Here is a 113362-nt window from a genome sequence, read left to right on the forward strand (position 1 = left end):
TGTTTGACACTTGCAGTTGCCAGACCGCAAGGTGTTTTAACAAATCAAAAGGGGTTTTAATAACTGGCTCAAAGCTGAAAGCTTTCCGGAACCCCCAGCCTAGCTGGGGGTTTTCTGTGCACAAAAAAACCGCCAGTAAACCGGCGGTGAATGCTTGCATGGATAGATTTGTGTTTTGCTTTTACGCTAACAGGCATTTTCCTGCACTGATAACGGATCGTTGATACAGTAGCATCAGTTTTCTCAATGAATGTTAAACGGAGCTTAAACTCGGTTAATCACATTTTGTTCGTCAATAAACATGCAGCGATTCCTTCCGGTTTGCTTACCCTCATACATTGCCCTGTCCGCTCTTCCAATGACCACATCCAGAGGCTCTTCAGGAAATGCACGACTCACACCAGCAGTCACGGTAATGTTGATATGCCCTTCAGAATGTGTGATGGCATGGTTATCGACTAACTGGCAAATTCTGACACCTGCACGACATGCTTCTTCATCATTAGTCGCTTTGACAATAATGATAAATTCTTCGCCCCCGTAGCGATAAACCGTTTCGTAATCGCGCGTCCAACTGGCTAAGTAAGTTGCGAGGGTGCGTAATACTACATCGCCGATTAAATGCCCGTAGGTATCATTAACCAATTTAAATCGGTCTATATCCAACAACATTAAATAAAGATTCAGAGGTTCAGCATTGCGTAACTGATGATCGAAGGATTCATCAAGAACCCGACGACCCGGCAATCCCGTCAGAACATCCATACTGCTACGGATCGTCAGCAAATAAATTTTGTAATCGGTTAATGCCGCAGTAAAAGAAAGCAACCCTTCCTGAAAAGCGTCGAAATGCGCGTCCTGCCAGTGATTTTCAACAATAGCCAGCATTAATTCCCGACCACAGTTATGCATATGTTGATGGGCAGAATCCATTAGCCGAACGTAAGGTAATTCATCGTTATCGAGTGGCCCCAGATGATCAATCCACCGACCAAACTGGCACAGTCCATAAGAATGGTTATCCGTTATTTCTGGCTTACTGGCATCTCTCGCGACCACGCTGTGAAACATACTTACCAGCCACTGGTAGTGGGCATCGATAGCCTTATTGAGATTTAACAAGATGGCATCAATTTCCGTTGTCTTCTTGATCATTGCCACTCCTTTTTCACAGTTCCTTGTGCGCGCTATTCTAACGAGAGAAAAGCAAAATTACGTCAATATTTTCATAGAAATCCGGAGTTATGAGCATCTCTGAGATAACATTGTGATTTAAAACAAAATCAGCAGAAAAAAAAGTGTTTAATTCTATAAATTAACTCTGCATTATCGCAATTAAAAGGATGACAAATAGCATAACCCAATACTCTAATGGCCCAGTAGTTCAGGCCATCAGGCTAATTTATTTTTATTTCTGCAACTGAGTGACCCGAACGACGGCCGGCGCGCTTTTCTTATCCAGACTGCCGCTAATGTTGATCATCTGGTCCGGCTGAATTTGAAAATTATTATAACGGAAGAGTATACAAAAAAAGTAATTTTGCTGGCGACTGCGAAACGGCATTCGCATTAGCGGTGAAGTTTGCCCTCGCCCAGTTGCTGCAATTACTGCTATAACGAAGCTGGTCTGGCGATAAATCCAGGCCAGCCATTGGTGGTGTTTATACGTTCAAGCCACGATGTTGCAGCATCGGCATAATCTGAGGTGCCTTACCGCGCCATTGTCGATACAGGCGTTCCAGATCTTCGCTGTTACCTCTGGAAAGAATCGCCTCGCGAAAACGCCGCCCATTTTCACGCGTTAATCCGCCCTGCTCAACAAACCACTGGTAACCATCATCGGCCAACATTTGCGTCCACAGATAAGCGTAATAACCTGCGGCATATCCGCCACCAAAAATATGGGCGAAATAACTGCTGCGATAGCGTGGCGGTATAGCAGGAAGATCCATATTTTCCGCCACCAGCGCCCGCAATTCGAAATCATCGACGTCCTGCATTGCTTCGTTTTCTTCCAGACAATGCCAGCGCATATCGAGAAGTGCGGCGCTAAGCAGTTCGCTCATCTCATACCCTTTATTGAACAGGCTGGCATTACGCATTTTCTGTTGAAGTTCGTCAGGCATTGCGGCTCTGCTCTGATAATGCCGGGCGTAGCGAGCGAATACCTGCGGATGTGTTGCCCAGTGTTCGTTGATTTGCGACGGAAATTCGACAAAATCACGCGGCGTGTTGGTGCCGGAAAGCGTGGCATAACGCTGGCGGGCAAAAAGGCCGTGCAGCGTATGACCAAATTCATGGAATAAGGTTATTACATCATCCCAGAGTAACAACGCAGGCTCACCGGCAGCGGGTTTCTGATAATTGCAGACGTTATAAATTACCGGGTGCGTTTCATTCAGCGTTGATTGCTCAACAAAATTGCCCATCCATGCGCCGCCGCTTTTTGAATCACGGGCGAAGAAATCACCGTAAAATAACGCCAGCCCCACGCCATTATGATCAAAAATTTCCCACACACGAACGTCAGGATGGTAGACAGGAATATCAAAACGTTCGACAAACTTAATACCGAAGAGCTGATTCGCAGTCCAGAATACGCCTTCATTCAACACCGTGTTTAATTCAAAATATGGCTTGAGCTGCGATTCATCGAGATCGAATTTCTCACGTCTTACCTGCTCGGCATAAAATGCCCAGTCCCACGGCTGCGCGCTAAACCCGCCCTGCTGCTTATCGATAACCGCCTGTATGGAGGCTAATTCATCGCTCGCACGTTGACGCGCCGCTGGAACAATTTCCCGCATAAAGTTGAGCGCTGCTTCTGGCGTTTTTGCCATCTGATCGGCGATTTTCCATGCGGCATAATGAGGAAAACCAAGCAGTTTCGCCTGCTGCGCGCGGATCTCCACCAGACGTTGAATGATAGCGCGGGTATCATTGGCATCATTTTTTTCCGCTCGCATCCAGCCCGCAGTAAACAGTTTTTCACGCGTCGCGCGATCGCGCAGTTCAGCAAGCGCTGGTTGTTGGGTGGTATTCAGCAACGGAATCAGCCAGTTGTTATCCAGACCTTTCTCGCGAGCCGCCTCTGCCGCCTGCGCAATCTCTTGTTCACTCATTCCTGCCAGCTGCGCGACATCGTTCACAACCAGACCGCCGGATTTATTTGCTGCCAGTAACCGCTGGTTAAACTGGCTGGTCAGGGTCGCAGCTTCTGTATTCAGTACTTTTAATTTTGCTTTATCAGCTTGCTCAAGTTTGGCTCCGGCAAGGACAAAACGTTGATGAATCACCTCCACCAGGCGGATGGATTCACTATCAAGCCCCAGGGATTCACGGCGTTGCCAGACAGCATCTACCCGCGCGAATAATTCCCCGTTCAGATAGATATCATTCGCAAGTTCCGCCAGTTCAGCGGAAAACTGTTCATCAAGACGCTGTAATTCATCATTGGTATGCGCCGCAGTCATCGCAAAAAAGACGCTGGTAACGCGGGTAAGTAATTCTCCGCTTTGTTCCAGTGCCAGAATAGTATTGTTGAAATCAGGTGTTTGCGGGTTAAGCGCGATGGCAGCTATTTCTGCCCGCTTTTGCTGTATTCCCTCATCGAATGCCGGGCGATAGTGATGGTTGGCAATTTGATCAAAATGGGGAGCCAGATACGGCAGTGTGCTTTGCACAAGGAAAGGATTCATTGTTGTCATTTTCTTCTCCTGAACGCGAGGTGTTCCATAGCGTAGGCTTACTGATAACGGAGTGCAATCTTGCAAACCAGTATTACCCGCTCTTAAGCATCACGTGCTATGTTATTGACACACAAAAGCGTTGAGGAACAGTGAGATGATCGTTTTAGTAACTGGAGCAACGGCAGGTTTTGGTGAATGCATTACTCGTCGTTTTATTCAACAAGGGCATAAAGTTATCGCCACTGGCCGTCGCCAGGAGCGGTTACAGGAGTTAAAAGACGAACTGGGAGATAATCTGTATATCGCCCAACTGGACGTTCGCAACCGCGCCGCTATTGAAGAGATGCTGGCATCGCTCCCTGCCGAGTGGAGCAATATTGATATCCTGGTAAACAATGCCGGCCTGGCGTTGGGCATGGAGCCTGCGCATAAAGCCAGCATTGAAGACTGGGAAACGATGATTGATACCAACAACAAAGGCCTGGTATATATGACGCGCGCCGTCTTACCGGGTATGGTTGAACGTAATCATGGTCATATTATTAACATTGGCTCAACGGCTGGTAGCTGGCCGTATGCCGGTGGTAACGTTTACGGTGCGACGAAAGCGTTTGTTCGTCAATTTAGCCTGAATCTGCGTACGGACCTGCATGGTACGGCGGTGCGCGTCACCGACATCGAACCGGGTCTGGTGGGTGGCACCGAGTTTTCCAATGTCCGCTTTAAAGGCGATGACGGTAAAGCGGAAAAAACCTATCAAAATACCGTTGCATTGACACCAGAAGATGTCAGCGAAGCCGTCTGGTGGGTGTCAACGCTGCCTGCTCACGTCAATATCAATACCCTGGAAATGATGCCGGTTACCCAAAGCTATGCCGGACTGAATGTCCACCGTCAGTAATTTTTATACCCGGCGTAACTGCCGGGTTATTGCTTGTCACAAAAAAGTGGTAGACTCATGCAGTTAACTCACTCACAAGCAAGAACGAATGACCGTCGAAACGCAACTTAATCCCACACAGCCTGTCAATCAGCAGATTTATCGTATTCTTCGCCGCGACATTGTCCATTGCCTGATTGCACCAGGCACACCGTTGTCGGAAAAAGAAGTTTCTGTTCGTTTCAATGTGTCACGCCAGCCGGTTCGTGAAGCCTTTATTAAACTGGCGGAAAACGGTCTGATTCAAATTCGTCCGCAGCGTGGCAGCTACGTCAACAAAATTTCCATGGCCCAGGTGCGCAACGGCAGTTTTATCCGTCAGGCCATTGAGTGCGCGGTGGCGCGTCGGGCGGCGAGCATGATTACCGAAAGCCAGTGCTACCAACTGGAACAAAATCTTCACCAGCAACGCATTGCCATTGAGCGCAAGCAACTGGATGATTTTTTTGAACTTGATGACAACTTCCATCAACTCCTGACGCAGATTGCCGACTGTCAACTGGCGTGGGATACCATTGAGAACCTGAAAGCGACCATTGATCGCGTGCGCTATATGAGTTTCGACCACGTTTCTCCACCAGAAATGCTGTTACGCCAGCATCTTGATATTTTCTCTGCCCTGCAAAAACGTGATGGCGATGCGGTAGAACGTGCAATGACGCAACATTTGCAGGAAATCAGCGAATCCGTGCGCCAGATCCGCCAGGAAAACAGCGACTGGTTTAGCGAAGAGTAATTCATTTCCTCTCATCCCATCCGGGGTGAGAGTCTTTTCCCCCCGACTTATGGCTCATGCATGCATCAAAAAAGATGTGAGCTTGATCAAAAACAAAAAATATTTCACTCGACAGGAGTATTTATATTGCGCCCGTTACGTGGGCTTCGACTGTAAATCAGAAAGGAGAAAACACCTATGACGACCTACGATCGTAACCGTAACGCAATCACCACTGGCAGCCGTGTTATGGTTAGCGGCACCGGTCACACTGGCAAGATCCTGTCGATTGATACTGAAGGTCTGACCGCTGAGCAAATCCGCCGCGGAAAAACCGTAGTTGTTGAAGGTTGTGAAGAGAAACTGGCACCACTGGACCTGATTCGTCTCGGCATGAACTAAGCGTGTGAATGCCGCCGATGGCGGCATTGCTTTTTTTACTTCACGGAATATTTCGCCACGGTCGCTTTCGCGCCATGCGCTAATAAAGACAAGTACGCTTCCGTTACTTTTGTCGTAAACAAACTATTGCCTGGTAAATCATCACCAAAGATCGCCTTAATTGCCAGCAATGACTGGACGCGCGCTGTCCCTTCAGCACTACTTTGTACTGCCTTCTGAATAACAGGTAACAGTGGATCACTGATTTCTATCGGATTTCCCTGTTCATCAACACCACCGACATAACGCATCCAACCCGCGACGCCCAGCGCCAGCAGATCGAACTTGCTGTCATGCGCCAGATGCCAGCGAACAGAATCCAACATCCGCTGTGGCAATTTCTGGCTGCCATCCATCGCAATCTGCCAGGTTCGATGACGTAACGCCGGGTTGCTATAGCGTTCAATTAATCGGTTAGCGTAATCTTGCAAATCAACGCCCTGCACTTTCAGCGTCGGCGCTTGTTCCTGCAACATTAAGGCATACGCTGCATGACGATAATGTTCATCTTCCATGCAGTCATTAATGTGCTGATATCCGGCAAGATACCCCAGATACGCCAGGAATGAATGACTGCCATTGAGCATGCGCAACTTCATCTCTTCATAAGGCAGCACATCACTAACCAGTTCGGCTCCCGCTTTTTCCCATTCCGGACGTCCGGCAACAAAGTTATCTTCAATTACCCACTTGCGGAAAGGTTCACAGGCAACGCCTGCCGGATCGCGCACACCGGTAAGTTGTTCGATTTTCGCCAGCGTATCCTCTGTCACTGCGGGCACAATACGGTCCACCATTGTTGATGGGAAAGTCACGTTATCTTCGATCCATTGTGCCAGTTTTACATCAATGGCTTGCGCATAGGAAGTGACAACGTCACGCATAACATGACCGTTTTCTGGCATGTTGTCACATGACATGACGGTAAATGCGGGAAGTCCTGCCGCTTTACGGCGAGCCAGCGCCTCAACAATCATCCCTGTTGCAGTTTTCGGTTGGTGGGGATTTTGCACGTCGGCAACGACCATCGGGTGATCAAGCATTAACTGTCCGGTCGCCGGAGAGTGGAAATACCCTTTTTCGGTGATTGTCAGAGAGACAATCGCGATTTGCGGTTCACACATCGCAGCCAACACGGTTTCTAAGCCATCTATTTGTACGTGTAAGGCTTTTTTAACGACGCCAACGACGCGAGCCGTCCACGCATCAGCCGACATTTCCGCAACGGTATAAAGATTATCTTGCTGTTGTAAATCGGCAATTTGCTGTTCGCCGCCGATTAAGTTGACCTCATAATATCCCCAGTCACTGAAATGTTCCGTAGCAAGAATATCGGCATACACGCCCTGATGCGCACGGTGAAATGCACCAAAGCCTAAATGAACAATTCTTGGGGCCAGGTTATTACGATCATAAACAGGGAGCGTCGCTTTTGCTGATAACAAATGATTTCCCATAACAATTCCTTAAAATTAAATATAGCAAGCTACATGTTTTGTTATATGAATAAAAATCCCCTCTCCGGTAAGAGAAGGGATTGAGGATTTACAGACTTCTGGACGGTTGCGCAGCTCTTACAACATGTGGTTGATCTTCTGCGGCGTCTTCCAGCGCACTTAAATCACGGTCTTTCACTTCTGGCATTTTCAGCGCAGAGATTAAACCAATCACAGAATATGCCATGATCATAATGGCGATCGGATACCAGGATTCCGTCATGGTGCAGAAAATCCCCGCCAGGATAGGACCAAAACCGGAAGCGATAAGACCACCAATTTCTTTAGAAATAGCCATTCGGGTAAAGCGGTTTTTACAGCCGAACATTTCTGCCATGGTAATGTTTTCCAGAGCAAATAATCCAAGCACCGCACAGTTATGAATCACAATCAGTGCAACCATAATGGTGCTCGGGGCATAGCTTTTATCTACGATGATAGAAAGCATTGGCCATGCCAGCACAATCGCAGAGGTATTCATAATAATATACGGGATCCGGCGACCAATTTTATCGGATAACCAACCAAGGAACGGAATGGTCATAAAGCCGAGAATCGAACTGATCATCAATGCATCTGTTGGAATTGCTTTGTTAAACAATAACGTCTGCACTAAATAGCCTGCAAGGAAAGTCTGAATTAAACCTGAGTTACCAGCCTGACCAAAACGCAGCCCTGTTGCCAGCCAGAAGGATTTGCTCTGGAACATGCTACCAGCAGGTGCAGGTTTTGCTGTCGGTTGGTTGCTGTCGTTAACCTTCTCAAAGACCGGGCTTTCTTTCAGATTCATACGCAACCAGATAGCAAAGACCATCACGACAACGCTCGCCAGGAAAGGTATACGCCATCCCCACGCCAGCAGTTCCTCTTTACTGAGAATGAAGAACATAAAGGCCCAGATTGCTGTTGCGCTCAAGGTTCCGCAGTTAGTTCCCATAGCCACAAATGAGGAGATAATTCCGCGCTTACCTTTTGGCGCATATTCCGCCAGCATCGTACCGGCACCGGAAATTTCCGCACCTGCACCCAACCCCTGAATAATACGAAGCGTCACCAGCAAGATGGGTGCAAAAACACCAATCTGTGCATAGGTCGGTAACACACCAATTAAGGTGGTACAGATCCCCATCATGGTGATGGTAATAAAGAGCACTTTTTTACGCCCTATTCTGTCGCCCATTTTGCCGAAAATAAATGCTCCGACAATACGTGCCACATAACCTGCACCATAGGTTCCCATTGCCAGAATTAACGCCATTGCCGTTGATGATTCAGGAAAAAATATTTCATGAAACACTAACGCTGCGCCGAGCGAATATAACTGGAAGTCCATAAATTCAAGCGCAGTGCCCAACCATCCCGATACTGCTGCTTTCACCAAATCCTTAGTACTTCTTTCGTGTTTTTCTATTGTCATAATGGTTATCTCTAAAAAAGAGGTAAGATGCGTACTACTTACTCGCCGTTATTGGTATTATTCAGAAAAAGTGAGTAAGACTTTGCAGCAATGTTTTTGATCCTGTTCAAATAAACTAATGGCATCCGCAACATGCTGGAAATCAAATGTATGGGTAATTAGTTTTTCTGGTTTAATTAACCCTTTACTTAACCAGTCGATAACGACCGGGAATTTATTTGCATTTAAGCGTGAAGAGAAAATAGAGAGTTCTTTTCCGGTAATTCCTTGCTGAATCACTTCAGACGGTTCACTGGAGAAGCCCATCAATACAATACGTGCCGCTGGAGAAGCCAGCGTTACGGCCTCTTTCAAGATTGAAGGATGACAAGCGGCATCGATAATTAAAGTCGGCTTGATACCTTTTTCAGCGAAACTCTCGCCAAGCGGTGTCTGGCTGTTATTAATCGCCCAGTCTGCCCCGCTCTCTTTCGCTTTTTCCAGTCGTTCATCAATGCGATCGGCAACAATCACATTTTTAACGTTATAGACGCCTTTTAATACCTGAACGATCGTCAGGCCGATTGGGCCGGCACCGTAAACCAGAACGGTATCATTTTCAGTCGGTTGACCATGACCGGTAACGTTAGCCGCAATGGTAAAAGGTTCGATCATCACCGCATATTGATCGGCCACTGCTTCAGGAATTTTCCACGCATTTTTTGCCGGAACCACGGCATATTCACTGAAACCACCGTCAGCGTGCACACCTAATACAGCAAGTGTCGTACAAACGTTCGGCTTACCTATAGAGCACGGATAGCAATGCCCACAGCTGACCACCGGATCGACAGCAACGCGTTCACCGACTCTGGCGCTTTCCACGCCGTCACCCACTGCATCAATGACGCCAAAGAATTCATGACCAATGACGCGCGGATATTTCGCAAAAGGATTATGCCCACGGTAAATATGGCTATCTGAACCACAAATTCCGGCAAGTTTAACTTTTACTCGTACTTCACCCGCTGACGGGGTGGGTATTTCACGTTCGATAATCGACAGTTGATTCGGTTTTTCAATTAAAATGCTTTTCATTACCTTACTCCTTACCAGTTCCACAGCGTGCCATCTTCCAGACGTGCGACTGGCAGATAAGCAGGTTCATAGGGATATTTCGCCGCCAGCTTTTCATCGAATTCGATGCCAAGACCCGGTTTTTCTCCCGGATGCATATAGCCGTTATCGAAAGTCCAGTTGTGCGGGAAGACTTCGAGCATTTGTTCGGAATAACCCATGTATTCCTGGACACCGAAATTGGGGACCCACAGATCAAAGTGCAGCGCCGCAGCCATGCAGACTGGTGACAAATCGGAAGGACCGTGTGAGCCAGTACGTACCTGATACAGCGAAGCAAAATCGGCAATCCGACGCATACCGGTAATTCCGCCTGCATGGGTCAGCGTGGTGCGGATATAATCGATGAGTTGCTCTTCAATCAGTTGTTTGCAGTCCCAAATGCTGTTGAAGACTTCACCCACCGCGATGGGTGTGACGGTATGTTGGCGAATGAGACGGAAGCATTCCTGGTTTTCCGCAGGCGTCGGGTCTTCCATCCAGAACATGCGATAATCTTCAATGCTCTTACCAAAGCGCGCCGCTTCAATAGGCGTTAAGCGATGGTGCATGTCATGCAGCAGATGTTCATCAAAACCAAACTTGTTACGTACCGCGTCAAACAATTTCGGCATGAAATCGAGGTATTTCTCCGTCGACCACAGCTGCTCTTCCGGCCACTGTCCTTTGGTTGCGGGTTCATAAGCCAGACCTTTACCTTTCGACATGCCGTAGGTGGTTTTCATACCAGGGATTCCGCACTGCACGCGGATGGCTTTGAATCCCAGCTCCTGATGACGGGCATAATCATCCAGAGCTTCATCAATACTGTGACCGGTGGTATGGCAATAAACCATCACCCCTTCACGAGACGCGCCGCCGAGTAACTGGTAAAGCGGCATGTTGGCAGCTTTGGCTTTAATATCCCACAGCGCCATATCAACCGCTGAAATGGCCGACATCGTAACCGGACCGCGACGCCAGTAAGCACCTTTATAGAAAAACTGCCAGATATCTTCGATACGGTGTGCATCGCGACCAATAAGCTGCGGACAAAGGTGATCCTGCAAATAAGAGGCCACGGAAAGCTCACGTCCATTTAGGGTGGCATCCCCAAGGCCCGTAATACCGTCCTCAGTGGTGATTTTTAATGTGACGAAATTACGCCCCGGACAGGTAACAAAAACTTCAGCCTTTACGATCTTCATGTTCGATTCCTTGCATCGCTTGTCGTGATGCATGAAATCTACGCAACTGAGCTACTACCATACAAGTATGAAGATCAAAAAAAGCCGGAGTGATCACAAAAAAAGGCGTATATTTGCGCCGTGAATGGTTGACAAAAGATGAAACAGAATACCTTTTGTCAGCTGACACTTCCTCGTATCTTATTGATAAAATGGATTTATGTTCCTACGTGCGCCCCCAGCCCGCAACAATGATCAACATGCCGCAAAGCGCAATCAACGCCCCCGTCCAGTCATAAAGAGTCAGTTTCACGCCATCCACAACGCGCAGCCACATCAAAGCCGTGCAGACATAAACGCCACCATAAGCCGCGTAAACACGCCCACTCGCCGCAGGATGCAACGTTAACAACCAGACAAACAGCGCCAGTGAAATCCCCGCCGGAAGCAACAGCCAGATACTGGCGTTTCGCTTCAACCACAGCCAGGGCAAAAAGCATCCAATAATTTCACACAGCGCAGTAGCAAAAAATAGTAACGTTGTTTTAATCATCTTTGTCACTTATTGACATCACGTATAGTTATAGGGCGACATAATATCATCAATATAAACACCCTCCTTGAACGTTTTGCGTTCGCAGTGGATGGTGTAGAATCAGCTTTAATCATTCATACAGGGAATGAATTATGAAAATCACTCTCAGCAAACGAATCGGCCTGCTCGCTTTTCTGCTGCCTTGCGCACTGGCATTGAGCACAACTGTTCATGCCGAAACTAACAAACTGGTGATTGAGTCTGGCGACAGTGCACAAAGCCGCCAGCGCGCCGCTATGGAAAAAGAGCAATGGAATGACACGCGTAATCTGCGCCAGAAAGTGAATAAACGCACTGAAAAAGAGTGGGATAAAGCCGACGCTGCTTTTGATAACCGCGATAAATGTGAGCAAAGCGCCAACATCAATGCCTACTGGGAGCCAAATACTTTGCGCTGCCTGGACCGTCGAACTGGCCGCGTTATTATCCCCTAACCTGTTATTGATTTAAGGAATGTAAGGACACGTTATGCCAAGCGCCCACAGTGTTAAGCTACGCCCGCTGGAGCGTGAAGATTTACGCTATGTACATCAACTCGACAATAACGCCAGTGTGATGCGTTACTGGTTTGAGGAACCCTACGAAGCCTTTGTTGAACTCTCTGATCTGTATGATAAGCATATTCACGATCAGAGCGAACGGCGCTTTGTGGTGGAATGTGACGGCGAAAAAGCCGGTCTGGTGGAGCTGGTGGAAATTAACCATGTTCATCGCCGCGCAGAATTTCAGATAATTATCTCCCCGGAGTATCAGGGGAAAGGTCTGGCAACCCGTGCCGCCAAATTAGCAATGGACTATGGCTTCACCGTTCTCAATCTCTATAAGCTGTATCTGATCGTTGATAAAGAGAATGAAAAAGCGATTCACATTTACCGCAAGCTTGGCTTTACGGTTGAAGGTGAATTGATGCATGAGTTCTTTATTAATGGTCAATATCGTAATGCCATTCGCATGTGTATATTCCAGCATCAGTATCTGGCTGAGCACAAAACACCGGGTCAGACTCTCCTGAAGCCGACCGCACAATAGTATTAATAATAATCGATCGTATTTTTGATGGTGTAAACCCGTTCGACGGCGGGTTTTACTCCTTCATCAACAATGATTAGCTGACAGTCCACCGGATTGGCGTGATTGTCATATTCACAGCTCTGTTTTACATTTCCAACCCGTTGATTATTCAGTAAAGTAACCGCTGTGTAATCTAATTTTTTGATCGGGTCCGTTGATGGCGTGGCGCTGACAGATAATGTTTTATCGTTACTTTTCGTGGTTTTACCCAGCGGATACCCCTGATCATCATAGCGATATTCCATCTGCATCTGTTTGCTGCTGGCTTTAATCACGAAACCATTATCATCGGTTTCCCAACTCACCCCGGCAGAAGGTAATTCTGCTAGCTGGCATTTTCCCTGCAAACGAACTCTTTTCTCCAGCGTCTCGGCATCACGGTAATAATTGGCGTCCAGTACCAGGGCAACCACGGTATTATTTTCCAGATCCAGTAATTCGAGAGAATCAAAACAGCCTTCTTCCGACAAAGTCCCCGAAACACGTTTCGTCACTTCACCTTGCTCATCCATTAATGTCTGAGTGAAATCTTTTACGGGACCACGCAGCGGATCAAAATCGAATTCATTAGAGAAACTGGCCATCTCCGGGGTAAATGAAAGTGTTACCTCTGTGCGGTCACATCCTGTGAGTAATATCGCGAGTAAGCATGGCAGTAATTTGTATTTCACAACAGTCACCTGAGAGTAGAGATGATTCTCAATCATAGTAGCAAATACAGTACTTTACACGTTAAATGCTATGCTTAAAGAAGTTATCTTCGCGTAAGGAGCTTATGATGAAACTCTCAACCTGCTGTGCCGCGCTTCTGCTCGCCCTCGCCTCACCCGCGGTACTCGCCGCGCCGGGATCCTGTGAGCGCATACAGAGCGATATATCACAGCGCATTATCAATAATGGCGTACCCGAAAGCAGCTTCACGTTAAGTATTGTACCCAATGACCAGGTTGATCAGCCTGATTCCCAGGTCGTCGGGCATTGCGCTAATGATACGCATAAAATTCTCTACACCCGTACCACCAGCGGTAACGTCTCTGCTCCCGCGCAGTCTACCCAGGATAACGCGCCTGCTGAACCGCAGTAACACATTATCGACTGAACGCCGGATACGACACATCCGGCGATTTGAACATACAACATAATCCCACCTTATTACTCATACCCTTCTATTGATATGGATTAATAATTATTAACCCCAAATGGGTAGACTCTCTCTATTGTTAGCGCGCTAAATATTCAATATATAAACATTTATATAACGATAAAGAACAGGGAGTGAGTTATGTCCAAAAATGAACAAATGGTGGGCATCAGCCGCAGAACACTCGTTAAATCTACCGCGATAGGTTCTCTGGCGCTGGCTGCAGGCGGTTTTTCTTTGCCGTTTACCCTGCGCAGTGCAGAAGCAGCGGTACAACAGGCCAACGAAAAAGTGGTCTGGGGTGCCTGTTCCGTCAACTGTGGTAGCCGCTGTGCACTTCGTCTGCATGTTAAAGATAATGAAGTGACCTGGGTGGAAACTGACAACACCGGCAGCGACGAGTATGGCAACCATCAGGTACGCGCCTGTTTGCGCGGTCGCTCCATCCGTCGGCGTATTAATCATCCCGATCGCCTGAATTACCCAATGAAACGCGTGGGCAAACGCGGCGAAGGCAAATTCGAACGGATTAGCTGGGATGAAGCCCTGGATACTATCGCCAGTAGCCTGAAAAAAACCGTCAAACAATATGGCAATGAGGCTGTATATATTCAGTACTCTTCGGGGATTGTTGGCGGCAATATGACCCGCTCTTCTCCATCAGCCTCGGCGGTCAAACGCCTGATGAACTGCTACGGCGGTTCACTAAATCAGTATGGCTCCTACAGCACTGCGCAAATTTCCTGTGCCATGCCCTACACCTACGGCAGTAATGATGGCAACAGCACCACGGATATTGAAAACAGCAAGCTGGTCGTGATGTTTGGTAACAACCCGGCTGAAACCCGCATGAGCGGCGGTGGCATCACTTATCTTCTTGAAAAAGCACGCGAGAAATCGAACGCAAAAATGATTGTTATCGATCCGCGATATACCGATACGGCTGCTGGTCGTGAAGATGAATGGCTTCCTATTCGCCCGGGCACCGATGCCGCGCTGGTTGCGGGTATTGCCTGGGTATTGATTAACGAAAATCTCGTTGATCAACCTTTTCTCGATAAATACTGCGTCGGCTATGACGAAAAAACCTTACCCGCAGATGCACCAAAAAATGGTCACTATAAAGCCTATATTCTTGGTGAAGGTGATGATAAAACAGCGAAAACGCCGCAGTGGGCTTCGCAAATTACCGGTATCCCGGTGGACCGTATCATCAAGCTGGCGCGTGAAATTGGCACAGCAAAACCCGCTTATATCTGCCAGGGCTGGGGGCCGCAACGCCAGGCAAACGGTGAGCTGACGGCACGCGCTATTGCTATGTTGCCTATTTTGACGGGCAATGTCGGCATCAGCGGCGGAAATAGTGGCGCGCGTGAATCGACCTATACCATTACCATAGAACGCCTGCCGGTGCTGGATAATCCGGTCAAAACGTCAATCTCCTGCTTCAGCTGGACGGATGCTATCGATCATGGCCCGCAAATGACGGCAATCCGCGACGGCGTCCGGGGCAAAGATAAACTGGATGTGCCCATTAAGTTCATCTGGAACTACGCGGGAAATACCCTGGTTAATCAGCATTCTGACATCAACAAAACGCATGAAATTCTGCAGGACGAATCGAAATGCGAAATGATTGTGGTCATCGAAAACTTTATGACCTCATCGGCAAAATATGCCGACATTCTGCTGCCAGACCTGATGACCGTTGAGCAGGAAGATATTATTCCTAACGATTACGCCGGTAACATGGGATATCTCATTTTCCTTCAGCCAGTCACCAGCGAAAAATTCGAACGCAAACCGATTTACTGGATCCTGAGTGAAGTCGCGAAACGTCTTGGACCTGACGTCTATCAAAAGTTCACTGAAGGTCGCACTCAGGAACAATGGTTACAACATCTGTACGCCAAAATGCTTGCCAAAGATCCGGCGTTACCGTCTTACGACGAACTGAAAAAAATGGGTATCTATAAGCGTAAAGATCCCAATGGTCATTTTGTCGCCTACAAAGCATTTCGTGACGACCCCGAGGCAAATCCACTTAAAACGCCTTCCGGTAAGATTGAAATTTATTCCAGCAAGCTGGCGGAAATTGCCCGTACCTGGGAACTGGAAAAAGATGAAGTGATAAGCCCACTGCCGGTTTATGCCTCAACCTTTGAAGGCTGGGACTCCCCTGAACGTAGTACCTTTCCACTGCAACTGTTTGGTTTCCATTACAAATCCCGTACTCACTCGACCTACGGCAACATTGATGTCCTGAAGGCTGCCTGCCGTCAGGAGGTGTGGATCAACCCTATAGACGCACATAAACGTGGGATTGCCAACGGCGATATGGTGCGGGTGTATAACCATCGTGGCGAAGTTCGGCTACCAGCCAAAGTGACACCACGCATTCTCCCTGGAGTTAGTGCTATGGGCCAGGGAGCCTGGCACGAGGCCAATATGTCTGGCGATAAAATCGACCATGGCGGCTGTGTGAATACGCTAACCACTCTGCGCCCTTCACCACTGGCGAAGGGAAACCCGCAGCACACTAATCTGGTCGAGATCGAAAAAATATAACCCTCTACAACCATAAATTCTGGCATGACATTTTGTTTGAAAAGCAATAAGTGAGTAATGATGAAAATCCATACCACAGAGGCGCTCATGAAGGCTGAAATCAGCCGTAGAAGTCTGATGAAAACCTCCGCACTTGGCAGTCTTGCGCTGGCAAGCAGTGCTTTCACTCTGCCATTTTCCCAAATGGTCCGAGCGGCAGAGACACCGGTAGAAGAGAAAGCGGTCTGGAGTTCCTGCACCGTTAACTGCGGGAGCCGCTGTCTGTTACGTTTGCATGTGAAAGATGACACCGTGTACTGGGTGGAGTCTGATACGACAGGAGACGACGTTTACGGTAATCATCAGGTTCGGGCATGTTTACGCGGGCGCTCTATCCGCCGACGGATGAATCATCCTGACAGGTTGAAATATCCCATGAAGCGCGTCGGCAAGCGCGGTGAAGGTAAATTTGAACGGATAAGTTGGGATGAAGCCCTGGATACCATCAGTGATAATCTTCGGCGGATCCTGAAAGATTACGGCAATGAGGCTGTACATGTCCTGTACGGAACAGGCGTAGATGGCGGAAACATCACCAACTCGAACGTCCCGTACCGTCTGATGAACTCTTGCGGTGGTTTTCTCAGTCGCTATGGCAGCTACAGTACCGCACAGATCAGTGCCGCGATGAGTTATATGTTCGGTGCCAATGATGGCAACAGCCCGGATGATATCGCCAATACGAAACTGGTCGTTATGTTCGGAAATAACCCGGCAGAAACCCGGATGAGCGGCGGTGGTGTCACTTACTACGTCGAGCAAGCCCGCGAACGTTCAAATGCACGCATGATCGTCATCGATCCACGTTATAACGACACTGCTGCCGGGCGTGAAGATGAATGGCTGCCCATTCGCCCTGGCACCGATGGCGCACTGGCCTGTGCGATTGCCTGGGTACTGATTACTGAAAACATGGTCGATCAGCCATTTCTCGACAAATATTGTGTTGGTTACGATGAAAAAACGCTGCCCGCCAACGCACCACGTAACGCGCATTATAAAGCCTATATTCTGGGCGAAGGGCCTGACGGCATAGCTAAAACGCCGGAATGGGCAGCAAAAATCACCAGCATCCCGGCAGAAAAAATTATCCAGTTGGCACGAGAGATCGGTTCAGCAAAACCGGCTTATATTTGTCAGGGTTGGGGGCCACAACGACATTCCAACGGCGAGCAAACATCCCGCGCTATTGCCATGCTTTCCGTTCTCACCGGTAACGTCGGCATAAACGGCGGCAACTCAGGTGTACGCGAAGGTAGCTGGGATCTGGGAGTAGAATGGTTCCCGATGCTCGAGAATCCTGTTAAAACGCAGATTTCCGTCTTTACATGGACAGATGCCATCGACCACGGTACGGAAATGACCGCGACCCGTGATGGTGTTCGTGGAAAAGAAAAACTGGATGTCCCCATCAAGTTTTTATGGTGCTACGCCAGTAACACATTGATCAATCAACATGGCGACATCAATCACACCCATGAGGTGCTTCAGGATGACAGCAAGTGCGAGATGATTGTTGGCATTGACCACTTCATGACTGCCTCGGCTAAGTATTGCGATATCCTGTTGCCCGACCTGATGCCAACAGAGCAAGAAGACCTTATCTCTCATGAATCTGCAGGGAATATGGGCTATGTGATCTTCGCCCAACCCGCAACCTCAGCAAAATTTGAACGCAAACCCATCTACTGGATTCTGAGTGAAGTCGCCAAACGCTTAGGACCAGACGTTTATCAAACCTTTACTGAAGGTCGCAGTCAGCATGAATGGATCAAATATCTCCATGCGAAAACGAAGGAACGTAACCCTGAGATGCCCGACTACGAGGAGATGAAAACGACCGGGATCTTTAAGAAAAAATGCCCGGAAGAACACTACGTCGCTTTCCGCGCATTCCGTGAAGATCCACAGACAAACCCGTTGAAAACACCTTCGGGGAAAATCGAAATTTATTCTGAACGACTGGCGACGATTGCGGATACCTGGGAATTGAAAAAAGATGAAATTATTCATCCCCTTCCAGCTTATACGCCAGGTTTTGATGGCTGGGACGATCCCCTGCGGAAAACCTATCCACTGCAGTTAACGGGCTTCCACTACAAAGCGCGTACCCACTCCAGCTACGGCAATATTGATGTGTTACAGCAGGCCTGCCCACAAGAGGTGTGGATCAACCCTATTGATGCTCAGGCACGCGGTATCCGTCATGGCGATACCGTGCGGGTATTTAACACTAATGGAGAAATGCTGATTGCCGCAAAAGTGACTCCGCGTATTCTGCCTGGCGTTACCGCCATCGGGCAAGGTGCGTGGCTTAAAGCGGATATGTTTGGTGACCGGGTCGATCACGGCGGCAGTATCAATATTCTGACCTCTCACCGCCCTTCACCGCTGGCAAAGGGAAACCCGTCGCACAGCAATCTTGTCCAGATCGAAAAGGTTTAAGGAGTAGCCCATGACCACACAATATGGATTTTTTATCGATTCCAGCCGCTGTACTGGCTGTAAAACCTGCGAACTGGCGTGCAAAGATTTTAAAGATCTTGGCCCGGAAGTCAGTTTCCGCCGTATTTATGAATATGCTGGCGGCGACTGGCAGGAAGATAATGGCGTCTGGCACCAGAACGTGTTCGCTTATTATCTCTCCATCTCCTGTAACCATTGCGATGACCCCGCATGTACAAAAGTCTGCCCCAGCGGCGCAATGCATAAGCGTGAAGATGGCTTTGTGGTGGTTGATGAAGATGTTTGTATCGGCTGCCGCTACTGCCACATGGCTTGTCCGTACGGCGCACCACAGTACAATGCTGAAAAAGGGCACATGACGAAGTGCGATGGTTGTTATTCGCGCGTCGCCGAGGGGAAACAACCCATATGTGTCGAATCCTGCCCGCTGCGTGCACTTGAATTCGGTCCAATTGAAGAGCTGCGCCAGAAGCACGGCACTCTGGCTGCCGTTGCGCCACTGCCGCGCGCGCATTTCACAAAACCCAATATCGTTATCAAACCTAACGGCAACAGCCGCCCGACCGGCGATACCACTGGTTATCTGGCTAATCCGGAGGAAGTGTAAAATGGGAAATGGATGGCATGAATGGCCACTGGTTATCTTTACCGTATTGGGTCAATGCGTAGTAGGCGCGCTGATTGTTAGCGGAATTGGCTGGTTCGCCGCCAAAAATGACGCAGACCGTCAGCGTATTGTCCGTGGCATGTTTTTCCTCTGGCTGTTGATGGGCATCGGGTTTATTGCCTCTGTCATGCACCTGGGGTCGCCACTGCGGGCGTTTAACTCGCTGAATCGAATCGGAGATTCTGGTCTGAGTAACGAGATTGCTGCCGGTTCCATATTTTTTGCCGTTGGCGGATTATGGTGGCTGGTGGCAGTCATCGGTAAAATGCCGCAAGCGTTGGGGAAACTCTGGTTACTTGTCAGCATGGCGCTCGGCGTCATTTTCGTCTGGATGATGACCTGCGTGTATCAAATCGACACAGTGCCAACCTGGCATAACGGTTACACTACGCTGGCTTTCTTCCTGACAGTATTGTTGAGCGGTCCAATACTTGCTGCCGCAATTCTGCGGGCAGCCCGCGTTACATTTAATACCACACCATTTGCCATCATTAGCGTTCTGGCGCTGATCGCTTGTGCCGGGGTGATTGTGCTGCAAGGTTTGTCTCTGGCGTCTATTCACTCATCCGTACAACAAGCCAGCGCACTGGTACCAGATTACGCCTCCTTACAGGTCTGGCGTGTGGTATTGTTATGCGCAGGTCTAGGATGCTGGCTTTGTCCGCTCATTCGTCGCCGTGAACCTCACGTTGCCGGACTTGTTCTGGGGTTAATCCTCATTCTTGGCGGTGAAATGATCGGGCGTGTGCTCTTTTATGGCCTGCACATGACGGTAGGAATGGCTATTGCAGGTTAACAAATTGGTGCGGGGCAACCCGCACATTTCAGGATGTTAGGAATGACCCATTTTTCACAGCAAGATAATTTTTCTGTCGCGGCGCGCGTGTTGGGCGCGCTGTTTTATTACGCTCCAGAGAGTGCGGAAGCCGCACCTCTGGTTGCGGTACTCACCAATGACAGCTGGGAAACTCAGTGGCCTCTACCAGAAGCGTCATTAGCGCCGCTGGTGACTGCTTTTCAGACACAGAGTGAAGAGACTCACGCCCAGGCCTGGCAGCGTTTGTTTGTCGGCCCGTGGGCACTGCCGTCACCGCCGTGGGGATCGGTCTGGCTGGATCGCGAATCTGTGCTGTTTGGCGATTCAACATTGGCACTTCGTCAGTGGATGCGCGAGAAAGGCATTCAGTTCGAAATGAAGCAAAACGAACCGGAAGATCATTTTGGTTCACTGCTGCTGATGGCTGCGTGGTTGGCGGAGAATGGTCGCCAGACAGAATGCGAAGAATTGCTGGCATGGCACCTTTTTCCGTGGTCAACACGTTTTCTTGACGTTTTTATCGAAAAAGCAGAACACCCTTTCTACCGTGCACTGGGTGAACTCGCTCGCTTAACGCTGGCGCAATGGCAATCACAACTGTTGATTCCTGTCGCGGTTAAACCGCTGTTTCGATAGGATCACCGTATTATTGCCGGATGGTGACGATTACACGCAATTCGGCAATTAATAGGTTACAGTGTCACGTTTTTTATCTCTTAAAGCACGCACTGCTTTTGCGGCTGGCCTCTTTTGCCGCAAAATAGTCGCCCGTGTTTCATTGCCCATTTCTGCTCATGCATCATCTACACATCTATCCGGATCTGCGCACTATGTTCCGCCGTCTGCTTATCGCAACAATCGTCGGTATTCTTGCGGCCTTTGCCGTTGCCGGGTTTCGTCATGCGATGCTGCTACTGGAGTGGCTGTTCCTCAATAATAACTCCGGCAGTCTGGTCAATGCAGCGACAAATCTTTCCCCGTGGCGACGGCTGCTAACCCCGGCGCTCGGCGGACTGGCGGCGGGTTTGTTGCTGATGGGCTGGCAGAAATTTACCCAGCAACGCCCTCATGCGCCGACCGATTACATGGAAGCGTTGCAAACCGATGGTCAGTTTGATTACGCAGCAAGCCTGGTTAAATCGCTTGCCTCTCTACTGGTAGTAACCAGCGGCAGTGCAATTGGTCGCGAAGGTGCGATGATTCTTTTAGCTGCCCTTGCAGCCTCGTGTTTTGCCCAACGTTTTACGCCACGCCAGGAGTGGAAATTATGGATCGCCTGTGGAGCTGCGGCGGGAATGGCTGCGGCCTATCGCGCCCCGCTTGCTGGCAGTTTATTTATAGCCGAAGTGCTGTTTGGCACTATGATGTTGGCCTCTCTCGGCCCGGTGATTATTTCCGCCGTCGTGGCGTTGCTGATTAGCAATCTTATTAATCATAGCGACGCATTACTCTACAGCGTACAACTCTCAGTGACGGTTCAGGCTCGTGACTATGCGCTGATTATCAGTACAGGTGTGCTGGCAGGTCTGTGCGGACCACTGTTGTTAACGTTAATGAACGCCTGTCATCGTGGATTTGTGAGTCTCAAGCTTGCGCCGCCCTGGCAACTGGCACTGGGCGGGTTGATCGTGGGTCTGCTTTCCCTGTTCACACCTGCAGTGTGGGGCAACGGCTATAGCACCGTACAATCCTTTTTAACCGCTCCGCCACTGTTAATGATCATTGCCGGGATCTTCCTCTGTAAACTGTGTGCCGTGCTGGCGAGTAGTGGTTCTGGCGCGCCCGGTGGTGTCTTTACACCGACGCTATTTATCGGTCTTGCCATTGGCATGTTGTATGGTCGTAGCCTGGGATTATGGTTACCTGATGGCGAAGAAATTACGCTTTTACTCGGATTGACAGGGATGGCGACACTGTTGGCGGCGACCACGCACGCGCCGATTATGTCGACGTTGATGATATGTGAAATGACCGGGGAGTATCAGCTACTCCCCGGTTTATTGATTGCCTGCGTAATTGCGTCGGTAATTTCGCGGACGTTACACCGTGACTCTATCTACCGCCAGCACACTGCGAAGCATAGCTAAGCGGATGTATTGCCCCAGTTCACGCTGTTCGGCGCGCGGCAGATAAGGCAGTTCACCAATGAGCGGTGCCGGAAGTTTTTTACCGAGCACATCAATGATTTCCGCATAATGCGCCAGTCCTGGGTTGATTCGGTTAGCCACCCAGCCAATGAGCGGCAGCCCGTCGTTGGCAATCGCCTGAGCTGTTAGCAGTGCATGGTTAATGCAACCTTCCTGAATACCGACAACCATCAACACCGGCAGTTGTTCCTGCACCACCCATTCAGAGAGCGGACGCAAATCATTCATCAGACTGCGCCAGCCGCCAGTCCCTTCTACCACGACATGATCGACTTTATCGGTCAGGTTTGCCAGGCCGTTTGAAATGAGGGTGTAATTGATTGGGCAACTGTGCGCCACGCTACTTTCTTCTTCGCTTAACGCGATAGGATTAACTGCTTCATAAGGCAGTTCGATGGTTGAAACACTCTGCAACACCAGGGCATCTTTATTACGCAGCCCTTCGGGTGTCTCTTTGCTCCCCTTCGCTACGGGTTTATATCCCGCAACCGTTTTTCCCTGGGAGGCTAACGCTTGTAGCAATGCGCGGGAAACCACCGTTTTCCCTACAGAAGTGTCTGTACCGGTAATAAAGAAACGCTTCAGCATCACTAACTCCACCGTTATGCTTCACAAATATAAACCAGGAAAATAATTAACCTTGAAAGTCTAAGTTATGCTTTCCTGGCCCAAATTGAGATAGCGCAAATTTTGGTAGAACAGTTAAAAAATGTTAACCCTGCAACAGACGAATCAACAAAGAACCGTTATACATCGCGTCTTTTACCAGCGCAGCGCCTGCCATCGTGCCCTGGTTAGAAAACTGAGTACTCTCAACGCTAATGTGCTGACTATACGCAGGAAGGGCCTGCTGACGGATGCTGTCCGAGATGACTGGGAAGAGGATATCTGCCGCTTTACTTAACGGTGAGCCAATCAGTATTTTTTGTGGGTTAAATAAATTCACCATGATGGCAAGAATGCGACCGACATGCGCGCCTACCCCGGTAATGATGTCTTTTGCCAGTAGATCGCCGCGCAATGCCGCCTGACACAATGAGTCCACGGTTAACGGTTGTCCATGTAACATCGAGCTCATGGATTGATTGAGACGCAGCTGTGCCAGCTCAAGAATACTGTCCACACTGGCGATGGTTTCGAGGCAACCGTGATTCCCGCAATAACAGCGTTTCCCATACGGGTCGACCTGTGTGTGGCCTATTTCCACGAGGCTACTGCTGCCGGCGTGTAGCAGATGACCATCGGTAATGACGCCCGCCCCCACGTTGTGATCGATAACCACCTGAATCACATCGCGCGCCCCGCGTGAGGCACCAAACAAGGCCTCTGCCATCGTCCATGCGCTGATATCATGCTGGATATAAACCGGTACGCCGGTATGCTGCTCCAGCGCCTCGCCGAGCGGCATCTCTTTTACATCCTCGTAGAACGGCATGCGATGTACAATGCCATTTTCCGTATCAATAATTCCCGGCAAGGTTATGGCAATCGAAGTCAGACGCTCAAGTTTTTTCTGGTGGCGGATAAAAAACTGATCGATATGGGAAATGATACGATCCAGCAATGGCGAGTCATCTTTTAACGCCAGTTCCTGCGACTCTTCCACCACCAGTTTGCTGCTCAGATCGCGCAGAGCAAGGAAAATCTCCCCGCGACTAATGCGCAGAGAAAGATAGTGCCAGGCTTCAGTTTCAACCACCAGCCCCACCGCCGGACGGCCACGGTTCCCCGCTTCTTTGATTTCCAGCTCTTGCACCAGGTGTGCTTCGAGCATCTCACGGACAATTTTAGTGATACTGGCAGGAGCCAGTTGCGCCAGACGGGAAAGATCGATACGCGAGACTGGACCAAGCTGATCAATCAGGCGATAAACCGCGCCTGCGTTGGTCTGCTTTATTTGATCAATGTGCCCAGGCTGATTTTCAGCAACCACCGCATACTCCCTATATTTTCGCGCTCCGAAATAATCTGTAGGCTATGGTGAAGCACTTCAATACGTGTCGTCAAATTTTTACTTAGGCATGTGATTAACAGCACATTTTTCGGGCTTTTTCGCTGAAATTTCCCTCACCTGAGAGCATTCAGCAGATGAATACGAAAGTTTCGCGCAGCTGGACTTTGTTCATGATGTTTCGGCCAGACCAACCACATTTCAGAAACCGCATCCTCTTCAGCAATCGTCACCCAGCGCATTTCGTTGAGCTGAACACGTTTAAATGACGCAGGCAAAATTGAAACACCCAGACCGGCGGAAACCAGACCGATGATGGTCATTGCCTCACCCACCTCCTGAGTGATGACGGGCGTCAAATTGTAACGTCTCATCAGCCCGAGAATATCGTCATACAGCCCTGTTCCGACGTGCGGATCAAAAAAGACAAAGGGTTCTTTCGCCAGTTCAGCCAGCGTTACACTCGGGTTATTTGCCAGGGGATGATCGTGCGGGATCATCGCCATAAGCGGTTCATGGACGATGACTGCGTGTTCAAGCGTCTCCGGTAACGCTGTGTTACGCAGCAATCCCATATCCAGCGTTCCTTCAATGAGCGGAGCGATTTGCTCGCGAGTGTTCATTTCGCGGGTTTGTAAATGGACATCGGGATAATCACGGCGAAACAGCGATAACGTATCGGACACCGCCCGAATAAAAGGAGCGGACGAAGTAAAACCAATGCGCAACTCCCCCGCTTCGCCCTGATGCAGCCTTTCAGCGCGAGCGGCAGCATCATCCACCATAGACAGGATTTGCCGACTATCTACAAGAAACTGTTTTCCTGCTTCCGTCAGCAATACACTGCGATTGGTCCGTGCCAGCAGTCGGGCACCAATTTGTTGCTCCAGCGCCTGAATCTGCTGACTTAGAGGTGGTTGCGAAATATTCAGGCGGGCAGCGGCACGCCCGAAATGCAGCTCTTCTGCAACAGCGACAAAGTAACGCAGATGACGAAGTTCAATATTCATATTTAAAACATCTTATTTGAGATTATTAATATATTAGACAGAACAATTCGATTTTCCTAATCTATTCATAAGCCTGATCCACAGGCATATTTAGCAAGGATTTCAAGTGAGCCGTACTACAACTGTTGATGGCGCTCCGGCAAGCGACACTGACAAGCAAAGCATTTCTCAGCCAAATCAATTTATTAAACGCGGTACTCCGCAATTTATGCGCGTCACCCTGGCGCTTTTCTCTGCCGGACTGGCAACCTTCGCACTTCTCTATTGTGTGCAACCTATCCTTCCGGTGCTTTCGCAGGAGTTTGGCTTAACACCCGCGAACAGTAGTATTTCACTGTCCATTTCAACGGCGATGTTGGCTATCGGTTTGCTGTTTACTGGCCCGCTATCCGATGCCATTGGTCGCAAACCAGTGATGGTCACGGCGCTACTGTTGGCCTCCATTTGTACGTTACTTTCGACAATGATGACCAGCTGGCACGGCATTTTGATTATGCGCGCCTTGATTGGGCTTTCGTTAAGTGGGGTGGCAGCCGTTGGCATGACTTATCTTAGCGAGGAAATCCACCCCAGTTTCGTGGCCTTTTCAATGGGGTTGTATATCAGCGGCAACTCAATTGGCGGCATGAGCGGACGCTTAATTAGCGGTGTCTTCACGGACTTTTTCAACTGGCGAATTGCTCTGGCGGCAATCGGTTGTTTCGCGCTGGCCTCGGCGTTGATGTTCTGGAAAATCCTCCCTGAATCACGCCATTTTCGCCCGACTTCTCTGCGCCCTAAGACGTTATTTATCAACTTTCGTCTGCACTGGCGTGACCGGGGATTACCGTTATTGTTCGCAGAAGGCTTTTTGCTGATGGGGTCGTTCGTCACGCTGTTTAATTACATCGGCTATAGGTTGATGCTTTCCCCCTGGCATGTCAGTCAGGCCGTGGTTGGCTTATTATCGCTGGCTTATTTGACCGGTACATGGAGCTCACCCAAAGCCGGAACCATGACCACCCGCTATGGACGCGGTCCGGTGATGTTGTTTTCGACGGGGGTTATGCTGTTTGGTTTACTGATGACCTTATTCAGCTCGCTGTGGCTGATCTTTGCCGGAATGTTACTCTTCTCAGCCGGATTCTTCGCAGCCCACTCCGTTGCCAGCAGCTGGATCGGCCCCCGCGCAAAACGCGCTAAAGGCCAGGCCTCCTCGCTGTATCTGTTCAGTTACTATCTGGGGTCGAGTATTGCCGGGACGCTGGGTGGTGTTTTCTGGCATAACTATGGCTGGAACGGCGTCGGCGCATTTATTGCTCTGATGCTGGTCATTGCTCTGCTGGTCGGGACGCGTTTGCATCATCGTCTGCACGCCTGAAAAAATAAGTCCGGACTGAGGTAAATCCCCGTCCGGACTTATTGCCTGCTCAAACCAACGTTAATAGCCATCCTAAAATAGACGAAGCGCCAGCCAATTCCCGCAGCGCATCTAGCGTCATCAGGATTATAAGTACCCAAATAAACGGATTCATTTTGCTGTGTGTCATTTATTACTGATGCGCAGTTATTCTACCGCTTTGTAAGTAGTAAAATAGTTAACACGATCAAGACTACTATTATTGGTAGCTAAATTTTCCTTAAGTCACAATACGTTATTATCAATGCTGTAATCTATTCAGCGTTTGTACATATCGTTACACGCTGAAACCAACCACTCACGGAAGTCTGCCATTCCCAGGGATATAGTTATTTCAACGGCCCCGCAGTGGGGTTAAATGAAAAAACAAATTGAGGGTATGACAATGAAAAAAGTATTAGCTCTGGTTGTTGCCGCTGCTATGGGTCTGTCTTCTGCTGCCTTTGCTGCAGAGACTGCGACCACACCTGCTCCGACTGCGACGACCACCAAAGCAGCGCCTGCGAAAACCACACATCATAAAAAACAGCATAAAGCAGCACCTGCCCAGAAAGCGCAGGCGGCTAAAAAGCATCATAAAAATGCCAAAGCTGAACAGAAAGCCCCTGAACAAAAAGCGCAGGCGGCGAAGAAACACGCCAAGAAACACAGCCATCAGCAACCGGCAAAACCTGCTGCACAACCCGCAGCGTAAGTTTTCAACAGTAATGCTGGCGCGCCCCCTCGCGCCTGAAAATTACGGTGCTAAGCGGGTAACGTTTAGCACCGCCTTTAGCGGAGGGTAGTATGGTGGGCCGTTATCGCTTTGAGTTCATTCTTATCATCCTTATTTTATGCGCACTGATTGCCGCCCGTTTTTATCTTTCCTGATCGTAGTTATCTGATTTTACTCCCACTTTCATCCCGTCCCGTCTATAGTATTTATGAGGGTTTGCTTTTAATAATCATAATTACCCACCAGAGTGTGATATGCGTACAACCATTGCTGTAGTGTTGGGTGCAATTAGTTTGACGTCTGCTTTTGTGTTTGCAGATAAACCAGACGTTGCCAAATCGGCAAACGATGAGGTCAGCACCCTGTTTTTTGGTCATGATGATCGTGTGCCAGTGAATGACACGACCCAATCACCGTGGGATGCGGTTGGCCAACTGGAAACGGCCAGCGGCAATTTATGTACGGCGACGCTGATTGCACCCAATCTGGCATTAACGGCAGGACACTGTTTATTGACGCCGCCAAAGGGTAAAGCCGATAAAGCGGTAGCGCTGCGTTTCGTGTCAAATAAAGGTCTTTGGCGTTATGAGATCCACGACATAGAAGGCCGCGTTGATCCGACACTGGGAAAGCGGTTAAAAGCAGATGGGGATGGCTGGATTGTACCTCCCGCAGCTGCGCCCTGGGACTTCGGTTTGATTGTGCTACGTAATCCCCCTTCTGGCATTACACCGTTGCCGTTATTTGAGGGAGATAAAGCCGCGCTTACCGCCGCATTAAAAGCGGCTGGTCGTAAAGTGACTCAGGCGGGCTACCCTGAAGATCATCTCGATACGTTGTACAGTCATCAAAACTGTGAAGTGGCTGGCTGGGCGCAAACGTCGGTGATGTCGCATCAGTGCGATACCTTGCCGGGTGACAGCGGTTCGCCTCTGATGTTGCATACCGATGACGGCTGGCAATTAATTGGGGTGCAAAGCTCGGCTCCTGCCGCGAAAGATCGCTGGCGCGCCGATAACCGGGCCATTTCTGTTACCGGTTTTCGCGACAAGCTGGATCAACTGTCGCAAAAATAATGTTCAAACGCTGCCCGACAGCGCGGGCAGCGTGTTCATCAGGCAAGTTTCACCATGATCATTCCAGCCAACAGCAGCACCAGGCCAATCCAGCCTTTACGATTTAACCGTTGACCAAACAAGATCCAACCTGCGGCTAACGTGGCGGCAATACCAAACCCGCCCCACAATGCATAAGCGACAGACAAGTCGATCCCTTTAACGGCCTGAGAAAGCGCACTAAAGGCAGCCAGCACCGCCGCCAGAGAGAGCAAGCCAAATATTTTGCGACGAAAGCCGTCAGAAAATTTCAAAAAGACGTTAGCAACGATTTCCAGCACGATTGCCAATGCCAGCCAGGCGGCGTGAACCCATTCAAACTGCGCCATGGTTCACCTCCAGTTCAGGTTTACGCGCTTTACGGGTACCTGACTTGATCAACACAATCCCGGCCACCAGGGTGGTTAACCCGGCAATTTTCGTCAGCGATAAACTTTCGTCGAATAACAAAACGCTAAACAAGGTAATAAATAAAATACCAATACCTTCCCACAGCGCATAAGCCACGCCTAAGGCGATTTTTTTAACGGCGAAAGAGAGAAATATATACGACAGAGAAATCATCACCAGCATTAAAATAAAGCCGCCATTTCCCTCACTGACGCTCGCCCATTTCATGGACAGCGTACCGGTAATTTCTGTAGCAATAGCCAGACCTAATAAAATCCAATAAATATACATTGTCCTTCTCCTGCAAGAGAATTATTTTAATTTTCGCTTAATTCAGCGAAACCAAAGTAAAGTGGTCAAGCCCCGCGCTTAGCGCAAGCTTTGGCAGAAGAAAGGACTAAAGCGCGTTGCGCCAGTGCTGCTCACCTACGAGCAAGATAGTGGATGAGGTACGAAGATGGGTAAATGTAGAAAATAACGTCCTGAACAAATTGTCCATAATATTACAATTATCCGCAGTGTTGCTTCTCGTCCTCGCGGATGATAATTGTCCTCGGTAGTTGAACACGCCTGATTTGTATCATAGCTTAAGAATTAACTCAAAATATTTTCACTTCTTTACCTGAGCGGTTTGATTTTCGTTATGATGACGGAGCGAAAAAGACATTATTATTAGCAAAGGAAGAAAAAACGGGGACAAGCATGGCAAAGCCGATCATCACGCTCAATGGCCTAAAAATCGTCATTATGTTGGGAATGCTGGTCATTATTCTCTGCGGTATCCGTTTTGCCGCCGAGATCATCGTGCCGTTTATTCTCGCATTATTTATTGCTGTTATATATAACTTATTTCGCATAACACATTGATTTAATTAAATAATTAACACCGCAAAAAGTGCCAAAAATCGCAAAATGACTACACCAGTGACTACACCGTTCGGTGCACTGTATGAAACAACGTGGAACAAATAGACACAAGAAATATACAGGCGGATCATCTTTCCAGGGGGAAGCACACCAATTCATGAGGGGCGTTAATGTCGATATGGGGATCCCCACCTACCGGAATTTTTTTCCGGTTAAACGTTAATCAGGCTGGTGGGCTTTACCTGTTCGGTAGGTGTTATGATTATCGTAATACCTTTCCCCCAATGGGGTAAAAGCATCAACCGTAACGAAAGTCGTTATGGTTGCCACTGATACCCCAAATTTGGGTATCACGAGTAAGCCCCAAAATCTGGGTGTTACTCTTACTACCCAAACTACGGGTAGTTTCCGTAGTTTCATGGTCGAGTTGCAGATCTGCAACTCCCCCATTAACCACAGGCGAATTTCCGCCTTCGGTCATTCCTTAATCATCTGCGTAATCATAATGATTATTCAGCAAGCGCAATTTTGCGCTTTGCTTAAAGTTCAGCGAGTTACCGCGCCGACTTCCTCAAATTGAGGTTTCCGAAAATATCAGCGGGTTAGCGATTAAGCTGACCATTAATTAAACTGCGAAAATGTCGTAGTTGTGAGGGGTGTAGCCAACCCATTTTTGGGCCGTCGGGAATATCAACCAGTTACCGCCGCAACCGCTCCGGCTTCTTCCAGTGGTACGTTATTTTCTCCTTCTCCCGATACATCTCCACGCGGCGACGGTAGGCCAGCAACTCAAGAACTCTGGTTCGTATGTTGCGCATATCCACGCCATTAAGTTCTATACCATCACGGCGCATCACCTCAGCAACAACACGCGCATAGTTTTCGGCTGTCACGCTGTCCGGCTGCGTGGCCTGTTCGTCAGCCTGCTGGCTGATTCCGGCAACGCGGCGGATTAATCCCGTTATTTCGGCTTCTGTCATGCTGCTGACCTCATTACACCCCGCTAAATTCTTCCAGTTTCTGGCGGTGGCTGTCGCTTATATCAAAAGCAAAATCCTCATGCTCTGCCTGGAATGTACCAAACGCCATCAGCGCCGCCACGCTCGGGTCTATCTTGTTCGGTGATTTTTTCTTGTTCGGCTTGATATTGGCGTTCGCGTCACTCTGCATCACGACGTTACTCATCGACCAGGACAACACCGGATCGCCACGATGCACAATCACCCTGCGGTTAACAAAAACTTCGAACGATTTCGCCGCCGGACTGAATCTGAGGTAGGTTTGCGGGAACGGCTCCACCTCAAAACCTGCCCCCTGTAATTGCGTTCTGAGATGCGTGGCGTTCCACGTATCAAAGCCCACCAGCCTGATATTAAATTTCTCCGCGTCCTGCATGATGTCATCTCTGATCCGGTCGTAATCAATGCAGTCGCCAGGCGTTGTGCGTATCCAGCCTGCTTTAGCCCACTGACGATAGATGGCGCGGTTTTTATTGGCGGGGTTCTGTAGCTGAAATTCCGGCAGATAGTGACGGGAAACCAGCATAATGGTTTTACCGACCGGAAAGGCATAGCACACGCTGGAAATATCGCTGGTTGATGATAAGTCCAGCCCCGCGTAACACTCCTGGCCGTGTAAATCTTCCTCCGTGAACGTTCCGGCACACTCAGCCCATGCGCCGTTACCCATCCACGGGGTAGCCCCCTGGCACCAGATATTAAATCGCTTTGTCATCATCTCCACCCACTGCGACGGAATACCCCGCGCTTTCTGGATGGTTGAGGCCAGTTTTTCACGATCGACGGAAACATCAATATTAGGGTTCGCCTTTATCCACATCGCCGGATCATCAACCTCGTTTTCGTCGTCCAGTTCGTAAATCAGTACAAAAATTGAATCGTTAACCTCTTCGCCGTCCAGGATCTGGCAGCAATAATCATAGTGCTGCTTACAGGCTGAAACGACGTTGCTGCCTGATGTGGTAATGGCAAATAACAGCCCTTCGGGACGTGCGCCCATCCCCAGCTCAAGCGCGGAATAAACGCCGTTATCGGGGTGCAAGTGGTATTCGTCCACGATGGAAAGGCTGGGGTTTGTTCCCTCGATGGTTGCCGCTTTTGCTGCCAGCGGCTTTAACAGGCTGTTGCTTTTCGGGTGTATCACCTTATGCGCCTGAATATTCACCCGCCTGCGTAACGGTCGGGATAAAAGGCACATCTGACGCGCATCATCAAAGACGATCCGCGCCTGGTCACGGCTCACCGCTGCGGTGTAGATATCCTGCTGACCGTTCTCCATAATCAGAAACCAGTTAGCCAGAATCGCGGCGGTCGTGGATTTCGCATTTTTGCGCGGCACTTCGATAAAGGCGCTCGTGTATTTGCGCCGTCCGGTGGCCTTAACCTTAAAGCCGAGGATGCACGCAAAGGCGAACTGCTGCCACGGCTCCAGCTCAATGGGTCTGCCACGCATCGGTCCTTTTACGTGCGGGCACACCCTGGAAAAGGCAATAAACCGCTCCACAACCTCACGATCGAACGTGTAAAGGGGGCTTTTAAGGTCCGAAAAGTACCGTTTAACGGCCTGTTTCAGCCGTTTACAGGCCGGAATTTTGCCCGTTTTTACGTCTTCTGCGTACTTATTCCAGGCGGTCAAGCTCGTCCTCTTCTTCTGTTTCCGGTGGGTTTTTACGGCGGCTTATCGGGTCAAAACCGAGCAAGGAGGCCATTTTTATCATCACCCTTTCAGCGTCTGATTTCGCGCTTAATGCGGGGTTTCTGCTCTCGCCGCCCTGACTGTTAACAATGCTGAACCCGCGCGCCGCAAGGTCTGCGACGGCTTTCCGGTAAATGGAGTAGTTGACACAATACAGTTCCAGATTGCTCCAGTCGGCGGGGGTCAGGTCTCCCCGTTCCGCAAGCTGCCGCGATTTTTCCCGCCACTGCTTCACGGCGATGTCATCCAGGTAGGCGGGGGCTTTCGGTGGTCTTGCCATGCTTATTTTTCGTCAGATTATTTTTCAAAAAATTCCCGTGCATAAAAATTTGAGGAGGCGTTCGGTGCCCGGCGGGGTCGGGTTTGTCCTGAAAACGCCCCCCACCCCGTCATACAGCCTCATCAGCGATTGCGGAAACATTCCATAACCTCGCGGTCACGGTCGGTTAATCGCTTCGCTGTGATGCGTTCTGCGCGTCCTGACGCTTTATCTTTATGCCCTGTTTCCTGTGTCTTCCATGCGTCACGCTGCCTTATAAGTCCACGGATAAGGCGGTTTTGTTCCCGCTCATTCATCAGCGTCATACATCCAGTTATTGCGGTTAGCGGCCCGTTCTTCCTCTTCACGAAATCCACCTGCGGCACGCTTGCTTTTTGTTGCCGGATCAAGCCATTTCGTTTTCTGGTTATGACACGCCTGGCACAATGGTTGATGGTTCCATTCGGGCCAGAAGAGAACATCATCACCGCCATTAATCGGGATAATGTGATCCACCACCACGGCGGGCGTATATATCCCCTTCTCAAGGCATCGCACGCATAACGGGTTTTTACTCAGATACATGGCGCGGTATTTGTCCCACTGTCTGGAATATCCACGCGCGCGGCGGTGTCCTCGTCTGGCATCCTCTGCACGCCATGCCGCCCGCCTGTGCTCCTCACACTTGCCGGATTTAACGCGCCTGTTACAGCCTGGTTCTGTGCATCGTCTTAATGGTTGCCACGGCATCAGTACACCCCCACATCACGGTAAGCCGTCCAGAGTGCGCCTATCGTCATGGGTACGCGTGTTTTTGCGTTATCCGCGACAATCTGGCGATTTTCATACAGGTGAGCGATAAACATCATGCAGCCAATCTTTATGGCTGGCGTGAACTCCAGCCCGTCATCAAAGCGCCTGCCTATGTGTATCTGGCACGCCTCAAGCGATGCGGCAATGTATCCGCTGATTAACTGGTCTTCATCGTCGCCATCGATGCGGCAATGGAGTTTCACTTCTTCCAGGGTGATAAGTTCTTCTGTCATTTTTCCGCGCCCTCACGACAAAGAATTTCAAGGCGTGTCCTGGCGGCATCCGGCAGCGGCTGCCCGATGATATTCAGTACACGCCCCGCCAGCGGCCCCGTACTGACCTTTATCCGGCTGGTGGCGTTGATGTCCTTCCGGTACCGTATCCAGATCCTTACGGTACCAATCGCCAGCTCTGCGCCCGATGAAATGGCCTCCTTGCTGCTGACCATGTTCACGCTTGCCCAGAGTGTGTGACCGTCCTCCCACGTTTCGAGTATTTCGCCGGTTATATCCCTGGTCTGTTTCAGGGTCTGAATCGTTATCCTGTCACGCAGTCGCCCTATGTTCATTCCGGTTTTTCTCCCTCGCTGATTTTTACTTCCTGTTTCCATGCCTGGCTGAACTCATCACCACCATCACGCGGTGACAGACCTTCACGTTCGCGGGCTTCGTTCGGACACATAACGCCGGATTTGATGCCGCGCTCATAGGTGGCAAAGCGTTCGCCAGGTGTGGCCCGTAACAGGTCCGCGCTGTCAAACTCCACCTGATACCGGATACCAGGTACAGGCGAGGCCACCAGCAGGGCGTTTTTTATCTGCTGCTCAAAGTTCGCCAGCCACGGGCGCATCGTCATGGTGAGAAATGCGCGGCTTGCCTCGCTGAAATTGCTGTAGGTGCTGTTGCTGTATTCCTGCAAAAAAATCGGCGAGACGTTGAACATTCGGGCGATGTCTTCAATGGTGAAGCGACGGGAGGCCAGCCATTCAGCATCCTGATTACTCATGCCCAGCTGCTGATAGCTCATACCCCCTTCAAGGATGGGCGTTTTTCCGGCGTTTCTGGCCCCTTTGTAGCGTTCCAGTGCGGCTAATGCCTGTTTGCCCTTCACGCCGTCCAGCCATTCGCCTGACGTGATAACCCCTGCCGCCATCATGCCATCACGCATCACGCTCGCGCCGTGGCGTTGTTGGGCCAGCCCAAGCCCCAGCGATTCGCGGCAGATGGTTACAGGTGAGCGCCCCATAAAGCCGTCATCCGTGGAGTAACGAAGGTGAAGTACTTCCCACGGTAAATAGTTGCGGGTGTTTCCGGTGTAGGCGTCAGTGATGCAGTAGCGCCAGTTGTGTTCGCCTGTCTGCTCCACGTTCACCGACTGCGGCGGGTAAGGATGTAAAGCCGCCGGAAAACCATCACGCCCCCACTGAATCACCGCATAAGCATTACCGTTTAACAGGCAGTGGCGGATCATCATTCGCTTAAACTGGTAGGGGGTTTGCCATGCGTTCGGGCGCTCGTTGAGGATGTGATCGACCGGATGAGAATCAAGCCACTCGCGGGCCTCCTTCCCCTTCTCATTGCGTACCAGGTACAGGTAACACGGCATGGTAGCCACCGCCTCAGAGATGACCGTCACGGCGTTCATGACGGCGGGCAGTGATTCCGCTGTCCCCGATGATACGTACTCACCCGCCCCCGTGTTCGATGTGCCAGCCAGCGCCATAAATTCATCCAGCGTCATGCTGCGCTGCTCTTTTTTTCTTCTGAAAGGCCACATATCACACCCCCGCTAAATCCACCCACCAGCGGCGATTATCCGCACGCGGCATTTTTTCGGGGTGCTGCTCATACAGGGAACGGCGGGCCAGCTCCACGCCGGAATCGGGGTAAGCCGGTACCGATGTAACGGTAATTTCGTACAGTTCCGCCACCAGCACGGTGCGCACGCATGGATCTGTTGTGGTATCCCATACATCCTTACGGGAGCGAAAGCCAAAGCTCATCCCCGAGATGTCCCCACGCTTAACCAGTTCGATAACGTCGCGCCCTGTACTGGTATCCGGTGGGGTCAGTTCAAAGCGTAACCCTGTTTCGTCCTCTTCCAGTTTCAGCGTGCCGGAACGGGTGCGCCCCAGTAACATGCTGTGGTCATGCTCATACAGGCCGCGAACGTCATTACCCGCCGCAAGCCACTCAGTAAACGCCCCCCGCTGGAATTTTTCGTAAAACTCCCCCCATAGCAGTTCTGAAAGCTTATCCCAGCGAACAACGTAGCCCGTCAGCGTACCGGCTCCGCTGGTAGTGATTTCCGATGACCGGATTTCCATACTCTTCATAATTTTTTCACCCATAAAACACTAAAGGGGCTTTTAAGCCCCTTCTGTATGCTGTTAATCGTCGTCCTGTGGCAGTTCCAGAATCTTGATCGCGTTCGAATCCACCACGCCACCGCCTAAATATTTCTGCGTGAAAATTTTGATGAAGCCCGGCTCTGTGAGGTTGTCCGGTCTGGTGCGAACACCTGTTTCGTGATCAACAATGTAGTAACCGCGTTTGAAGTCACCCAGGGCAATAACGTTATCCGGCATAAACTCCAGATATTCGACCGGAAGGCCCAGTAACGTATCAGGATCACCCGCCTGTAAACGGTCGCGCCAGATGTAATCACCGTTCGCGTTCTTCACCTTCTGAAGTTTTGCCGCCGTCGTGGAGTTAACCACCCAGACCGCGTTTTTGCGGTATTTTTTACGTAATGCAAATTTCAGGTCGATCAGCGGGTCCGCAGATGTCCACGCCAGAGATTCGGAAGGTTTAATTACCTGCAACGTACCAAAATCACGCTCTTTGTCGTTCTTCTCTGCACGGGGTACGGATAAAAAGCCTTTTGCTTTTTTGTCACCGTCGCCCACAACCAGATCGCTTTCTTCGGTTTCCGTGAAGTTGTCGCCAATCTCGCCCGTCAGCCATGAAAGGATGTCCACATCGGAAAAATCCACGATTTCCTGCGTGGTGCGCGGGTACGCATAGACCGGATACAGCTTAATGCTCACCTCGTTAATCTGCGGGGTGCTGGTCTGTTCGCGTGCCTTACCCTCTTCACCGTGGTTAACGGTCGCACCGCCAGCGGAAACAAGCTGCTTAAACTCGTTGCTGCTGATTTTCTTCACGGTACAGATGCGGCGCATGGTGGATTCATCCGTCAGCATTCGCATGATTTCGGTGTTCAGTTCGGGGATAACGGTATAACCACCATCAGCGGGAACGCCTGTACTTAATGCGCGGGTTTCACCTGTCAGAATGTAGTGACGTAGTTCGGCTGGGTCAGTGGTCTGACTGCTTTTACCTGGCTTGCTGCGCTCTTCGTCTGCAATGGCTTCAAGGCGGGAAATGTCTTTATCGAGGGATTCAGCTTTAGCGCGTAATTCGTCAAATTTTGCGCCCTCAGCATCGTTAAGACTGCGGTTTTCTTTTTCCGCGTTCTCCAGCATGTCGCGCATCTGATTTTTAATGGCGGTTTTCTGCTGGCGTAATTCGATTATTCTCGGCATAAAAAAAGTCCTGGGGTTAAGTAAGGAACTCCAGGACGCGGCAAAAACTCAACCGTTTTTCATAAGGAAATCAGCAATCGCACCGATCGTTTTCCCGCCTGGTAATGAATATTGGCGAGAACATTAACAGGCGGAAAAGTGGCCCCAGCGTCCTGGCACCACGGGCGAGAATAATCATGATTCAGTTCGGGTAAAATATGCCGATCCGCTCAGTGAACAACGTGGAACAACCACGAACAAATAATTTACAAAACATGACAAAAAGCCGGATTGCTCCGGCTGTGTGATTATCTGTCCTGGTAATTTCGCCATATTTCATTACCAGCACCATCCATACCCATTTCGGCATAAGTGCGATCGACCGCCTTTTTCAGGTCTCCGTAGTTATCCGGCGGCTCCGGTGGCCTCTGTGCCTTCCTGGAACATTCCAGCCGTCGCATCGTGATGTGATGCCGTTCCTTGTCTGTCTCCACCAGTTGCATGACTTCACCCCATCGCGCCGACGCTCTCCGGTAAAAGCCTTTCGCCTCCAGTTCTTCCGCTATGCGGTCATGTACCATCGTCCCCACCCCTCAGAACGGAATATCATCACCGTAAGGGTCATCGCCTCCCGCTGGTGGCTGATTACCCTGTGTGCCTGTGGTCTTGCGTCGGCTCCCACCAGGACGTGCCGCACGGGCACTGATTACGCTGTCTGCAATAACCTGATAACCCTGCCGCGTTTCCCCGTTCTGTCCGGTCCACTGGCTGACCTGCATCGTGCCGGATACGCTGGCAACGTCGCCTTTTTGATGTTTAGCCAGGAAGTCGGCCTGCTTACCAAATGCGATGACCGATAGCCATAACGTCGCCTGTCCATCCTGTGCCTGGCTGCATGGCAGCGATACCGCCATACGCGCCAGCGTCATCGGTGTACCCTTGCTGGTCTGTTTTACCTGCGGGTCGTCCACCAGCCGCCCGTAAGCTGCTATCTGTGCTGTCATGATTCCACCTCTCCGGTTTTAACGTTGATGGTTGTTACCTGTTCCGCTTCGGCAATCTCCCGCTCTGTCAGCGTGGCAAAATTTGCCGCCGTCGTGGTCATGAATGCGCTTATCAGTTCGGGATGTGCTTTCGCGTATCCTTCCCCCGCGTGGCGGTCTATCGTTCTGATTGCCACCTTTAAAGCGTGCTCTGTCATGTCTAACGCGCGATATTTCGGTTCTGTTCTGTCTCTGCGTTTTTTGAGTGATTTATTAAATTTCCCTGAAGTGTGCATATTTATTTTTACCCCCTCGTTTAAAAAGTTTTGAGTTGTGCCTCCCCTTGTCTACCTTATCTACCTTAGTGGCCCTCATACCAGTAATGGCGCGGCTTTCAGCGGGGTAGAGTGCTTTTATCCACTATCTACCCCGTGTCTACCTCCCTGTCTGATTCAGGTAAAATCAGGTAGAGAGGGTAGATAGTGGGTAGACAGTAAAAAAAGGTTATCTACCTAACTTAATGCACTGAATTAAATGTATTTTTCTTTACTCAGGTAGACAGGGTAGACAGCAATTACAAAAAATTATAAAAACGCGTCGCACTCGTCTGTTGTTATTGCGTTAGTCTGCGTTACTCCCTTAACTTTCCGCGTAATATATTCATGTCCGTAAACTTTCGCGGCTGGCTTCATAGCCTTGCCAAAGTCATTTACGTTTAGCGGTTTGCTCCTGCCTGCGTACGCCATAAACGCCAGATAGACGCGGTAAAGGCTGTTTCTGGTCGTGTACTTCACTGAATCGCCACCGCCGCCCATCATCAGGCCGCGTGCTTCCTCCAGAAAATTCAGGAACTGGCAAAACTCAATAACCGGATCCGTCTGTTGCTTTATTGCCAGAGCTTCATCACCGTCACGCTGTTCCAGTAGTAAAGCCCGTGCCTTCTCAGGGTCGGTAAAGTTCGCCAGCAATCGGCGGATAATGACAGGGATTTCAGCCGCGATCTTTTCCGGTAGCTCCCTGTCTTTTTCGGCCTCACTGACGATATTGTCGAAACGGAAAATCACGCGACGACGTGCCACACCTCCGGCCCGTTCGGTGAATATCATCGGGTTATTGTTGGTCGCCAGCACCACCGCCCTGATTACCGCCGTGAAACGCTTTTCGTATTTCGGGTTAATTTCCACGGGGTCACCGCCCGTGATTTTCTTGATGCCCGTTCCTTCGCCTGTATATTTCGGCTGGTCAGCCAGGACGATAAGACGACTCCCGACAACCTGCGCACGTCCACCAGCATCATCAAGCGATGTCATTTCAGCGCTTACCGTGTTCTGTTTCCCTGCCAGAAGGCTGGCTATGTGTGTGAATGTACTTTTACCGCTCCCGCCGTCTCCGGTGGCCTCAATAAACATCTGCCAGTCGTACCGGTTCGCCATAATCATGTACAGCGCGGCACATATACGCATCATCTTGCGCGGGTCTTTTCCGGCTGCGTGCTCAAGCCATTTATGAAAGTTTGGCGCGTTATCGCGGATGTTCTCCCCTGGTGCTGGTGGCGTGTACTCAATGCCGTTGTGCGTGGTGATCCAGTTCTCCGGCGTGTGCGGGGAAAATTCCCCCGTTTTCAGGTCAAGCGCACCATTGGCGAACGGCAACAAATCGCCGGACGGCTCGCCCATTGGTTCGGCAATAACTTTTAACGCTTCCACGGCGTTATTGATTACGCGCTTGCTGAAAGTGGCCCTGTGCTCTGAATAGATCGCCACCATTTCGCGGCTAAGTTCCATTGTGCTGACCGGACACCATACCCCGCCGCGCCATACGTGAACGATTTCACTTTCAGGATGTACGCAAACGCCATCAAAGCGATCGGCAAGCAGCTGCGCGCGCTCACTGTCCGCCATCTGCGAAAGTTGCGCCTTTTGCTTTACCGGAAGCTCAATGACCAGACCATCAGAAAGATTCTGGCGCTCACGGGCCAGATATTCGCGCCAGTTCTCCACCTTCTGACCGTGCATACCATCAGGGTAAAAATTTGCATCCTGTACGCCTGCCGCCGCCAGCTTCTGACCAATCGCCTTTATCATTACTGGCGCAAGATATCCGGCCCTGAATATGCGCACGGATTTTCTGCCTTCCGGCACAATTTGCAGCTTATCCAGTTCGGATAACTGCTGCTCCCCAAGCCACACAGGAGGCTCATTATCTCCGGCCATACGCGCGTCATGTTCCTGCCATTGTTTTGCGTGTGACCAGGCATCACTACCCGCAAAAATAATGACTTCTGTTTCTTTGTGTTTTATGCCGCGTGACTGCTGTTTTACGTTCGGTGCCAGTTTCATTTTTTACCCCTGAATCCGTTAATCATGGTTTTCAGCTTCTGGATGTTTGCCCGTGCCCTGGCGTTGCTGGTGGACACGTTATGCGGCGCGGTCTGTACCAGAGAAAAATCACGCCGGAACTGATAAACAGGCATCACGCAATCATATTCGTAACCTTCACGGCGGTAGGTTACGCGCCGTTCTTCCACGCCCTTAATCATTACCGTGCCGCCGTACTGGTCGCGGTAAATATCGCCGCGCGTAAATTTAGGGTGAGTGTTGCCACTGGCAGTTAAGCCAGAATATTTAAGTTTCATTATTTTTATTCTCCGGTGTGCTGTTCTTTATATCTGTCGTGCAATAGATCTATTTCTTGCAGTTCCATTATTACAGGCTCAAGAAGCGTTATTAATGCCGTGGCAATTCTTGATTTTTGTTTGTCGCGTTCATTGTCGCCAAGTGTTTCAAGCCATATGCGCAATATTTCCAGCATGTTTTCACTGTGAGAAAGTGCAAGAAATGCGCGGTCTATTGTTTCGTGGTAAATATCACGCATGGCTTACATCCTCAGGAAATTTTCTTCTATAACGCGCCTCTGCCACATATTCCGCATAATCGGCGGCGATATTCAGTACATCAAGCCCCGTTGATTTATATTCTCTCGTGGAAAGTAAGAAAAAAGCCGCTCTAATAAGTTCTGGCATTGACGAAAGCGCATCAGCCGCATCATCAGGAACGCCGGAAAATTCCTGTTTCAGGGAATTAAAACGATCATCACGCATGTTTACCCCCCTGAATGACCTGATAACCGCAACTGGTCAGCAACTCGATAAATTCCGGCAGTGTGCCGAAACAGCAATCATCACGCAGCCGTTCACAGGATACCTCGACGCCGTTTTCGTAGTGACTCACCATACATCCGGTAAAATGCAGATCATCATCGTGATGGCTCGTTGACGGCTTAATCAGTCGCGCACGTTCCGCCAGTTCCAGCAATGCTTCAACGCTTCCGGCAATTGCACCATCCGGCAGGTGATAATTACGCACTATGCGCCCGTTCTCCACATTGACCAGCAACTGCCCGGTAAATTTCTCATCAAACTGAATGCTGTTAAGGTCAGAAATTGACAGATTATGCATGGTGCACCTCCTGCACATCAGCCATGATAATTTTTCCGGCCTTATCCAGTGCCTGATCGGCTTTTAGCTGCACAAATGCTAAATAATGGAAGATGCATTCTGATTCTCTGGCTGCGTGTTTATGCGCCCTGTCAGCAATAACAGAAATATCAATAAGCGCGTGCATCAGCGTAGTGAGCGCGGCGGCGGCTGCGTCCGGTGTGGTTTTATTGCACATGTACCCCTCCGCATTTTTTTTCGTTAGAAATAAGCGTTCTTCTTTCCTGTTCATCGCTCAGGAATACGCAGACCTCACCGCTAAGGCGTTTAAGTAAGCCGATGATTGCCCCTGATTCGCTGTCGGTCATCATGCCAGGGTAATCCTCTGCCAGTGCGCAAATAACTTCGATTTGGTGGGCGCGTTCTGCTGCCTGTTGTAGTGTGATTTCCTGGCTCATAAGCCTACCCCCTGACGAATACGGGCAGCAAATACCATCACGCAGCCAGCCGGAGATTGCTGGCGTGCTTCCTGTTCGCTGGTGGCCTCAATGGTAATCACGCGCGGTTGTGCCGTGCTCAGGGCGATAAAACGCCAGATGTATTTATTCAGGTTGTGCGAGTCCCGCCCTTGCGGGTGTGTGGTATGATTTCTCATAGCTACCTCGATACTTTCGCTATCGTTGGTGGTTAGAAGCCCGGTTAGTGTTAGCGCACTGCCGGGTTTCGTCGTTTCTGCACCTTGCGCCAACAAGGTGTTGAACACCAATTTAAACCCAGGTGTTAAACACGTCAAGTGTTGAACACTTATTTTTTTTCCTGCATACTGCATTTGTTTTTTATGAGGGGTACACCACATGGCGACAAAAGCGGTAAACGCAAAATCACAAACCGTTGCGGCAAGGGTTCCGCATGAAGTTATGAACAATGTTGAGGCGGTAAAAATGCCTGGCGAAAGTACGGGGCAATTTGTTACTGCGGCATTAAAACGAGAAGTTGAATATCGCCAGCGGCGCAAGGCCAAAGAACCAGAGTAATCACCATCAGCGCCGTGGTGTAAGGTATTACGGCGCATTGCTATGCAGGACAACACAATGACCGATAAAGAATTGACCAAAACATTATCACCGGCACGGAAAAGACGGCGCAGAAAGATAGAGCATGAATCAGAAAGATTCGCGCCATGTGCTTTTGCCCTTGAGCAATTCCTTAAAGAGTACAGGGAAAAGCGCTCATTGCAGGTATGGCAACGAACTGAACCAGACTGATTGCATTGCCCACCAGCCTGATAACGGCTATCATCCCCGTGCTTATGTTTGGGATCACACACACAAACGGCGCAGCGGGTTATCTGTTCAGAAAGGCGGCTCCATTTCGGGGCCGCTTTTTTTATACCTGAAAAACCCCAATTTTGTTGTTTTTCAGTTTCACCAGGGCGAACGAATCCCCGCCCACGTTCTGGCGTATATTCAATCTTCATGGTTATAGCTCTGTGTTCAGATGATTGATGTGTGGCGGCTGCGTGCCGCCAGCGTGATTAATGAACTGCCTTGCAGCTATCCTTCCAGGCCAGAACCTCGGATAAAGACCAGCCAACGGAACGACCGCCAAGTTTACGACGTGATGGGAATTGTCCGGCCTTTTCCAGGCGGTAGCGACACGTACGGCTAAGGCCGGTTAGTTTTTCGCATTCTTTTTCACGTATAAACCGATCAGTGCTTAACACTATTGCCCCCCTTTCGTTTCTTAAAGAGTCATCAGGTGTCTTATTGTGTCGTATTGTTCCCGCTAGAGTGATGAATGGCAAATACTGAGGATGTATGATTTACAGAAAATGAAACAGTAAGAATAAAATCTTTTAAATTCATGTTAATACAAAGGCATAAAATATTGTTCCATGCCTTTTTTCTCGCTCTTTAAAGAGTGATTCGCTAGTGTACAAAAAACCAGTAACGCATTAAAAATCAGCTACTTATAAATCCGTACGCTTTTTCGCCTCTTGTTCGTAGTTGTTCCACATTGTTGCTCATTGTTGCACGTTGTATCTGTTCGCATATCCAGTATGCGCATACTGAAAAAACACGAAAAAAATTATTTTCTTCTGGCTACGGGTAGCGTGGTTACGTTTTCATGTGTTCCCGCCAGTATCCCTAACCGCTCCGTCCACATATCCAGCGCATTGCGTTTCGCATCCAGATAACGGGAATGATTATAAACTCGCTGCATTCCTGGCATCTGGTGGCCTGTAAGCTGCTCCACGACATGCGGATCAACGCCTAAATCGTTCAGCATGGTTGTAAAGGTGCGCCGGATGTCATGCAGTGACCAGTGAGGGTGATTAAGCCTCCTGTACGCTAATCTTCCATACTGCGATACGCTGGCCTCCTGTTTCACTTCCCCCAGCAATAAGCCCGTGTGCCTGTTCTGCTCCACCAGCTGCGTGACGAACGGCAGGATCGCTTCCGGTATGGGCCGGAATATTGCGACCTTCGTTTTGCTGTGCTCCTTCGGAACGGTCCATAGCATTTCCGTAAAATCCCACTCCCCGATCTCCGATAACCTCAGTTCTACCGTTCTGGCTCCGAAGACAATCAGGAGGCGGATTAACGCGACGTAGTAAGGGGAGAATATTTTTTTGTCCAGTGCCTGCAATAATTCGCCAAGTTCTTTGTTACTTAAGACACGTTCGCTTATATCCGGTTTTTTCCCAACGTCCGCAACGTTCAGATCGTCCAGAACGTTGCTGATTGCATAGCGCCGCCTACGGCAGAACTTAAGCGCCTGTTTGCACGCCTGTAGCACGAATCCGGCAGTAACAGGCGTTCGCTTTGCCACCTGGTCAAAACAGGCCAGCCAGTGCCGTAGCTCGCATTTATCCAGCGGCATAGCACCAATCTGCTGTATTACGTGATTATTAAGTCGCCTTTTCAGGGCGATATAATCCACGCGGTTTTCCTTTACGTAATACTCAAGCCAGTAGGTGAGCGCATCGCCAACCGTTACGGGCTTTAACGCTTCCTGTACGGTGTAATTCATCTCATGACGTGGATTTTTCCCCTCAGCCAGCCATGTGCGACACTGTGCGGCTTTTTCCCTGGCTGCTTTCAGGCTCAGATCAGGATAACTTCCCAGCTTAATGCGTTCGGGTCGTGTCTCCCTTCCCGTTCCGGCCCTGTATGTGAAATACCAGGTCAATTTCCCTGATGTTAAATATTTCACGCTCAGGTTTCCGCCATCACTATAAAACGTGTTTTTCTCCGCTGGCTTACCATGAAGTTTCCTTAGCAAGGTATCGCTCAGTTTGTTCATTGCTCTGCTCACGTTTTACCCCCTCTTTACGAAAAAGTGACTACACCAGTGACTACACCGATCGTTGCACAAAGGGCTACAACGTGAAACAAGCTGGAACAAGGAAAATCACAAATCTGTTGATAATCAAAAACATAATGCACAGCCTGAAACATTATGAAACAGCAAAAAACACTAAATGATAAAATGCTGTTATTCTTAACCCGCTGGTGCAACACATGGTCCGCTGGCGTGTGCCGCGTGTACTGGCAGTGTCAATTTTGATGACCATCATCGTGATGGCGATGGTGTTGCTGTTAGCTTATCTGGGTTCCGCGCTCAATGAGTTGACGCGGACGTTACCGCAATATCGCAACTCTATTATGACGCCGCTGCAAGCGATTGAACCGTTGTTGCAACGCGTAGGGATTGATGTCTCAGTTGACCAGCTGGCGCATTACATTGATCCGAACGCGGCGATGACGTTGCTCACCAACTTATTGACGCAGTTATCTAATGCCATGTCATCAATATTTTTATTGCTGCTGACGGTGCTGTTTATGTTGCTCGAAGTGCCACAATTGCCCGGAAAATTTCAGCAAATGATGGCGCGTCCGGTTGAAGGGATGGCGGCGATTCAGCGTGCGATTGACAGTGTGTCTCATTATCTGGTGCTGAAAACAGCCATCAGCATCATCACCGGCCTGGTCGCCTGGGCGATGCTCGCCGCACTCGATGTTCGCTTCGCTTTTGTCTGGGGATTGCTGGCCTTTGCGCTTAATTACATCCCGAATATTGGTTCAGTTCTCGCGGCAATCCCCCCTATCGCTCAGGTACTGGTGTTTAATGGCTTCTACGAAGCGTTGCTGGTGCTGGCGGGATATCTGCTGATTAATCTGGTCTTCGGCAATATTCTGGAGCCGCGCATCATGGGACGTGGGCTGGGGCTTTCCACATTGGTGGTATTTTTGTAGTTGATTTTTTGGGGATGGTTGTTAGGACCGGTGGGTATGCTGCTTTCCGTGCCGTTGACAATTATTGTCAAAATTGCGCTTGAACAAACAGCGGGAGGTCAAAGCATCGCCGTTCTGTTAAGCGATCTCAATAAAGAGTGACGGCCTCCGCAGAGGCCGTCAGGGTTACAGAGCTTTCAGGATTGCATCCACGCTGGCTTTGGCGTCACCAAACAGCATGTGGGTGTTTTCCTTGAAGAACAGCGGGTTTTGCACACCAGCATAGCCAGTGTTCATCGAACGTTTAAAGACAATCACGTTCTGCGCTTTCCACACTTCCAGCACAGGCATACCAGCAATCGGACTCTTCGGATCATCCTGCGCCGCCGGGTTAACCGTATCGTTAGCACCAATCACCAGTACGGTATCGGTATCAGCAAAGTCATCGTTGATCTCGTCCATTTCCAGCACGATGTCATACGGTACTTTTGCTTCAGCCAGCAATACGTTCATATGTCCAGGCAAACGCCCCGCAACCGGGTGGATACCGAAACGCACGTTGATACCACGAGCGCGCAGTTTCTCGGTAATTTCAGCGACAGGATATTGCGCCTGCGCGACTGCCATGCCGTACCCCGGAGTAATGATCACTGAATGGGAGTTTTTCAGCAGTTCCGCTGTCTCTTCTGCGGTGATTTCGCGGTGCTCGCCCACTTCCTGATCATCACCAGTAGAAGAGCCGTCGGTGCCGAAACCACCCGCAATAACGCTGATAAAGGAACGGTTCATCGCCTTACACATAATGTAAGAAAGGATAGCGCCCGAAGAACCGACCAGCGCACCGGTCACAATCAGCAGGTCGTTGCTAAGCATAAAGCCCGCAGCCGCAGCCGCCCAGCCGGAGTACGAGTTCAGCATCGACACCACCACTGGCATATCTGCACCACCGATGGAGGCGACTAAATGCCAGCCGAATACCAGCGCAATGGCGGTCATTATCAGCAATGCCAGCACTTGCAGGCCGACGCTGTCCGTGCGAACAAATACAATCAGCAACAGGAAGGAAACGACCAGAGCCGCCAGGTTCATTTTGTGACGGTTTGGCAGCATCAACGGTTTAGACGAAATCTTGCCACACAGTTTGCCGAACGCCACCACCGACCCCGTAAACGTTACCGCCCCGATGAAGATACCGAGGAACACTTCCGTCAGGTGAATATTGACCAGAATCGGTGCCATTCCCGCGTCATGATGCAGATAGCTGTTAAAACCAACCAGCACTGCCGCCAGACCCACGAAGCTATGCAGGATCGCCACCAGTTCTGGCATTTCGGTCATTTCAACTTTCTTCGCCAGACGGATACCAATTGCCCCACCAATAACCATCGCCAGCAAGATCCAGCCAACATTACCCGTATCCGGTCCAAAAATGGTTGCGATTAACGCAATCGCCATACCGGCGATACCGAAATTGTTACCCTGGCGAGACGTTTCATGTTTCGAAAGCCCGGCCAGACTGAAGATAAACAGGATCGCGGCAACAATGTATGCAGCTGTAACTAATCCTCCAGACATATGTTACCCCTTAATTTTTGCGGAACATTTTCAGCATGCGCTGAGTCACGGTGAAGCCACCGAAAATATTAATGCTGGCTATAAGCACCGCGATAAAACTAAGGAAGCTAACCCAGCCGCCCTGGCCAATCTGCAACAGTGCTCCGACAACAATAATCCCTGAAATCGCGTTGGTGACCGACATCAACGGTGTATGCAGCGCGTGCGATACATTCCACACCACGTAATAACCGACAACGCAGGCCAGCGCGAACACAGTGAAGTGTCCAAGGAACTCTTTTGGCGCAACGCTTGCCATCCAGCCGAAAAGGATGATTGCCAACGCCATCAACGCGTATTTACGCCACGGTGAGCAGGCACATTTTTCCTCAGTTTTCACTTCCGGTGCCGCTTTTTGTGCCGCCTGCGGCTGAGCTGATACCTGAATCGGCGGTGCCGGCCAGGTAATTTCGCCCGCACGGATCACGGTCACGCCACGAATCACCACATCATCAAAATCCACAGTGATGTTGCCGTCTTTCTCTTTGCACAACAGTTTCAGCAGATTAACGAGGTTAGTGCCGTAAAGCTGTGAGGATTGCGTCGGCAGACGGCCCGGAAGATCGGTGTAACCAATTACTTTGACACCATTTTCCGTAGTGAAGATTTCACCCGGCACGGTGTATTCACAGTTGCCGCCGTTTTGGGCTGCCAGGTCGACAATCACACTGCCCGCCTTCATGGAGTCAACCATTTCACGGGTAATTAGCTTCGGCGCTGGTTTGCCTGGAATAAGCGCGGTGGTGACAATGATATCGACCTCTTTTGCCTGGGCGGCAAAGAGTTCCATTTCCGCTTTGATGAACGCGTCCGACATCACTTTGGCATAGCCATCGCCGCTGCCCGCTTCCTCTTTAAAATCCAGCTCGAGGAATTCTGCGCCCATACTTTGAACTTGTTCTTTCACTTCCGGGCGGGTGTCGAATGCACGCACAATCGCGCCGAGACTGTTTGCTGCGCCAATGGCGGCCAGACCTGCGACACCGGCACCAATCACCATCACTTTTGCCGGTGGCACTTTCCCGGCCGCAGTGATTTGTCCGGTAAAGAAGCGCCCAAATTCATGTGCAGCTTCAACAATGGCGCGATAACCGGCGATATTCGCCATCGAGCTTAGTGCGTCCAGCGATTGTGCGCGTGAGATACGCGGCACAGAGTCCATCGCCATCACGGTCACGTTACGTTCCGCAAGTTTTTGCATTAATTCCGGATTCTGCGCAGGCCAGATAAAACTCACCAACGTTGTCCCAGGATTCAGTAACGCAATTTCATCATCTAACGGCGCATTGACCTTCAGAATGATCTCTGACTGCCAGACGCTATTCCCTTCTACAATTTCAGCGCCCGCTTGCACAAACGCTTTATCGTCAAAACTTGCCAGTTGACCCGCGCCGCTCTCTACCGCGACGGTAAAACCCAGTTTCAGCAGCTGTTCCACTGTTTTTGGTGTTGCTGCAACACGGGTTTCATTGGTTAACCGTTCTCTTGGTATGCCAATTCGCATGATATTCCCTTCCATCGGTTTTATTGATGATGGTTTGCCTGTGTCAGGAGCCACACAAGCCGCTCATGTACGAGCTAAATGTTACTCCGTTAAAATAAATTAGTAACAAACGCCCTATAACGTACTGAAAATTATGCCTGTGATCTAGCGCCAAAAATCAGTATTTCGGCGTGAACTCGCAAAATATTAACGATTCAGCCGTGATAGTGGGATAAACACCTTAGAACGCCGGATAAAGACTGATAATTGTCTTCGGCGGCCGGGTAAAACGAGACATCGCCCCGGCACAAATCACTACTTAACATTAAATTAACTTATACAATTCAGTTGCTTCAGTAGTATTGATGGTGATACGGCTGTTTTTTAAGCATAGACGGTCATTTGAGCAGAATTAAAATTGGTTTAAGGAATGTGATATGAAAAATGACGCAGACAGTTACACCGTTTAAATGCAATAATCAGCCACGTTTCTCGTTAATAACAATACCAGTACCTGGTTTGCGCAAGGCGAAGGATTATTTTTATGAAGCTTAAGAACACCCTCCTGGCGTCGGCACTGCTTTCTGCTACGGCATTCTCCGTTAACGCAGCAACAGAACTGACACCGGAGCAAGCGGCAGCGGTTAAACCTTTTGACCGTGTAGTGGTTACCGGTCGTTTTAATGCTATTGGCGAAGCGGTGAAAGCCGTTTCTCGTCGCGCAGATAAAGAAGGTGCCGCCTCTTTTTATGTTGTCGACACTTCTGATTTTGGTAACAGCGGTAACTGGCGTGTGGTCGCTGACCTCTATAAAGCCGATGCTGAAAAAGCAGAAGAAACAAGTAATCGCGTAATTAACGGTGTTGTCGAACTGCCGAAAGATCAGGCTGTTCTGATTGAACCGTTTGACACGGTCACCGTCCAGGGCTTCTATCGTAGCCAGCCAGAAGTCAATGATGCCATCACCAAAGCGGCAAAAGCGAAAGGTGCCTACTCTTTCTACATTGTTCGTCAAATCGATGCCAACCAGGGCGGTAACCAGCGTATTACTGCATTCATCTATAAAAAAGATGCTAAGAAACGTATCATCCAGAGCCCGGATGTAATCCCGGCAGATTCCGAAGCAGGACGTGCAGCTCTGGCTGCCGGTGGCGAAGCCGCGAAGAAAGTTGAGATCCCGGGTGTTGCGACTACCGCATCACCAAGTTCTGAAGTCGGTCGCTTCTTTGAAACCCAGTCATCAAAAGGCGGGCGTTACACCGTCACGCTCCCGGATGGCACTAAAGTCGAAGAACTGAACAAAGCGACAGCAGCGATGATGGTCCCGTTCGACAGCATCAAATTCTCTGGCAACTACGGCAACATGACCGAAGTCTCCTATCAGGTTGCGAAACGTGCCGCGAAGAAAGGTGCTAAGTATTACCACATCACCCGCCAGTGGCAGGAACGTGGTAATAACCTGACCGTCAGCGCAGATCTGTATAAATAACTATTCAGTTACTCCTATAAGGCGGCTTGATGCCGCCTTTCGCATTTTTAGTCATAAATTTCCCTGCGACCATTGCATGCAGACACATCTCTTCGTAAAATCCCGCGCTTCAGTGGCAAACTCCATTTTTATGCGTTTTGCCCTAATATTTATTCTTCTTGTCACGTTTTAATCACTGGATATCGATGGAAAAGAAACTGGGACTGAGCGCACTCACCGCGCTGGTATTAAGCTCAATGCTGGGCGCGGGTGTTTTCAGTCTGCCGCAAAATATGGCGGCAGTTGCCAGCCCGGCAGCACTGCTCATCGGCTGGGGTATTACTGGCGCTGGCATTTTATTGCTGGCCTTTGCCATGCTGATCCTCACGCGCATTCGCCCCGAACTTGACGGCGGTATCTTTACCTATGCCCGCGAAGGGTTTGGCGAGCTAATCGGCTTTTGTTCCGCATGGGGATACTGGCTGTGCGCGGTCATCGCCAACGTCTCCTATCTGGTGATCGTTTTTTCCGCGTTAAGCTTTTTTACGGACACGCCGGAATTGCGCCTGTTTGGCGATGGTAATACCTGGCAATCGATCGTCGGTGCATCGGCTTTATTGTGGATTGTTCACTTTTTGATCCTGCGCGGGGTGCAAACCGCTGCCAGCATTAACCTTGTGGCGACACTGGCAAAATTGTTGCCGTTGGGTCTGTTTGTTGTGCTGGCGATAATGATGTTCAAACTGGATACCTTCAAGCTCGACTTCACCGGACTTGCACTTGGCGTACCCGTGTGGGAACAGGTGAAAAACACCATGCTGATCACCCTGTGGGTTTTCATTGGTGTGGAAGGTGCCGTGGTTGTTTCTGCGCGTGCGCGTAATAAGCGTGATGTTGGCAAAGCGACACTGCTGGCGGTTCTCTCCGCTCTGGGCGTTTATTTGCTGGTAACGCTGCTTTCGCTGGGCGTGGTGGCACGTCCTGAACTGGCTGAAATTCGTAACCCGTCAATGGCCGGTCTGATGGTGGAAATGATGGGACCGTGGGGCGAAATCATCATCGCTGCCGGTTTGATCGTTTCCGTTTGCGGCGCGTACTTAAGCTGGACCATCATGGCAGCAGAAGTTCCGTTCCTTGCAGCCACTCATAAAGCATTCCCGCGCATTTTTGCACGCCAGAACGCACAAGCTGCGCCATCCGCTTCACTGTGGCTGACCAACATCTGCGTGCAAATTTGTCTGGTGCTCATCTGGCTGACCGGTTCCGATTACAACACATTGCTGACCATCGCCTCAGAAATGATTCTGGTGCCCTATTTCCTGGTCGGCGCGTTCTTGCTGAAAATCGCAACCCGTCCACTGCATAAGGCGGTAGGTGTCGGTGCCTGCATTTATGGCTTATGGTTACTGTACGCCTCTGGTCCAATGCACTTGCTGTTATCCGTTGTTCTGTATGCGCCGGGGCTACTGGTTTTCCTGTACGCGCGTAAAACGCATACACATGATAATGTACTGAACCGTCAGGAAATGGTGCTGATTGGCATGCTGTTAATTGCCTCAGTTCCGGCGACCTGGATGCTGGTGGGATAACGTTCATCCCATCGTTGGATAGCAAAGGAGATAACGATGGGTAAAACCCAGTCCTTGCCAATATTAATTACTGGCGGAGGTCGCCGCATCGGCCTCGCCCTCGCATGGCATTTCATTAATCAAAAGCAACCGGTGATTGTCAGCTATCGGACGCACTATCCCACCATTGATGGACTGATTAAGGCAGGTGCGCAGTGTATTCAGGCTGATTTTTCGACCAACGACGGTGTGATGGCGTTTGCCGATGAAGTACTAAAAAGCACCCATGGTCTGCGTGCTATTTTGCATAACGCCAGCGCGTGGATGGCGGAAAAACCGGGAGCGCCACTGACCGACGTACTGGCTTGCATGATGCAGATCCACGTTAATACCCCATACCTGCTCAACCATGCTCTGGAAAGATTACTGCGTGGGCACGGACACGCCGCCAGCGATATCATTCACTTTACCGATTATGTGGTGGAGCGCGGTAGCGACAAACATATTGCCTATGCTGCAAGCAAAGCGGCACTGGATAATATGACCCGCTCGTTTGCCCGCAAGCTGGCACCGGAAGTGAAAGTGAATTCTATTGCGCCATCGCTGATCCTGTTTAATGAACATGATGATGCCGAATATCGACAACAGGCGCTGAATAAATCACTGATGAAAACCGCGCCTGGCGAGAAAGAAGTGATCGACCTGGTCGATTACTTACTTACCAGCTGCTTTGTCACCGGACGCAGTCTCCCACTTGATGGCGGTCGTCATCTGCGTTAATGCAGCTTAATCCAGCATATAATCAACACCCATGCGCTTATTCCCCAGCACGCAACAGAGCCAACAAAAGCAGCGGGCAAGCGCATCATTCCGGTGAAATACCATAGGGACGCCAGGTAAACAAAATAGGGAATAATCGACCACATACTAAAAATGATGGTTGCGCGTAAGGCTTCAATGCCGCGTTCGCTGGCAACAATATAATGCGCGATAAGCGCAAAGGTCGGGAAAAGTGGAATCAGCCCGGCGATATAATAATTTTTCGTTTTTGCTAAAACACCAATCAACAGCACTACCAGCGCACCGAGCGCGGCTTTGATTACCAGCCCCATCTTTTTACCTTAACACTTCCATAACAAGTCATTAGTAGAATACCTGATGAAACCTTGTTTAGAAACGATTGATAGTAAGTAAAAACAGTGCGGTGTATTGTGACGTTTTTATATCTACCGTGAATGTTATGAACACTATCGTATTTGTGGAAGATGATGCGGAAGTCGGTGCACTGATTGCCGCATACCTGGCAAAACATGATATGCAGGTTACCGTAGAGCCGCGCGGCGACCGGGCCGAAGAAACTATTCTGCGAGAAAATCCGGATTTGGTGTTACTCGACATCATGCTACCAGGCAAGGACGGCATGACCATTTGTCGTGATTTACGCGCAAAGTGGTCCGGACCGATTGTTCTTCTAACCTCTCTCGATAGCGATATGAACCACATCCTGGCACTGGAAATGGGTGCCTGCGACTATATTCTCAAAACGACGCCCCCTGCTGTTTTGCTAGCGCGTTTACGTTTGCATTTGCGTCAGAATGAGCAAGCCACAGTGACCAAAGGTATTCAGGAAACGTCTCTGACTCCCTACAAAGCCCTGCATTTCGGCACGTTGACCATCGATCCCATCAACCGCGTAGTCACCCTGGCTAACACTGAAATCTCGCTCTCGACAGCTGATTTCGAATTATTGTGGGAATTAGCTACCCATGCCGGGCAAATCATGGACCGCGATGCATTGCTGAAAAATTTACGCGGCGTCAGTTATGACGGACTGGATCGTAGCGTGGACGTGGCTATTTCGCGGTTAAGAAAAAAACTGCTCGATAACGCCGCAGAACCTTATCGTATTAAAACCGTGCGTAACAAAGGCTATCTTTTTGCGCCTCATGCGTGGGAATAAGCGATGAAAAAACTGTTTATCCAGTTTTACCTGTTATTGTTTGTCTGCTTCCTTGTGATGTCTCTGCTGGTCGGGCTGGTGTACAAATTTACCGCCGAACGCGCAGGCAAACAGTCGCTGGATGATTTGATGAACAGTTCGCTGTATCTGATGCGCAGCGAATTGCGTGAGATCCCCCCACACGACTGGGGTAAAACGCTGAAAGAGATGGATTTAAATCTCTCTTTCGATCTGCGTGTCGAGCCGCTGAGTAAATATCATCTTGATGATATTTCCATGCACCGGCTGCGTGGCGGCGAAATTGTCGCTCTGGACGATCAGTACACTTTTTTGCAACGTATCCCGCGCAGCCACTACGTGCTGGCAGTTGGTCCTGTTCCTTATCTTTATTACCTCCATCAGATGCGATTGCTGGATATCGCCCTGATCGCTTTTATTGCCATTTCCCTCGCCTTTCCGGTGTTTATCTGGATGCGTCCGCACTGGCAGGATATGTTAAAACTGGAAGCAGCGGCGCAACGATTTGGCGATGGGCATCTCAGTGAGCGTATCCACTTTGATGAAGGTTCGAGCTTTGAACGACTTGGCGTCGCATTTAACCAGATGGCGGACAATATCAACGCCTTGATTGCCAGCAAAAAACAGCTTATTGACGGTATCGCTCACGAACTGCGAACACCGTTAGTGCGCCTGCGTTATCGACTGGAGATGAGCGATAACCTGAGCGCCGCCGAATCCCAGGCGTTGAATCGCGATATCAGTCAACTTGAAGCTTTAATTGAAGAGCTGCTGACTTATGCCCGACTCGACCGCCCACAAAATGAGCTTCATCTTAGCGAACCAGACCTGCCGTTGTGGCTGTCAACGCATCTGGCAGATATTCAGGCAGTAACGCCCGATAAAACGGTACGGATAAAAACGCTCGCGCAAGGCCATTATGCGGCGTTGGATATGCGCTTAATGGAGCGCGTGCTGGATAATTTGCTCAATAACGCCCTGCGCTACTGTCACTCAACGGTTGAAATCAGCCTGCTACTGTCGGGGAATAGAGCGACATTAATTGTTGAGGATGATGGCCCAGGGATTGCCCCAGAAAACCGCGAACATATCTTTGAACCTTTTGTTCGCCTCGATCCCAGCCGGGATCGCTCAACCGGCGGCTGCGGGCTGGGGCTGGCCATTGTCCACTCTATAGCACTGGCAATGGGCGGTACGGTTAATTGTGACACCAGCGAACTGGGTGGTGCCCGCTTCTCGTTCAGCTGGCCGTTATGGCATAACATCCCGCAATTTACCTCTGCCTGACACTATGCGCACGGTGGTCAAGTCATCACCATTGTGCTATAAAATAAGGATGTTGTAACTAAAGTGGTTAATATTATGGCGCGTTACGATCTCGTAGACCGACTCAACACTACTTTTCGCCAGATGGAACAAGAGCTGGCTGCATTTGCCGCTCATCTTGAGCAACACAAGCTATTGGTTGCCCGCGTGTTCTCTTTGCCGGAGGTAAAAAAAGAGGATGAGCATAATCCGCTTAATCGTATTGAGATAAAACAACATCTCGGCAACGACGCGCAATCGCTGGCGTTGCGTCATTTTCGCCATTTATTTATTCAACAACAGTCCGAAAATCGCAGCAGCAAGGCCGCTGTCCGTCTGCCTGGCGTGTTGTGTTACCAGGTCGATAACTTTTCGCAAGCAGCGTTAGTCAGTCATATTCAGCACATCAATAAACTCAAGACCACGTTCGAGCATATCGTCACGGTTGAATCAGAACTCCCCTCCGCGGCACGTTTTGAATGGGTGCATCGTCATTTGCCGGGGCTGATTACCCTTAATGCTTACCGCACGCTCACCGTTCTGCACGACCCCGCCACTTTACGTTTTGGCTGGGCTAATAAACATATCATTAAAAATTTGCATCGTGATGAAGTCCTGGCACAGCTGGAAAAAAGCCTGAAATCACCACGCAGTGTCGCACCGTGGACGCGCGAGGAGTGGCAAAGAAAACTGGAGCGAGAATATCAGGATATCGCTGCCCTGCCACAGAACGCGAAGTTAAAAATCAAACGTCCGGTGAAGGTGCAGCCGATTGCCCGCGTCTGGTACAAAGGAGATCAAAAACAAGTACAACACGCCTGCCCTACGCCGCTGATTGCACTGATTAATAGGGATAATGGCGCGGGCGTGCCGGACGTTGGTGAGTTGTTAAATTACGATGCCGACAATGTGCAGCACCGTTATAAACCACAGGCGCAGCCGCTTCGTTTGATCATTCCACGGCTGCACCTGTATGTTGCAGATTAACCCCCGGCTTTCATACTGCCGACCATCTGTTCTGGCCGTACCCAGCGGTCAAACTCGGCTTCGCTAAGATACCCCAGCGCAAGGGCCGCAGCTTTTAAGGTCAGCCCTTCTTTATGCGCTTTTTTGGCGATCTCGGCGGCTTTGTCATAACCAATGTGGGTGTTAAGCGCAGTCACCAGCATCAGCGATTCATTGAGTAATTGATTGATTCGCTCACGATTCGGTTCAATGCCCACTGCGCAGTGTTTGTTGAAACTTTCCATGCCATCTGCCAGCAAGCGCACCGATTGCAGGAAGTTATGGATCACCATCGGACGGAAGACGTTCAGTTCAAAGTTACCGGAAGCGCCACCCATGTTGATCGCCACGTCGTTCCCCATCACCTGACAGCAGAGCATGGTTAATGCTTCACACTGTGTCGGGTTCACTTTCCCCGGCATGATTGAGCTGCCCGGCTCATTTTCCGGGATTGAGATTTCACCAATTCCGCAGCGCGGGCCAGAGGCCAGCCAGCGGACATCATTGGCAATTTTCATCAGTGACGCAGCCAACCCTTTCAATGCGCCGTGCGCCTGAACCAGGGCATCACAGGTCGCCAGCGCTTCAAATTTGTTCGGTGCGGTAACAAACGGTGCACAGGTAATGACTGCCAGTTCATCTGCTACGCGACGCGCATATTCCGGATGGGTATTTAGTCCAGTACCCACCGCTGTACCGCCCAGAGCCAGTTCCGCTACGTGAGGCAGGCTGTATTCGATATGTTTGAGATTATGCTCCAGCATCGCTACCCAGCCGGAAATCTCCTGCCCCAGCGTTAACGGCGTCGCGTCCTGCAAGTGGGTACGACCGATTTTGACGATATCGGCAAATGCGCGGGATTTTTCACTCAGCGTCTGGGTCAGGGTTTTAAGTTGTGGAATGAGTTGCTTGCGCAGCGCCAGTAGTGCCGCAACGTGCATCGCCGTCGGAAAGACATCGTTGGAACTTTGGCTTTTGTTCACGTCGTCGTTAGGGTGAACTTTACGTTCCATCCCGCGCACGCCGCCGAGTAATTCACTGGCCCGGTTAGCCAGCACTTCATTCATGTTCATGTTACTTTGCGTGCCGGAGCCGGTCTGCCAGATAGCCAGCGGGAATTCGTCGTCATGCTGTCCTGCCAGTACTTCATCCGCCGCCTGCCGAATGGCGCTCGCTTTCTCTTCAGACAACAAGCCTAAATCTTCATTAACTTTTGACGCTGCGCGCTTGGTTAGCGCCAGCGCATGAATCAGTGAGGTGGGCATTTTCTCCGTCGAAATGCGGAAATGCTCCAGCGAGCGTTGAGTTTGTGCGCCCCACAGCTTATCTGCCGGGACATCAATCGCTCCCATCGAATCTTTTTCGCTGCGTACTGTATTCATGGCCTGCTCCTCACCTGATTAATTTTTTCTTTCTGTTTTGCTTTCGCTAAGCAACTTTTAGCTCACTCATTATTTACCATTTGATAACAAACGTTTGGTCTTTCGTGCCATGTAAAAAAACCGCCCCGAAGGGCGGCTCTGTTTATTTCACACAGCGGGTGCATTGTGTGAGTTGTATCTGCTGGAAGAAGTCATTCCCTTTATCATCCACAAGGATAAACGCCGGGAAATCTTCCACTTCAATTTTCCAGATGGCTTCCATTCCCAGTTCCGGATATTCAACACATTCCAGGCTCTTAATACTTCCCTGCGCCAATACAGCTGCCGGACCACCGATACTGCCGAGGTAGAAGCCGCCGTGTTTTTTACAAGCATCCGTCACCTGCTGGCTGCGATTACCTTTCGCCAGCATGATCATACTTCCGCCCTGCGCTTGCAATTGATCGACATAAGAATCCATCCGGCCAGCGGTCGTTGGGCCAAGAGAACCGGAGGCATAACCTTCCGGCGTTTTGGCCGGACCCGCGTAGTAAATCGGATGATCTTTAATATACTGCGGCAGCCCTTCACCGTTATCCATCCGCTCTTTCAGTTTGGCGTGAGCAATATCACGACCGACGATAATCGTGCCGTTAAGCGATAAGCGTGTAGAAACGGGATACTGCGACAACTGTGCGAGGATCTCTTTCATCGGACGGTTAAGGTCAACGCGCACCGCTTCGCCTTCTCCTGCTTTGCGCAGCTCTTCCGGGATATATTTGCCTGGATTATGTTCCAGTTTTTCGATCCAGATCCCCTGACGGTTGATCTTCGCTTTGATATTACGGTCAGCAGAACAGGAGACGCCCATACCGACCGGGCAGGATGCGCCGTGACGTGGCAGGCGAATCACGCGGATGTCATGAGCGAAGTATTTACCACCAAACTGCGCACCCAGACCAAGATTTTGCGCTTCGATCAGCAATTCTTTTTCCAGTTCCACATCGCGGAACGCCTGACCGTGCTCATTCCCTTCCGTTGGCAGTTCATCATAGTACTTAGCGGAAGCGAGTTTCACCGTTTTAAGATTCGTTTCTGCAGAAGTTCCACCAATAACGAACGCAATATGATACGGAGGACAGGCCGCCGTACCCAGCGTGCGCATCTTCTCAACCAGGTAATTTTTCAGTTTTCCCGGCGTCAGTAACGCTTTGGTTTCCTGATAGAGATACGTCTTGTTTGCCGAACCGCCACCTTTGGCGATACAGAGGAATTTGTACTCGTCGCCATCAACGGCATAAAGATCGATCTGCGCTGGCAAGTTGGTGCCGGTATTCACCTCTTTATACATATCCAGCGGCGCGTTTTGCGAGTAGCGCAGATTATCTTCGATATAAGTGTTATAGACACCGCGTGCCAGCGCCGCTTCATCACCGCCACCGGTCCATACACGCTGCCCTTTTTTACCAACAATAATCGCGGTGCCGGTATCCTGACAGGTTGGCAGAACGCCTTTCGCCGCGATATCGGAGTTGCGCAGGAATTGCAGCGCCACATATTTATCATTTTCGCTGGCTTCCGGGTCACGCAGAATGTCGGCCACCTGTTGTTGGTGAGCCGGACGCAGCATAAATGACGCATCATGAAACGCCTGACGCGCCAACAAAGTTAACGCTTCGGGTGCGACTTTCAAAATCTCCTGCCCTTCAAATTCAGATACGCTAACGTGTTCGCTGGTTAGCAGGTAATACTCAGTATCATCTTTTTTGAGTGGAAAAGGAGCCTGATAATGAAAGGGTTTGTTTGACATTGTTCTCTCACTTACTGCCTGGTTTGGTTATGCTCTGGGCGGGTGTTCCGTTGCCCTGTTAAAAGCGAGTAACAATATCCTACACACTTTTTTAACAAAAACTGAGACTAGTACGACTTTTTGCGGCTCCAGGTTACTTCCCGTAGGATTCTTGCTTTAATAGCGGGATTAATTTCCACATTAAAACAGGGATTGATCATGCAAAAACTCATTAACTCAGTGCAAAACTATGCCTGGGGCAGCAAAACGGCGTTGACTGAACTTTATGGTATGGAAAATCCGTCCAGCCAGCCGATGGCCGAGCTGTGGATGGGCGCACATCCAAAAAGCAGTTCACGAGTGCAGAATGCCGCCGGAGATATCGTTTCACTGCGTGATGTGATTGAGAGTGATAAATCGACTCTGCTCGGAGAGGCCGTTGCCAAACGCTTTGGCGAACTGCCTTTCCTGTTCAAAGTATTATGCGCAGCACAGCCGCTCTCCATTCAGGTTCATCCAAACAAACGCAATTCTGAAATCGGTTTTGCCAAAGAAAATGCCGCAGGTATTCCGATGGATGCCGCCGAGCGTAACTATAAAGATCCTAACCACAAGCCGGAGCTGGTTTTTGCGCTGACGCCTTTCCTTGCGATGAACGCGTTTCGTGAATTTTCCGAGATTGTCTCCCTACTCCAGCCAGTCGCAGGTGCACATCCGGCGATTGCTCACTTTTTACAACAGCCTGATGCCGAACGTTTAAGCGAACTGTTCGCCAGCCTGCTGAATATGCAGGGGGAAGAAAAATCCCGCGCGCTGGCGATTTTAAAATCGGCCCTTGACAGCCAGCAGGGTGAACCGTGGCAAACGATTCGTTTAATTTCTGAATTTTACCCGGATGACAGCGGTCTGTTCTCCCCGCTGTTGCTGAATGTGGTGAAATTGAATCCTGGCGAAGCGATGTTCCTGTTCGCTGAAACGCCGCACGCTTACCTGCAAGGCGTGGCGCTGGAAGTGATGGCGAACTCCGATAACGTGCTGCGTGCGGGTCTGACGCCTAAATATATTGATATTCCGGAACTGGTTGCCAATGTGAAGTTCGAAGCCAAACCGGCTAACCAGTTGTTGACCCAGCCGGTGAAACAAGGTGCAGAACTGGACTTCCCGATTCCTGTTGATGATTTTGCCTTCTCGCTGCATGACCTTAGTGATAAAGAAACCACCATCAGCCAGCAGAGTGCCGCCATTTTGTTCTGCGTCGAAGGCGATGCAACGCTGTGTAAAGGTTCTCAGCAGTTACAGCTTAAACCGGGTGAATCAGCGTTTATTGCCGCCAACGAATCACCGGTGACTGTCAAAGGCCACGGCCGTTTAGCGCGTGTTTACAACAAGCTGTAAGAGCTTACTGAAAAAATTAACATCTCTTGCTAAGCTTATTAAAGGCTTATAACACCTTCAGGCGGCCAGTCCGCCTGATTTCATTTTATGGATAATCATTATGAATAAATCGCTGGTAGCGGTAGGCGTCATTGTTGCGCTAGGCGTAGTCTGGACAGGCGGCGCATGGTATACAGGCAAGAAGATTGAAACCCATCTCGAAGACATGGTCGCGCAGGCGAACGCGCAACTCAAACTGACCGCTCCTGAATCCAACCTGGAAGTGAGTTATCAAAACTATCATCGCGGCGTATTCAGCAGTCAGCTGCAACTGTTGGTAAAACCCATTGCCGGGAAAGAAAATCCGTGGATTAAAAGCGGTCAGAGCGTCATCTTCAACGAATCGGTTGATCATGGTCCCTTCCCGCTTGCCCAGCTTAAAAAACTGAACCTGATCCCATCGATGGCATCAATTCAAACCACGCTGGTTAATAACGAAGTAAGCAAACCACTGTTTGATATGGCAAAAGGTGAAACGCCTTTTGAGATTAACTCCCGCATTGGTTACAGCGGAGATTCCAGTTCCGACATTTCGCTCAAGCCACTGAATTACGAGCAAAAGGATGAAAAAGTCGCATTTAGCGGCGGCGAGTTCCAGTTAAATGCAGACAGAGACGGCAAAGCTATCTCCCTTTCCGGGGAGGCGCAAAGTGGTCGGATAGACGCGGTTAACGAATACAACCAGAAAGTGCAGTTAACCTTTAATAATCTGAAAACCGACGGTTCCAGCACGCTGGCAAGTTTTGGTGAGCGCGTAGGAAACCAAAAACTGTCGCTGGAAAAAATGACCATTTCAGTGGAGGGCAAAGAACTGGCACTGCTGGAAGGCATGGAGATCAGCGGTAAATCGGATCTGGTCAATGACGGTAAAACGGTCAATAGCCAACTGGATTACTCGCTAAACAGCCTGAAGGTACAGAATCAGGATCTGGGCAGTGGCAAGCTGACTTTAAAAGTCGGCCAAATTGATGGCGAAGCCTGGCATCAGTTTAGCCAGCAATATAACGCGCAAACTCAGGCGCTGCTGGCACAGCCAGAAATTGCCAACAATCCCGAACTTTATCAGGAGAAAGTGACGGAAGCCTTCTTTAGCGCTCTGCCGCTGATGCTGAAAGGCGATCCGGTGATTACTATCGCGCCGCTAAGCTGGAAAAACAGTCAGGGTGAAAGTGCGCTGAATCTGTCGCTGTTCCTGAAAGATCCGGCAACGACTAAAGAAGCGCCGCAAACGCTGGCGCAGGAAGTGGACCGGTCGGTTAAATCTCTGGATGCGAAACTGACCATTCCGGTGGATATGGCAACTGAGTTAATGACTCAGGTAGCGAAGCTGGAAGGTTATCAGGAAGATCAAGCGAAAAAACTGGCGAAACAGCAAGTTGAAGGTGCATCAGCAATGGGGCAGATGTTCCGTCTGACCACCTTGCAGGACAATACCATCACCACCAGCCTGCAATATGCTAACGGTCAGATAACGTTAAACGGGCAGAAAATGCCACTGGAAGATTTCGTGGGTATGTTTGCGATGCCGGCATTAAACGTTCCGGCTGTACCCGCTATTCCGCAGCAGTAATTCACAGCCAAAACGCCGGAGATTTTTCTCTCCGGCGTTTTTTCTTACTTCAGCATAAAGTCATACTGAATACTCATTTTCACATCCCAGTAATTCAGGCGATCGCCCAGCGCACTGCCATCGCGCTTTTCCCGCCCTTTATCGGCAGCAAGAAAGAAATTCATCCCTTGTAACGGCCCTTCGCTGACCCGATAGTTCATACCACCTAAGATACCCGCGCCTTCAATCCGCACATCTCGTTTACTGGATTCATAGCCGCGAGTCACAATCGGTGCAAATGTCAGCGTAAATTGCGGAGTTAAACGATAATTGACGCCCAATTGCCAGGACTGCATTCCTTCACGGTTACGATCAAGACTTAATGAAAAGGGATAGCCAATGTCGGTGTCCACCACGGCACCATTCATTGCATGGCGCAAATAACCACCACTGCCAAATACGCTTCCCCACGGCGCATTCCAGGTCAATTGTCCACTAACCAACGCCGTTTCATTGGGCTGGCTGGTATTACGACTTAAACCTTCAAGTTGCGCGTAAAAGCCGAGCAACTCCCCTTTCAACGTATAATTCGGGTCAAGCGGTATGCTTTTCTCGAGAATACTTTGTATCTGATTGGAAACATCTTTCTGTACCGATGCCCCCAGAGAATAGCGACTGGTATCATCATGCCAACTGGCGGCTAAAAAAGAACGTGCGCGATGTTTATCGTATTTTCCCGTCTGGCTGTTATAAACACCTTCATCACGAATACCGGTTGTTGAATCGGTCCATAAAAATACTCGTGAACGCCACATTCCCCACAGATCAATATTTGGCGTTAAAGCCCAATAACCTAATGCTCCTTCAGAAACAGTCCGTAATGTACGTTGCGAACTGCCAGCCATTAACGGAATACGATAAGGTAAGCTACCATAACTATAATCCGTCCCGAAGCGACCTAATTTTAGCAGGCTATTTTCACTGGGTTTTATTTTTACTGCCCCCAGGGCAAAGCCAAAACTTTTATCACCATCAAGATACCACCGGGTACTCATATCAGCACGAGCACCTAATTTATAAACATAATACGCCCCGCCTTCAACGCCAATAATATTGGAATAATAACCACTATTGAAATCGAGCAATCCTCCCTGTACCCATGCGTAAATATCTCTTCCCGTGCCAGCACTGGGCTTATCAGCCCTGCGCAATTCGTTTTTCAGTCTGATGCGTAGTCCCGCTTCATCGTCAGCCAGTTGCGCCGCGTAAGCAGAGGTAAGGCCAGAGGCAGCCGTCAGGCAAATAACGGCCATGGCCACTATTTTTCTCATAGTTGCACCTTTGATGTTCTGATTATTTTTATTGAATATTAACTAGTGATATCGTTGATTAATTGCTGCTGCACTTTTTTACGATTATCAATTTCAACAACGATTTCTTTGAATTTTTTATCCGTGAGTGGATAAAACCAGATAATGACGAATGCCAGTAGCATAAATCCGCAAGGTACTAAGGCAATTGATGTGCGGATGCCCATAATAACTTCCGGCGTTTGCGCCTGATTGGCGATATATCCGCTTAATCCCAAAATAAAGGCAGGAATTGAACCTCCGATTGCCTGACCGCATTTACGGGTAAATGAGAATAGTGAATAGGTGAGCCCTTCAATTCGCACGCCGGTCAGGTATTCACCGTATTCTACGGTATCAGCTTCCAGTGCCCACATCACGGTCATGGTAACGCCCTGGCCAATTGATGCGATGGCCAACGCAACCAACGCCACCGGCAGTGACCAGACGGAAACCCAGAAGAACAGCAGATAACCGCAGGTTCCCAGCAAAGCGCCAATCAGGAAGGTATTCTTTTTACCGATCCTCGCGACCATCCCCGGCACCAGCGGTGCCGATGCCACAGTACCGACCAGGTTTTGCACCAGTACCAGCACAGTGAACAGCCCGGTATCATTTAACACATAGCGCACGTAGAACAACGACGAGGCGCTGACCGCGAAGGTCGAAATCAGCACACACAGCGCACCGATGCACAACATAAACAGCGGGCGATTCCGTTTCAGGGTTTGCAGACTGATCTTCAATGACGGCTGCGCCACGATACGTACCACATTCTCACGCGTCGATTTGAAGCAGATGAAGTAAAGCACCATTCCGGCAATCGCCAGCACAATTGTCCAGAAATGATATACCGACACCATCTCTTCCGGGCTGGAGTTCTTAATGCTCGGTCCTATCAGAAATGCCAGGCAGACAAAGGTCAATGAAGCGGCAATCCCGCGAGCCGCGCCCAGACGGGCGCGGGATTGTGGTTGTTGGGTCATCGCGGTAGCAAGTGAACCATAAGGAATATTCACCAGGCTGTAGCAAAGCCCGAGTCCCATGTAGGTCAAATATGCATACACAACTTTGCTGCTATGGCTCCAGTCGGTCGGCACCCAGAATACCAGCACGCTGAAGATCATTAACGGCGCAGTACCGAAGAGTAAAAACGGGCGGAATTTTCCCCATCGGGTATTCACACTGTCCACCACTCGTCCGGCAAAGACATCGGCGAAGGCATCGAATACCCGCACCAGTAACAGCATGGTGCCCGCCGCAGCGGCACCGACGCCAGCGACGTCGGTGTAGTAACTCAACAGGAAGAGCGCCCCCATTGCGAAGGCGAAGTTATTGGCGACGTCACCGAGGCTGTAGCCGACGATGGCGCGCCAGGAGAGTTGTTGATTCATTGTTTGCCTCCCTGCTGCGGTTTTTCACCGAAGTTCATGCCGGTCCAGCGTTTTTGCAGCAGAAAAGCCGCAGACTTCGGTTTGCGGTCGCGAGTGAAGATCCCTTTCTTGTTACCGCCAACGCGCAATATGCCTTGCGAGGTCGCAAAATCGGCGAAATTCCATACCTGCTCACCGACGACAGCGCTGACGCGATCAAAGACGCGGTGATACATATCCAGCCATGCACACTGATACTCTTCACTCCACATGTCGGTGTACATTGAGTGCAGGCCGGCTAACGTATCCACACCGTATTCGGTGATGATAATCGGCTGATGCAGTTTCTCCTGCCAGGCCAGAAGTTCTTTTTCCAGAACCTTCTCTGCCGTTTCCAAATCGCCGCTTTGGACATACCAACCGTAATAACGGTTCAGGCACAGCACATCAAAGAGATCGCTGATGGTATCGGTGTGAGCGTCGCAGAACATTACATTGACGCAGGTGATCGGACGCGTCGGGTCGAGTTTACGCGTTGCTTCCGCCAGTGGCGCGAAATATTCCCGTGCACCTTGCGGACGGGTATCCGGTTCGTTGGCAATACTCCACATCACCACGCTTGGGTGGTTTTTGTCACGCGCAATCAGCTCTTTAATCGCCTGTAAGTGCGCCTGCTGGGTTTCCCCGTTGACTGCCTCTTCGCTGTACAGTTCTTTCGGCTTGTTGCCCGCTTCGAAACCAATGCCTAAAGAGAGGTTAAAGCCGACAGCTGCAGTTTCATCAATCACCACGATGCCATGTTCATCTGCCCAGTCGAGCATCTCTTCAGCGTAAGGGTAATGCGAGGTACGGTAGGAGTTGGCCCCAATCCAGTCCATTAATGCGTGATCGTGCACCATCAGCACGTTATCGAATCCTTTGCCGCGCAAATCCGCATCTTCATGACGACCAAAGCCAGTAAAGTAGAACGGTTTGTGGTTGATCAGGAACTGTTCGCCCTTCACTGCCACTGACCGGATACCGACGCGCAGCAGGTAGATATCACACTCTGTCTGGCTTTTGGCTGTGACGCACAGTTCATAGAGATAACCTTCACCCGGTTGCCAGAGGTGCGGATTCACTACTTGCAAAGTCCCGCTGGTGCCTTGTCCAGTTGCAACCACCTGTTGATCCGCATCACGCAGTTCAACGCTGACATCACCATTTGCCACCACCTGCCAGTCAACAGATGCGTGGTTACAGTCTTGCGCGACATGCGTCACCACGGTGATATCGTCCACCCAGGTATTCGGCGTGGTGTAGAGCATTACGCTGCGATGGATCCCGGCGTAGTTAAAGAAATCATGAAAGTAAGACTGCTTTTTCTTGCCGTTTTCGTCGGTAATCACCATTCCCGGCGGGATAGTCTGCCAGTTCAGTTCGTTGTTCACACAAACAGTGATACGTACACTTTTCCCGGCAATAACATACGGAGTGACATCGGCTTCAAATGGCGTATAGCCGCCCTGATGCTCCATCACTTCCTGATTATTTACCCACACTTTGCCGTAATGAGTGACCGCATCGAAACGCAGTACAATACGCTGGCCCGCCCAACCTTTCGGTATAAAGACTTCGCGCTGATACCAGACGTTGCCCACATGATTACGAATATCTGCATCGGCGAACTGATCGTTAAAACTGCCTGGCACAGCAATTGCCCGGCTTTCTTGTAACGCGCTTTCCCACCAACGCTGATCAATTCCACAGTTTTCGCGATCCAGACTGAATGCCCACAGGCCGTCGAGTTTTTTGATTTCACGGGTTGGGGTTTCTACAGGACGTAACATAAGGGACTCCTCATTAAGATAAAAATACTGGTCAACCTTTAATCTGATTAGTTAACCAATTCTGTGTTGCACACAGTTATCTGTGAGAAACCCATGGAAGAGAAATGGAAATAAAAAGAACTGACACCGCGATCAAAAAACCAAAAACTGCAATACCCACAGCGTGATATTGATCGCATTAATCTTTAAAACAGCGTTGACAGAAGCCACAAAATAAGCAATCGAACGTTCGTTCGAACATATTGGGAACGATAAACCCTCATGATATATTGCTACGATGAATATTTAGGTGGGATTCTCCGATCCCTGGGAGGATGATTTTTGCACAGAGAAATTACGATATGAAACGCGGGCTCAGTTGTCACCAGCCCGCGGAAAGAGAGAGAGGATCAGGATGCGGTTAAGATACCGCCAATCATCGCGCGTAAACCCTGAGCAAACGACGCTTCACGAGCCAGGTCTTCCGCTTCGATATCGGCCAGTACACCGTAGGTCAGATCCAGCAGTAAACGTGAAGTCATTGCCGTGTTGATGTCTGGGCTTATCTCGCCTTTTTGCTGGGCATCACGCATCCGCTGGGCAACAAATTCCGTGATCGTCATATGCTTATTTTTAAGCATGGCGGCGACCTGTGGGTTACGCATCCCTTCCGCCATAATTTCGACCACCAGCGCTCGTTGCCCAAAGGCTTCATGGGTGAGAGAGACAATAGACTCGACCATATAGTCAACGAAATGAATCCCTTCAATCGGTTCCCGGAAACGGGCCAGCGCCCTCTCCTGGTCCTGTAAGATAATCGCCTGAATCAAGGCTTCTTTGGAGATGAAATGGTGATAGAGCGTCCCGGGACTAATGGCGCAGGATTTACAGATGGCTTTCATCGAGGCACTGTGAAATCCATTTTCTGAAAAAATCTCTCTGGCAGCATTGAGGATCCGGGTCCGTGTCGGTTGTGCTTCAGTCTGCATGTTATCCATCATTAAACCATTATAGTTAGCATGAATAACTAGTTTACCGCGTTGTCAGGTGAGCGCCTATCATTGCTGTTGAATAGTGCGAAGGCACACTCAATTCGTAAGCTTTTTATCCAGATATTGGTCAACCAATAGCCGTGATTTGGCTGCCAGTTGTTTAGCAGAGACGTTGATGAGTTGCACACGCTATCCCGGTAAACAACACATACGGCTGTTTACCGGTTCGTTAGTGTATTAATTGAGCTCCTGTACCCCACCACCGGAGACGGTGAGAATTTGTCCGCTTACCCAGCTGGCTGCAGGCGAGCAAAGGAACAGCGCCGCGTTAGCTATATCTTGCGGTTGGCCCAGACGTCTGATTGGTGTGTGTTGCAACATTTTCTGTTCAATCTCTGGTGTAATAACGGATTTCAGGGCATCGGTTAATATTGCCCCCGGCGCAATGCCATTCACCCGAATATTTTTTTCACCCAGGTCAAACGCCATATTTCTGACCAGATGACTGGCCGCAGCTTTAGATGATGCATAGGAGGTCATGTTTATATTTTTATTTTCTGCCGCCATAGAAGTAATGGTCAGAATAACGCCACCGCCATTTTTTTCCATTTCTGGCGCAACAAGTTGTGACAGATGGAAAAAAGAAAATACATTCAGTTCATAAGCGCGGCGAAAATCTGCCATTGGCATATCAAACGGTTTAGGACCACCGCCACCGGCGTTGTTAACCAGGATATCAACTTTACCCAACTTACTGACGGCAAAGTCTGCCAGTGCAGAGAGTTCCTGTTCGGAAGTAATATCGCAGCGGCAGGCAAATGCCTGACCACCCAGTTGTTGAATTTCATCTACAACATGATTAGCTGCATCGGCGTTAATATCACTGACCACCACAGATGCGCCAGCTGTCGCGAATGTAATGGCGATTTCTTTACCAATACCTGCACCCGCACCTGTAATGATGGCGCATTTTCCGTCGAGTCTCAGGTTGTCAGAATTAAACACATAAACCTCCTGTGAACTTCAGTAAAAATAAAAGGCACCGCCTGTGTGCCACATTTTTTATCATTAACCTTGAGGAAAGGACACTACCAGGTATAGCAGATAAAGAGAGGATTATTTCGCCGCAATGAGCCGGGCGGGAATAATAAGATTGCGTGAATGCGTCTCTTCATGGGTGATTTTTTGCATCATGCGATCCGCAAGTGTGGTACCAAGTTCCCGCGCTGGCGTGCTGGCCCAGGTAACGGGTATATCATCAAGTGTGGTTGGCGTTGCATCGGTAAATGCCGCCAGCGAAACCTGTTGCTCAAAGTAACGATCGACTCCGCTTTCCCCGCTTTGCCTTCCTGCTTTCAGCAAACCAAACCATGCCCCCATCGCAATAGTTTCGTTATAGCAAACCACGGCGCTGATGGTCGGGTTATGACGTAAAAGCGCCGTGATAGCTTCCGCGGCTTGCTTCTGGCTGGAAGTGCACTCCAGCACCCAATCGCTGTGAAACGGCAGGCCAAATTTTAGTAGAGTCGCACAATAGCCCCCCACCCTTTCTGCCCGGGTTAATGAGGAACTTTGCCCTCCCAGCCAGGCGATACGCTGATGCCCATTGCGAATGAGATGCTCCGTCAACAACTGTGCAGCCTGCATGTTGTCCGGGCGAACCGTATCAACGTCATCAAGATAACTGGCACGGGAAGCGAAAATCACCGGGATAGCTTTTTCTTCTGCTATCCGTCGCAGGTCATCGCTGCTTCCTGCAGCCCCGGCAATGACCACACCATCGACACCCTGATTCAGTAATAGTGAAAACCGCTGTGCCAGCTGCTCGCCGTCTTTACCGCCGTGAAGCAAAAAAACCATCCGTCCCTGCGCTTCCAGAGCTTCCGTCAATCCGGCCGTCAATTCGGCGTAAAACGGCGCAGATAAATCACGGACGATCAAACCAATGACGCCGCTTTGCCCGCCGCGCAGCGCCGACGCCTGGCGATTGCGCACAAATCCCAGCTCTTCAATGGCGGCGTTAACGCGTTCTCCTGTGGCGGTAGAGATTCGCCCTTTGCCACTAAGCACCAGCGAAACGGTACTTACCGACACGCCCGCAGCCAGCGCAACATCATGAATGGTTATTTTTTTGGCGGTAGCCATGCAGATGACCTACTCCCTGATTATGTGACAGATAAAACGTTTTACCTTTTATTTATCTTATACCCGCTATTATCGTTGTGTAATGTGATTTATGCCTCACTAAAATTTGATAAAACGTTTTATCTTCTCGCGCAATTTATTGAATCCAGATTGTTCTCTACGAGGAGTCGTTTTATGACGGCGAAAACAGCACCGAAAGTCACGCTGTGGGAGTTCTTCCAGCAGTTAGGCAAAACCTTCATGTTACCCGTGGCATTATTGTCGTTCTGCGGCATTATGCTCGGCATTGGTAGTTCTCTTAGCAGCCATGATGTCATCACCCTGATCCCGGTCCTGGGCAACCCCGTGTTGCAGGCTATCTTTACCTGGATGAGTAAGATTGGCTCGTTTGCTTTTAGTTTCTTGCCAGTCATGTTCTGTATCGCCATCCCGCTGGGTCTGGCACGCGAAAACAAAGGCGTAGCGGCATTCGCTGGCTTCGTCGGTTATGCGGTAATGAACCTCGCGGTAAACTTCTGGTTGACCAATAAAGGCATTCTGCCAACCACGGACGCCGCGGTTCTGAAAGCCAATAACATCCAGAGCATTCTTGGGATCCAGTCGATCGACACCGGGATCCTCGGTGCGGTGATCGCCGGTATTATCGTCTGGATGCTGCATGAGCGATTCCATAATATCCGCCTGCCGGATGCGCTGGCATTCTTCGGCGGTACGCGCTTCGTACCAATCATCTCCTCGCTAGTGATGGGTCTTGTCGGCCTGGTGATTCCATTAGTCTGGCCGATTTTCGCCATGGGTATTAGCGGCTTAGGCCATATGATCAACAGCGCGGGAGATTTCGGACCGATGCTGTTTGGTACCGGTGAACGTCTGCTGTTGCCGTTTGGTCTGCATCACATTCTGGTGGCATTAATTCGCTTTACCGACGCAGGCGGCACGCAGGAAGTCTGCGGTCAAACCGTCAGCGGTGCACTGACCATCTTCCAGGCGCAATTGAGTTGCCCGACCACTCACGGTTTTTCTGAAAGCGCCACGCGTTTCCTTTCGCAAGGCAAAATGCCTGCGTTTCTCGGCGGTCTGCCAGGTGCAGCGTTAGCTATGTATCACTGCGCGCGCCCGGAAAATCGCCATAAAATTAAAGGTCTGCTGATTTCTGGCCTGATCGCCTGTGTCGTTGGCGGCACGACCGAACCGCTGGAATTCCTTTTCCTGTTCGTAGCGCCAGTTCTGTATGTCATCCACGCGCTGTTAACCGGCCTCGGCTTCACTGTCATGTCTGTGCTCGGCGTCACCATCGGTAATACCGACGGCAATATCATCGACTTTGTGGTGTTCGGTATTTTGCATGGTCTGTCAACCAAGTGGTACATGGTGCCAGTAGTGGCGGCAATCTGGTTTGTCGTTTACTACATCATCTTCCGTTTCGCTATCACCCGCTTCAATCTCAAAACCCCGGGGCGCGATAGTGAAGTTGCCAGTTCAATCGAAAAAGCCGTTGCCGGTGCGCCGGGTAAATCAGGTTACAACGTTCCGGCAATCCTCGAAGCCTTAGGCGGTGCCGACAATATTGTCAGCCTCGATAACTGCATTACGCGTCTGCGTTTGTCTGTAAAAGATATGTCGCTTGTTAATGTGCAGGCACTGAAGGACAATCGGGCAATTGGCGTAGTACAACTTAATCAACATAACCTGCAGGTTGTTATCGGGCCACAAGTTCAGTCAGTAAAAGATGAAATGGCCGGTCTGATGCATACTGTCCAGGCATAAGGATAAGATATGTTCGATTTTTCAAAGGTCGTGGATCGTCATGGCACATGGTGTACGCAGTGGGATTATGTCGCTGACCGTTTCGGCACTGCTGACCTGTTACCGTTCACGATTTCAGACATGGATTTTGCCACTGCCCCCTGCATTATCGAGGCGCTGAATCAGCGCCTGATACACGGCGTGTTTGGCTACAGCCGCTGGAAAAACGATGAGTTTCTCGCGGCTATTGCCCACTGGTTTTCCACCCAGCATTACACCGCCATCGATCCTCAGTCGGTGGTGTATGGCCCTTCTGTTATCTATATGGTTTCAGAACTGATTCGTCAGTGGTCTGAAACAGGTGAAGGCGTGGTGATCCACACACCCGCCTATGACGCATTTTACAAGGCCATTGAAGGTAACCAGCGCACAGTAATGCCCGTTGCTTTAGAGAAGCAGCCTGACGGCTGGTTTTGCGATATGGGCAAGCTGGAAGCCGTGTTGGCGAAACCAGAATGCAAAATTCTGCTCCTGTGTAGCCCACAGAATCCTACCGGGAAAGTGTGGACGTGCGATGAGCTGGAGATCATGGCTGACCTGTGCGAGCGTCATGGTGTGCGGGTTATTTCCGATGAAATCCATATGGATATGGTTTGGGGCGAGCAGCCGCATATTCCCTGGAGTAATGTGGCGCGCGGAGACTGGGCGTTGCTAACGTCGGGATCAAAAAGTTTCAATATTCCCGCCCTGACCGGTGCTTACGGGATTATAGAAAATAGCAGTAGCCGCGATGCCTATTTATCGGCACTGAAAGGACGTGATGGGCTTTCTTCCCCTTCGGTACTGGCGTTAACTGCTCATATCGCCGCCTATCAGCAAGGCGCGCCATGGCTGGATGCCTTACGCGTCTATCTGAAAGATAACCTGACGTATATCGCAGATAAAATGAACGCTGCGTTTCCTGAACTCAACTGGCAGATCCCGCAATCCACTTATCTGGCCTGGCTTGATCTACGTCCGTTGAATATTGACGACAACGCGTTGCAAAAAGCGCTTATCGAGCAAGAAAAGATCGCGATCATGCCGGGATATACCTACGGTGAAGAAGGTCGTGGTTTTATCCGACTCAATGCCGGCTGCCCACGTTCGAAACTGGAAAAAGGTGTGGCTGGATTAATTAACGCCATCCGCGCTGTTGGTTAACCCCAATTGCGCAACGTAAAAAATCGTTGCGCAATCGTGGATTTTTACCCTGCTTTGTTTTTATAATGGTGCGCACTTTTATATCCAGAAAAAGAGTGCGACCATGATTGATACCACCCTGCCATTAACTGATATCCATCGCCACCTTGATGGCAACATTCGTCCCCAGACCATTCTTGAACTTGGCCGCCAGTATAATATCTCGCTTCCTGCACAATCCCTGGAAACACTGATTCCCCACGTTCAGGTCATTGCCAACGAACCCGATCTGGTGAGCTTTCTGACTAAACTTGACTGGGGCGTTAAAGTTCTCGCCTCTCTTGATGCCTGCCGCCGCGTGGCATTTGAAAACATTGAAGATGCAGCCCGTAACGGCCTGCACTATGTCGAGCTGCGTTTTTCACCAGGCTACATGGCAATGGCACATCAGCTGCCTGTAGCGGGTGTTGTCGAAGCGGTGATCGATGGCGTACGTGAAGGTTGCCGCGCCTTTGGTGTGCAGGCGAAGCTTATCGGTATTATGAGCCGGACCTTCGGCGAAGCCGCCTGTCAGCAAGAGCTGGAGGCCTTTTTAGCCCACCGTGACCAGATTACCGCACTTGATTTAGCCGGTGATGAACTTGGTTTCCCGGGAAGTCTGTTCCTTTCTCATTTCAACCGCGCGCGTGATGCGGGCTGGCATATTACCGTCCATGCAGGCGAAGCTGCCGGACCGGAAAGCATCTGGCAGGCGATTCGTGAACTGGGGGCGGAGCGTATTGGACATGGCGTAAAAGCCATTGAAGATCGGGCGCTGATGGATTTTCTCGCCGAGCAACAAATTGGTATTGAATCCTGTCTGACCTCCAATATTCAGACCAGCACCGTGGCGGATCTGGCTGCACATCCGCTGAAAACGTTCCTTGAGCATGGCATTCGTGCCAGCATTAACACTGACGATCCAGGCGTGCAGGGAGTGGATATCATTCACGAATATACCGTTGCCGCGCCAGCTGCTGGGTTATCCCGCGAGCAAATCCGCCAGGCACAGATTAATGGTCTGGAAATGGCTTTCCTCAGCGCAGAGGAAAAACGCGCACTGCGAGAAAAAGTCGCCGCGAAGTAACAAAAATGGATGGTGCTAATTGCACCATCCCCTTTTCACGCAAGGCACAAAGTCGCGCGATGTTTGGCGGATTCGATGCCCAGCTCAATCAACTCCATTACCTGGATTGCCTGACTTGCCGGAACCGGATTTTCACCATCGCCATTTAACGCATCACGAATAGCCGCATAGTAAGCCGGATAATTCCCCGGCACTGTCAACAGCGTTTCTTCGACACGTTCCTCACCTTCCACGCGGGTAAGTACGCCATCGCGCATATCGTAGCCCCAGTCTTCCTGCGGCAGACGCTCGCCATTTTTCAGACGTTCTTCCTGTGGATCGAGGCCATATTTCACATAACTGCCTCGGGATCCATGCACGATATACCGTGCTGACTCGGCTGCTGCCAGCATGGTGCCGTGTAAAATCACTCGCCGCTGCGGATAGGACAAGATAGCGTGGAAATAATCGGTCGACTGCGCTCCGGGCCGTAACTGTGCCAAATCTACCGTCATGCTAACCGGTAAACCAAATAACGTAATGGCCTGATCCAGAAGGTGCGGTGCTAAATCGTACCAGATACCGCTGCCTGGGCCGCCCTGTTCACGCCAACGATCGCGCACCTGCGGGCGGAAGCGGTCAAAATGGGACTCAAAGTAAGCAATTTCACCCAGCACGCCTTCCGCGAGCAAACCTTTTAGCGTCAGGAAATCGCTATCCCAGCGACGGTTATGGAATACAGACAGCACTCGCCCCAGGCTTTTTGCCAGCGCTTCCAGCTCTCGTGCTTGTGACAGTGTCACGGTAAAGGGTTTATCAACGACCACATGTTTACCCGCCTCAAGCGCCGCTTTGGCTAACGGAAAATGGGTATCGTTGGGTGTAGGAATGACAATCAGGTCTATGTTGGGATCGTTAAACAGATGCTTCGGCTCAGAGACAACCGTAACCGTTGGCCAGTCAGCTTTTACTTTTGTTTCATCGCTGCTGGAGATTACCGCCAGCTCCAGCCCGGGCGTGCCCGCAATCAGGGGCGCATGGAAGGTTTTGCTCGCATAACCATACCCAATCAACCCAACACGGATGTTGTCGCTCATGTCATTGCCTCTCATTGAAGTATGATGGCTATTTGACACTATCCTTTACCCTCGCTCAACAGTTTAATAACCTGCCAGCAATAAGGGATGTTGTTTAACTTAAGTCAAAAAAATAGCGATTTTTCCAACGACAAAAGCTAAATATTGCAAAAACCTCAGTAAAAATCTTGCTGGAGCTATTATTGCTAAGTAACATTTACCCCCTGAAGTTAATGGATCAATCAACAGAGATGTGGGCTGTAATGAATCGTCTTATTGAATTAACAGGTTGGATCGTTCTTGTCGTTTCAGTCATTCTTCTTGGCGTGGCGAGTCACATTGACAACTATCAGCCACCTGAACAGAGTACTACAGTACAACACAAGTAAGCTCTGCACTTGTTGAGCGACATGCTGCCCGTCCGGGTGCATGTTTTCACTTGTCGGATATTAAACCAGGAATTTATTATCTTGTTCGATGTTGTTGATGATTGTCAGGGATAGTAAAGCGCGTTACTCTTTCCAGAGCAGTTTTTCATCCCTGAATATTTGCCATCAGCACATTCTTATTATTGTAATAACACAAGCGTTCACTTTTGGTGAAATTTTATCATCACTAATAATACCTACCCCTTTGGTATTAATTATTTTATGGACCTTTTATGACTGTTCAGGACTACTTATTAAAATTTCGCAAAATCAGTTCACTCGAAAGTCTGGAAAAACTCTACGACCATCTTAATTACACCCTGACGGACGATCAGGAACTGATCAATATGTATCGTGCTGCCGATCACCGTCGCGCAGAGCTGGTTTCTGGCGGGCGTTTGTTTGACCTCGGCCAGGTACCGAAGTCCGTCTGGCGCTATGTCCAGTAAAGAAAGTAGCGATCGGTTATAAAAGCCTTATAATAACGCCCCTAAAATTAGATTTGTCTGTTTGCGTCGCTATTCTGGAGAACCTATGACCACCACAACGCCACAACGTATTGGAGGCTGGTTGCTTGGCCCGTTGGCCTGGCTTTTAGTCGCTCTGTTGAGTACGACGCTGGCGTTGTTGCTGTATACCGCTGCGTTATCTTCTCCGCAAACATTTCAAACGCTCGGCGGACAAGCACTGACGACACAAATCTTATGGGGCGTTTCTTTTATTACCGCTATCGCCATGTGGTATTACACACTGTGGTTGACCATCGCTTTCTTTAAACGTCGGCGTTGTGTTCCTAAACACTATATTATCTGGCTGCTTATTTCCGTATTGCTGGCAGTAAAAGCGTTCGCTTTTTCACCCGTAGAAGATGGCATAGCCGTTCGCCAGTTGCTGTTTACTTTGTTGGCAACCGCATTGATCGTCCCCTATTTCAAACGCTCGTCGCGGGTGAAAGCGACGTTTGTGAATCCGTAATAACCTTACAGTTAACCTGTTGTCGCCTGCTCTGGATTAACGGATAATAGGCGGCTTTTTTATTTCAGGCCGAAAAATGACTGACTACCTGTTACTGTTTGTCGGAACTGTACTGGTCAATAACTTTGTACTGGTCAAGTTTCTCGGTCTCTGTCCGTTTATGGGGGTTTCCAAAAAGCTGGAAACCGCGATGGGCATGGGGCTGGCAACAACGTTTGTAATGACGCTGGCGTCTATTTGCGCCTGGCTTATCGATACGTGGATTTTGATCCCACTTAATCTGATTTACCTGCGCACCCTGGCGTTTATTCTGGTGATTGCTGTGGTTGTGCAGTTCACCGAAATGGTGGTGCGCAAAACCAGCCCGGTACTTTACCGTCTGCTGGGGATTTTTTTGCCGCTTATCACCACCAACTGTGCCGTGCTCGGCGTGGCGTTGCTGAATATCAATCTCGGGCACAATTTCTTGCAGTCAGCGCTGTACGGTTTTTCCGCCGCTGTCGGTTTCTCGCTGGTGATGGTGCTCTTCGCCGCCATCCGCGAACGCCTTGCTGTGGCTGATGTCCCGGCACCTTTTCGCGGTAATGCCATTGCGTTAATTACCGCAGGTCTTATGTCTCTGGCCTTTATGGGCTTTAGTGGTTTGGTGAAGTTGTAATGAATGCTATCTGGATTGCCGTTGCCGCCGTGAGCCTGCTGGGCCTGGCGTTTGGCGCCATTCTGGGTTATGCCTCCCGCCGTTTTGCGGTGGAAGACGATCCGGTCGTTGAGAAAATTGACGAAATCTTACCGCAGAGCCAGTGTGGTCAGTGCGGTTATCCCGGCTGTCGCCCCTACGCGGAAGCCATCAGCTGTAACGGTGAAAAAATCAACCGTTGCGCCCCAGGTGGCGAAGCTGTGATGCTAAAAATTGCCGAGTTGCTTAATGTCGAGCCGCAGCCGCTGGATGGCGAAGCGCAAGAGCTAACGCCAGCGCGGATGGTGGCGGTGATTGATGAAAATAACTGTATTGGCTGCACTAAATGTATTCAGGCGTGTCCGGTAGACGCCATCGTTGGCGCTACCCGCGCCATGCATACGGTAATGAGTGATCTCTGTACGGGCTGCAATTTATGTGTTGATCCGTGCCCGACACACTGCATCTCGTTGCAACCGGTCGCAGAAACTCCTGACTCCTGGAAATGGGATCTGAACACCATTCCCGTGCGTATCATTCCCGTGGAACACCATGCTTAAGTTATTCTCTGCATTCAGAAAAAATAAAATCTGGGATTTCAACGGCGGCATCCATCCACCGGAGATGAAAACCCAGTCCAACGGTACGCCCCTGCGCCAGGTACCACTGGCGCAGCGTTTTGTCATTCCACTGAAACAACATATTGGCGCTGAAGGTGAGTTGTGCGTTAGCGTCGGCGATAACGTATTGCGCGGTCAGCCGCTTACCCGTGGTCGCGGCAAAATGCTGCCGGTTCACGCGCCCACCTCGGGTACCGTTACGGCTATTGCGCCCCACTCTACGGCTCATCCTTCAGCTTTAGCTGAATTAAGTGTGATTATTGATGCCGATGGCGAAGACTGCTGGATCCCGCGCGACGGCTGGGCCGATTATCGCTCTCGCAGTCGCGAAGAGTTAATCGAGCGCATTCATCAGTTTGGTGTTGCCGGGCTGGGTGGTGCGGGATTTCCGACAGGCGTTAAATTGCAGGGCGGCGGAGATAAGATTGAAACGTTGATTATCAACGCTGCTGAGTGCGAGCCGTACATTACCGCCGATGACCGTTTGATGCAGGATTGTGCGGCTCAGGTCGTAGAGGGTATCCGCATCCTTGCGCATATTCTGCAGCCACGCGAAATTCTTATCGGTATTGAAGATAACAAACCGCAGGCGATTTCCATGCTGCGCGCGGTGCTGGCAGACTCTCACGATATTTCTCTGCGGGTGATTCCCACCAAATATCCTTCTGGCGGTGCTAAACAATTAACCTACATTCTGACCGGGAAGCAGGTTCCACATGGCGGGCGTTCATCCGATATCGGCGTATTAATGCAAAACGTCGGCACCGCTTATGCAGTGAAACGTGCCGTTATTGATGGCGAGCCGATTACCGAGCGTGTCGTGACCCTGACTGGCGAAGCAATCGCTCGCCCGGGCAACGTCTGGGCACGGTTGGGGACGCCAGTGCGTCATTTATTGAATGACGCCGGATTCTGCCCCTCTGCCGACCAAATGGTGATTATGGGCGGCCCGCTAATGGGCTTTACCTTGCCGTGGCTGGATGTCCCGGTCGTAAAGATTACCAACTGTCTGTTGGCTCCCTCTGCCAATGAACTTGGCGAACCACAGGAAGAACAAAGTTGCATCCGTTGTAGCGCCTGTGCTGACGCCTGCCCTGCGGATCTTTTGCCGCAACAGCTGTACTGGTTCAGCAAAGGTCAGCAACACGATAAAGCCACCACGCATAACATTGCCGACTGCATTGAATGTGGAGCTTGCGCGTGGGTTTGCCCGAGCAATATCCCCCTGGTGCAATATTTCCGTCAGGAAAAAGCTGAAATTGCGGCTATTCGTCAGGAAGAAAAGCGCGCCGCAGAAGCCAAAGCGCGTTTCGAAGCGCGCCAGGCTCGTCTGGAGCGCGAAAAAGCGGCTCGCCTTGAACGACATAAGAGCGCAGCCGTTCAACCTGCAGCCAAAGATAAAGATGCGATTGCTGCCGCCCTGGCGCGGGTGAAAGAGAAACAGGCCCAGGCTACACAGCCTATTGTGATTAAAGCGGGCGAACGCCCGGATAACAGTGCAATTATTGCAGCACGGGAAGCCCGTAAAGCGCAAGCCAGAGCGAAACAGGCAGAACTGCAGCAAACTAACGACGCTGCAACCGTTGCTGATCCACGTAAAACTGCAGTTGAAGCGGCTATTGCCCGCGCCAAAGCACGCAAGCTGGAACAGCAACAAGCCAATGCGGAGCCAGAACAACAGGTCGATCCGCGCAAAGCCGCCGTCGAAGCCGCTATCGCCCGTGCCAAAGCACGCAAGCTGGAACAGCAACAGGCCAATGCGGAGCCAGAAGAACAGATTGATCCGCGCAAAGCTGCCGTCGAAGCGGCTATTGCCCGTGCCAAAGCGCGCAAGCTGGAACAGCAACAACAGGCTAATGCGGAACCAGAAGAACAGGTTGATCCACGCAAAGCCGCCATCGAAGCGGCTATTGCACGCGCCAAAGCGCGCAAGCTGGAACAGCAACAGGCTAATGCAGAGCCAGAAGAACAGATTGATCCGCGCAAAGCGGCAGTTGCTGCGGCTATTGCCCGCGTTCAGGCCAAAAAAGCCGCCCAGCAAAAGGTTGTAAACGAGGACTAAATGGTATTCAGAATAGCTAGCTCCCCTTATACCCATAACCAGCGCCAGACATCGCGCATTATGCTGTTGGTATTGCTCGCAGCCGTGCCAGGAATCGCAGCGCAACTGTGGTTTTTTGGTTGGGGTACTCTCGTTCAGATCCTGTTGGCGTCGGTCAGTGCTCTTCTGGCCGAAGCTCTCGTCCTCAAACTACGCAAGCAGTCGGTAGCTGCAACGTTGAAAGATAACTCAGCATTGCTGACAGGCTTATTGCTGGCGGTAAGTATTCCCCCCCTCGCGCCATGGTGGATGGTCGTGCTGGGTACGGTGTTTGCGGTGATCATCGCTAAACAGTTGTATGGCGGTCTGGGGCAAAACCCGTTTAATCCGGCAATGATTGGTTATGTGGTCTTACTGATCTCCTTCCCGGTGCAGATGACCAGTTGGTTACCGCCACATGAAATTGCGGTCAACATCCCTGGTTTTATCGACACCATACAGGTTATTTTCAGTGGTCATACCACCAGTGGTGGTGATATGAACACGCTACGCTTAGGTATTGATGGCATTAGTCAGGCGACACCGCTGGATACATTTAAAACCTCTGTCCGTGCCGGTCATTCGGTTGAAGAGATTATGCAATATCCGATCTACAGCGGTATTCTGGCGGGCGCTGGTTGGCAATGGGTAAATCTCGCCTGGCTGGCTGGCGGCGTGTGGTTGCTATGGCAGAAAGCGATTCGCTGGCATATTCCCCTCAGCTTCTTAGCAACGTTGGCGTTATGCGCAACGTTGGGCTGGTTGTTCTCACCAGATACTCTGGCAGCACCGCAAATTCATCTGCTGTCTGGTGCGACCATGCTCGGCGCATTCTTTATTTTGACTGACCCGGTTACCGCTTCTACGACCAATCGTGGTCGTCTTATTTTCGGCGCGCTGGCGGGCTTATTAGTCTGGTTGATCCGCAGTTTCGGCGGCTATCCTGACGGCATGGCTTTTGCCGTCCTGCTGGCGAACATCACGGTTCCTCTGATCGATTACTACACGCGTCCGTGCGTCTACGGTCATCGCAAAGGGTAAACCATGCTGAAAACTATCCGAAAACACGGCATTACGTTGGCGCTCTTTGCAGCGGGTTCAACAGGGTTAACTGCGGCCATCAACCAGATGACCAAAACGACAATTGCTGAACAGGCCAGTCTGCAACAAAAGGCGTTATTTGATCAGGTGCTGCCAGCTGAACGCTATAACAATGCGCTGGCACAGAGTTGCTATCTGGTCACTGCGCCAGAGTTAGGTAAAGGTGAGCATCGGGTTTACATCGCCAAACAGGATGACAAACCGGTAGCTGCCGTTCTGGAAGCAACCGCGCCAGATGGCTATTCAGGTGCGATTCAGCTGCTGGTAGGAGCCGATTTTAACGGCACGGTACTTGGCACGCGCGTGACTGAGCACCACGAAACGCCAGGGCTTGGCGATAAAATCGAACTGCGCCTTTCTGACTGGATCACCCATTTTGCGGGTAAAAAAATCAGTGGTGCGGATGATGCGAACTGGGCGGTGAAGAAAGATGGTGGTGATTTCGACCAGTTCACCGGCGCGACGATTACTCCCCGCGCGGTGGTTAATGCGGTAAAACGCGCCGGATTGTACGCTCAGACGTTACCCGCACAACTTTCTCAACTTCCTGCCTGTGGAGAATAAAACGTGAGCGAAATTAAAGACGTTATTGTTCAGGGGTTGTGGAAAAACAACTCTGCGCTGGTCCAGCTGCTCGGCCTTTGTCCTCTGTTGGCGGTCACGTCCACTGCCACTAACGCTCTGGGTTTAGGACTTGCGACTACGCTGGTACTGACGCTAACCAACCTGACCATTTCGACGCTGCGTCACTGGACACCCGCCGAGATCCGCATTCCCATTTACGTGATGATCATCGCCTCGGTGGTCAGCGCTGTACAGATGCTGATCAACGCCTACGCCTTTGGCCTGTATCAATCATTAGGGATTTTTATTCCGCTGATTGTCACTAACTGTATCGTTGTGGGCCGCGCTGAAGCCTTCGCCGCCAAAAAAGGTCCGGCGCTTTCGGCACTGGACGGCTTTTCAATTGGTATGGGCGCAACCTGCGCCATGTTCGTGCTGGGTTCACTACGCGAAATTATCGGCAATGGCACGTTGTTTGACGGTGCAGATGCGCTGTTAGGTAGCTGGGCGAAAGTATTACGCGTGGAGATTTTCCACACCGACTCCCCTTTCCTGCTGGCGATGCTGCCACCAGGTGCATTTATTGGCCTGGGACTGATGCTGGCAGGAAAATACCTGATTGATGAAAAAATGAAAAAGCGCCGTACTGAAGCAGCTGCCGAACGTGCATTGCCAAACGGTGAAACAGGGAATGTCTGATGAACAAAGCAAAACGCCTGGAGATCCTCACTCGCCTGCGTGAGAACAATCCTCATCCCACCACCGAGCTTAATTTCAGTTCGCCTTTTGAATTGCTGATTGCCGTACTGCTTTCCGCTCAGGCGACCGATGTCAGTGTTAATAAGGCGACGGCGAAACTCTACCCGGTGGCTAATACGCCTGCAGCGATGCTTGAACTGGGCGTTGAAGGGGTGAAAACCTATATCAAAACGATTGGCCTTTATAACAGCAAAGCAGAAAATATCATCAAAACCTGCCGTATATTACTGGAACAACATAATGGCGAGGTTCCGGAAGATCGTGCTGCGCTTGAAGCCCTGCCTGGTGTAGGTCGTAAAACAGCCAACGTCGTATTAAACACTGCATTCGGCTGGCCGACTATTGCTGTCGACACGCACATTTTCCGCGTTTGTAATCGTACTCAATTTGCGCCGGGGAAAAACGTCGAACAGGTAGAAGAAAAGCTACTGAAAGTGGTTCCGGCAGAGTTTAAAGTCGACTGCCACCATTGGTTGATCCTGCACGGGCGTTATACCTGCATTGCCCGCAAGCCTCGCTGTGGCTCTTGTATTATTGAAGATCTTTGTGAATACAAAGAGAAAGTTGACATCTAAAGATCAGGGGTAACACCGATTACCCCATTCATAACCTTTCTTTATCCTCTTTTAAAACATCTTTTTAACGTCAATGATGCCATTGCTTAGCGTTATCATCAGGTAATCCGTTTGCAGATAACCAAAAATGCAGGTTAATTGTTTTTTTAATAGCGAAATTTTCTATTCATTCGTGATCAAGATCACGATGCTGTGGCAATGTAAAAACATTGCAAGAATCAGGTTAAAATCATTTAAATTTACACACGCAACAAATATTGACCTACAAAACATTACACTGGCTATTTTTCAGAAACTGGACTATCTCACTAGGAAAAACGCCAAATAGTAGAACATATCGCCATTAAGCCATCATCACCCTCTCAGGGTAGTGAAAAAATCTGCCGTTACGTTTTTTGAAAAATTTAACGCTGGATAACATTTCCCGGAATGGTTGAATTCCCCGCCTCAGTTATATGTAACAGATTATTACAAAGGACTTGTCTGAAAGTGCAAGATAGTGAACATTACCTGCCGTTTCCCCTCCCACTATAACAATTGCGCGTATGTTTTTTAGACATAACGCGAGAAAGCACCCCCGTTAATATGGGATGTAAAAAAAGAGGTAAAAGTGTCCACTGCAAACCAAAAACCAACTGAAAGCGTCAGTTTGAACGCTTTTAAACAACCGAAGGCGTTCTATCTCATCTTCTCGATTGAGTTATGGGAACGTTTTGGTTATTACGGCCTACAAGGAATTATGGCTGTTTACCTGGTTAAACAACTGGGTATGTCTGAAGCGGATTCAATCACCCTTTTCTCTTCCTTTAGTGCCCTGGTTTATGGTCTGGTCGCTATCGGCGGCTGGTTAGGTGACAAGGTACTGGGTACTAAACGCGTAATTATGCTCGGCGCTATTGTGCTGGCGATTGGTTATGCTCTGGTTGCCTGGTCTGGTCACGACGCCGGTATCGTTTATATGGGTATGGCGGCTATTGCGGTCGGTAACGGCCTGTTTAAAGCTAACCCGTCTTCTCTGCTTTCTACATGCTATGAGAAAAACGACCCGCGTCTGGACGGTGCATTCACCATGTACTACATGTCCGTCAACATCGGCTCTTTCTTCTCTATGATTGCTACGCCGTGGCTGGCCGCGAAATACGGCTGGAGTGTTGCGTTTGCGTTGAGCGTTGTAGGCCTGCTGATCACTATCGTTAACTTCGCCTTCTGCCAACGTTGGGTTAAACAGTACGGTTCAAAACCAGACTTCGAGCCTATCAACTACCGTAACCTGCTGCTGACCATTATTGGTGTTGTGGCACTGATCGCTATCGCCACCTGGCTGCTGCACAATCAGGAAGTTGCGCGTATGGCGCTGGGCGTTGTTGCCTTCGGTATCGTGGTTATCTTCGGTAAAGAAGCCTTCGCGATGAAAGGTGCTGCGCGTCGTAAAATGATCGTTGCCTTCATCCTGATGCTCGAAGCCATTATCTTCTTCGTGCTTTATAGCCAGATGCCAACGTCACTGAACTTCTTTGCGATTCGTAACGTTGAACACACCATTCTGGGCCTGGCCGTAGAACCTGAGCAGTATCAGGCACTGAACCCGTTCTGGATCATCATTGGTAGCCCGATTCTGGCCGCTATCTATAACAAGATGGGCGATACCCTGCCAATGCCAACCAAGTTTGCTATCGGCATGGTGATGTGTTCTGGTGCGTTCCTGATTCTGCCGCTGGGTGCGAAATTCGCGTCTGACGCTGGTATCGTGTCTGTAAGCTGGCTGGTCGCGAGCTATGGCCTGCAGAGTATCGGGGAACTGATGATCTCTGGCCTGGGTCTGGCAATGGTTGCACAACTCGTTCCGCAGCGTCTGATGGGCTTCATTATGGGTAGCTGGTTCCTGACCACTGCCGGTGCAAACCTGATTGGTGGTTATGTTGCAGGTATGATGGCTGTGCCGGATAACGTTACCGATCCGCTGATGTCACTGGAAGTCTATGGTCGCGTATTCTTGCAGATTGGTGTCGCTACTGCCGTTATTGCAGTACTGATGCTGTTTACCGCGCCGAAACTGCACCGCATGACGCAGGATGACGCTGCAGACAAAGCGGCGAAAGCAGCCGTAGCGTAAAATTCAGGGAAACTCTTTTACAAGCCGCTAACTTTTCGTTAGCGGCTTTTTTTTTGTTCAGCAACGCACTACCATACTTTAAACCACAGACAAAAGGAGTTACCGATGAAATTGTTCTACAAACCGGGCGCCTGCTCTCTCGCTTCCCATATCACCCTGCGTGAGAGCGGAAAGGATTTTACGCTCGTCAGTGTGGATTTAATGAAAAAACGTCTCGAAAACGGTGACGATTACTTTGCCGTTAACCCTAAGGGACAGGTACCTGCATTGCTGCTGGACGATGGTACTTTGCTGACGGAAGGCGTAGCGATTATGCAGTATCTTGCCGACAGCGTCCCCGACCGCCAGTTGCTGGCACCGGTAAACAGTATTTCCCGCTATAAAACCATCGAATGGCTGAATTACATCGCCACCGAGCTGCATAAAGGTTTCACACCTCTGTTTCGCCCTGATACACCGGAAGAGTACAAATCGACAGTTCGCGCGCAGCTGGAGAAGAAGCTGCAATATGTGAACGAGGCACTGAAGGATGAGCACTGGATCTGCGGGCAACGATTTACAATTGCTGATGCCTATCTGTTTACGGTTCTGCGCTGGGCATACGCGGTGAAACTGAATCTGGAAGGGTTAGAGCACATTGCGGCATTTATGCAACGTATGGCTGAACGTCCGGAAGTACAAGACGCGCTGTCAGCGGAAGGCTTAAAGTAATAGCCATCGGCCCACAGGTCGTTGTGGGCCGAAATGAGATATTTCAGAGCTTTGTTGCGCTGAAATAATGTTCTGGATTGGCAATACGATCCTGAGCAGCAACCACTTGCAGCTCATATTCCTGCATTGCTTTTGTGGTCACCATGATTTCGTATACTGCAGCGGTCACATGTTCCAGGGCCTCCTGCAGCGTTGCCCCCTGAAGCAGTTTCACCAGCAGTAAGCCGCTCGTCACATCACCAACACCTACCGGCTGGCGCATACCAAAATCCACCAGCGGACGGCTGATATGCCAGGCTTCATCGGCGGTGACTAGCAGCATTTCAAAACGGTCACGGCTGTAGCCAGCTCGCGCCAGGTGTTTAACCAACACAATTTGTGGCCCTTGCGCAATGAGTTCGCGCGCTGCCAGAACCGCTTCTTCGACGTTATTTACCGGATGCTCACAGAGTATTTCCAGCTCAACCAGATTCGGCGCAATGATATCGCTGGCAGGCAAACCGTGCCGCACATGAAACTCTGCGACACCCGGTGCAACGATACAGCCTTTTTCCGGATGACCCATTACCGGATCGCAAAAATATTTCGCCTGTGGATTCGCTGCTTTCACCTGACGAACGATACCGAGGATATGTTCACCCTGCTCCGCCGATCCCAAATAGCCACTTAATACGGCATCACAGGTGTGTAATTTATCAATGGCGGCAATGCCTTGCACAATTTCGGTTAAATGGCTGGGCGGCATCACGCAGCCAGTCCATTTGCCGTATTGGGTGTGATTAGAAAATTGAACGGTGTTCAGCGGCCAGACGTTCGCGCCCAAGCGGCGCATCGGAAACTCTGCCGCACTGTTACCCGCATGACCATAAACAACGTGAGACTGGATAGCGAGAATATTTTTCATCATGTTCCCTGTATAAAAACCAGGGGGAGTGATTTCTCACTCCCCCTTTCCACTTAATGCATTATTTCCAGCAAATCAGACAGTAATTCTTTTTGCCGCGACGCAGTAAGGTAAAACGACCAAACAGACGATCTTCTTCTTTAAAGAAGTATTCAGGATCGGACTGTTTTTCACCGTTAATGGTGATGGCATTGGAGGCGATAGTTTTACGCGCCTGACCACGGGAAGGTTGCAGTTCAGAATCGACCAGCGCCTGCATCAGGTCTGCGCCCTTTTCCATCTCAACCATCGGTACGCCGTCCTGCGCCAGCTGTTCGAAGTCCGCTTCACTCAGCGCACTCAAGGAACCGCTGAACAGGCATTCGGTAATACGTTTTGCCGCCTGCAAACCTTCTTCACCATGCACCAGACGTGTCACCTGTTCTGCAAGCACATACTGGGCGCGCGGTGCTTTACCGCTGTTTTTATCTTCTTCTTCCAGGGCGTTGATCTCTTCAATGCTCATGAAGGTGAAGAATTTCAGGAAGCGGTAAACGTCGGCATCCGCAGTGTTGATCCAGAACTGGTAGAATTTGTACGGGCTGGTTTTCTTCGGATCCAACCAGACTGCGCCGCCTTCAGTTTTACCAAATTTGGTGCCGTCTGCTTTGGTGATCAGCGGAACGGTCAAGCCAAACACCTGATTCTGATGCAGACGACGGGTCAGGTCGATACCAGAAGTGATGTTACCCCACTGGTCAGAACCACCGATTTGCAGCACCACACCGTACTGTTTGTTCAGACAGGCGAAGTCATAACCCTGCAACAGGTTGTAGGAAAACTCAGTGAACGAAATCCCCTGATCTTCACGGTTGAGACGCTGCTTAACCGCTTCTTTGTTGATCATCTGGTTAACGGAGAAGTGTTTGCCAATATCGCGCAGGAAGGTCAGCACATTCATATTGCCGAACCAGTCATAGTTGTTCGCCGCGATAGCAGAGTTTTCTCCACAGTCGAAATCGAGGAACGGGGCAACCTGCTTGCGGATTTTGTCCACCCACTCCTGAACAGTTTCTTCAGTGTTCAGCTTACGCTCGGCAGCTTTGAAGCTCGGGTCGCCAATCAGACCCGTCGCGCCGCCTACCAGCGCAACCGGCTTGTGGCCCGCCTGCTGGAAGCGTTTCAGGCATAACAATGGAACAAGATGCCCCAAATGCAAGCTGTCAGCGGTAGGATCGAAGCCGCAATAGAGCGCGATCGGGCCTTGCGCCAGTCGCTCTGCTAACGCTTCCTCGTCCGTCACCTGGGCTACCAGCCCCCGCTCTTGCAATTGTTTAATCAAGTTACTGCTTGCCATCAAAATCTCCATGTATATAACGACTGCACCTTTGCCGGTACACGACTTTTCGCCAGATGCGAAAGAGACATAGAATAAAGTGCCAGAATCAGGAGTACCAGCGATTAAAGCAAGATTTTTGCATCTTTTCAGGGTGCAAGACGATCAATCTTCCACGCATCATTTTCACGCTGGTACAAAAAGCGGTCATGCAGGCGATGCTCACCGCCCTGCCAGAACTCAATCTGTTCAAGGCTGACGCGAAAACCGCCCCAAAAACTGGGCAATGGCACTTCGCCCTGTTGAAACTTCTGCTTCAGCTCCAGAAATTTACTTTCAAGGATACCGCGGGCAGAAATGCGACTGGACTGCTTCGAAACCCATGCACCAATCTGGCTATCACGCGGGCGGCTATGAAAATATTTCATCACTTCGAGAGTCGAAAGTCGTTCCGCTTTACCGATCACCATCACCTGGCGTTCAAGGGTATGCCACGGGAACAGCAGGCTAACGCGCGGATTATTTTCGATTTGATGTGCTTTACGGCTGCCGAGGTTGGTGTAAAACACCATGCCTTTTTCGTCGTAATGTTTGAGTAAAACGATGCGCTGATAAGGCTGACCATGTTCATCCACGGTAGCGACCACCATCGCGGTAGGGTCAGCCAGTTTGGCTTCACAAGCCTGAGAGAGCCAACGTTCAAAAAGGGTTAATGGATCGGCGGGTAGATCGCGGCGGCGTAACCCGCCTTTGGTGTATTCACGGCGCAGATGCGCGATTTGCTGCAATTCGTCGTTATCAGACATGGTTTTCTTTACGGATTGTCAGTGGGTGACGCTATTGTGCGCCGCCCCTGGAAAAATCTCAACGCTGCGGATTTTGTAACTGACAGTTATTCAAGACGATGCGGTCGCGTTTATAGACAGTCGCTTCCTCGCCTTTCGACCAGAAAACATAGATTCCGTCGGTGTAACGTGCACCAGACGCTGAAATGCCCTGTTTGAGATGCAGTAGTTGATTATCGTAAACAAAACTGACTTCCTGGCGCGGATTATTCAGTTTGACCGTCAACGGTTTTTCATCACACTGGTATTCCAGCGTATCGGTTTGCATGCGCTCAACCAGTTGATTGAACGCGCTACAGCCGGTGAGAAGCACCGGCAAACAGATCAGTAACAGTTTTTTCATAGAAATATCCCGAAGACTTTCCTGGTCTGGAGGGCAATACGCCCTCCCTAACGTTCCAAGTGTAACGGCAGACGCGGTAAGAAAAATTCAGTTAACTCTGATATCACGGGTTAGCGGGGAAAATAGCCCCCAGTACCGTCTCCTGGCTTGCGCCAGTGACGGAAGGCAGATTTCCTGATAATCCCGCCAGCGTTCGCCAGGCAAGCCAGGCGAACGCCAATGCTTCCATGTCATCGCCACTAATGCCAACGGCATCGGTGGTGGTGACTTCTGTGCCTGGCAGTAATGCCGCCAGACGCGCCATGAGTAGCGGATTACGACTACCTCCACCACATACCATCAATCGTTCGCAGCCACCGCTCAACAAAACTTGTTCAGAAATGGTCACGGCGGTGAGTTCTGCCACTGTGGCCTGCACATCACGGGGATCAACCCCCGGAAAATGGCGCAAATGGCGCTCCAGCCAGCCGTAGTTAAAGTATTCGCGTCCGGTGCTTTTCGGTGCGGGTTGCGAGAAATATGGGTCGCTGAGCATATTTTGCAGCAGTGGGAGAATAACTTTACCCGCCCGTGCCCACTCGGCATCTTTATCGTAAGGTTTACCGGCCTGACGCCAGATCCAGGCATCCATCAGCATGTTACCAGGACCGGTATCGTAGCCCCCAACCGGCTGGCCAGGAATGAGCAGTGACAGATTGGCGATGCCGCCAATATTGAGCACCATTCGTCGCTCGGTTGGGTGAGCCAGCAGCGCATGATGGAACGCAGGTACCAGCGGTGCACCTTGTCCTCCCAAGGCAATATCGCGACGGCGAAAATCACCGACAACCGTAATTCCGGTGCGCGCCACAATTTGATTGTTATCGCCAATCTGTAAAGTGTGTGGTGCCACGCCCGTCGGTTCGTGCCAGACGGTTTGACCGTGACAGCCGATCGCAACGATATCTCTCGCCTGCAGGTTTTGTTCCTTAAGCAAGGCATTGACCGCATCAGCAAAAAGTCGCCCGAGTTGAGTATCAAGCTGTCCAAACTGCGAAAGTGTAAGCTGCTGGCCCTGGCAAATATCCAGTACAGCCTGTTTCAGAGACACCGGGATCGGCCAGCTCAAACTTGCCAGCTGTGCGACCCGGTGTTCATCAATTGTCGCCAACACAACATCAACACCATCAAGGCTGGTGCCTGACATAACGCCAATAAAGCGGCCCGATTTCATAGTTCATCCTTTTTCAATCTGACGTTTGCGCACCACTCAAACATAAACTTTTCGTGAATACCATGCGGAATGACCAATTTTTACCGTTGGTAGTAAAACATTATCTTCAAATCAATAATCATCATGAATATTTTGTTTATAATTGGTTGATCCTACTTTCATTATGATTTGCTCATATTTGGTAGAACATGTAACCATGGATTCACATATGCCATATACTTTGACCATGAGGGATGCTTGCGTGGCGTTTCATGGTGAACAGGAGATTTTTCAATGATTAAACGCGTATTGGTTGTTTCAATGGTAGGTCTGTCTCTTGTCGGTTGTGTTAATAACGACACCCTGTCAGGGGATGTTTATACCGCTTCTGAAGCGAAACAAGTACAGAATGTCAGCTATGGCACCATCGTTAATGTACGTCAGGTACAGATTCAGGGCGGTGATGATTCCAACGTTATCGGCGCAATTGGTGGTGCTGTACTTGGTGGTTTCCTGGGAAATACTATTGGCGGCGGAACCGGGCGTTCTCTGGCTACTGCAGCAGGGGCTGTTGCAGGTGGTGTAGCCGGTCAGGGCGTACAGAGTGCAATGAACAAAACGCAGGGTGTCGAGCTGGAAATTCGTAAAGATGATGGCAACACCATCATGGTGGTACAGAAACAAGGGAACACTCATTTCTCTCCAGGCCAACGTGTCGTACTGGCCAGCAATGGCAGTCAGGTGACCGTTTCCCCGCGCTAAATAAGTTTGCGTGTGGTCAGGTTACTGACCACACGCCCCCTTCATTTCACCCTTTGGCCTGTAACTCAATGATATTATGCTCAAGTTTTGCGATGAGCTTAATCAGTTGTTCCAGTTCCTCTGCGGAGATGCCATGTAAAATTTCCGCGCGGGTTTTGTTAATAACAGCTTCCATTTCGCTGATCAGTGGCTCTGCCTTTTCCGTCAGTTTAATACGTTTAGCCCGACGATCGCTGGCACAAGTTTGACGCGAAATTAACCCTTTTTCTTCCAGTTGGTCCAGCGTACGGACCAGTGATGGCTGCTCGATGCCAATCGCTTTTGCCAGTTGAATTTGCGACTGGTCTGGAGGTAACTGATGGATATTGTGTAACGTAACCCAATGGGTTTGTGTTAACTCCAGCGGTTTCAGGCGATGGTCTATCAGAGCACGCCATATGCGCACCAACCGTGCCAGATCAGAACCTAGTGGCGATTCCAATTTCATCTCCTTATAATTAGCTTGCTAAGATATTATGCGGCTTTTAGAATAGTGTGCAGCAATTGTATTGCTAAAACAAATGTATTGCTGCATTTGGTTACCGTCAGACATATTTTTCAGAAATTGCGCGTAAATTTTTCGCACTTAAAGAATATTTATTAATCTAACGCAATATATTCTGTCGTAAAGGAATCTACTTTGTGAAGTTTATGCTCAATGCAACAGGATTGCCCTTACAAGATCTGGTGTTCGGTGCGTCCGTCTACTTTCCTCCGTTTTTCAAAGCATTCGCATTTGGATTCGTCATCTGGCTTGTCATACACCGCCTGCTTCGAGGCTGGATCTACGCCGGTGACATCTGGCATCCCTTGTTAATGGATTTATCGCTGTTTGCGATTTGCGTTTGCCTTGCTCTGGCAATACTGATTGCGTGGTAACTATGTCAATTAAAACAATTAAGTATTTCTCAACAATCATTGTAGCGGTAGTTGCGGTTCTTGCCGGATGGTGGCTGTGGAATTTTTACATGCAATCTCCGTGGACACGCGACGGGAAAATACGCGCAGAACAGGTTTCTATCACCCCACAGGTGTCGGGACGTATTGTTGAGCTGAATATAAAAGACAACCAGCTGGTTAACGCGGGGGATCTTCTGCTCACGATCGATAAAACGCCCTTTCAGATCGCCGAGCTGAACGCACAGGCTCAGCTGGCGAAAGCGCAATCTGGCCTCGCAAAAGCCAATAACGAAGCGAATCGTCGTCGTCATCTCTCACAAAATTTTATTTCTGCCGAAGAACTCGATACCGCTAACCTCAATGTTAAAGCGATGCAGGCCAGCGTTGATGCCGCACAGGCGACGCTGAAACAGGCACAATGGCAACTGGCACAAACGGAAATTCGCGCCCCGGTGAGTGGATGGGTGACTAATCTCACTACCCGCATCGGCGACTACGCTGACACCGGGAAACCGCTGTTTGCCCTTGTTGACAGCCACTCGTTTTACGTCATTGGTTATTTTGAAGAAACCAAGTTGCGCCATATCCGCGAAGGTGCACCAGCACAAATTACCCTCTATAGTGATAACAAAACGTTACAGGGTCACGTGTCCAGTATCGGTCGGGCGATTTATGATCAGAGCGTTGAAAGTGACTCAAGCCTTATTCCGGATGTGAAACCTAACGTCCCCTGGGTTCGCCTCGCCCAACGCGTTCCCGTCCGCTTTACGCTGGATAAAGTCCCAGGCGATGTCACGCTGGTGTCGGGCACCACCTGTAGCATTGCCGTAGGTCAATAATGAACGCATCGTCATGGTCCTTGCGCAATTTGCCCTGGTTCAGGGCCACGCTGGCGCAATGGCGTTATGCGTTACGCAATACCATTGCCATGTGTCTGGCGCTGACGGTTGCCTATTATTTGAATCTTGATGAGCCCTATTGGGCGATGACCTCGGCTGCGGTGGTTAGCTTTCCCACCGTTGGCGGTGTCATCAGCAAAAGCCTCGGACGCATCGCTGGCAGTTTGCTCGGAGCCATTGCGGCACTGCTTCTTGCCGGACATACGCTCAATGAGCCGTGGTTTTTTCTATTGAGCATGTCGGCGTGGCTTGGCTTTTGTACCTGGGCCTGTGCGCACTTCACGAATAACGTCGCGTATGCATTTCAACTGGCGGGCTACACGGCTGCCATCATCGCCTTTCCGATGGTTAATATTACTGAGGCCAGCCAGCTGTGGGATATCGCTCAGGCGCGTGTTTGCGAGGTGATAGTCGGTATTTTGTGCGGCGGCATGATGATGATGATCCTGCCGAGCAGTTCCGATGCTACAGCCCTTTTAACCGCATTGAAAAACATGCACGCCCGATTACTGGAACATGCCAGTTTACTCTGGCGGCCTGAAACAACCGATGCCATTCGTGCAGCACATGAAGGGGTGATTGGGCAGATACTGACCATGAATTTGCTGCGTATCCAGGCTTTCTGGAGCCACTATCGTTTTCGCCAGCAAAACGCGCGCCTTAATGCGCTACTCCACCAGCAATTACGTATGACCAGTGTCATCTCCAGCCTGCGACGTATGTTGCTCAACTGGCCCTCACCGCCAGATGCCACGCGAGAAATTCTCGAACAGCTGCTGACGGCGCTCGCCAGTTCGCAAACAGATGTTTACACCGTCGCACGTATTATCTCCCCGCTACGCCCGACCAACGTCGCCGACTACCGGCACGTCGCCTTCTGGCAGCGACTACGTTATTTTTGCCGCCTTTATCTGCAAAGTAGTCAGGAATTACATCGTCTGCAAAGCGGTGTAGATGATCATGCCAGACTCCCACGGACATCCGGCCTGGCTCGTCATACCGATAACGCCGAAGCTATGTGGAGCGGGCTGCGTACATTTTGTACGTTAATGATGATTGGCGCATGGAGTATTGCTTCGCAATGGGATGCCGGTGCCAATGCTTTAACGCTGGCAGCAATTAGCTGCGTACTCTACTCCGCCGTCGCGGCACCGTTTAAGTCGTTGTCACTGCTGATGCGCACGCTGGTGTTACTTTCGCTATTCAGCTTTGTGGTCAAATTTGGCCTGATGGTGCAGATTAGCGATCTGTGGCAATTTTTACTGTTTCTCTTTCCACTGCTGGCGACGATGCAGCTTCTTAAATTGCAGATGTCCAAATTTGCCGCACTGTGGGGGCAACTGATTGTTTTTATGGGTTCGTTTATCGCTGTCACTAATCCCCCGGTGTATGATTTTGCTGATTTTCTTAACGATAATCTGGCAAAAATTGTTGGCGTCGCGTTGGCGTGGTTAGCGTTCGCCATTCTGCGTCCAGGATCGGATGCTCGTAAAAGCCGCCGCCATATTCGCGCGCTGCGCCGGGATTTTGTCGATCAACTAAGCCGCCATCCAACACTGAGTGAAAGCGAATTTGAATCGCTCACTTATCATCACGTCAGTCAGTTGAGTAACAGCCAGGATGCGCTGGCTCGCCGTTGGTTATTACGCTGGGGTGTAGTGTTGCTGAACTGTTCTCATGTTGTCTGGCAATTGCGCGACTGGGAATCGCGTTCCGATCCGTTATCGCGAGTACGGGATAACTGTATTTCACTGTTGCGGGGAGTGATGAGTGAGCGTGGCGTTCAGCAAAAATCACTGGCGGCCACACTTGAAGAATTACAGCGGATTTGCGACAGCCTTGCCCGTCATCATCAACCTGCCGCCCGAGAGCTGGCGGCAATTGTCTGGCGGCTGTACTGCTCGCTTTCGCAACTTGAGCAAGCACCGCCGCAAGGTACGCTGGCTTCTTAATTACTTAATTACTTAATTACACCACAGGCATAGCGTTCACCGCCACCGCCCAGCGGTTTGGGTTGATCGGACATATTATCGCCGCCAACGTGGACCATCAGCGCTTTGTCTTTGACTTCATCCAGTGATTTCAGACGAGGCGCGATGACGGCATCGGTCGCCTTGCCGTCATTATTGACTACCAGTGCAGGCAGATCGCCTAAATGCCCGGCACCTTCTGGCCCTTCATGTTTACCGGTATTTTGTGGATCAAGATGCCCGCCTGCGGATTCTGCGGCGCTGGCTTTGCCATCTTTGGTGGCTGGCTGGCAGCTTCCTTTGGCATGAATATGGAAGCCATGTTCACCGGGAGGTAATGCTTTCAGATCGGGCGAAAACTCCAGACCTTTATCGGTTTCAGTAATGGTGACGCTACCAATTGACTGCCCAACCCCTTGCGACGTGACGAGGTTCATCTCGACTTTTTCACTGGCAGCTTGTGCGCCGGTCGCAACAACCAGCGCCAGAATGGCCAGACTAAAACGTTTCATAGGACCTCCGTTCATTGTGCATTCCTGAATAAGTGTAAACCAGTGACACATTTTTGAACGGCAGCTATTCCTAAAAGTGCTTACGGTACGTCGTAACCTAGTGCCGCTTTACGGATACGGAACCATTGTTGACGGGTCATTTTCAGTGTTTCTGCTTCGACTGCTGCCCGTACGCGCTCAATTTTACCTGAGCCGATAATTGGCAGCGGCTGCGACGGTAAACGTAGTACCCAGGCGTAAACTACCTGTTCAATCGAGCCCGCGTTTAACTCCTCTGCCACCACAGCCAGTTAGTTCATCACGCAGCGGCTGGAAATAATCATCATTAAACAGACGACCACCACCAAGGCAGGACCACGCCATCGGACGAATACGCAGTTGTTGCAGTTGGTCGAGCGTGCCATCCAGCAGTAACGGCTGATGCACCGGGGATATTTCCACCTGATTAGTGGCAAGAGTAAATGGCAGGCGTGATTGCAACAGCGCAAATTGCGCAGGTGTAAAGTTTGATACACCAAAATGACGCACTTTGCCGCTCTGATGCAGATGTTTAAAGGCGTCCGCCACTTCATCGGCATCCATTAACGGGTCTGGTCGGTGGATTAACAGCAGATCCAGATGATCGGTCGCGAGATTAATTAGCGACTGTTCGGCGCTCTTAATGATGTGATCGCGGTCAGTGATGTAATGGCCAATGACGTTTTCTTCACACGCGGTCGTCGCGATACCGCATTTACTGACGATTTCCATCCGTTCACGCAGGTGAGGTGCCAGTTTCAGCGCCTCGCCAAACGCCGCTTCGCACTGATAGCCACCATAAATATCAGCATGGTCCACGGTGGTCACGCCGAGATCCAGATGCTCTTCAATAAAACTGACCAACTGGCGGGCGGACATATTCCAGTCCATCAATCGCCAGTAGCCCATCACAAAACGGGAAAACTCCGGGCCTTGCGGCGCAATAGTAATACGCTGAACCATAATTGCTTCCTCTTATCAGATATGAGAGGAGTATACGCAAGATTAGGCTCAAAAGAGTGATGGTTGCTCCGGTTCGTCTGATGGCGCTGACTTATTTACACGTAATTTGCGCATTAATCGCTGCCGACAAAGGCGCAACACTTCTTGTTTTTCGCCATCGCTCATCTTATTCCAGTTAAAACGCTCATCCCGGCTACGAAAACAGCCGCGACAAAATCCCCGTTCGTCAGACTGGCAAATTCCCCGGCACGGGCTCTGGACGGGAAAGAACTCTAATTGCTCCGTCACCTCGCCCTCCTCAGATAAGATTATTACCATTATTGAAGCTGTTAATGTCCAAAGTAGCAACTTTGCTTGCACTAGACCGACTGGTCTACTACACTCCAACGCATGAACAAACACACCGAACATGATACTCGCGAACATCTCCTGGCGACGGGCGAGCAACTTTGCCTGCAACGTGGATTCACCGGGATGGGGCTAAGCGAACTCCTAAAAACCGCTGAAGTGCCGAAAGGGTCCTTCTATCACTACTTTCGTTCTAAAGAAGCGTTTGGCGTTGCTATGCTTGAGCGCCATTACGCCGCATATCACCAGCGACTGACTGAGTTGCTGCAATCCGGCGAAGGTAACTACCGCGACCGCATACTGGCTTATTACCAGCAAACACTGAACCAGTTTTGCCAACATGGAACCATCAGTGGTTGCCTGACAGTAAAACTCTCTGCCGAAGTGTGCGATCTGTCAGAAGATATGCGCAGCGCAATGGATAAAGGGGCTCGCGGCGTGATCGCCCTGCTCTCTCAGGCGCTGGAAAATGGCCGTGAGAACCATTGTTTAACCTTTTGTGGCGAACCGCTGCAACAGGCACAAGTGCTTTACGCACTGTGGCTTGGCGCGAATCTGCAGGCCAAAATTTCGCGCAGTTTCGAGCCACTGGAAAACGCGCTGGCCCATGTAAAAAACATTATTGCGACGCCTGCCGTTTAGCAGGCATTTTTTATCACCAGACGACCGGGAGCCTTTATGTCATCTGAAAAACTGTATTCCCCACTGAAAGTGGGCGCGATCACGGCGGCAAATCGTATTTTTATGGCACCGCTGACGCGTCTGCGCAGTATCGAACCGGGTGACATCCCTACCCCGTTGATGGCGGAATACTATCGCCAACGTGCCAGCGCCGGTTTGATTATTAGCGAAGCCACGCAAATTTCTGCCCAGGCAAAAGGATACGCAGGTGCACCTGGCATCCATAGCCCGGAACAAATTGCCGCATGGAAAAAAATTACCGCTGGCGTTCATGCTGAAAATGGTCATATGGCCGTACAGCTGTGGCACACCGGACGCATTTCTCACGCCAGCCTGCAACCTGGCGGTCAGGCACCGGTAGCGCCTTCAGCACTTAGCGCGGGAACACGTACTTCTCTGCGCGATGAAAATGGTCAGGCGATCCGTGTTGAAACATCCATGCCGCGTGCGCTTGAATTGGGAGAGATTCCGGGTATCGTCAATGATTTCCGTCAGGCCATTGCTAACGCGCGTGAAGCCGGTTTTGATCTGGTAGAGCTCCACTCTGCTCACGGTTATTTGCTGCATCAGTTCCTTTCCCCTTCTTCAAACCATCGTACCGATCAGTACGGCGGCAGCGTGGAAAATCGCGCGCGTCTGGTGCTGGAAGTGGTCGATGCCGGGATTGAAGAATGGGGTGCCGATCGCATTGGCATTCGCATTTCGCCAATCGGTACTTTCCAGAACACGGATAACGGCCCGAATGAAGAAGCCGATGCACTGTATCTGATTGAACAACTGGGTAAACGCGGCATTGCTTATCTTCATATGTCAGAACCAGATTGGGCGGGAGGTGAACCATATACTGATGCGTTTCGCGAAAAAGTACGCGCCCGTTTCCACGGTCCGATTATCGGCGCAGGTGCATACACAGTAGAAAAAGCTGAAACGCTGATCGGCAAAGGGTTAATTGATGCGGTAGCATTTGGTCGTGACTGGATTGCGAACCCGGATCTGGTCGCCCGCTTGCAGCGCAAAGCTGAGCTTAACCCGCAGCGTGCCGAAAGTTTTTATGGTGGCGGTGCTGAAGGTTACACTGATTACCCGACGCTGTAATCCAACATTGCGAGCGGCGCAAAGCCGCCGCTATACTAAAACAACTTTTTGAATCTGTTAGCCATTTTGAGGATATAAAGATGCGTCTTCTTCATACCATGCTGCGCGTTGGCGATCTGCAACGCTCCATCGATTTTTATACCAACGTGCTGGGCATGAAACTGCTGCGTACCAGCGAAAACCCGGAATACAAATACTCACTGGCGTTTGTTGGTTACGGCCCGGAAACCGAAGAAGCAGTGATTGAACTGACCTACAACTGGGGCGTGGATAAATACGAACTCGGCACTGCTTATGGTCACATCGCGCTTAGCGTAGATAACGCCGCTGAAGCGTGCGAAAAAATCCGTCAAAACGGGGGTAACGTGACCCGTGAAGCGGGTCCGGTAAAAGGCGGTACTACGGTTATCGCATTTGTGGAAGATCCGGACGGTTACAAAATTGAATTAATCGAAGAGAAAGACGCCGGTCGCGGTCTGGGCAACTAATCTCCTGCCGGGCGTGAACTCATCGCGCCCGCATCTTTACTGCATCGACAAGCAATATTTGTCATAATGCGCGCTGCAATTTATCCGTATTAAGAGAATCAGATGTCCGATAACGCTCAACTTACCGGTCTGTGCGACCGTTTTCGTGGTTTTTATCCTGTTGTGATCGATGTTGAAACAGCCGGATTTAACGCCAAAACCGATGCGCTGCTTGAGATTGCCGCCATCACCCTGAAAATGGATGAACAAGGCTGGCTGATGCCGGACACCACATTACATTTCCACGTCGAACCATTTGTCGGCGCAAATTTGCAACCAGAGGCCCTTGCCTTCAACGGCATTGACCCAAACGATCCCGATCGCGGCGCGGTCAGCGAGTACGAGGCGCTGCACGAAATTTTTAAAGTTGTACGTAAAGGTATTAAAGCGAGCGGTTGTAACCGCGCCATTATGGTGGCACACAACGCCAATTTCGATCACAGCTTTATGATGGCCGCCGCAGAACGCGCCTCACTGAAACGTAACCCGTTCCACCCTTTCGCCACTTTTGACACTGCTGCACTGGCCGGGCTGGCACTCGGACAAACCGTATTGTCAAAGGCTTGCCAGACAGCTGGCATGGACTTCGACAGCACCCAGGCGCACTCCGCGCTGTACGACACCGAACGCACTGCTGTGCTGTTTTGTGAAATCGTCAACCGCTGGAAACGTCTGGGAGGCTGGCCACTACCTGCCGCCGCAGAGGTGTAATCGAGTCGATGCCTGATGACATGCAATGATTCAGGCATCTATAGTGAGGCTATTCCACGCATCATGCATGATATTCACGGGGAATAGCGTTAATGGCAAATAATCCAAACCCTTCATCGCCCCTGCCGGACGTGTTTTCACCGGCGACCCGCGACTGGTTTCTTCGCGCCTTTAAACAGCCGACAGCTGTCCAGTCGCGAACCACGGCTGCGCTTTACGCTAACAGAAGTGAATGACCTACCGGTCCGGCAAACGCCGATGTTTACGCGGTTACGTGAGGCGGGATTTTCAAGTTCGCCACAAGGGCTGGATTGGGGATAGAGAAAGGACTGACGGATGCCCGTTCGCATCCGTCAGTATTGCAGGACGGATTATTCCGCGTCCGGCTCTTCAGACTTGTATTTAGCGGCAGTTTCTTTGATCAGCTGCTGCAGTTCACCACGCTGATACATTTCGATCACGATATCACAACCGCCCACCAGCTCGCCGTCAACCCACAGTTGCGGGAAGGTCGGCCAGTTCGCATATTTCGGCAGTTCCGCACGAATGTCCGGATTCTGCAGAATATCAACATAGGCAAAACGTTCGCCACATGCGGCAAGCGCCTGGACTGCCTGGGCAGAGAAACCGCAGCTCGGCAGTTTCGGTGAACCTTTCATGTACAGCAGGATCGGGTTTTCAGCAATCTGGCGTTGGATTTTTTCGATAGTGGTGCTCATTGTCTTGCTTCCTCAAACTTCTTTACGGCAGTAATCTGACATTGTAGCGGGTCAGTGCGGCATCGGAAAATAACATTTTCATCACGCTTTTGCTATTTTATCCCTTTGCTCTATTTGTTGCATTTCAAATATTCGTTTCTTCCCTGATGCACGGCAAACTGGCGTATTTATAACCATTTTTAGCTTTCACTGCTGCATTTTTTTGCGCTCGCCGACGAAACGTATTTTTTAACAATAAAAGCTATTAACTTTCTCTTCTTCTATGCATTAGAATCATCAAGTTTTGTAAATCAGACGCAGGCATGATAGACCTGCCTTAACAGAGGGACGCTCAGTGGCGCGGATAAACCGTATTTCGATCACGCTCTGTGCTTTACTTTTTACCACCCTGCCTTTAACGCCTATGGCCCATGCTTCAAAGCAAGCCAGGGAGAGTTCTGCTACTACTCATATCACCAAAAAAGCAGATAAAAAGAAAAGCACGGCAACCACCAAAAAGACCCAGAAAACAGCGAAAAAAGCCGCCAGTAAAAGTACGACCAAAAGCAAAACCGCTTCTTCCGTTAAAAAATCTTCCATTACCGCTTCTAAAAACGCCAAAACTCGCAGCAAACACACCGTCAATAAAACGGCCTCAGCCAACTTTACCGAAAAGTGTACCAAACGTAAGGGCTATAAATCGCATTGTGTGAAAGTCAAAAATGCCGCGTCAGGAACCCTTGCCGACGCGCACAAAGCGAAGGTGCAAAAAGCCACGAAAGTGGCAATGAATAAACTGATGCAGCAAATTGGTAAGCCATATCGTTGGGGTGGCAGTTCACCGCGTACCGGTTTTGATTGCAGCGGTCTGGTTTATTACGCTTATAAAGATTTGGTGAAAATTCGTATTCCGCGTACGGCGAATGAAATGTATCACCTGCGCGATGCAGCGCCAATCGAACGTAGTGAACTGAAAAACGGCGACCTGGTCTTCTTCCGTACTCAGGGACGCGGTACAGCCGATCATGTCGGCGTGTATGTCGGCAACGGCAAATTTATTCAGTCACCGCGTACGGGTCAGGAAATTCAAATCACTTCTCTCAGTGAAGACTACTGGCAGCGCCACTATGTTGGCGCTCGCCGGGTAATGACCCCAAAAACACTTCGCTAAAACTTTACCCTGTTGTTACGGCAACAGGGTAAGTTCATCTTTTGTCTCACCTTTTAATTTGCTACCCTATCCATACGCACAATAAGGCTATTGTACGTATGCAAATTAATAATAAAGGAGAGTAGCAATGTCATTCGAATTACCTGCACTACCATATGCTAAAGATGCTCTGGCACCGCACATTTCTGCGGAAACCATCGAGTATCACTACGGCAAGCATCATCAGACTTATGTCACTAACCTGAACAACCTGATCAAAGGTACCGCGTTTGAAGGTAAATCACTGGAAGAGATTATTCGCAGCTCTGAAGGTGGCGTATTCAACAACGCAGCTCAGGTCTGGAACCATACTTTCTACTGGAACTGCCTGGCACCGAACGCGGGTGGCGAACCGACTGGAAAAGTCGCTGAAGCTATCGCCGCATCTTTTGGCAGCTTTGCCGATTTCAAAGCTCAGTTTACTGATGCAGCGATCAAAAACTTTGGTTCTGGCTGGACCTGGCTGGTGAAAAACAGCGATGGCAAACTGGCTATCGTTTCAACCTCTAACGCGGGTACTCCACTGACCACCGATGCGACTCCGCTGCTGACCGTTGATGTCTGGGAACACGCTTATTACATCGACTATCGCAATGCACGTCCTGGCTATCTGGAGCACTTCTGGGCGCTGGTGAACTGGGAATTCGTGGCGAAAAATCTCGCTGCATAATAACTGATGGCAAATGCAACATTACCTGATGCGCTTCGCGCGCCATGCCAACACGGATGAGGCGTTAACAGCGCATTCGGCAAGATAAATCGCACGTTGCCAGCAACTGTAACGCAGAAGGTTATCCTTCTGCGTTTTTGTTTAATTAGCTGTTGGCAACGCAAACTGTTTCAGGTTGTTTTCTGACTGACATAAACACCAGCAATAATGCCAGTCCCGCGACAATCGCCCCCATCACCGGCACAAAACTGTATCCCAGCCCAGCGGAAATTACCGCACCACCAGCAGCTGCTCCCAGCGCATTTCCAAGATTAAAGGCACCAATATTGACTGATGAAGACAGACCTGGCGCTTCACTGGCGACACGCATCACGCGCATCTGTAACGGCGGTACGACCGCAAAGGTTGCAGCTCCCCACACTACCATGCTCATAGCTGCGCCGAACTCATTGCGGGCCAGGAACGGGATTACCAGCATAATCACCATCAGCAACAACAAAAAGCCTTTCAACGTGCCGTTAACTGAACGATCTGCCAGTTTGCCGCCGAGATAGTTACCGATAGAAAATCCGACACCAATCAGCACCAGCATTGCCGTGACGAACACCGGCGTTACGTGGGTAATACTTTGCAGTACCGGAGAGATATAGGTGTAGAGGGTAAACATTGCACCAGCGCCCAGTACCGTCGTCAGCAATGCAGACAGCACCTGCGGACGCATTAATACCGCCAGCTCTTTTTTCACTTCAGGTCGCGCCCCTGCGCCACCTTTAGGTAATGAGAAGAACAGACTTACCATTGAAATCACGCCCAGCCCCGCTGTTGCCAGAAATGACATCCGCCAGCCGATGGTTTCGCCCAACCAGGTCGCCGCCGGCACGCCACCGATATTTGCCAGGGTTAACCCCATAAACATAGTGGCAACTGCGCTAGCCTGTTTATGTTTTGGCACTACGCTTGCGGCCACGACTGAACCCAAACCAAAAAATGCCCCGTGATTCAGGCTGGTCAAAATGCGTGAAAGCATCAGGGTCATATAATCCGGCGCGATGGCGGAAAGTACGTTGCCAAGCGTGAAAATCGCCATCAGGAAAATCAACGCACTGCGGCGGGCACGATGAGAAAGTAGAAGCGTCATCAGCGGCGCGCCAACCATTACGCCAACTGCATAAGCACTGATTAACATTCCGGCAGCGGGAATCGAGACATCCACACCGCGCGCAATGACGGGCAACAAGCCCATTGGCGAGAACTCCGTTGTCCCGATACCAAACGCGCCAATCGCCAGCGCCAGCAACGGATAGTTAATTTTCATGCCTTATCTCCACCTCTTAGCGTCATTACGCGATATTCATTAAAGTGGCGAAAGCATGACAGTAATCACAAAAAAATGAAAATAACAAAAAGAGAAAACACTTTTGCCATTTTGCTAACAAACAGGAAGGAGATGCGAGGGAGAAGGCGCTCCCTCGAGAGGAAATCAGTGCAGCGCGGCAGTCAAACCCACGGCCACGATCAAACCGAGGACGATAATCGTTGTTACCAGTGAAAATTTAAGGTCGGTGCTCATCAAGTTTTCTCCTTTTTTATTACCACACAAAAAGTGATATTACGCATTTTTACACACTGTGATGAAAAAATCTCCCGTCATTTATAATGATAAGTGTTTTTACTACTTCCCCTTTTCGTCAAGATCGGCCAAAATTCCACGCTTACATTATTTGCGTACTGGCCATTGACCCCTTCCTGACGCTCCGTGTCGTTTTTCCGGCGTACCGCAACATTTTTGTTGTGCGTAAGGTGTGTAAAGGCAAACGTTTACCTTGCGAATTTGCAGGAGCTGAAGTTAGGGTCTGGAGTGAAATGGAATGGCAACAATAAAAGATGTAGCGAAACGAGCAAACGTTTCCACTACAACTGTGTCACACGTGATCAACAAAACACGTTTCGTCGCTGAAGAAACGCGCAATGCCGTGTGGGCAGCAATCAAAGAATTACACTACTCCCCTAGCGCGGTGGCGCGTAGCCTGAAGGTTAACCACACCAAGTCTATCGGTTTGCTGGCGACCAGCAGCGAAGCGGCCTATTTTGCCGAGATCATTGAAGCGGTCGAAAAAAATTGCTTCCAGAAAGGTTACACCCTGATTCTGGGCAATGCGTGGAACAATCTTGAGAAACAGCGGGCTTATCTGTCGATGATGGCGCAAAAACGCGTCGATGGTCTGCTGGTGATGTGTTCTGAGTACCCAGAGCCGTTGCTGGCGATGCTGGAAGAGTATCGCCATATCCCAATGGTGGTGATGGACTGGGGTGAAGCAAAAGCTGACTTCACCGATGCGGTCATTGATAACGCGTTCGAAGGCGGTTACATGGCCGGGCGTTATCTGATTGAACGCGGTCACCGCGAAATCGGCGTTATCCCTGGCCCGCTGGAACGTAACACCGGCGCAGGCCGCCTTGCCGGTTTTATGAAGGCGATGGAAGAAGCGATGATCAAGGTGCCGGAAAGCTGGATTGTACAGGGTGATTTTGAACCTGAATCCGGTTATCGCGCCATGCAGCAAATACTGTCGCAGCCGCATCGCCCTACTGCCGTCTTCTGTGGTGGCGATATCATGGCAATGGGCGCACTTTGTGCTGCTGATGAAATGGGTCTGCGCGTGCCGCAGGATGTTTCGCTGATCGGTTATGATAACGTGCGCAACGCCCGCTATTTTACGCCAGCGCTGACCACGATCCATCAGCCAAAAGATTCGCTGGGCGAAACGGCGTTCAACATGCTGTTGGATCGTATCGTCAATAAACGCGAAGAACCGCAGTCCATTGAAGTGCATCCGCGCTTGATTGAACGCCGCTCCGTGGCTGACGGCCCGTTCCGCGACTATCGTCGTTAATCACCCGTTGCGGGAGTCTCTTCCGGCTCCCGCAGCCACTCCTTATTCAGCGTCTCACTATCGCCGAGATACTCAAGCAACCAGGTTAACGCAGGCGACATATCATTTTGCTGCCATGTCAGACAACATGCCGAATCCGGGAAGGGGTTTTCCAGTTCTAGTGCTACCCACTTCCCCTCATTAAGCCACGGTTTGGCGAAATGTGTTGGCACCATCCCTATGCATAATCCTGCCGAGATACAGGTTGCCGATGATTCCCAGTCAGGCACGACAAGTCTTTTTTGGTTATCCAGCAACCAGGTAATACGTTTAGGTAGCGTTCGCGAGGTGTCTTCGCGCACCAATGACGGCCAGTTGCGCAACGTATCATCGCTGAACGGGCCATCCATCAACGCCAGCGGGTGGTGGCTGGCAACAACGCAACTCCAGCTTAACATCCCCATATCCCGGAAGGAATAACGACCGCCTACCGGAATCGCGCGTGTTGCGCCAATCGCCAGTTCCACGCGCCCGTCGGAAAGTGCATCCCAGACACCGTTGAACACTTCCTGAAAGACAAGAAGTTCGACATCATCAAAATGGCGATAAAAATCAACGATCATCTGCCGTGTTCGCTCTGGCCTGACAATATTATCCACTGCGATAGCTAACTGACCGCGCCAGCCGTTCGCTATCTGCTGACATTGCTGGCGGGTGATCTGCATTTTTTTGACAACAGAGCGTCCTTCTTTGAGAAACCACGCCCCGGCAGCGGTCAGTTCCACATCACGGTGACGTCGTTCAAAAAGCGGCACCGCCAGCCACTCTTCCAGCTGACGCACGGTATAGCTGACCGCAGAAGGAACGCGATGCAACTCCTGGGCCGCGGCGCTAAAACTACCATTACGCGCTACCGCATCAACAACTTCCAGAGAATATTCTGACCACATAGTCTGCCTGCAAAATTTTTGAAACCAATCATCAAATATTACCGTTTCACAACACTAATTTCACTCCCTACACTTTGCGGCGGTGTTTAATTGAGAGATTTAGAGAATATACATGCAACCTGGGAAAAGATTTTTAGTCTGGCTGGCAGGTTTGAGCGTACTCGGTTTTCTGGCAACCGATATGTATCTGCCTGCTTTCGCCGCCATACAAGCCGACCTGCAAACGCCTGCGTCTGCTGTCAGTGCCAGCCTTAGTCTGTTCCTTGCCGGTTTTGCCGCAGCCCAGCTTCTGTGGGGGCCACTCTCCGACCGTTACGGTCGTAAACCGGTGTTATTCATCGGCCTGACAATTTTTGCGTTAGGTAGTCTGGGGATGCTGTGGGTAGAAAACGCCGCCACGCTGCTGATATTGCGTTTTGTACAGGCTGTGGGTGTCTGCGCCGCGGCGGTTATCTGGCAAGCATTAGTGACAGATTATTATCCTTCACAGAAAGTTAACCGTATTTTTGCGACCATCATGCCGCTGGTGGGTCTGTCTCCGGCACTGGCTCCTCTGTTAGGAAGCTGGCTGCTGGTCCATTTTTCCTGGCAGGCGATTTTCGCCACCCTGTTTGCCATTACCGTGGTGCTGATTCTGCCTATTTTCTGGCTCAAACCCACGACGAAGGCCCGTAACAATAGTCAGGATGGTCTGACCTTTACCGACCTGCTACGTTCTAAAACCTATCGCGGCAACGTGCTGATATACGCGGCCTGTTCAGCCAGTTTTTTTGCATGGCTGACCGGTTCACCGTTCATCCTTAGTGAAATGGGTTACAGTCCGGCAGTTATTGGTTTAAGTTACGTCCCGCAAACTATCGCGTTTCTGATTGGTGGTTATGGCTGTCGCGCCGCGCTGCAGAAATGGCAAGGCAAGCAGTTATTACCGTGGTTGCTGGTACTGTTTGCTGTCAGCGTCATTGCGACCTGGGCTGCGGGCTTCATTAGCCATGTGTCGCTGGTCGAAATCCTGATCCCATTCTGTGTGATGGCGATTGCCAACGGCGCGATCTACCCGATTGTTGTTGCCCAGGCGCTGCGTCCCTTCCCACATGCAACCGGTCGCGCCGCAGCGTTGCAGAACACTCTGCAACTGGGTCTGTGCTTCCTCGCAAGTCTGGTAGTTTCCTGGCTTATCAGTATCAGTACGCCATTGCTCACCACCACCAGCGTGATGTTATCAACAGTAGTGCTGGTCGCTCTGGGTTACATGATGCAACGTTGTGAAGAAGTTGGCTGCCAGAATCATGGCAATGCCGAAGTCGCTCATAGCGAATCACACTGATCTATATCGATATACTTATACTTAGGCTGCTAACAAAATTTTGTTGTATGATTGAAATTAGCGGCCTATACTAATTTCGAGTTGTTAAAACTACGATAAATATTATGTTATTACGGGGACAGGATCGTTCCCGACTCACTATGGATGGTCATTTCGGCAAGGGTTCCTCCTTTCCCTCTGTTCTACGTCGGATTATAGACTCGCGGTTTTTTCTGCGAGATTTCTCACAAAGCCCAAAAAGCGTCTACGCTGTTTTAAGGTTCTGATCACCGACCAGTGATGGAGAAACTATGAGTTCATCGTGTATAGAAGAAGTCAGTGTACCGGATGACAACTGGTACCGTATCGCCAACGAATTACTTAGCCGTGCCGGTATAGCCATTAACGGTTCTGCCCCGGCGGATATTCGTGTCAAAAACCCCGATTTTTTTAAACGCGTCCTGCAGGAAGGATCGTTGGGGTTAGGCGAAAGTTATATGGATGGCTGGTGGGAATGTGACCGACTGGATATGTTTTTTAGCAAAGTCTTACGCGCAGGTCTCGAGAACCAACTCCCCCATCATTTCAAAGACACGCTGCGTATTGCCGGCGCTCGTCTCTTCAATCTGCAGAGTAAAAAACGTGCCTGGATAGTCGGCAAAGAGCATTACGATTTGGGTAATGACTTGTTCAGCCGCATGCTTGATCCCTTCATGCAATATTCCTGTGCTTACTGGAAAGATGCCGATAATCTGGAATCTGCCCAGCAGGCGAAGCTCAAAATGATTTGTGAAAAATTGCAGTTAAAACCAGGGATGCGCGTACTGGATATTGGCTGTGGCTGGGGTGGACTGGCGCACTACATGGCGTCTAATTATGACGTAAGCGTGGTCGGCGTCACCATTTCTGCCGAACAGCAAAAAATGGCTCAGGAACGCTGTGAAGGCCTGGATGTCACCATTTTGCTGCAAGATTATCGTGACCTGAACGACCAGTTTGACCGTATTGTTTCTGTGGGGATGTTCGAACACGTCGGACCGAAAAATTACGATACCTATTTTGCGGTGGTGGATCGTAATTTGAAACCGGAAGGTATATTCCTGCTCCATACCATCGGTTCGAAAAAAACCGATCTGAATGTTGATCCCTGGATTAATAAATATATTTTTCCGAACGGTTGCCTGCCCTCTGTACGCCAGATTGCTCAGTCCAGCGAACCCCACTTTGTGATGGAAGACTGGCATAACTTCGGTGCTGATTACGATACTACGTTGATGGCGTGGTATGAACGATTCCTCGCCGCATGGCCAGAAATTGCGGATAACTACAGTGAACGCTTTAAACGGATGTTTACCTATTATCTGAATGCCTGTGCAGGTGCTTTCCGCGCCCGTGATATTCAGCTCTGGCAGGTCGTGTTCTCACGCGGTGTTGAAAACGGCCTTCGAGTCGCTCGCTAAAGGCTATTCTATCGCCCCCTCTCCGGGGGCGATTTCAGATCAGGCTTGTGTACCTGGTTGATTCATGGCATTTTCTCGTGCCGCCAGTACACGTTCTACCGTATCTACCACTGCCTGAGTTTGTGGATCGATTTCAATGTTGACGCGTGCGCCGAGTTTTTTCTTCCCAAGAGTCGTGCGTTCGAGTGTTTCCGGAATTAAATGGACGCAAAAACGCGTTGGCGTGACTTCGCCGACGGTCAGGCTAATACCGTCGATGCCAATAAATCCTTTGTACAGGATATATTTCATCAACTGACTATCCTGGACTTTAAACCAGATCTGACGATTATTTTCCGAGGTTAATATTTTCGCCACTTCAGCGGTGGTCATAATATGACCTGACATTAAGTGTCCGCCAATTTCATCGCTGAATTTCGCCGCACGCTCAACGTTTACCCAATCCCCCACTTTTAAATCGCCAAGATTAGTAATGCGTAACGTTTCTTTCATCAGGTCAAAACTGACATGGTTGCCGTTAATTTCCGTCACGGTCAGGCAACAACCGTTATGCGCCACGGAAGCACCGGTTTCCAGACCGTCCAGCATGTGGTCGGGTAACTCCACCACATGCGTGCGAAAATTTGGTTTTTCGTCAATCGACACCAGTTTTGCGGTGCCCTGTACAATCCCCGTAAACATACTTACAACTCCTGAAATCAGTTAAGACATTCTGTTCAGCACAATAGCAGGTGGCAAACGCCCTTACCAGTGAAGGGGTAAGAATGACTATTTTTTCACTGGAGAATTAATAAATCCTCGCTACAATAGACTGAATTTCCCCTGCTTCTTCTTTTTGCTGCCCATTCAGGCGGCTTTTTAGTCTCTCATATAACTACAAATAAAAGGTGTTCACGTGCAGAAGTATATCAGTGAAGCGCGTCTGTTATTAGCATTAGCAATCCCGGTGATTCTCGCGCAAATCGCCCAAACTGCGATGGGTTTTGTCGATACCGTGATGGCGGGCGGCTATAGTGCCACCGACATGGCGGCGGTCGCTATCGGTACTTCTATCTGGCTTCCGGCGATCCTCTTTGGTCACGGACTGCTGCTGGCATTAACGCCGGTTATCGCGCAATTAAATGGTTCCGGTCGACGTGAGCGCATTGCGCATCAGGTGCGACAAGGTTTCTGGCTGGCGGGTTTTGTTTCCGTTCTCATTATGCTGGTGCTGTGGAATGCGGGTTACATTATCCGTTCCATGCAAAACATCGATCCGGCTCTGGCGGACAAAGCCGTGGGTTATCTGCGTGCGTTGTTGTGGGGCGCGCCGGGCTATCTGTTCTTCCAGGTTGCCCGTAACCAATGTGAAGGTCTGGCAAAAACCAAGCCGGGTATGGTAATGGGCTTTATCGGCCTGCTGGTGAACATTCCGGTGAACTATATCTTTATTTATGGTCATTTCGGTATGCCTGAGCTCGGTGGCGTTGGTTGTGGCGTGGCTACTGCGGCGGTGTATTGGGTCATGTTCCTTGCCATGGTTTCTTACATTAAACGCGCCCGCTCCATGCGCGATATTCGTAACGAAAAAGGCACCGCTAAGCCCGATCCTGTGGTTATGAAACGACTGATTCAACTCGGTTTGCCGATTGCGCTGGCACTGTTCTTTGAAGTAACGCTGTTTGCCGTCGTGGCTCTGTTAGTGTCTCCGCTCGGTATTGTTGATGTCGCAGGACACCAGATTGCCCTGAACTTTAGTTCACTGATGTTTGTGCTTCCCATGTCGCTGGCGGCTGCGGTAACTATCCGCGTAGGTTATCGTCTGGGTCAGGGCTCAACGCTGGATGCGCAAACCGCTGCGCGGACCGGGCTTATGGTGGGTGTCTGTATGGCAACCCTGACGGCCATTTTCACGGTTTCACTGCGGGAGCAAATCGCCCTGTTGTACAACGACAATCCCGAGGTTGTAACGCTGGCTGCGCATTTGATGTTGCTGGCGGCGGTATATCAGATTTCTGACTCTATCCAGGTGATTGGCAGTGGGATTTTGCGTGGTTATAAAGATACACGTTCCATTTTCTATATCACCTTTACGGCTTACTGGGTGCTGGGCTTGCCAAGCGGCTATATTCTGGCACTGACCGATCTGGTCGTTGAACCTATGGGGCCAGCAGGCTTCTGGATAGGCTTTATTATTGGCCTGACGTCGGCAGCCATTATGATGATGCTGCGTATGCGGTTCCTGCAACGTCTGCCGTCAGCCATCATTCTGCAACGAGCAGCTCGCTAGTAAAGACAAGGCGCAACCTTCACGGGTTGCGCCTGTGTTTTTACGCAGGCTGGAGCGTTGCGCCAATCCCGTCTTCGTCTGGCTGTAGTTTCAGTGCGTTACACAGAGTTTGCCGACTGGCATCTGTTATCTCAACGTGTATATCACCAGTAACTTCCCCTTTCACATTGATGAAGTCAGGTGAAATTTCTTTCGCACTGGTTTGCAGGCAAATCGCTCCCTCTCCGCGCAGGCGTTTCACTTTCAGTTGCACATGCGTTGCCGCACCAGTGATTAGCCACAGTTTTCCGCCATTGAGATTGATGTTACCAACACTGAAAGTGACACTGTCACCTTTTACCGTACTGCCGTCGAGAATCAATACACCGCCCTGCTGTACAGTAATCGTTGATTGTTGCAGATCTGCGCCATAGCCAATAATCATTGAAGCGCCGTCCAGTAATGCAACACTCCCGGTCAGTTCAACCGGTGCGCGATCTTCCTCTACGACAAAATTTTCGTCCGCGCTGGTGGGTGACAACAGGATCACTGTCCCACCTTGTATTACCGCATTTTCCAGCGTACCGGCATGCACTTCAGCCCGACCACCCACATTAACGGACAGGTTTTGCGTCTTACCGGAACTGTAGAGCTGAAGACCATCCGTACCCAGACGATAGATGGCTCCATTCTCAACAATAGTGTCAGAGTCTTCACCACCGAGATTATTCATGGTGCCACCAGCAAGCAACGTATCATTGGCTTTCCCCGCCAGCATAAAAACGCCGCCCTGATTAATCTCACAATTGCTGGCTTCCCCACCTGGATACACCAACAATTCACCACCTTCATCTACCACGACCGCTGAGGTTGTCCCATTGACCAACAGGCCACCCTCTTGATCGAGAATAATTTTTTCCGCGCGATGTCCTTCCAGTACACGCAGGTTACCGCCATTTTCCAGCAACAAACCGCAGGCATAACCCTGATCAACGCTGAATTCACCTTCGGGATGGCGGCCATTAACCGTAGCGAGCGTAGAGAGACTAATTGCGCCTCCCTCGGACTGAACAATATCTGTGGCAATGGCACCGTCGCTGACCGATAGCGTGCCATTGTTACCGTACTGTGTGCATTTGGCGATCCCACCGGTTGCCACTTTCAACCAGCCAGCCCCCGTGACCACGGTATTTTCGGCTCTTCCGCCAGCTTCAACTATTAACTCACCTTCAGTAAGTTGCGTCGCGCCAATGACCTCGCCGGTCTTAACAATTTGCACGTTCCCGTCGCTCATCAAGTTTTTCGCATCAGATCCCATGATTTATTCCTTTGCTGCATCTGTGTGCCTTTATTGCTACCTAAGTGTAAAGGCTACGGAGGATTTATCCACGACAGATTTTGAGATGGTGGCAAACAACTCTGTTTAAACTCTGATACACAGATTATTGGGTTGTGTCAGATGTAAATGCGATCCTGAATAAAAATCGCCCTTGCAAATCAACAAAATATAGCCAATTTGCTTAAAAGCTCTGCAAACGGTCGAAATAGCGCAGAAAAATACGTTTTGCCTCTTGCCACCTTCCCACTCTGCCGCTAATATTCGTCCCCGTTGTCACCTACAACGTTGCGTTCATAGCTCAGTTGGTTAGAGCACCACCTTGACATGGTGGGGGTCGTTGGTTCGAGTCCAATTGAACGCACCATCCTGCGTCCGTAGCTCAGTTGGTTAGAGCACCACCTTGACATGGTGGGGGTCGGTGGTTCGAGTCCACTCGGACGCACCAGATTTTCTTAATCTGGTCTTCTCCTTTTTTCCCTCTATTTCTTCTATGTATCCAATACGTTAAAAGATCTACACTGTCTTCGTATGCGTTATCAGAAGGAGAATCGCTATGGCAACTTTGTTACAACTTCATTTTGCTTTTAATGGCCCATTTGGCGACGCAATGGCTGAGCAGCTTAAACCACTTGCTGAGTCGATTAATCAGGAACCTGGTTTTCTGTGGAAGGTTTGGACAGAAAGTGAAAAGAACCACGAAGCCGGTGGGATCTACCTTTTCTCTGATGAAAAAAGCGCCCTTACCT

The 113362-nt window shown here is 50.2% G+C and carries 120 protein-coding genes, 2 tRNA genes and 8 pseudogenes (1 of these 130 cut by a window edge); 63 read left to right on the forward strand and 67 right to left on the reverse strand.

What is annotated here, in order from left to right; all coding sequences use genetic code 11:
* Window positions 1-264: 264 nt before the first annotated feature.
* A complete protein-coding gene (dgcZ, locus tag C4F37_RS08810) occupies window positions 265-1155 on the reverse strand; it encodes a diguanylate cyclase DgcZ (RefSeq protein WP_000592831.1) in 891 nt (296 codons plus the stop codon).
* Window positions 1156-1408: 253 nt separating this feature from the next.
* Window positions 1409-1498: pseudogene (locus C4F37_RS27770) on the reverse strand (YdeI family stress tolerance OB fold protein); the annotation flags it as partial.
* A 38-nt stretch (window positions 1499-1536) separates the two neighbouring features.
* On the opposite strand from C4F37_RS27770, the pseudogene C4F37_RS27775 reads away from it, so the two are divergent.
* Window positions 1537-1617: pseudogene (locus C4F37_RS27775) on the forward strand (2-oxo-tetronate isomerase); the annotation flags it as partial.
* Between the two features lie 44 nt (window positions 1618-1661).
* Here the strand turns inward: C4F37_RS27775 and dcp are convergent.
* A complete protein-coding gene (gene dcp / locus C4F37_RS08825; RefSeq protein WP_001538770.1) occupies window positions 1662-3707 on the reverse strand; it encodes a peptidyl-dipeptidase Dcp in 2046 nt (681 codons plus the stop codon).
* 136 nt (window positions 3708-3843) lie between these two features.
* Between dcp and ydfG the strand changes: the two genes are divergently transcribed.
* The 3 genes from ydfG to ydfZ all read left to right on the forward strand — a co-directional run bounded on the left by ydfG (window position 3844) and on the right by ydfZ (window position 5746).
* Window positions 3844-4590: a bifunctional NADP-dependent 3-hydroxy acid dehydrogenase/3-hydroxypropionate dehydrogenase YdfG gene (ydfG, locus tag C4F37_RS08835; RefSeq protein WP_001296081.1), complete on the forward strand. Its 747-nt coding sequence runs from the start codon at window positions 3844-3846 to the stop codon at window positions 4588-4590.
* 88 nt (window positions 4591-4678) lie between these two features.
* Window positions 4679-5365: a DNA-binding transcriptional regulator rspR gene (gene rspR, locus C4F37_RS08840; protein ID WP_001538771.1), complete on the forward strand. Its 687-nt coding sequence runs from the start codon at window positions 4679-4681 to the stop codon at window positions 5363-5365.
* A gap of 177 nt (window positions 5366-5542) precedes the next feature.
* A complete protein-coding gene (gene ydfZ, locus C4F37_RS08845) occupies window positions 5543-5746 on the forward strand; it encodes a putative selenium delivery protein YdfZ (RefSeq protein ID WP_000214712.1) in 204 nt (67 codons plus the stop codon).
* Between the two features lie 35 nt (window positions 5747-5781).
* On the opposite strand, the gene C4F37_RS08850 is transcribed toward ydfZ, so the two are convergent.
* The 5 genes from C4F37_RS08850 to C4F37_RS08875 all read right to left on the reverse strand — a co-directional run bounded on the left by C4F37_RS08850 (window position 5782) and on the right by C4F37_RS08875 (window position 11533).
* Window positions 5782-7242 (reverse strand): mannitol dehydrogenase family protein, encoded by a 1461-nt coding sequence (locus tag C4F37_RS08850; protein ID WP_001538772.1) that lies wholly within the window; start codon window positions 7240-7242, stop codon window positions 5782-5784.
* Window positions 7243-7330: 88 nt separating this feature from the next.
* Window positions 7331-8698: an MHS family MFS transporter YdfJ gene (gene ydfJ / locus C4F37_RS08855; RefSeq protein ID WP_000151242.1), complete on the reverse strand. Its 1368-nt coding sequence runs from the start codon at window positions 8696-8698 to the stop codon at window positions 7331-7333.
* Between the two features lie 57 nt (window positions 8699-8755).
* Complete coding sequence (locus tag C4F37_RS08860) at window positions 8756-9775, reverse strand: Zn-dependent oxidoreductase (RefSeq protein WP_000836075.1); 1020 nt, start codon at window positions 9773-9775, stop codon at window positions 8756-8758.
* Window positions 9776-9786: 11 nt separating this feature from the next.
* Window positions 9787-11001, reverse strand: coding sequence for a starvation-sensing protein RspA (gene rspA, locus C4F37_RS08865; RefSeq protein WP_001298659.1), 1215 nt, complete (start codon window positions 10999-11001; stop codon window positions 9787-9789).
* A gap of 205 nt (window positions 11002-11206) precedes the next feature.
* Window positions 11207-11533, reverse strand: a complete 327-nt coding sequence (locus C4F37_RS08875) for a YnfA family protein (protein WP_000598292.1) — start codon at window positions 11531-11533, stop codon at window positions 11207-11209.
* Window positions 11534-11667: 134 nt separating this feature from the next.
* On the opposite strand from C4F37_RS08875, the gene C4F37_RS08880 reads away from it, so the two are divergent.
* Together C4F37_RS08880 and speG are read left to right on the forward strand one after the other, a co-directional pair.
* Window positions 11668-12009 (forward strand): DUF1283 family protein, encoded by a 342-nt coding sequence (locus tag C4F37_RS08880; RefSeq protein WP_000705201.1) that lies wholly within the window; start codon window positions 11668-11670, stop codon window positions 12007-12009.
* A 34-nt stretch (window positions 12010-12043) separates the two neighbouring features.
* On the forward strand, window positions 12044-12604 hold the full coding sequence (speG, locus tag C4F37_RS08885; RefSeq protein ID WP_001138584.1) for a spermidine N1-acetyltransferase: 561 nt from the start codon (window positions 12044-12046) through the stop codon (window positions 12602-12604).
* Between the two features lie 2 nt (window positions 12605-12606).
* Here speG and C4F37_RS08890 read toward each other — a convergent pair whose 3' ends face one another.
* Complete coding sequence (locus C4F37_RS08890) at window positions 12607-13317, reverse strand: YnfC family lipoprotein (protein ID WP_001350228.1); 711 nt, start codon at window positions 13315-13317, stop codon at window positions 12607-12609.
* Window positions 13318-13424: 107 nt separating this feature from the next.
* Between C4F37_RS08890 and C4F37_RS08895 the strand changes: the two genes are divergently transcribed.
* From C4F37_RS08895 to clcB, 7 genes are all read left to right on the forward strand, one after another.
* The gene (locus tag C4F37_RS08895) at window positions 13425-13730 is read left to right on the forward strand and encodes a DUF1161 domain-containing protein (RefSeq protein ID WP_000778146.1); all 306 of its coding nucleotides are present in this window, start codon (window positions 13425-13427) and stop codon (window positions 13728-13730) included.
* Between the two features lie 198 nt (window positions 13731-13928).
* Window positions 13929-16355, forward strand: coding sequence for a selenate/tellurate reductase subunit YnfE (gene ynfE, locus C4F37_RS08900; RefSeq protein WP_001538775.1), 2427 nt, complete (start codon window positions 13929-13931; stop codon window positions 16353-16355).
* Window positions 16356-16415: 60 nt separating this feature from the next.
* On the forward strand, window positions 16416-18839 hold the full coding sequence (gene ynfF, locus C4F37_RS08905; RefSeq protein ID WP_074159585.1) for a selenate/tellurate reductase subunit YnfF: 2424 nt from the start codon (window positions 16416-16418) through the stop codon (window positions 18837-18839).
* A 10-nt stretch (window positions 18840-18849) separates the two neighbouring features.
* A complete protein-coding gene (gene ynfG, locus C4F37_RS08910) occupies window positions 18850-19467 on the forward strand; it encodes a DMSO reductase like molybdoenzyme iron-sulfur subunit YnfG (protein ID WP_001538777.1) in 618 nt (205 codons plus the stop codon).
* A gap of 1 nt (window position 19468) precedes the next feature.
* On the forward strand, window positions 19469-20323 hold the full coding sequence (ynfH, locus tag C4F37_RS08915) for a selenate reductase membrane anchor subunit YnfH (protein ID WP_000526500.1): 855 nt from the start codon (window positions 19469-19471) through the stop codon (window positions 20321-20323).
* Window positions 20324-20365: 42 nt separating this feature from the next.
* A complete protein-coding gene (gene dmsD / locus C4F37_RS08920) occupies window positions 20366-20980 on the forward strand; it encodes a Tat proofreading chaperone DmsD (protein WP_000148695.1) in 615 nt (204 codons plus the stop codon).
* Window positions 20981-21138: 158 nt separating this feature from the next.
* A complete protein-coding gene (clcB, locus tag C4F37_RS08925) occupies window positions 21139-22431 on the forward strand; it encodes a voltage-gated ClC-type chloride channel ClcB (protein ID WP_071590022.1) in 1293 nt (430 codons plus the stop codon).
* Here the strand turns inward: clcB and bioD are convergent.
* The 3 genes from bioD to C4F37_RS08940 form a co-directional block, all read right to left on the reverse strand.
* On the reverse strand, window positions 22384-23079 hold the full coding sequence (gene bioD, locus C4F37_RS08930; protein ID WP_000919226.1) for a dethiobiotin synthase: 696 nt from the start codon (window positions 23077-23079) through the stop codon (window positions 22384-22386). The two genes, clcB and bioD, sit on opposite strands and share 48 nt — an antisense overlap.
* 124 nt (window positions 23080-23203) lie before the next feature.
* A complete protein-coding gene (mlc, locus tag C4F37_RS08935; RefSeq protein WP_000225276.1) occupies window positions 23204-24424 on the reverse strand; it encodes a sugar metabolism global transcriptional regulator Mlc in 1221 nt (406 codons plus the stop codon).
* Window positions 24425-24558: 134 nt separating this feature from the next.
* Window positions 24559-25452: a LysR family transcriptional regulator gene (locus C4F37_RS08940; protein WP_001538779.1), complete on the reverse strand. Its 894-nt coding sequence runs from the start codon at window positions 25450-25452 to the stop codon at window positions 24559-24561.
* A 106-nt stretch (window positions 25453-25558) separates the two neighbouring features.
* Here C4F37_RS08940 and C4F37_RS08945 point away from each other — a divergent pair, with 106 nt between their 5' ends.
* Window positions 25559-26812, forward strand: coding sequence for an MFS transporter (locus C4F37_RS08945; protein WP_000091839.1), 1254 nt, complete (start codon window positions 25559-25561; stop codon window positions 26810-26812).
* Between the two features lie 49 nt (window positions 26813-26861).
* Here C4F37_RS08945 and C4F37_RS28380 read toward each other — a convergent pair whose 3' ends face one another.
* A complete protein-coding gene (locus C4F37_RS28380) occupies window positions 26862-26981 on the reverse strand; it encodes a KPN_01571 family protein (protein WP_001299090.1) in 120 nt (39 codons plus the stop codon).
* Between the two features lie 255 nt (window positions 26982-27236).
* Between C4F37_RS28380 and asr the strand changes: the two genes are divergently transcribed.
* From asr to C4F37_RS08965, 3 genes are all read left to right on the forward strand, one after another.
* Complete coding sequence (gene asr, locus C4F37_RS08955) at window positions 27237-27545, forward strand: acid resistance repetitive basic protein Asr (RefSeq protein WP_001362115.1); 309 nt, start codon at window positions 27237-27239, stop codon at window positions 27543-27545.
* A 92-nt stretch (window positions 27546-27637) separates the two neighbouring features.
* Entirely contained in the window at window positions 27638-27721 is an 84-nt protein-coding gene (locus C4F37_RS08960) for a hypothetical protein (RefSeq protein ID WP_000233090.1), read from the forward strand.
* 99 nt (window positions 27722-27820) lie between these two features.
* Window positions 27821-28642, forward strand: coding sequence for a trypsin-like serine peptidase (locus C4F37_RS08965; protein ID WP_001538780.1), 822 nt, complete (start codon window positions 27821-27823; stop codon window positions 28640-28642).
* Window positions 28643-28680: 38 nt separating this feature from the next.
* Here the strand turns inward: C4F37_RS08965 and mdtI are convergent, their stop codons facing one another.
* The 3 genes from mdtI to C4F37_RS28385 all read right to left on the reverse strand — a co-directional run bounded on the left by mdtI (window position 28681) and on the right by C4F37_RS28385 (window position 29639).
* Window positions 28681-29010 carry a multidrug/spermidine efflux SMR transporter subunit MdtI gene (mdtI, locus tag C4F37_RS08970; RefSeq protein ID WP_000046661.1) on the reverse strand — a complete coding sequence of 110 codons (330 nt, stop codon included), beginning with the start codon at window positions 29008-29010 and terminating at the stop codon, window positions 28681-28683.
* Window positions 28997-29362, reverse strand: coding sequence for a multidrug/spermidine efflux SMR transporter subunit MdtJ (mdtJ, locus tag C4F37_RS08975; RefSeq protein WP_001538781.1), 366 nt, complete (start codon window positions 29360-29362; stop codon window positions 28997-28999). The genes mdtI and mdtJ overlap by 14 nt, the downstream gene beginning before the upstream one ends.
* 106 nt (window positions 29363-29468) lie before the next feature.
* Window positions 29469-29639: a protein YdgV gene (locus tag C4F37_RS28385; RefSeq protein ID WP_001334396.1), complete on the reverse strand. Its 171-nt coding sequence runs from the start codon at window positions 29637-29639 to the stop codon at window positions 29469-29471.
* A gap of 134 nt (window positions 29640-29773) precedes the next feature.
* Here C4F37_RS28385 and C4F37_RS27530 point away from each other — a divergent pair.
* Window positions 29774-29917 (forward strand): annotated as a pseudogene (locus C4F37_RS27530) (pheromone autoinducer 2 transporter); the annotation flags it as partial.
* A gap of 719 nt (window positions 29918-30636) precedes the next feature.
* Here C4F37_RS27530 and C4F37_RS08990 read toward each other — a convergent pair.
* The 21 genes from C4F37_RS08990 to C4F37_RS28240 form a co-directional block, all read right to left on the reverse strand.
* Window positions 30637-30918, reverse strand: a complete 282-nt coding sequence (locus C4F37_RS08990; protein ID WP_000133423.1) for a hypothetical protein — start codon at window positions 30916-30918, stop codon at window positions 30637-30639.
* 13 nt (window positions 30919-30931) lie between these two features.
* The gene (locus tag C4F37_RS08995) at window positions 30932-32593 is read right to left on the reverse strand and encodes a terminase large subunit (RefSeq protein WP_001560954.1); all 1662 of its coding nucleotides are present in this window, start codon (window positions 32591-32593) and stop codon (window positions 30932-30934) included.
* Window positions 32577-32933, reverse strand: coding sequence for a phage terminase small subunit P27 family (locus tag C4F37_RS09000; protein ID WP_000113645.1), 357 nt, complete (start codon window positions 32931-32933; stop codon window positions 32577-32579). Before C4F37_RS09000 ends, C4F37_RS08995 begins: the two co-directional genes overlap by 17 nt.
* Window positions 32934-33055: 122 nt before the next feature.
* Window positions 33056-33238, reverse strand: a complete 183-nt coding sequence (locus C4F37_RS27535; RefSeq protein ID WP_000174068.1) for a hypothetical protein — start codon at window positions 33236-33238, stop codon at window positions 33056-33058.
* A complete protein-coding gene (locus C4F37_RS09010) occupies window positions 33222-33662 on the reverse strand; it encodes an HNH endonuclease signature motif containing protein (protein WP_001145905.1) in 441 nt (146 codons plus the stop codon). Before C4F37_RS09010 ends, C4F37_RS27535 begins: the two co-directional genes overlap by 17 nt.
* Window positions 33662-33958 carry a head-tail connector protein gene (locus C4F37_RS09015; protein WP_000134109.1) on the reverse strand — a complete coding sequence of 99 codons (297 nt, stop codon included), beginning with the start codon at window positions 33956-33958 and terminating at the stop codon, window positions 33662-33664. The genes C4F37_RS09010 and C4F37_RS09015 overlap by 1 nt, the downstream gene beginning before the upstream one ends.
* Complete coding sequence (locus tag C4F37_RS09020) at window positions 33955-34293, reverse strand: phage head closure protein (protein WP_001020662.1); 339 nt, start codon at window positions 34291-34293, stop codon at window positions 33955-33957. The genes C4F37_RS09015 and C4F37_RS09020 overlap by 4 nt, the downstream gene beginning before the upstream one ends.
* Window positions 34290-35501, reverse strand: coding sequence for a phage portal protein (locus tag C4F37_RS09025; protein ID WP_000267605.1), 1212 nt, complete (start codon window positions 35499-35501; stop codon window positions 34290-34292). Before C4F37_RS09025 ends, C4F37_RS09020 begins: the two co-directional genes overlap by 4 nt.
* 1 nt (window position 35502) lies before the next feature.
* Window positions 35503-36075, reverse strand: coding sequence for an HK97 family phage prohead protease (locus C4F37_RS09030; protein ID WP_000504056.1), 573 nt, complete (start codon window positions 36073-36075; stop codon window positions 35503-35505).
* 39 nt (window positions 36076-36114) lie between these two features.
* Entirely contained in the window at window positions 36115-37272 is a 1158-nt protein-coding gene (locus C4F37_RS09035; protein WP_001137337.1) for a phage major capsid protein, read from the reverse strand.
* 287 nt (window positions 37273-37559) lie between these two features.
* On the reverse strand, window positions 37560-37832 hold the full coding sequence (locus C4F37_RS09040; protein ID WP_000233313.1) for a PerC family transcriptional regulator: 273 nt from the start codon (window positions 37830-37832) through the stop codon (window positions 37560-37562).
* 12 nt (window positions 37833-37844) lie between these two features.
* Window positions 37845-38255, reverse strand: a complete 411-nt coding sequence (locus C4F37_RS09045) for a single-stranded DNA-binding protein (RefSeq protein WP_000126693.1) — start codon at window positions 38253-38255, stop codon at window positions 37845-37847.
* On the reverse strand, window positions 38252-38530 hold the full coding sequence (locus tag C4F37_RS09050; protein WP_000557476.1) for a hypothetical protein: 279 nt from the start codon (window positions 38528-38530) through the stop codon (window positions 38252-38254). The genes C4F37_RS09045 and C4F37_RS09050 overlap by 4 nt, the downstream gene beginning before the upstream one ends.
* Before the next feature lie 288 nt (window positions 38531-38818).
* Window positions 38819-40573, reverse strand: a complete 1755-nt coding sequence (locus tag C4F37_RS09055; RefSeq protein ID WP_000761836.1) for a DNA primase family protein — start codon at window positions 40571-40573, stop codon at window positions 38819-38821.
* Complete coding sequence (locus C4F37_RS09060) at window positions 40570-40869, reverse strand: DUF4222 domain-containing protein (protein WP_000770179.1); 300 nt, start codon at window positions 40867-40869, stop codon at window positions 40570-40572. Before C4F37_RS09060 ends, C4F37_RS09055 begins: the two co-directional genes overlap by 4 nt.
* Window positions 40870-40874: 5 nt before the next feature.
* The gene (locus tag C4F37_RS09065; protein WP_001204964.1) at window positions 40875-41108 is read right to left on the reverse strand and encodes a hypothetical protein; all 234 of its coding nucleotides are present in this window, start codon (window positions 41106-41108) and stop codon (window positions 40875-40877) included.
* On the reverse strand, window positions 41101-41334 hold the full coding sequence (locus C4F37_RS09070) for a hypothetical protein (protein ID WP_001204078.1): 234 nt from the start codon (window positions 41332-41334) through the stop codon (window positions 41101-41103). Before C4F37_RS09070 ends, C4F37_RS09065 begins: the two co-directional genes overlap by 8 nt.
* Window positions 41327-41692, reverse strand: coding sequence for a hypothetical protein (locus C4F37_RS09075; RefSeq protein ID WP_000551751.1), 366 nt, complete (start codon window positions 41690-41692; stop codon window positions 41327-41329). Before C4F37_RS09075 ends, C4F37_RS09070 begins: the two co-directional genes overlap by 8 nt.
* Complete coding sequence (locus C4F37_RS09080) at window positions 41685-41909, reverse strand: hypothetical protein (RefSeq protein WP_000336139.1); 225 nt, start codon at window positions 41907-41909, stop codon at window positions 41685-41687. The genes C4F37_RS09075 and C4F37_RS09080 overlap by 8 nt, the downstream gene beginning before the upstream one ends.
* Complete coding sequence (locus C4F37_RS09085) at window positions 41899-42129, reverse strand: hypothetical protein (protein ID WP_000076671.1); 231 nt, start codon at window positions 42127-42129, stop codon at window positions 41899-41901. The genes C4F37_RS09080 and C4F37_RS09085 overlap by 11 nt, the downstream gene beginning before the upstream one ends.
* A complete protein-coding gene (locus C4F37_RS28240) occupies window positions 42126-42527 on the reverse strand; it encodes a host cell division inhibitor Icd-like protein (protein ID WP_001332682.1) in 402 nt (133 codons plus the stop codon). Before C4F37_RS28240 ends, C4F37_RS09085 begins: the two co-directional genes overlap by 4 nt.
* Here C4F37_RS28240 and C4F37_RS27790 point away from each other — a divergent pair.
* Window positions 42526-42705: a YlcI/YnfO family protein gene (locus C4F37_RS27790; RefSeq protein WP_000201461.1), complete on the forward strand. Its 180-nt coding sequence runs from the start codon at window positions 42526-42528 to the stop codon at window positions 42703-42705. The genes C4F37_RS28240 and C4F37_RS27790 overlap by 2 nt on opposite strands.
* Here the strand turns inward: C4F37_RS27790 and C4F37_RS27795 are convergent.
* The 3 genes and pseudogenes from C4F37_RS27795 to C4F37_RS09100 form a co-directional block, all read right to left on the reverse strand.
* Window positions 42701-43148: pseudogene (locus C4F37_RS27795) on the reverse strand (host cell division inhibitor Icd-like protein); the annotation flags it as partial. The gene C4F37_RS27790 and the pseudogene C4F37_RS27795 overlap by 5 nt on opposite strands.
* A 57-nt stretch (window positions 43149-43205) precedes the next feature.
* On the reverse strand, window positions 43206-43394 hold the full coding sequence (locus C4F37_RS09095; protein WP_000953272.1) for a helix-turn-helix transcriptional regulator: 189 nt from the start codon (window positions 43392-43394) through the stop codon (window positions 43206-43208).
* A 365-nt stretch (window positions 43395-43759) separates the two neighbouring features.
* Window positions 43760-44989, reverse strand: coding sequence for a tyrosine-type recombinase/integrase (locus C4F37_RS09100; protein ID WP_032153848.1), 1230 nt, complete (start codon window positions 44987-44989; stop codon window positions 43760-43762).
* Between C4F37_RS09100 and C4F37_RS28245 the strand changes: the two genes are divergently transcribed.
* Window positions 44977-45159, forward strand: a complete 183-nt coding sequence (locus C4F37_RS28245; RefSeq protein WP_001332680.1) for a hypothetical protein — start codon at window positions 44977-44979, stop codon at window positions 45157-45159. The two genes, C4F37_RS09100 and C4F37_RS28245, sit on opposite strands and share 13 nt — an antisense overlap.
* 6 nt (window positions 45160-45165) lie before the next feature.
* Window positions 45166-46071: pseudogene (tqsA, locus tag C4F37_RS09110) on the forward strand (AI-2 transporter TqsA); the annotation flags it as partial.
* Between the two features lie 24 nt (window positions 46072-46095).
* Here the strand turns inward: tqsA and pntB are convergent.
* Both pntB and pntA read right to left on the reverse strand, forming a co-directional pair.
* Window positions 46096-47484 carry a Re/Si-specific NAD(P)(+) transhydrogenase subunit beta gene (gene pntB, locus C4F37_RS09115; protein ID WP_000014036.1) on the reverse strand — a complete coding sequence of 463 codons (1389 nt, stop codon included), beginning with the start codon at window positions 47482-47484 and terminating at the stop codon, window positions 46096-46098.
* A 10-nt stretch (window positions 47485-47494) separates the two neighbouring features.
* Window positions 47495-49027, reverse strand: coding sequence for a Re/Si-specific NAD(P)(+) transhydrogenase subunit alpha (gene pntA, locus C4F37_RS09120; RefSeq protein ID WP_001298661.1), 1533 nt, complete (start codon window positions 49025-49027; stop codon window positions 47495-47497).
* 523 nt (window positions 49028-49550) lie between these two features.
* Here pntA and ydgH point away from each other — a divergent pair.
* From ydgH to folM, 3 genes are all read left to right on the forward strand, one after another.
* Window positions 49551-50495: a DUF1471 family protein YdgH gene (gene ydgH / locus C4F37_RS09125; RefSeq protein ID WP_000769318.1), complete on the forward strand. Its 945-nt coding sequence runs from the start codon at window positions 49551-49553 to the stop codon at window positions 50493-50495.
* A 185-nt stretch (window positions 50496-50680) separates the two neighbouring features.
* On the forward strand, window positions 50681-52063 hold the full coding sequence (locus tag C4F37_RS09135) for an amino acid permease (protein WP_000412374.1): 1383 nt from the start codon (window positions 50681-50683) through the stop codon (window positions 52061-52063).
* 36 nt (window positions 52064-52099) lie between these two features.
* Entirely contained in the window at window positions 52100-52822 is a 723-nt protein-coding gene (gene folM, locus C4F37_RS09140) for a dihydromonapterin reductase (RefSeq protein ID WP_000520815.1), read from the forward strand.
* Here folM and C4F37_RS09145 read toward each other — a convergent pair.
* On the reverse strand, window positions 52819-53154 hold the full coding sequence (locus C4F37_RS09145; protein WP_000524861.1) for a GlpM family protein: 336 nt from the start codon (window positions 53152-53154) through the stop codon (window positions 52819-52821). The genes folM and C4F37_RS09145 overlap by 4 nt on opposite strands.
* Window positions 53155-53282: 128 nt before the next feature.
* On the opposite strand from C4F37_RS09145, the gene rstA reads away from it, so the two are divergent.
* The 3 genes from rstA (at window position 53283) to tus (ending at window position 56312) form a co-directional block, all read left to right on the forward strand.
* Window positions 53283-54002 (forward strand): two-component system response regulator RstA, encoded by a 720-nt coding sequence (rstA, locus tag C4F37_RS09150; RefSeq protein WP_001298660.1) that lies wholly within the window; start codon window positions 53283-53285, stop codon window positions 54000-54002.
* 3 nt (window positions 54003-54005) lie between these two features.
* Window positions 54006-55307, forward strand: a complete 1302-nt coding sequence (rstB, locus tag C4F37_RS09155) for a two-component system sensor histidine kinase RstB (RefSeq protein WP_001538783.1) — start codon at window positions 54006-54008, stop codon at window positions 55305-55307.
* 75 nt (window positions 55308-55382) lie between these two features.
* On the forward strand, window positions 55383-56312 hold the full coding sequence (gene tus, locus C4F37_RS09160; RefSeq protein ID WP_001538784.1) for a DNA replication terminus site-binding protein: 930 nt from the start codon (window positions 55383-55385) through the stop codon (window positions 56310-56312).
* Here tus and fumC read toward each other — a convergent pair.
* A complete protein-coding gene (gene fumC, locus C4F37_RS09165) occupies window positions 56309-57712 on the reverse strand; it encodes a class II fumarate hydratase (RefSeq protein WP_001538785.1) in 1404 nt (467 codons plus the stop codon). The genes tus and fumC overlap by 4 nt on opposite strands.
* A gap of 142 nt (window positions 57713-57854) precedes the next feature.
* Window positions 57855-59501 carry a class I fumarate hydratase gene (fumB, locus tag C4F37_RS09170; protein ID WP_000066639.1) on the reverse strand — a complete coding sequence of 549 codons (1647 nt, stop codon included), beginning with the start codon at window positions 59499-59501 and terminating at the stop codon, window positions 57855-57857.
* A gap of 198 nt (window positions 59502-59699) precedes the next feature.
* Here fumB and manA point away from each other — a divergent pair, with 198 nt between their 5' ends.
* Both manA and C4F37_RS09180 read left to right on the forward strand, forming a co-directional pair.
* Window positions 59700-60875, forward strand: coding sequence for a mannose-6-phosphate isomerase (gene manA / locus C4F37_RS09175; protein ID WP_001170679.1), 1176 nt, complete (start codon window positions 59700-59702; stop codon window positions 60873-60875).
* A gap of 100 nt (window positions 60876-60975) precedes the next feature.
* Window positions 60976-62484 (forward strand): YdgA family protein, encoded by a 1509-nt coding sequence (locus C4F37_RS09180; RefSeq protein WP_001043353.1) that lies wholly within the window; start codon window positions 60976-60978, stop codon window positions 62482-62484.
* Window positions 62485-62528: 44 nt separating this feature from the next.
* Here the strand turns inward: C4F37_RS09180 and uidC are convergent, their stop codons facing one another.
* The 6 genes from uidC to malI form a co-directional block, all read right to left on the reverse strand.
* On the reverse strand, window positions 62529-63794 hold the full coding sequence (uidC, locus tag C4F37_RS09185; protein WP_001538786.1) for a glucuronide uptake porin UidC: 1266 nt from the start codon (window positions 63792-63794) through the stop codon (window positions 62529-62531).
* 38 nt (window positions 63795-63832) lie between these two features.
* Window positions 63833-65206: a glucuronide transporter gene (uidB, locus tag C4F37_RS09190; protein WP_001075831.1), complete on the reverse strand. Its 1374-nt coding sequence runs from the start codon at window positions 65204-65206 to the stop codon at window positions 63833-63835.
* The gene (uidA, locus tag C4F37_RS09195) at window positions 65203-67014 is read right to left on the reverse strand and encodes a beta-glucuronidase (protein WP_001538788.1); all 1812 of its coding nucleotides are present in this window, start codon (window positions 67012-67014) and stop codon (window positions 65203-65205) included. Before uidA ends, uidB begins: the two co-directional genes overlap by 4 nt.
* 389 nt (window positions 67015-67403) lie before the next feature.
* Window positions 67404-67994, reverse strand: a complete 591-nt coding sequence (gene uidR, locus C4F37_RS09200) for a DNA-binding transcriptional regulator UidR (RefSeq protein ID WP_000969092.1) — start codon at window positions 67992-67994, stop codon at window positions 67404-67406.
* Between the two features lie 228 nt (window positions 67995-68222).
* Window positions 68223-68990: a 7-alpha-hydroxysteroid dehydrogenase gene (gene hdhA, locus C4F37_RS09205; protein WP_000483362.1), complete on the reverse strand. Its 768-nt coding sequence runs from the start codon at window positions 68988-68990 to the stop codon at window positions 68223-68225.
* Window positions 68991-69101: 111 nt separating this feature from the next.
* Window positions 69102-70130, reverse strand: a complete 1029-nt coding sequence (gene malI / locus C4F37_RS09210) for a mal regulon transcriptional regulator MalI (RefSeq protein WP_000179503.1) — start codon at window positions 70128-70130, stop codon at window positions 69102-69104.
* 174 nt (window positions 70131-70304) lie between these two features.
* Here malI and malX point away from each other — a divergent pair, with 174 nt between their 5' ends.
* The 3 genes from malX (at window position 70305) to add (ending at window position 74184) form a co-directional block, all read left to right on the forward strand.
* The gene (gene malX, locus C4F37_RS09215) at window positions 70305-71897 is read left to right on the forward strand and encodes a PTS maltose transporter subunit IICB (RefSeq protein ID WP_000125604.1); all 1593 of its coding nucleotides are present in this window, start codon (window positions 70305-70307) and stop codon (window positions 71895-71897) included.
* Window positions 71898-71906: 9 nt separating this feature from the next.
* Window positions 71907-73079: a bifunctional maltose regulon transcriptional repressor/cystathionine beta-lyase MalY gene (gene malY, locus C4F37_RS09220; protein ID WP_000459359.1), complete on the forward strand. Its 1173-nt coding sequence runs from the start codon at window positions 71907-71909 to the stop codon at window positions 73077-73079.
* Window positions 73080-73182: 103 nt separating this feature from the next.
* Window positions 73183-74184 (forward strand): adenosine deaminase, encoded by a 1002-nt coding sequence (gene add / locus C4F37_RS09225; protein WP_001773931.1) that lies wholly within the window; start codon window positions 73183-73185, stop codon window positions 74182-74184.
* Between the two features lie 35 nt (window positions 74185-74219).
* On the opposite strand, the gene C4F37_RS09230 is transcribed toward add, so the two are convergent.
* Entirely contained in the window at window positions 74220-75260 is a 1041-nt protein-coding gene (locus C4F37_RS09230) for an oxidoreductase (protein ID WP_001282531.1), read from the reverse strand.
* Window positions 75261-75502: 242 nt separating this feature from the next.
* Here C4F37_RS09230 and blr point away from each other — a divergent pair, with 242 nt between their 5' ends.
* The 12 genes from blr (at window position 75503) to gstA (ending at window position 85841) form a co-directional block, all read left to right on the forward strand.
* The gene (gene blr / locus C4F37_RS09235; RefSeq protein ID WP_001296096.1) at window positions 75503-75628 is read left to right on the forward strand and encodes a division septum protein Blr; all 126 of its coding nucleotides are present in this window, start codon (window positions 75503-75505) and stop codon (window positions 75626-75628) included.
* Between the two features lie 272 nt (window positions 75629-75900).
* Complete coding sequence (ydgT, locus tag C4F37_RS09245) at window positions 75901-76116, forward strand: transcription modulator YdgT (RefSeq protein ID WP_000217951.1); 216 nt, start codon at window positions 75901-75903, stop codon at window positions 76114-76116.
* A gap of 85 nt (window positions 76117-76201) precedes the next feature.
* Window positions 76202-76642 carry a DUF2569 domain-containing protein gene (locus C4F37_RS09250; protein WP_000214176.1) on the forward strand — a complete coding sequence of 147 codons (441 nt, stop codon included), beginning with the start codon at window positions 76202-76204 and terminating at the stop codon, window positions 76640-76642.
* A 76-nt stretch (window positions 76643-76718) separates the two neighbouring features.
* The gene (gene rsxA / locus C4F37_RS09255) at window positions 76719-77300 is read left to right on the forward strand and encodes an electron transport complex subunit RsxA (RefSeq protein ID WP_000133193.1); all 582 of its coding nucleotides are present in this window, start codon (window positions 76719-76721) and stop codon (window positions 77298-77300) included.
* On the forward strand, window positions 77300-77878 hold the full coding sequence (gene rsxB, locus C4F37_RS09260) for an electron transport complex subunit RsxB (protein ID WP_000991809.1): 579 nt from the start codon (window positions 77300-77302) through the stop codon (window positions 77876-77878). The genes rsxA and rsxB overlap by 1 nt, the downstream gene beginning before the upstream one ends.
* The gene (rsxC, locus tag C4F37_RS09265) at window positions 77871-80000 is read left to right on the forward strand and encodes an electron transport complex subunit RsxC (RefSeq protein ID WP_001538789.1); all 2130 of its coding nucleotides are present in this window, start codon (window positions 77871-77873) and stop codon (window positions 79998-80000) included. Before rsxB ends, rsxC begins: the two co-directional genes overlap by 8 nt.
* Window positions 80001-81059 carry an electron transport complex subunit RsxD gene (gene rsxD, locus C4F37_RS09270; protein WP_001773932.1) on the forward strand — a complete coding sequence of 353 codons (1059 nt, stop codon included), beginning with the start codon at window positions 80001-80003 and terminating at the stop codon, window positions 81057-81059. It begins immediately after the preceding gene.
* 3 nt (window positions 81060-81062) lie between these two features.
* On the forward strand, window positions 81063-81683 hold the full coding sequence (gene rsxG / locus C4F37_RS09275; RefSeq protein WP_000920791.1) for an electron transport complex subunit RsxG: 621 nt from the start codon (window positions 81063-81065) through the stop codon (window positions 81681-81683).
* Between the two features lie 3 nt (window positions 81684-81686).
* Window positions 81687-82382 carry an electron transport complex subunit RsxE gene (gene rsxE / locus C4F37_RS09280; protein WP_001289646.1) on the forward strand — a complete coding sequence of 232 codons (696 nt, stop codon included), beginning with the start codon at window positions 81687-81689 and terminating at the stop codon, window positions 82380-82382.
* Window positions 82382-83017 (forward strand): endonuclease III, encoded by a 636-nt coding sequence (nth, locus tag C4F37_RS09285; RefSeq protein ID WP_001030339.1) that lies wholly within the window; start codon window positions 82382-82384, stop codon window positions 83015-83017. The genes rsxE and nth overlap by 1 nt, the downstream gene beginning before the upstream one ends.
* A 610-nt stretch (window positions 83018-83627) precedes the next feature.
* Window positions 83628-85130 (forward strand): dipeptide/tripeptide permease DtpA, encoded by a 1503-nt coding sequence (gene dtpA, locus C4F37_RS09295; RefSeq protein WP_000100937.1) that lies wholly within the window; start codon window positions 83628-83630, stop codon window positions 85128-85130.
* Between the two features lie 105 nt (window positions 85131-85235).
* Entirely contained in the window at window positions 85236-85841 is a 606-nt protein-coding gene (gene gstA, locus C4F37_RS09300; protein WP_000765756.1) for a glutathione transferase GstA, read from the forward strand.
* Window positions 85842-85884: 43 nt separating this feature from the next.
* Here gstA and pdxY read toward each other — a convergent pair whose 3' ends face one another.
* The 5 genes from pdxY to anmK all read right to left on the reverse strand — a co-directional run bounded on the left by pdxY (window position 85885) and on the right by anmK (window position 90461).
* The gene (pdxY, locus tag C4F37_RS09305) at window positions 85885-86745 is read right to left on the reverse strand and encodes a pyridoxal kinase PdxY (RefSeq protein ID WP_001296097.1); all 861 of its coding nucleotides are present in this window, start codon (window positions 86743-86745) and stop codon (window positions 85885-85887) included.
* 61 nt (window positions 86746-86806) lie between these two features.
* Complete coding sequence (tyrS, locus tag C4F37_RS09310) at window positions 86807-88081, reverse strand: tyrosine--tRNA ligase (RefSeq protein ID WP_001295400.1); 1275 nt, start codon at window positions 88079-88081, stop codon at window positions 86807-86809.
* Window positions 88082-88209: 128 nt separating this feature from the next.
* On the reverse strand, window positions 88210-88866 hold the full coding sequence (gene pdxH / locus C4F37_RS09315) for a pyridoxamine 5'-phosphate oxidase (RefSeq protein ID WP_001282319.1): 657 nt from the start codon (window positions 88864-88866) through the stop codon (window positions 88210-88212).
* Window positions 88867-88924: 58 nt separating this feature from the next.
* Window positions 88925-89248 (reverse strand): C-type lysozyme inhibitor, encoded by a 324-nt coding sequence (gene mliC, locus C4F37_RS09320; protein ID WP_000734948.1) that lies wholly within the window; start codon window positions 89246-89248, stop codon window positions 88925-88927.
* Between the two features lie 103 nt (window positions 89249-89351).
* Window positions 89352-90461 (reverse strand): anhydro-N-acetylmuramic acid kinase, encoded by a 1110-nt coding sequence (gene anmK, locus C4F37_RS09325; protein WP_001538792.1) that lies wholly within the window; start codon window positions 90459-90461, stop codon window positions 89352-89354.
* 273 nt (window positions 90462-90734) lie between these two features.
* On the opposite strand from anmK, the gene slyB reads away from it, so the two are divergent.
* On the forward strand, window positions 90735-91202 hold the full coding sequence (gene slyB / locus C4F37_RS09330; protein ID WP_000597201.1) for an outer membrane lipoprotein SlyB: 468 nt from the start codon (window positions 90735-90737) through the stop codon (window positions 91200-91202).
* 46 nt (window positions 91203-91248) lie between these two features.
* On the opposite strand, the gene slyA is transcribed toward slyB, so the two are convergent.
* Window positions 91249-91683, reverse strand: coding sequence for a transcriptional regulator SlyA (slyA, locus tag C4F37_RS09335; protein ID WP_000445640.1), 435 nt, complete (start codon window positions 91681-91683; stop codon window positions 91249-91251).
* 200 nt (window positions 91684-91883) lie between these two features.
* Here slyA and C4F37_RS09340 point away from each other — a divergent pair, with 200 nt between their 5' ends.
* From C4F37_RS09340 to C4F37_RS09350, 3 genes are read left to right on the forward strand one after another with little or no spacing between them, the layout of a single operon-like run.
* The gene (locus C4F37_RS09340) at window positions 91884-92120 is read left to right on the forward strand and encodes a DUF1656 domain-containing protein (protein ID WP_000670994.1); all 237 of its coding nucleotides are present in this window, start codon (window positions 91884-91886) and stop codon (window positions 92118-92120) included.
* Window positions 92121-92122: 2 nt separating this feature from the next.
* Window positions 92123-92980, forward strand: a complete 858-nt coding sequence (locus C4F37_RS09345) for an efflux RND transporter periplasmic adaptor subunit (protein ID WP_001556971.1) — start codon at window positions 92123-92125, stop codon at window positions 92978-92980.
* Window positions 92980-94992, forward strand: a complete 2013-nt coding sequence (locus tag C4F37_RS09350) for an FUSC family protein (protein ID WP_001538794.1) — start codon at window positions 92980-92982, stop codon at window positions 94990-94992. The genes C4F37_RS09345 and C4F37_RS09350 overlap by 1 nt, the downstream gene beginning before the upstream one ends.
* An 8-nt stretch (window positions 94993-95000) precedes the next feature.
* On the opposite strand, the gene sodC is transcribed toward C4F37_RS09350, so the two are convergent.
* The 3 genes and pseudogenes from sodC to C4F37_RS09365 form a co-directional block, all read right to left on the reverse strand.
* Complete coding sequence (gene sodC / locus C4F37_RS09355; RefSeq protein ID WP_001298528.1) at window positions 95001-95522, reverse strand: superoxide dismutase [Cu-Zn] SodC; 522 nt, start codon at window positions 95520-95522, stop codon at window positions 95001-95003.
* Between the two features lie 80 nt (window positions 95523-95602).
* A pseudogene (locus C4F37_RS09360) lies at window positions 95603-96503 on the reverse strand (aldo/keto reductase).
* Window positions 96504-96551: 48 nt separating this feature from the next.
* Window positions 96552-96791: a DUF1289 domain-containing protein gene (locus C4F37_RS09365; RefSeq protein ID WP_001527080.1), complete on the reverse strand. Its 240-nt coding sequence runs from the start codon at window positions 96789-96791 to the stop codon at window positions 96552-96554.
* Between the two features lie 102 nt (window positions 96792-96893).
* Here C4F37_RS09365 and nemR point away from each other — a divergent pair, with 102 nt between their 5' ends.
* The 6 genes and pseudogenes from nemR to C4F37_RS28390 form a co-directional block, all read left to right on the forward strand.
* Window positions 96894-97493: a DNA-binding transcriptional regulator NemR gene (gene nemR / locus C4F37_RS09370; protein WP_001032936.1), complete on the forward strand. Its 600-nt coding sequence runs from the start codon at window positions 96894-96896 to the stop codon at window positions 97491-97493.
* A 36-nt stretch (window positions 97494-97529) separates the two neighbouring features.
* On the forward strand, window positions 97530-98627 hold the full coding sequence (gene nemA / locus C4F37_RS09375) for an N-ethylmaleimide reductase (protein WP_000093605.1): 1098 nt from the start codon (window positions 97530-97532) through the stop codon (window positions 98625-98627).
* An 80-nt stretch (window positions 98628-98707) separates the two neighbouring features.
* Entirely contained in the window at window positions 98708-99115 is a 408-nt protein-coding gene (gene gloA / locus C4F37_RS09380) for a lactoylglutathione lyase (RefSeq protein ID WP_001237802.1), read from the forward strand.
* 102 nt (window positions 99116-99217) lie between these two features.
* Window positions 99218-99865: a ribonuclease T gene (gene rnt, locus C4F37_RS09385; RefSeq protein WP_001282280.1), complete on the forward strand. Its 648-nt coding sequence runs from the start codon at window positions 99218-99220 to the stop codon at window positions 99863-99865.
* Window positions 99866-99957: 92 nt separating this feature from the next.
* Window positions 99958-100068 (forward strand): annotated as a pseudogene (locus C4F37_RS28250) (endonuclease); the annotation flags it as partial.
* Window positions 100061-100186 (forward strand): annotated as a pseudogene (locus C4F37_RS28390) (ATP-dependent helicase); the annotation flags it as partial. The pseudogenes C4F37_RS28250 and C4F37_RS28390, both read left to right, overlap by 8 nt.
* 50 nt (window positions 100187-100236) lie before the next feature.
* Here C4F37_RS28390 and grxD read toward each other — a convergent pair.
* On the reverse strand, window positions 100237-100584 hold the full coding sequence (gene grxD, locus C4F37_RS09400; RefSeq protein WP_000108172.1) for a monothiol glutaredoxin 4: 348 nt from the start codon (window positions 100582-100584) through the stop codon (window positions 100237-100239).
* A 334-nt stretch (window positions 100585-100918) separates the two neighbouring features.
* Here grxD and mepH point away from each other — a divergent pair, with 334 nt between their 5' ends.
* Together mepH and sodB are read left to right on the forward strand one after the other, a co-directional pair.
* The gene (mepH, locus tag C4F37_RS09405) at window positions 100919-101734 is read left to right on the forward strand and encodes a peptidoglycan DD-endopeptidase MepH (protein ID WP_000101199.1); all 816 of its coding nucleotides are present in this window, start codon (window positions 100919-100921) and stop codon (window positions 101732-101734) included.
* Between the two features lie 127 nt (window positions 101735-101861).
* Window positions 101862-102443 carry a superoxide dismutase [Fe] gene (sodB, locus tag C4F37_RS09410; RefSeq protein WP_000007283.1) on the forward strand — a complete coding sequence of 194 codons (582 nt, stop codon included), beginning with the start codon at window positions 101862-101864 and terminating at the stop codon, window positions 102441-102443.
* 145 nt (window positions 102444-102588) lie between these two features.
* Here the strand turns inward: sodB and C4F37_RS09415 are convergent, their stop codons facing one another.
* Window positions 102589-103758, reverse strand: coding sequence for an MFS transporter (locus C4F37_RS09415; protein ID WP_000701050.1), 1170 nt, complete (start codon window positions 103756-103758; stop codon window positions 102589-102591).
* Window positions 103759-103923: 165 nt separating this feature from the next.
* Window positions 103924-104013: a cytochrome bd-I accessory subunit CydH gene (gene cydH / locus C4F37_RS09420; RefSeq protein WP_000102278.1), complete on the reverse strand. Its 90-nt coding sequence runs from the start codon at window positions 104011-104013 to the stop codon at window positions 103924-103926.
* Window positions 104014-104311: 298 nt separating this feature from the next.
* On the opposite strand from cydH, the gene purR reads away from it, so the two are divergent.
* The gene (purR, locus tag C4F37_RS09430) at window positions 104312-105337 is read left to right on the forward strand and encodes an HTH-type transcriptional repressor PurR (protein WP_000190982.1); all 1026 of its coding nucleotides are present in this window, start codon (window positions 104312-104314) and stop codon (window positions 105335-105337) included.
* Here purR and punR read toward each other — a convergent pair.
* Window positions 105334-106266 (reverse strand): DNA-binding transcriptional activator PunR, encoded by a 933-nt coding sequence (gene punR / locus C4F37_RS09435; protein ID WP_001538795.1) that lies wholly within the window; start codon window positions 106264-106266, stop codon window positions 105334-105336. The genes purR and punR overlap by 4 nt on opposite strands.
* 112 nt (window positions 106267-106378) lie before the next feature.
* Between punR and punC the strand changes: the two genes are divergently transcribed.
* Window positions 106379-107590, forward strand: a complete 1212-nt coding sequence (punC, locus tag C4F37_RS09440; protein WP_001182336.1) for a purine nucleoside transporter PunC — start codon at window positions 106379-106381, stop codon at window positions 107588-107590.
* 290 nt (window positions 107591-107880) lie between these two features.
* The gene (gene cfa / locus C4F37_RS09445; protein ID WP_000098896.1) at window positions 107881-109029 is read left to right on the forward strand and encodes a cyclopropane fatty acyl phospholipid synthase; all 1149 of its coding nucleotides are present in this window, start codon (window positions 107881-107883) and stop codon (window positions 109027-109029) included.
* A gap of 39 nt (window positions 109030-109068) precedes the next feature.
* Here the strand turns inward: cfa and ribE are convergent, their stop codons facing one another.
* The gene (gene ribE / locus C4F37_RS09450; RefSeq protein WP_000493948.1) at window positions 109069-109710 is read right to left on the reverse strand and encodes a riboflavin synthase; all 642 of its coding nucleotides are present in this window, start codon (window positions 109708-109710) and stop codon (window positions 109069-109071) included.
* Window positions 109711-109924: 214 nt separating this feature from the next.
* Here ribE and mdtK point away from each other — a divergent pair, with 214 nt between their 5' ends.
* Window positions 109925-111298: a multidrug efflux MATE transporter MdtK gene (mdtK, locus tag C4F37_RS09455; protein ID WP_001538796.1), complete on the forward strand. Its 1374-nt coding sequence runs from the start codon at window positions 109925-109927 to the stop codon at window positions 111296-111298.
* Between the two features lie 40 nt (window positions 111299-111338).
* Here mdtK and C4F37_RS09460 read toward each other — a convergent pair whose 3' ends face one another.
* On the reverse strand, window positions 111339-112595 hold the full coding sequence (locus tag C4F37_RS09460; RefSeq protein WP_001538797.1) for an AIDA repeat-containing protein: 1257 nt from the start codon (window positions 112593-112595) through the stop codon (window positions 111339-111341).
* A gap of 308 nt (window positions 112596-112903) precedes the next feature.
* On the opposite strand from C4F37_RS09460, the gene C4F37_RS09465 reads away from it, so the two are divergent.
* From C4F37_RS09465 to C4F37_RS09475, 3 genes are all read left to right on the forward strand, one after another.
* Window positions 112904-112980 (forward strand) — tRNA-Val (locus tag C4F37_RS09465).
* Window positions 112981-112984: 4 nt separating this feature from the next.
* Window positions 112985-113061 (forward strand) — tRNA-Val (locus C4F37_RS09470).
* 108 nt (window positions 113062-113169) lie between these two features.
* Window positions 113170-113362, forward strand: partial view of a monooxygenase gene (locus C4F37_RS09475; RefSeq protein ID WP_000212648.1) — the 5' portion only. It continues 113 nt past the right edge of the window; 193 of the gene's 306 nt are visible here — the first part of the coding sequence; its start codon is at window positions 113170-113172; the stop codon falls past the right edge of the window.

Source organism: Escherichia sp. R1, from assembly GCF_003000935.1.
GTDB lineage: Bacteria > Pseudomonadota > Gammaproteobacteria > Enterobacterales > Enterobacteriaceae > Escherichia > Escherichia coli.

Bases quoted from the DNA above. Each gene is read 5' to 3' on its own strand.
- C4F37_RS09055 (WP_000761836.1), bottom strand. From the start codon at position 40,573: ATGAAACTGGCACCGAACGTAAAACAGCAGTCACGCGGCATAAAACAC.
- gloA (WP_001237802.1), top strand. From the start codon at position 98,708: ATGCGTCTTCTTCATACCATGCTGCGCGTTGGCGATCTGCAACGCTCC.
- mliC (WP_000734948.1), bottom strand. From the start codon at position 89,248: ATGAAAAAACTGTTACTGATCTGTTTGCCGGTGCTTCTCACCGGCTGT.
- C4F37_RS08990 (WP_000133423.1), bottom strand. From the start codon at position 30,918: ATGACAGAAGCCGAAATAACGGGATTAATCCGCCGCGTTGCCGGAATC.
- C4F37_RS09460 (WP_001538797.1), bottom strand. From the start codon at position 112,595: ATGGGATCTGATGCGAAAAACTTGATGAGCGACGGGAACGTGCAAATT.
- sodB (WP_000007283.1), top strand. From the start codon at position 101,862: ATGTCATTCGAATTACCTGCACTACCATATGCTAAAGATGCTCTGGCA.
- C4F37_RS09050 (WP_000557476.1), bottom strand. From the start codon at position 38,530: ATGCACACTTCAGGGAAATTTAATAAATCACTCAAAAAACGCAGAGAC.
- sodC (WP_001298528.1), bottom strand. From the start codon at position 95,522: ATGAAACGTTTTAGTCTGGCCATTCTGGCGCTGGTTGTTGCGACCGGC.
- C4F37_RS27790 (WP_000201461.1), top strand. From the start codon at position 42,526: ATGGCGACAAAAGCGGTAAACGCAAAATCACAAACCGTTGCGGCAAGG.
- blr (WP_001296096.1), top strand. From the start codon at position 75,503: ATGAATCGTCTTATTGAATTAACAGGTTGGATCGTTCTTGTCGTTTCA.
- rsxC (WP_001538789.1), top strand. From the start codon at position 77,871: ATGCTTAAGTTATTCTCTGCATTCAGAAAAAATAAAATCTGGGATTTC.
- rnt (WP_001282280.1), top strand. From the start codon at position 99,218: ATGTCCGATAACGCTCAACTTACCGGTCTGTGCGACCGTTTTCGTGGT.
- punR (WP_001538795.1), bottom strand. From the start codon at position 106,266: ATGTGGTCAGAATATTCTCTGGAAGTTGTTGATGCGGTAGCGCGTAAT.
- C4F37_RS09075 (WP_000551751.1), bottom strand. From the start codon at position 41,692: ATGCATAATCTGTCAATTTCTGACCTTAACAGCATTCAGTTTGATGAG.
- ydfZ (WP_000214712.1), top strand. From the start codon at position 5,543: ATGACGACCTACGATCGTAACCGTAACGCAATCACCACTGGCAGCCGT.
- cydH (WP_000102278.1), bottom strand. From the start codon at position 104,013: ATGAGCACCGACCTTAAATTTTCACTGGTAACAACGATTATCGTCCTC.
- C4F37_RS09035 (WP_001137337.1), bottom strand. From the start codon at position 37,272: ATGCCGAGAATAATCGAATTACGCCAGCAGAAAACCGCCATTAAAAAT.
- tus (WP_001538784.1), top strand. From the start codon at position 55,383: ATGGCGCGTTACGATCTCGTAGACCGACTCAACACTACTTTTCGCCAG.
- nemR (WP_001032936.1), top strand. From the start codon at position 96,894: ATGAACAAACACACCGAACATGATACTCGCGAACATCTCCTGGCGACG.
- C4F37_RS08875 (WP_000598292.1), bottom strand. From the start codon at position 11,533: ATGATTAAAACAACGTTACTATTTTTTGCTACTGCGCTGTGTGAAATT.
- C4F37_RS09040 (WP_000233313.1), bottom strand. From the start codon at position 37,832: ATGGTACATGACCGCATAGCGGAAGAACTGGAGGCGAAAGGCTTTTAC.
- C4F37_RS28240 (WP_001332682.1), bottom strand. From the start codon at position 42,527: ATGTGGTGTACCCCTCATAAAAAACAAATGCAGTATGCAGGAAAAAAA.
- speG (WP_001138584.1), top strand. From the start codon at position 12,044: ATGCCAAGCGCCCACAGTGTTAAGCTACGCCCGCTGGAGCGTGAAGAT.
- uidC (WP_001538786.1), bottom strand. From the start codon at position 63,794: ATGAGAAAAATAGTGGCCATGGCCGTTATTTGCCTGACGGCTGCCTCT.
- C4F37_RS09045 (WP_000126693.1), bottom strand. From the start codon at position 38,255: ATGACAGCACAGATAGCAGCTTACGGGCGGCTGGTGGACGACCCGCAG.
- C4F37_RS09070 (WP_001204078.1), bottom strand. From the start codon at position 41,334: ATGCGTGATGATCGTTTTAATTCCCTGAAACAGGAATTTTCCGGCGTT.
- dcp (WP_001538770.1), bottom strand. From the start codon at position 3,707: ATGACAACAATGAATCCTTTCCTTGTGCAAAGCACACTGCCGTATCTG.
- C4F37_RS09350 (WP_001538794.1), top strand. From the start codon at position 92,980: ATGAACGCATCGTCATGGTCCTTGCGCAATTTGCCCTGGTTCAGGGCC.
- cfa (WP_000098896.1), top strand. From the start codon at position 107,881: ATGAGTTCATCGTGTATAGAAGAAGTCAGTGTACCGGATGACAACTGG.
- mdtI (WP_000046661.1), bottom strand. From the start codon at position 29,010: ATGGCGCAGTTTGAATGGGTTCACGCCGCCTGGCTGGCATTGGCAATC.
- nth (WP_001030339.1), top strand. From the start codon at position 82,382: ATGAACAAAGCAAAACGCCTGGAGATCCTCACTCGCCTGCGTGAGAAC.
- dmsD (WP_000148695.1), top strand. From the start codon at position 20,366: ATGACCCATTTTTCACAGCAAGATAATTTTTCTGTCGCGGCGCGCGTG.
- C4F37_RS08880 (WP_000705201.1), top strand. From the start codon at position 11,668: ATGAAAATCACTCTCAGCAAACGAATCGGCCTGCTCGCTTTTCTGCTG.
- C4F37_RS28380 (WP_001299090.1), bottom strand. From the start codon at position 26,981: ATGACACACAGCAAAATGAATCCGTTTATTTGGGTACTTATAATCCTG.
- C4F37_RS09065 (WP_001204964.1), bottom strand. From the start codon at position 41,108: ATGCGTGATATTTACCACGAAACAATAGACCGCGCATTTCTTGCACTT.
- ynfG (WP_001538777.1), top strand. From the start codon at position 18,850: ATGACCACACAATATGGATTTTTTATCGATTCCAGCCGCTGTACTGGC.
- ydfJ (WP_000151242.1), bottom strand. From the start codon at position 8,698: ATGACAATAGAAAAACACGAAAGAAGTACTAAGGATTTGGTGAAAGCA.
- C4F37_RS09010 (WP_001145905.1), bottom strand. From the start codon at position 33,662: ATGCCGTGGCAACCATTAAGACGATGCACAGAACCAGGCTGTAACAGG.
- ynfE (WP_001538775.1), top strand. From the start codon at position 13,929: ATGTCCAAAAATGAACAAATGGTGGGCATCAGCCGCAGAACACTCGTT.
- rsxA (WP_000133193.1), top strand. From the start codon at position 76,719: ATGACTGACTACCTGTTACTGTTTGTCGGAACTGTACTGGTCAATAAC.
- rsxB (WP_000991809.1), top strand. From the start codon at position 77,300: ATGAATGCTATCTGGATTGCCGTTGCCGCCGTGAGCCTGCTGGGCCTG.
- purR (WP_000190982.1), top strand. From the start codon at position 104,312: ATGGCAACAATAAAAGATGTAGCGAAACGAGCAAACGTTTCCACTACA.
- ydgT (WP_000217951.1), top strand. From the start codon at position 75,901: ATGACTGTTCAGGACTACTTATTAAAATTTCGCAAAATCAGTTCACTC.
- uidA (WP_001538788.1), bottom strand. From the start codon at position 67,014: ATGTTACGTCCTGTAGAAACCCCAACCCGTGAAATCAAAAAACTCGAC.
- pntB (WP_000014036.1), bottom strand. From the start codon at position 47,484: ATGTCTGGAGGATTAGTTACAGCTGCATACATTGTTGCCGCGATCCTG.
- C4F37_RS09025 (WP_000267605.1), bottom strand. From the start codon at position 35,501: ATGTGGCCTTTCAGAAGAAAAAAAGAGCAGCGCAGCATGACGCTGGAT.
- grxD (WP_000108172.1), bottom strand. From the start codon at position 100,584: ATGAGCACCACTATCGAAAAAATCCAACGCCAGATTGCTGAAAACCCG.
- manA (WP_001170679.1), top strand. From the start codon at position 59,700: ATGCAAAAACTCATTAACTCAGTGCAAAACTATGCCTGGGGCAGCAAA.
- C4F37_RS09020 (WP_001020662.1), bottom strand. From the start codon at position 34,293: ATGAACATAGGGCGACTGCGTGACAGGATAACGATTCAGACCCTGAAA.
- C4F37_RS09345 (WP_001556971.1), top strand. From the start codon at position 92,123: ATGTCAATTAAAACAATTAAGTATTTCTCAACAATCATTGTAGCGGTA.
- ribE (WP_000493948.1), bottom strand. From the start codon at position 109,710: ATGTTTACGGGGATTGTACAGGGCACCGCAAAACTGGTGTCGATTGAC.
- malX (WP_000125604.1), top strand. From the start codon at position 70,305: ATGACGGCGAAAACAGCACCGAAAGTCACGCTGTGGGAGTTCTTCCAG.
- C4F37_RS08940 (WP_001538779.1), bottom strand. From the start codon at position 25,452: ATGAATATTGAACTTCGTCATCTGCGTTACTTTGTCGCTGTTGCAGAA.
- C4F37_RS09250 (WP_000214176.1), top strand. From the start codon at position 76,202: ATGACCACCACAACGCCACAACGTATTGGAGGCTGGTTGCTTGGCCCG.
- malI (WP_000179503.1), bottom strand. From the start codon at position 70,130: ATGGCTACCGCCAAAAAAATAACCATTCATGATGTTGCGCTGGCTGCG.
- pdxH (WP_001282319.1), bottom strand. From the start codon at position 88,866: ATGTCTGATAACGACGAATTGCAGCAAATCGCGCATCTGCGCCGTGAA.
- rsxG (WP_000920791.1), top strand. From the start codon at position 81,063: ATGCTGAAAACTATCCGAAAACACGGCATTACGTTGGCGCTCTTTGCA.
- punC (WP_001182336.1), top strand. From the start codon at position 106,379: ATGCAACCTGGGAAAAGATTTTTAGTCTGGCTGGCAGGTTTGAGCGTA.
- C4F37_RS09180 (WP_001043353.1), top strand. From the start codon at position 60,976: ATGAATAAATCGCTGGTAGCGGTAGGCGTCATTGTTGCGCTAGGCGTA.
- C4F37_RS09085 (WP_000076671.1), bottom strand. From the start codon at position 42,129: ATGAGCCAGGAAATCACACTACAACAGGCAGCAGAACGCGCCCACCAA.
- C4F37_RS09230 (WP_001282531.1), bottom strand. From the start codon at position 75,260: ATGAGCGACAACATCCGTGTTGGGTTGATTGGGTATGGTTATGCGAGC.
- C4F37_RS09080 (WP_000336139.1), bottom strand. From the start codon at position 41,909: ATGTGCAATAAAACCACACCGGACGCAGCCGCCGCCGCGCTCACTACG.
- C4F37_RS09030 (WP_000504056.1), bottom strand. From the start codon at position 36,075: ATGGGTGAAAAAATTATGAAGAGTATGGAAATCCGGTCATCGGAAATC.
- uidB (WP_001075831.1), bottom strand. From the start codon at position 65,206: ATGAATCAACAACTCTCCTGGCGCGCCATCGTCGGCTACAGCCTCGGT.
- C4F37_RS08850 (WP_001538772.1), bottom strand. From the start codon at position 7,242: ATGGGAAATCATTTGTTATCAGCAAAAGCGACGCTCCCTGTTTATGAT.
- C4F37_RS27535 (WP_000174068.1), bottom strand. From the start codon at position 33,238: ATGACGCTGATGAATGAGCGGGAACAAAACCGCCTTATCCGTGGACTT.
- C4F37_RS09415 (WP_000701050.1), bottom strand. From the start codon at position 103,758: ATGAAAATTAACTATCCGTTGCTGGCGCTGGCGATTGGCGCGTTTGGT.
- tyrS (WP_001295400.1), bottom strand. From the start codon at position 88,081: ATGGCAAGCAGTAACTTGATTAAACAATTGCAAGAGCGGGGGCTGGTA.
- fumB (WP_000066639.1), bottom strand. From the start codon at position 59,501: ATGTCAAACAAACCCTTTCATTATCAGGCTCCTTTTCCACTCAAAAAA.
- add (WP_001773931.1), top strand. From the start codon at position 73,183: ATGATTGATACCACCCTGCCATTAACTGATATCCATCGCCACCTTGAT.
- pntA (WP_001298661.1), bottom strand. From the start codon at position 49,027: ATGCGAATTGGCATACCAAGAGAACGGTTAACCAATGAAACCCGTGTT.
- malY (WP_000459359.1), top strand. From the start codon at position 71,907: ATGTTCGATTTTTCAAAGGTCGTGGATCGTCATGGCACATGGTGTACG.
- rstB (WP_001538783.1), top strand. From the start codon at position 54,006: ATGAAAAAACTGTTTATCCAGTTTTACCTGTTATTGTTTGTCTGCTTC.
- dgcZ (WP_000592831.1), bottom strand. From the start codon at position 1,155: ATGATCAAGAAGACAACGGAAATTGATGCCATCTTGTTAAATCTCAAT.
- fumC (WP_001538785.1), bottom strand. From the start codon at position 57,712: ATGAATACAGTACGCAGCGAAAAAGATTCGATGGGAGCGATTGATGTC.
- asr (WP_001362115.1), top strand. From the start codon at position 27,237: ATGAAAAAAGTATTAGCTCTGGTTGTTGCCGCTGCTATGGGTCTGTCT.
- rsxD (WP_001773932.1), top strand. From the start codon at position 80,001: ATGGTATTCAGAATAGCTAGCTCCCCTTATACCCATAACCAGCGCCAG.
- gstA (WP_000765756.1), top strand. From the start codon at position 85,236: ATGAAATTGTTCTACAAACCGGGCGCCTGCTCTCTCGCTTCCCATATC.
- ydgH (WP_000769318.1), top strand. From the start codon at position 49,551: ATGAAGCTTAAGAACACCCTCCTGGCGTCGGCACTGCTTTCTGCTACG.
- C4F37_RS08895 (WP_000778146.1), top strand. From the start codon at position 13,425: ATGAAACTCTCAACCTGCTGTGCCGCGCTTCTGCTCGCCCTCGCCTCA.
- rstA (WP_001298660.1), top strand. From the start codon at position 53,283: ATGAACACTATCGTATTTGTGGAAGATGATGCGGAAGTCGGTGCACTG.
- bioD (WP_000919226.1), bottom strand. From the start codon at position 23,079: ATGCTGAAGCGTTTCTTTATTACCGGTACAGACACTTCTGTAGGGAAA.
- C4F37_RS09060 (WP_000770179.1), bottom strand. From the start codon at position 40,869: ATGAAACTTAAATATTCTGGCTTAACTGCCAGTGGCAACACTCACCCT.
- uidR (WP_000969092.1), bottom strand. From the start codon at position 67,994: ATGATGGATAACATGCAGACTGAAGCACAACCGACACGGACCCGGATC.
- rspA (WP_001298659.1), bottom strand. From the start codon at position 11,001: ATGAAGATCGTAAAGGCTGAAGTTTTTGTTACCTGTCCGGGGCGTAAT.
- ydfG (WP_001296081.1), top strand. From the start codon at position 3,844: ATGATCGTTTTAGTAACTGGAGCAACGGCAGGTTTTGGTGAATGCATT.
- C4F37_RS08860 (WP_000836075.1), bottom strand. From the start codon at position 9,775: ATGAAAAGCATTTTAATTGAAAAACCGAATCAACTGTCGATTATCGAA.
- ynfF (WP_074159585.1), top strand. From the start codon at position 16,416: ATGAAAATCCATACCACAGAGGCGCTCATGAAGGCTGAAATCAGCCGT.
- rspR (WP_001538771.1), top strand. From the start codon at position 4,679: ATGACCGTCGAAACGCAACTTAATCCCACACAGCCTGTCAATCAGCAG.
- C4F37_RS08960 (WP_000233090.1), top strand. From the start codon at position 27,638: ATGGTGGGCCGTTATCGCTTTGAGTTCATTCTTATCATCCTTATTTTA.
- pdxY (WP_001296097.1), bottom strand. From the start codon at position 86,745: ATGAAAAATATTCTCGCTATCCAGTCTCACGTTGTTTATGGTCATGCG.
- C4F37_RS08965 (WP_001538780.1), top strand. From the start codon at position 27,821: ATGCGTACAACCATTGCTGTAGTGTTGGGTGCAATTAGTTTGACGTCT.
- anmK (WP_001538792.1), bottom strand. From the start codon at position 90,461: ATGAAATCGGGCCGCTTTATTGGCGTTATGTCAGGCACCAGCCTTGAT.
- C4F37_RS09015 (WP_000134109.1), bottom strand. From the start codon at position 33,958: ATGACAGAAGAACTTATCACCCTGGAAGAAGTGAAACTCCATTGCCGC.
- C4F37_RS09135 (WP_000412374.1), top strand. From the start codon at position 50,681: ATGGAAAAGAAACTGGGACTGAGCGCACTCACCGCGCTGGTATTAAGC.
- mdtJ (WP_001538781.1), bottom strand. From the start codon at position 29,362: ATGTATATTTATTGGATTTTATTAGGTCTGGCTATTGCTACAGAAATT.
- folM (WP_000520815.1), top strand. From the start codon at position 52,100: ATGGGTAAAACCCAGTCCTTGCCAATATTAATTACTGGCGGAGGTCGC.
- ynfH (WP_000526500.1), top strand. From the start codon at position 19,469: ATGGGAAATGGATGGCATGAATGGCCACTGGTTATCTTTACCGTATTG.
- nemA (WP_000093605.1), top strand. From the start codon at position 97,530: ATGTCATCTGAAAAACTGTATTCCCCACTGAAAGTGGGCGCGATCACG.
- C4F37_RS09145 (WP_000524861.1), bottom strand. From the start codon at position 53,154: ATGGGGCTGGTAATCAAAGCCGCGCTCGGTGCGCTGGTAGTGCTGTTG.
- C4F37_RS09000 (WP_000113645.1), bottom strand. From the start codon at position 32,933: ATGGCAAGACCACCGAAAGCCCCCGCCTACCTGGATGACATCGCCGTG.
- slyB (WP_000597201.1), top strand. From the start codon at position 90,735: ATGATTAAACGCGTATTGGTTGTTTCAATGGTAGGTCTGTCTCTTGTC.
- clcB (WP_071590022.1), top strand. From the start codon at position 21,139: ATGCATCATCTACACATCTATCCGGATCTGCGCACTATGTTCCGCCGT.